The sequence below is a fragment of the Priestia sp. LL-8 genome (assembly GCF_036227845.1).
GTDB classification, from domain to species: Bacteria; Bacillota; Bacilli; order Bacillales; family Bacillaceae_H; genus Priestia; species Priestia zanthoxyli.
In genome coordinates this window covers 1,746,963-1,862,305 of record NZ_JAZAQH010000001.1, presented here as the reverse complement: position 1 = coordinate 1,862,305, position 115,343 = coordinate 1,746,963, and the positions used below count along the sequence as shown (strand labels likewise).

General features: G+C 35.8%; 117 protein-coding genes and 1 pseudogene (2 of these 118 cut by a window edge). 29 read left to right on the top strand and 89 right to left on the bottom strand.

Annotated features, from left to right (window positions below):
* The 15 genes from U9R83_RS09385 to uxaC form a co-directional block, all read right to left on the bottom strand.
* Positions 1-201, bottom strand: partial view of a response regulator transcription factor gene (locus U9R83_RS09385; RefSeq protein WP_014460517.1) — the 5' portion only. It extends 480 nt beyond the left edge of the window; 201 of the gene's 681 nt are visible here — the first part of the coding sequence; the start codon lies at positions 199-201; its stop codon lies beyond the left edge, outside the window.
* 1 nt (position 202) lies between these two features.
* Entirely contained in the window at positions 203-1,579 is a 1,377-nt protein-coding gene (locus tag U9R83_RS09380; protein WP_014460518.1) for a sensor histidine kinase, read from the bottom strand.
* 201 nt (positions 1,580-1,780) lie between these two features.
* Entirely contained in the window at positions 1,781-2,200 is a 420-nt protein-coding gene (locus U9R83_RS09375; RefSeq protein WP_014460519.1) for a universal stress protein, read from the bottom strand.
* A gap of 226 nt (positions 2,201-2,426) precedes the next feature.
* Entirely contained in the window at positions 2,427-2,624 is a 198-nt protein-coding gene (locus U9R83_RS09370; RefSeq protein ID WP_013082792.1) for an IDEAL domain-containing protein, read from the bottom strand.
* 121 nt (positions 2,625-2,745) lie between these two features.
* Complete coding sequence (locus U9R83_RS09365) at positions 2,746-2,883, bottom strand: hypothetical protein (protein ID WP_182420746.1); 138 nt, start codon at positions 2,881-2,883, stop codon at positions 2,746-2,748.
* A 147-nt stretch (positions 2,884-3,030) separates the two neighbouring features.
* Entirely contained in the window at positions 3,031-4,527 is a 1,497-nt protein-coding gene (locus tag U9R83_RS09360) for a CoA transferase (protein ID WP_243556973.1), read from the bottom strand.
* A gap of 242 nt (positions 4,528-4,769) precedes the next feature.
* The gene (locus U9R83_RS09355) at positions 4,770-5,015 is read right to left on the bottom strand and encodes a DUF2164 domain-containing protein (RefSeq protein WP_013082790.1); all 246 of its coding nucleotides are present in this window, start codon (positions 5,013-5,015) and stop codon (positions 4,770-4,772) included.
* A 117-nt stretch (positions 5,016-5,132) separates the two neighbouring features.
* Complete coding sequence (locus tag U9R83_RS09350) at positions 5,133-6,497, bottom strand: glycoside-pentoside-hexuronide (GPH):cation symporter (RefSeq protein WP_014460523.1); 1,365 nt, start codon at positions 6,495-6,497, stop codon at positions 5,133-5,135.
* 95 nt (positions 6,498-6,592) lie between these two features.
* Entirely contained in the window at positions 6,593-8,542 is a 1,950-nt protein-coding gene (locus U9R83_RS09345) for a beta-galactosidase (RefSeq protein ID WP_182420696.1), read from the bottom strand.
* 607 nt (positions 8,543-9,149) lie between these two features.
* The gene (locus U9R83_RS09340; protein ID WP_226701180.1) at positions 9,150-10,547 is read right to left on the bottom strand and encodes a glycoside hydrolase family 28 protein; all 1,398 of its coding nucleotides are present in this window, start codon (positions 10,545-10,547) and stop codon (positions 9,150-9,152) included.
* A 42-nt stretch (positions 10,548-10,589) separates the two neighbouring features.
* On the bottom strand, positions 10,590-12,080 hold the full coding sequence (locus U9R83_RS09335; RefSeq protein WP_226701179.1) for a UxaA family hydrolase: 1,491 nt from the start codon (positions 12,078-12,080) through the stop codon (positions 10,590-10,592).
* Between the two features lie 12 nt (positions 12,081-12,092).
* On the bottom strand, positions 12,093-13,556 hold the full coding sequence (locus U9R83_RS09330; protein WP_014460527.1) for a tagaturonate reductase: 1,464 nt from the start codon (positions 13,554-13,556) through the stop codon (positions 12,093-12,095).
* Between the two features lie 116 nt (positions 13,557-13,672).
* Complete coding sequence (locus U9R83_RS09325) at positions 13,673-14,686, bottom strand: LacI family DNA-binding transcriptional regulator (protein WP_014460528.1); 1,014 nt, start codon at positions 14,684-14,686, stop codon at positions 13,673-13,675.
* Positions 14,687-14,788: 102 nt separating this feature from the next.
* Entirely contained in the window at positions 14,789-16,171 is a 1,383-nt protein-coding gene (locus U9R83_RS09320; protein WP_115653656.1) for a glycoside-pentoside-hexuronide (GPH):cation symporter, read from the bottom strand.
* 47 nt (positions 16,172-16,218) lie between these two features.
* On the bottom strand, positions 16,219-17,640 hold the full coding sequence (gene uxaC / locus U9R83_RS09315; RefSeq protein WP_243549157.1) for a glucuronate isomerase: 1,422 nt from the start codon (positions 17,638-17,640) through the stop codon (positions 16,219-16,221).
* A gap of 512 nt (positions 17,641-18,152) precedes the next feature.
* Between uxaC and U9R83_RS09310 the strand changes: the two genes are divergently transcribed.
* Together U9R83_RS09310 and U9R83_RS09305 are read left to right on the top strand one after the other, a co-directional pair.
* On the top strand, positions 18,153-18,347 hold the full coding sequence (locus U9R83_RS09310) for a twin-arginine translocase TatA/TatE family subunit (protein WP_013082787.1): 195 nt from the start codon (positions 18,153-18,155) through the stop codon (positions 18,345-18,347).
* 109 nt (positions 18,348-18,456) lie between these two features.
* Positions 18,457-19,548, top strand: a complete 1,092-nt coding sequence (locus tag U9R83_RS09305; RefSeq protein ID WP_025751972.1) for an AI-2E family transporter — start codon at positions 18,457-18,459, stop codon at positions 19,546-19,548.
* A 61-nt stretch (positions 19,549-19,609) separates the two neighbouring features.
* On the opposite strand, the gene U9R83_RS09300 is transcribed toward U9R83_RS09305, so the two are convergent.
* The gene (locus tag U9R83_RS09300; RefSeq protein ID WP_013056601.1) at positions 19,610-19,960 is read right to left on the bottom strand and encodes a VOC family protein; all 351 of its coding nucleotides are present in this window, start codon (positions 19,958-19,960) and stop codon (positions 19,610-19,612) included.
* A gap of 376 nt (positions 19,961-20,336) precedes the next feature.
* On the opposite strand from U9R83_RS09300, the gene U9R83_RS09295 reads away from it, so the two are divergent.
* Both U9R83_RS09295 and U9R83_RS09290 read left to right on the top strand, forming a co-directional pair.
* Positions 20,337-21,767 (top strand): hypothetical protein, encoded by a 1,431-nt coding sequence (locus tag U9R83_RS09295; protein ID WP_014460532.1) that lies wholly within the window; start codon positions 20,337-20,339, stop codon positions 21,765-21,767.
* Positions 21,768-22,666: 899 nt separating this feature from the next.
* Complete coding sequence (locus U9R83_RS09290) at positions 22,667-23,806, top strand: hypothetical protein (RefSeq protein ID WP_226556199.1); 1,140 nt, start codon at positions 22,667-22,669, stop codon at positions 23,804-23,806.
* A 634-nt stretch (positions 23,807-24,440) separates the two neighbouring features.
* Here U9R83_RS09290 and U9R83_RS09285 read toward each other — a convergent pair.
* The 12 genes and pseudogenes from U9R83_RS09285 to U9R83_RS09230 form a co-directional block, all read right to left on the bottom strand.
* Positions 24,441-25,475, bottom strand: coding sequence for a DUF3231 family protein (locus tag U9R83_RS09285; RefSeq protein WP_014460535.1), 1,035 nt, complete (start codon positions 25,473-25,475; stop codon positions 24,441-24,443).
* Positions 25,476-25,594: 119 nt separating this feature from the next.
* Complete coding sequence (locus U9R83_RS09280) at positions 25,595-26,755, bottom strand: Ger(x)C family spore germination protein (protein WP_042992170.1); 1,161 nt, start codon at positions 26,753-26,755, stop codon at positions 25,595-25,597.
* A complete protein-coding gene (locus tag U9R83_RS09275; RefSeq protein ID WP_014460537.1) occupies positions 26,755-28,278 on the bottom strand; it encodes a spore germination protein in 1,524 nt (507 codons plus the stop codon). The genes U9R83_RS09280 and U9R83_RS09275 overlap by 1 nt, the downstream gene beginning before the upstream one ends.
* Positions 28,265-29,362, bottom strand: coding sequence for a GerAB/ArcD/ProY family transporter (locus tag U9R83_RS09270; RefSeq protein WP_243549155.1), 1,098 nt, complete (start codon positions 29,360-29,362; stop codon positions 28,265-28,267). Before U9R83_RS09270 ends, U9R83_RS09275 begins: the two co-directional genes overlap by 14 nt.
* Positions 29,363-29,556: 194 nt before the next feature.
* Positions 29,557-30,129: an HTH-type transcriptional regulator Hpr gene (locus U9R83_RS09265; RefSeq protein WP_042992172.1), complete on the bottom strand. Its 573-nt coding sequence runs from the start codon at positions 30,127-30,129 to the stop codon at positions 29,557-29,559.
* 232 nt (positions 30,130-30,361) lie between these two features.
* Positions 30,362-31,576, bottom strand: a complete 1,215-nt coding sequence (locus tag U9R83_RS09260; protein WP_243549153.1) for a cystathionine gamma-synthase family protein — start codon at positions 31,574-31,576, stop codon at positions 30,362-30,364.
* A gap of 285 nt (positions 31,577-31,861) precedes the next feature.
* Positions 31,862-32,098, bottom strand: a pseudogene (locus tag U9R83_RS09255) (butanediol dehydrogenase); the annotation flags it as partial.
* A 77-nt stretch (positions 32,099-32,175) separates the two neighbouring features.
* On the bottom strand, positions 32,176-34,053 hold the full coding sequence (locus U9R83_RS09250) for a sigma-54-dependent Fis family transcriptional regulator (RefSeq protein WP_209368930.1): 1,878 nt from the start codon (positions 34,051-34,053) through the stop codon (positions 32,176-32,178).
* Positions 34,054-34,318: 265 nt separating this feature from the next.
* The gene (gene lpdA, locus U9R83_RS09245; protein WP_014460542.1) at positions 34,319-35,698 is read right to left on the bottom strand and encodes a dihydrolipoyl dehydrogenase; all 1,380 of its coding nucleotides are present in this window, start codon (positions 35,696-35,698) and stop codon (positions 34,319-34,321) included.
* A gap of 16 nt (positions 35,699-35,714) precedes the next feature.
* A complete protein-coding gene (locus U9R83_RS09240) occupies positions 35,715-36,944 on the bottom strand; it encodes a dihydrolipoamide acetyltransferase family protein (protein ID WP_014460543.1) in 1,230 nt (409 codons plus the stop codon).
* 24 nt (positions 36,945-36,968) lie between these two features.
* On the bottom strand, positions 36,969-38,003 hold the full coding sequence (locus tag U9R83_RS09235) for an alpha-ketoacid dehydrogenase subunit beta (RefSeq protein ID WP_042992173.1): 1,035 nt from the start codon (positions 38,001-38,003) through the stop codon (positions 36,969-36,971).
* Between the two features lie 18 nt (positions 38,004-38,021).
* Positions 38,022-39,014: a thiamine pyrophosphate-dependent dehydrogenase E1 component subunit alpha gene (locus tag U9R83_RS09230; RefSeq protein ID WP_049164126.1), complete on the bottom strand. Its 993-nt coding sequence runs from the start codon at positions 39,012-39,014 to the stop codon at positions 38,022-38,024.
* 457 nt (positions 39,015-39,471) lie between these two features.
* Here U9R83_RS09230 and U9R83_RS09225 point away from each other — a divergent pair, with 457 nt between their 5' ends.
* A complete protein-coding gene (locus U9R83_RS09225) occupies positions 39,472-40,806 on the top strand; it encodes an ArsB/NhaD family transporter (RefSeq protein ID WP_014460545.1) in 1,335 nt (444 codons plus the stop codon).
* A gap of 79 nt (positions 40,807-40,885) precedes the next feature.
* Here U9R83_RS09225 and U9R83_RS09220 read toward each other — a convergent pair whose 3' ends face one another.
* From U9R83_RS09220 to U9R83_RS09210, 3 genes are all read right to left on the bottom strand, one after another.
* Complete coding sequence (locus tag U9R83_RS09220) at positions 40,886-42,262, bottom strand: NCS2 family permease (protein ID WP_243549151.1); 1,377 nt, start codon at positions 42,260-42,262, stop codon at positions 40,886-40,888.
* 255 nt (positions 42,263-42,517) lie between these two features.
* Complete coding sequence (locus U9R83_RS09215; protein WP_013056580.1) at positions 42,518-42,844, bottom strand: Na-translocating system protein MpsC family protein; 327 nt, start codon at positions 42,842-42,844, stop codon at positions 42,518-42,520.
* 36 nt (positions 42,845-42,880) lie between these two features.
* Complete coding sequence (locus tag U9R83_RS09210; protein ID WP_226556195.1) at positions 42,881-44,317, bottom strand: NAD(P)-binding domain-containing protein; 1,437 nt, start codon at positions 44,315-44,317, stop codon at positions 42,881-42,883.
* Positions 44,318-44,707: 390 nt separating this feature from the next.
* Here U9R83_RS09210 and U9R83_RS09205 point away from each other — a divergent pair, with 390 nt between their 5' ends.
* Positions 44,708-45,610 (top strand): COX15/CtaA family protein, encoded by a 903-nt coding sequence (locus U9R83_RS09205; protein WP_098999848.1) that lies wholly within the window; start codon positions 44,708-44,710, stop codon positions 45,608-45,610.
* Positions 45,611-45,658: 48 nt separating this feature from the next.
* Here U9R83_RS09205 and U9R83_RS09200 read toward each other — a convergent pair whose 3' ends face one another.
* The 7 genes from U9R83_RS09200 to U9R83_RS09170 all read right to left on the bottom strand — a co-directional run bounded on the left by U9R83_RS09200 (position 45,659) and on the right by U9R83_RS09170 (position 52,661).
* Positions 45,659-46,543, bottom strand: a complete 885-nt coding sequence (locus U9R83_RS09200) for an SDR family oxidoreductase (protein WP_209368916.1) — start codon at positions 46,541-46,543, stop codon at positions 45,659-45,661.
* Between the two features lie 347 nt (positions 46,544-46,890).
* Entirely contained in the window at positions 46,891-47,385 is a 495-nt protein-coding gene (locus tag U9R83_RS09195; protein WP_026106550.1) for a universal stress protein, read from the bottom strand.
* A gap of 150 nt (positions 47,386-47,535) precedes the next feature.
* The gene (cyoD, locus tag U9R83_RS09190; RefSeq protein WP_140450717.1) at positions 47,536-47,832 is read right to left on the bottom strand and encodes a cytochrome o ubiquinol oxidase subunit IV; all 297 of its coding nucleotides are present in this window, start codon (positions 47,830-47,832) and stop codon (positions 47,536-47,538) included.
* On the bottom strand, positions 47,833-48,432 hold the full coding sequence (gene cyoC / locus U9R83_RS09185; RefSeq protein ID WP_243549149.1) for a cytochrome o ubiquinol oxidase subunit III: 600 nt from the start codon (positions 48,430-48,432) through the stop codon (positions 47,833-47,835).
* Between the two features lies 1 nt (position 48,433).
* Complete coding sequence (gene qoxB, locus U9R83_RS09180; protein ID WP_243549146.1) at positions 48,434-50,401, bottom strand: cytochrome aa3 quinol oxidase subunit I; 1,968 nt, start codon at positions 50,399-50,401, stop codon at positions 48,434-48,436.
* Position 50,402: 1 nt separating this feature from the next.
* Positions 50,403-51,341 (bottom strand): ubiquinol oxidase subunit II, encoded by a 939-nt coding sequence (locus U9R83_RS09175; protein ID WP_243550318.1) that lies wholly within the window; start codon positions 51,339-51,341, stop codon positions 50,403-50,405.
* Positions 51,342-51,767: 426 nt separating this feature from the next.
* A complete protein-coding gene (locus U9R83_RS09170; protein WP_243549144.1) occupies positions 51,768-52,661 on the bottom strand; it encodes a TetR/AcrR family transcriptional regulator in 894 nt (297 codons plus the stop codon).
* 213 nt (positions 52,662-52,874) lie between these two features.
* On the opposite strand from U9R83_RS09170, the gene U9R83_RS09165 reads away from it, so the two are divergent.
* Together U9R83_RS09165 and U9R83_RS09160 are read left to right on the top strand one after the other, a co-directional pair.
* Entirely contained in the window at positions 52,875-54,128 is a 1,254-nt protein-coding gene (locus U9R83_RS09165) for a cytochrome P450 family protein (RefSeq protein ID WP_243549142.1), read from the top strand.
* 121 nt (positions 54,129-54,249) lie between these two features.
* Positions 54,250-55,482, top strand: coding sequence for a cytochrome P450 (locus U9R83_RS09160; RefSeq protein ID WP_328575203.1), 1,233 nt, complete (start codon positions 54,250-54,252; stop codon positions 55,480-55,482).
* A gap of 202 nt (positions 55,483-55,684) precedes the next feature.
* Here the strand turns inward: U9R83_RS09160 and U9R83_RS09155 are convergent, their stop codons facing one another.
* The gene (locus tag U9R83_RS09155; protein ID WP_140450712.1) at positions 55,685-56,149 is read right to left on the bottom strand and encodes a hypothetical protein; all 465 of its coding nucleotides are present in this window, start codon (positions 56,147-56,149) and stop codon (positions 55,685-55,687) included.
* A gap of 216 nt (positions 56,150-56,365) precedes the next feature.
* On the opposite strand from U9R83_RS09155, the gene U9R83_RS09150 reads away from it, so the two are divergent.
* Both U9R83_RS09150 and U9R83_RS09145 read left to right on the top strand, forming a co-directional pair.
* The gene (locus U9R83_RS09150) at positions 56,366-56,788 is read left to right on the top strand and encodes a CBS domain-containing protein (RefSeq protein ID WP_047751169.1); all 423 of its coding nucleotides are present in this window, start codon (positions 56,366-56,368) and stop codon (positions 56,786-56,788) included.
* A 65-nt stretch (positions 56,789-56,853) separates the two neighbouring features.
* A complete protein-coding gene (locus U9R83_RS09145) occupies positions 56,854-56,979 on the top strand; it encodes a hypothetical protein (RefSeq protein ID WP_013056562.1) in 126 nt (41 codons plus the stop codon).
* Between the two features lie 62 nt (positions 56,980-57,041).
* Here the strand turns inward: U9R83_RS09145 and U9R83_RS09140 are convergent, their stop codons facing one another.
* Together U9R83_RS09140 and U9R83_RS09135 are read right to left on the bottom strand one after the other, a co-directional pair.
* Positions 57,042-58,097 carry an aldose epimerase family protein gene (locus U9R83_RS09140; RefSeq protein ID WP_243549138.1) on the bottom strand — a complete coding sequence of 352 codons (1,056 nt, stop codon included), beginning with the start codon at positions 58,095-58,097 and terminating at the stop codon, positions 57,042-57,044.
* A 189-nt stretch (positions 58,098-58,286) separates the two neighbouring features.
* The gene (locus tag U9R83_RS09135) at positions 58,287-58,811 is read right to left on the bottom strand and encodes a DinB family protein (protein ID WP_328575202.1); all 525 of its coding nucleotides are present in this window, start codon (positions 58,809-58,811) and stop codon (positions 58,287-58,289) included.
* Positions 58,812-59,127: 316 nt separating this feature from the next.
* On the opposite strand from U9R83_RS09135, the gene U9R83_RS09130 reads away from it, so the two are divergent.
* Positions 59,128-60,021: a sigma-70 family RNA polymerase sigma factor gene (locus tag U9R83_RS09130; protein ID WP_140450693.1), complete on the top strand. Its 894-nt coding sequence runs from the start codon at positions 59,128-59,130 to the stop codon at positions 60,019-60,021.
* A gap of 62 nt (positions 60,022-60,083) precedes the next feature.
* On the opposite strand, the gene fsa is transcribed toward U9R83_RS09130, so the two are convergent.
* A complete protein-coding gene (fsa, locus tag U9R83_RS09125) occupies positions 60,084-60,752 on the bottom strand; it encodes a fructose-6-phosphate aldolase (protein WP_013082751.1) in 669 nt (222 codons plus the stop codon).
* Positions 60,753-60,812: 60 nt separating this feature from the next.
* Complete coding sequence (locus tag U9R83_RS09120; protein ID WP_033578705.1) at positions 60,813-61,322, bottom strand: hypothetical protein; 510 nt, start codon at positions 61,320-61,322, stop codon at positions 60,813-60,815.
* A 495-nt stretch (positions 61,323-61,817) separates the two neighbouring features.
* On the opposite strand from U9R83_RS09120, the gene U9R83_RS09115 reads away from it, so the two are divergent.
* Positions 61,818-62,114, top strand: a complete 297-nt coding sequence (locus U9R83_RS09115) for a hypothetical protein (protein ID WP_013082749.1) — start codon at positions 61,818-61,820, stop codon at positions 62,112-62,114.
* A gap of 105 nt (positions 62,115-62,219) precedes the next feature.
* Here U9R83_RS09115 and U9R83_RS09110 read toward each other — a convergent pair whose 3' ends face one another.
* Positions 62,220-63,671: an NADP-dependent glyceraldehyde-3-phosphate dehydrogenase gene (locus U9R83_RS09110; protein WP_014460567.1), complete on the bottom strand. Its 1,452-nt coding sequence runs from the start codon at positions 63,669-63,671 to the stop codon at positions 62,220-62,222.
* Between the two features lie 515 nt (positions 63,672-64,186).
* Between U9R83_RS09110 and U9R83_RS09105 the strand changes: the two genes are divergently transcribed.
* Positions 64,187-64,327 carry a hypothetical protein gene (locus tag U9R83_RS09105; RefSeq protein ID WP_328575201.1) on the top strand — a complete coding sequence of 47 codons (141 nt, stop codon included), beginning with the start codon at positions 64,187-64,189 and terminating at the stop codon, positions 64,325-64,327.
* Between the two features lie 71 nt (positions 64,328-64,398).
* Here the strand turns inward: U9R83_RS09105 and U9R83_RS09100 are convergent, their stop codons facing one another.
* Positions 64,399-64,845, bottom strand: coding sequence for a hypothetical protein (locus tag U9R83_RS09100; protein WP_014460569.1), 447 nt, complete (start codon positions 64,843-64,845; stop codon positions 64,399-64,401).
* Between the two features lie 326 nt (positions 64,846-65,171).
* Here U9R83_RS09100 and U9R83_RS09095 point away from each other — a divergent pair, with 326 nt between their 5' ends.
* Positions 65,172-65,327 carry an aspartyl-phosphate phosphatase Spo0E family protein gene (locus U9R83_RS09095; protein WP_016763750.1) on the top strand — a complete coding sequence of 52 codons (156 nt, stop codon included), beginning with the start codon at positions 65,172-65,174 and terminating at the stop codon, positions 65,325-65,327.
* 135 nt (positions 65,328-65,462) lie between these two features.
* Here the strand turns inward: U9R83_RS09095 and U9R83_RS09090 are convergent, their stop codons facing one another.
* The 10 genes from U9R83_RS09090 to U9R83_RS09045 all read right to left on the bottom strand — a co-directional run bounded on the left by U9R83_RS09090 (position 65,463) and on the right by U9R83_RS09045 (position 75,695).
* Positions 65,463-66,431, bottom strand: a complete 969-nt coding sequence (locus U9R83_RS09090) for an extracellular catalytic domain type 1 short-chain-length polyhydroxyalkanoate depolymerase (protein WP_243549134.1) — start codon at positions 66,429-66,431, stop codon at positions 65,463-65,465.
* A 410-nt stretch (positions 66,432-66,841) separates the two neighbouring features.
* Entirely contained in the window at positions 66,842-68,188 is a 1,347-nt protein-coding gene (locus U9R83_RS09085) for an MFS transporter (RefSeq protein WP_014460571.1), read from the bottom strand.
* A 566-nt stretch (positions 68,189-68,754) separates the two neighbouring features.
* Positions 68,755-69,084: a GNAT family N-acetyltransferase gene (locus U9R83_RS09080; protein WP_209368899.1), complete on the bottom strand. Its 330-nt coding sequence runs from the start codon at positions 69,082-69,084 to the stop codon at positions 68,755-68,757.
* An 87-nt stretch (positions 69,085-69,171) separates the two neighbouring features.
* Positions 69,172-69,456 carry a DUF5316 family protein gene (locus U9R83_RS09075; protein WP_048021410.1) on the bottom strand — a complete coding sequence of 95 codons (285 nt, stop codon included), beginning with the start codon at positions 69,454-69,456 and terminating at the stop codon, positions 69,172-69,174.
* 160 nt (positions 69,457-69,616) lie between these two features.
* Positions 69,617-70,099 carry a Cys-tRNA(Pro) deacylase gene (gene ybaK, locus U9R83_RS09070; RefSeq protein ID WP_182420729.1) on the bottom strand — a complete coding sequence of 161 codons (483 nt, stop codon included), beginning with the start codon at positions 70,097-70,099 and terminating at the stop codon, positions 69,617-69,619.
* Positions 70,100-70,248: 149 nt separating this feature from the next.
* Positions 70,249-71,238: an ABC transporter ATP-binding protein gene (locus tag U9R83_RS09065; protein ID WP_243549132.1), complete on the bottom strand. Its 990-nt coding sequence runs from the start codon at positions 71,236-71,238 to the stop codon at positions 70,249-70,251.
* Positions 71,231-72,229 (bottom strand): ABC transporter ATP-binding protein, encoded by a 999-nt coding sequence (locus U9R83_RS09060; protein WP_243549130.1) that lies wholly within the window; start codon positions 72,227-72,229, stop codon positions 71,231-71,233. The genes U9R83_RS09065 and U9R83_RS09060 overlap by 8 nt, the downstream gene beginning before the upstream one ends.
* Positions 72,226-73,134 (bottom strand): ABC transporter permease, encoded by a 909-nt coding sequence (locus U9R83_RS09055; RefSeq protein ID WP_063247212.1) that lies wholly within the window; start codon positions 73,132-73,134, stop codon positions 72,226-72,228. The genes U9R83_RS09060 and U9R83_RS09055 overlap by 4 nt, the downstream gene beginning before the upstream one ends.
* Before the next feature lie 9 nt (positions 73,135-73,143).
* A complete protein-coding gene (locus U9R83_RS09050; protein ID WP_028413754.1) occupies positions 73,144-74,097 on the bottom strand; it encodes an ABC transporter permease in 954 nt (317 codons plus the stop codon).
* Between the two features lie 59 nt (positions 74,098-74,156).
* A complete protein-coding gene (locus U9R83_RS09045) occupies positions 74,157-75,695 on the bottom strand; it encodes an ABC transporter substrate-binding protein (RefSeq protein WP_226701161.1) in 1,539 nt (512 codons plus the stop codon).
* Between the two features lie 291 nt (positions 75,696-75,986).
* On the opposite strand from U9R83_RS09045, the gene U9R83_RS09040 reads away from it, so the two are divergent.
* Positions 75,987-76,733: a gamma-glutamyl-gamma-aminobutyrate hydrolase family protein gene (locus tag U9R83_RS09040; RefSeq protein ID WP_014460579.1), complete on the top strand. Its 747-nt coding sequence runs from the start codon at positions 75,987-75,989 to the stop codon at positions 76,731-76,733.
* Between the two features lie 140 nt (positions 76,734-76,873).
* Here U9R83_RS09040 and ppsA read toward each other — a convergent pair whose 3' ends face one another.
* The 4 genes from ppsA to U9R83_RS09020 form a co-directional block, all read right to left on the bottom strand.
* Positions 76,874-79,480 (bottom strand): phosphoenolpyruvate synthase, encoded by a 2,607-nt coding sequence (gene ppsA, locus U9R83_RS09035; protein ID WP_243549126.1) that lies wholly within the window; start codon positions 79,478-79,480, stop codon positions 76,874-76,876.
* A gap of 368 nt (positions 79,481-79,848) precedes the next feature.
* Complete coding sequence (locus U9R83_RS09030) at positions 79,849-80,232, bottom strand: hypothetical protein (RefSeq protein ID WP_014460582.1); 384 nt, start codon at positions 80,230-80,232, stop codon at positions 79,849-79,851.
* Between the two features lie 264 nt (positions 80,233-80,496).
* Complete coding sequence (locus tag U9R83_RS09025) at positions 80,497-80,709, bottom strand: hypothetical protein (RefSeq protein ID WP_014460583.1); 213 nt, start codon at positions 80,707-80,709, stop codon at positions 80,497-80,499.
* A 295-nt stretch (positions 80,710-81,004) separates the two neighbouring features.
* Positions 81,005-84,001 carry a DEAD/DEAH box helicase gene (locus U9R83_RS09020; RefSeq protein ID WP_014460584.1) on the bottom strand — a complete coding sequence of 999 codons (2,997 nt, stop codon included), beginning with the start codon at positions 83,999-84,001 and terminating at the stop codon, positions 81,005-81,007.
* 626 nt (positions 84,002-84,627) lie between these two features.
* Between U9R83_RS09020 and U9R83_RS09015 the strand changes: the two genes are divergently transcribed.
* Positions 84,628-84,828: a hypothetical protein gene (locus U9R83_RS09015; RefSeq protein WP_014460585.1), complete on the top strand. Its 201-nt coding sequence runs from the start codon at positions 84,628-84,630 to the stop codon at positions 84,826-84,828.
* A 336-nt stretch (positions 84,829-85,164) separates the two neighbouring features.
* Here U9R83_RS09015 and U9R83_RS09010 read toward each other — a convergent pair whose 3' ends face one another.
* The 8 genes from U9R83_RS09010 to U9R83_RS08975 all read right to left on the bottom strand — a co-directional run bounded on the left by U9R83_RS09010 (position 85,165) and on the right by U9R83_RS08975 (position 89,825).
* The gene (locus U9R83_RS09010) at positions 85,165-85,608 is read right to left on the bottom strand and encodes a hypothetical protein (protein ID WP_243549124.1); all 444 of its coding nucleotides are present in this window, start codon (positions 85,606-85,608) and stop codon (positions 85,165-85,167) included.
* Positions 85,609-85,705: 97 nt separating this feature from the next.
* Positions 85,706-85,999 carry a hypothetical protein gene (locus U9R83_RS09005; protein ID WP_328575200.1) on the bottom strand — a complete coding sequence of 98 codons (294 nt, stop codon included), beginning with the start codon at positions 85,997-85,999 and terminating at the stop codon, positions 85,706-85,708.
* Between the two features lie 127 nt (positions 86,000-86,126).
* Positions 86,127-86,636, bottom strand: a complete 510-nt coding sequence (locus U9R83_RS09000) for a hypothetical protein (RefSeq protein ID WP_243549122.1) — start codon at positions 86,634-86,636, stop codon at positions 86,127-86,129.
* A gap of 77 nt (positions 86,637-86,713) precedes the next feature.
* Positions 86,714-87,046, bottom strand: a complete 333-nt coding sequence (locus tag U9R83_RS08995) for a hypothetical protein (RefSeq protein WP_217028180.1) — start codon at positions 87,044-87,046, stop codon at positions 86,714-86,716.
* Between the two features lie 138 nt (positions 87,047-87,184).
* Positions 87,185-87,562 (bottom strand): SMI1/KNR4 family protein, encoded by a 378-nt coding sequence (locus U9R83_RS08990; protein WP_243549119.1) that lies wholly within the window; start codon positions 87,560-87,562, stop codon positions 87,185-87,187.
* A 13-nt stretch (positions 87,563-87,575) separates the two neighbouring features.
* Positions 87,576-88,091, bottom strand: a complete 516-nt coding sequence (locus U9R83_RS08985) for an SMI1/KNR4 family protein (RefSeq protein WP_115653616.1) — start codon at positions 88,089-88,091, stop codon at positions 87,576-87,578.
* Positions 88,092-88,212: 121 nt separating this feature from the next.
* Entirely contained in the window at positions 88,213-88,545 is a 333-nt protein-coding gene (locus tag U9R83_RS08980; RefSeq protein ID WP_243549117.1) for a YolD-like family protein, read from the bottom strand.
* A 14-nt stretch (positions 88,546-88,559) separates the two neighbouring features.
* On the bottom strand, positions 88,560-89,825 hold the full coding sequence (locus tag U9R83_RS08975) for a Y-family DNA polymerase (protein WP_243549115.1): 1,266 nt from the start codon (positions 89,823-89,825) through the stop codon (positions 88,560-88,562).
* Positions 89,826-90,025: 200 nt separating this feature from the next.
* Here U9R83_RS08975 and U9R83_RS08970 point away from each other — a divergent pair, with 200 nt between their 5' ends.
* The 3 genes from U9R83_RS08970 to U9R83_RS27680 are packed head-to-tail and all read left to right on the top strand — an operon-like array spanning position 90,026 to position 91,573.
* Complete coding sequence (locus U9R83_RS08970) at positions 90,026-90,586, top strand: hypothetical protein (protein WP_243549113.1); 561 nt, start codon at positions 90,026-90,028, stop codon at positions 90,584-90,586.
* A 35-nt stretch (positions 90,587-90,621) separates the two neighbouring features.
* A complete protein-coding gene (locus U9R83_RS08965; RefSeq protein WP_243549111.1) occupies positions 90,622-91,200 on the top strand; it encodes a hypothetical protein in 579 nt (192 codons plus the stop codon).
* Positions 91,201-91,207: 7 nt separating this feature from the next.
* A complete protein-coding gene (locus U9R83_RS27680) occupies positions 91,208-91,573 on the top strand; it encodes a DUF4181 domain-containing protein (RefSeq protein ID WP_394804560.1) in 366 nt (121 codons plus the stop codon).
* A 560-nt stretch (positions 91,574-92,133) separates the two neighbouring features.
* Here U9R83_RS27680 and U9R83_RS08960 read toward each other — a convergent pair.
* The 3 genes from U9R83_RS08960 to U9R83_RS08950 form a co-directional block, all read right to left on the bottom strand.
* Complete coding sequence (locus U9R83_RS08960; protein ID WP_243550614.1) at positions 92,134-92,688, bottom strand: SF0329 family protein; 555 nt, start codon at positions 92,686-92,688, stop codon at positions 92,134-92,136.
* 114 nt (positions 92,689-92,802) lie between these two features.
* Complete coding sequence (locus tag U9R83_RS08955; RefSeq protein WP_243550611.1) at positions 92,803-93,300, bottom strand: hypothetical protein; 498 nt, start codon at positions 93,298-93,300, stop codon at positions 92,803-92,805.
* 182 nt (positions 93,301-93,482) lie between these two features.
* Entirely contained in the window at positions 93,483-93,623 is a 141-nt protein-coding gene (locus U9R83_RS08950; protein ID WP_179863812.1) for a hypothetical protein, read from the bottom strand.
* Positions 93,624-93,878: 255 nt separating this feature from the next.
* Between U9R83_RS08950 and U9R83_RS08945 the strand changes: the two genes are divergently transcribed.
* Positions 93,879-94,157, top strand: a complete 279-nt coding sequence (locus tag U9R83_RS08945; protein WP_243550609.1) for a hypothetical protein — start codon at positions 93,879-93,881, stop codon at positions 94,155-94,157.
* A gap of 709 nt (positions 94,158-94,866) precedes the next feature.
* Here U9R83_RS08945 and U9R83_RS08940 read toward each other — a convergent pair.
* Positions 94,867-95,295 carry a hypothetical protein gene (locus U9R83_RS08940; RefSeq protein WP_243550607.1) on the bottom strand — a complete coding sequence of 143 codons (429 nt, stop codon included), beginning with the start codon at positions 95,293-95,295 and terminating at the stop codon, positions 94,867-94,869.
* Positions 95,296-95,493: 198 nt separating this feature from the next.
* Between U9R83_RS08940 and lepB the strand changes: the two genes are divergently transcribed.
* The 3 genes from lepB (at position 95,494) to U9R83_RS08925 (ending at position 97,739) form a co-directional block, all read left to right on the top strand.
* The gene (gene lepB / locus U9R83_RS08935; protein ID WP_328575199.1) at positions 95,494-96,048 is read left to right on the top strand and encodes a signal peptidase I; all 555 of its coding nucleotides are present in this window, start codon (positions 95,494-95,496) and stop codon (positions 96,046-96,048) included.
* Between the two features lie 205 nt (positions 96,049-96,253).
* Positions 96,254-96,508, top strand: coding sequence for a hypothetical protein (locus tag U9R83_RS08930; protein ID WP_049164752.1), 255 nt, complete (start codon positions 96,254-96,256; stop codon positions 96,506-96,508).
* A gap of 40 nt (positions 96,509-96,548) precedes the next feature.
* A complete protein-coding gene (locus tag U9R83_RS08925) occupies positions 96,549-97,739 on the top strand; it encodes an FtsW/RodA/SpoVE family cell cycle protein (protein ID WP_316909903.1) in 1,191 nt (396 codons plus the stop codon).
* 300 nt (positions 97,740-98,039) lie between these two features.
* Here U9R83_RS08925 and U9R83_RS08920 read toward each other — a convergent pair whose 3' ends face one another.
* The 4 genes from U9R83_RS08920 to U9R83_RS08905 all read right to left on the bottom strand — a co-directional run bounded on the left by U9R83_RS08920 (position 98,040) and on the right by U9R83_RS08905 (position 100,928).
* Positions 98,040-98,315, bottom strand: a complete 276-nt coding sequence (locus U9R83_RS08920; protein WP_316909902.1) for a hypothetical protein — start codon at positions 98,313-98,315, stop codon at positions 98,040-98,042.
* A gap of 12 nt (positions 98,316-98,327) precedes the next feature.
* Entirely contained in the window at positions 98,328-99,290 is a 963-nt protein-coding gene (locus U9R83_RS08915) for an anti-sigma factor C-terminal domain-containing protein (protein WP_328575198.1), read from the bottom strand.
* 2 nt (positions 99,291-99,292) lie between these two features.
* Entirely contained in the window at positions 99,293-99,778 is a 486-nt protein-coding gene (locus U9R83_RS08910) for an RNA polymerase sigma factor (protein ID WP_316909900.1), read from the bottom strand.
* Positions 99,779-100,364: 586 nt separating this feature from the next.
* Positions 100,365-100,928: a hypothetical protein gene (locus U9R83_RS08905; RefSeq protein ID WP_316909898.1), complete on the bottom strand. Its 564-nt coding sequence runs from the start codon at positions 100,926-100,928 to the stop codon at positions 100,365-100,367.
* A 534-nt stretch (positions 100,929-101,462) separates the two neighbouring features.
* Here U9R83_RS08905 and U9R83_RS08900 point away from each other — a divergent pair.
* Positions 101,463-101,723, top strand: coding sequence for a hypothetical protein (locus U9R83_RS08900; protein ID WP_099331481.1), 261 nt, complete (start codon positions 101,463-101,465; stop codon positions 101,721-101,723).
* Between the two features lie 131 nt (positions 101,724-101,854).
* On the opposite strand, the gene U9R83_RS08895 is transcribed toward U9R83_RS08900, so the two are convergent.
* From U9R83_RS08895 to U9R83_RS08885, 3 genes are all read right to left on the bottom strand, one after another.
* Positions 101,855-101,986, bottom strand: a complete 132-nt coding sequence (locus U9R83_RS08895) for a hypothetical protein (protein WP_265589654.1) — start codon at positions 101,984-101,986, stop codon at positions 101,855-101,857.
* Between the two features lie 375 nt (positions 101,987-102,361).
* Complete coding sequence (locus tag U9R83_RS08890; protein WP_099331482.1) at positions 102,362-103,588, bottom strand: MFS transporter; 1,227 nt, start codon at positions 103,586-103,588, stop codon at positions 102,362-102,364.
* A 92-nt stretch (positions 103,589-103,680) separates the two neighbouring features.
* On the bottom strand, positions 103,681-104,262 hold the full coding sequence (locus U9R83_RS08885) for a DUF2087 domain-containing protein (protein WP_098113790.1): 582 nt from the start codon (positions 104,260-104,262) through the stop codon (positions 103,681-103,683).
* 273 nt (positions 104,263-104,535) lie between these two features.
* Between U9R83_RS08885 and U9R83_RS08880 the strand changes: the two genes are divergently transcribed.
* A complete protein-coding gene (locus tag U9R83_RS08880; RefSeq protein WP_243550605.1) occupies positions 104,536-105,027 on the top strand; it encodes a hypothetical protein in 492 nt (163 codons plus the stop codon).
* A 64-nt stretch (positions 105,028-105,091) separates the two neighbouring features.
* Here the strand turns inward: U9R83_RS08880 and U9R83_RS08875 are convergent, their stop codons facing one another.
* The 3 genes from U9R83_RS08875 to U9R83_RS08865 all read right to left on the bottom strand — a co-directional run bounded on the left by U9R83_RS08875 (position 105,092) and on the right by U9R83_RS08865 (position 106,766).
* Positions 105,092-105,715: a suppressor of fused domain protein gene (locus U9R83_RS08875; RefSeq protein ID WP_243549107.1), complete on the bottom strand. Its 624-nt coding sequence runs from the start codon at positions 105,713-105,715 to the stop codon at positions 105,092-105,094.
* 125 nt (positions 105,716-105,840) lie between these two features.
* Entirely contained in the window at positions 105,841-106,317 is a 477-nt protein-coding gene (locus tag U9R83_RS08870) for an immunity 26/phosphotriesterase HocA family protein (protein WP_243549106.1), read from the bottom strand.
* Between the two features lie 113 nt (positions 106,318-106,430).
* Positions 106,431-106,766 (bottom strand): hypothetical protein, encoded by a 336-nt coding sequence (locus tag U9R83_RS08865; protein WP_316909894.1) that lies wholly within the window; start codon positions 106,764-106,766, stop codon positions 106,431-106,433.
* A 155-nt stretch (positions 106,767-106,921) separates the two neighbouring features.
* On the opposite strand from U9R83_RS08865, the gene U9R83_RS08860 reads away from it, so the two are divergent.
* Together U9R83_RS08860 and U9R83_RS08855 are read left to right on the top strand one after the other, a co-directional pair.
* Positions 106,922-107,839 (top strand): DUF4240 domain-containing protein, encoded by a 918-nt coding sequence (locus U9R83_RS08860; RefSeq protein ID WP_243549105.1) that lies wholly within the window; start codon positions 106,922-106,924, stop codon positions 107,837-107,839.
* Positions 107,840-107,861: 22 nt separating this feature from the next.
* On the top strand, positions 107,862-108,533 hold the full coding sequence (locus tag U9R83_RS08855; protein ID WP_243549104.1) for a hypothetical protein: 672 nt from the start codon (positions 107,862-107,864) through the stop codon (positions 108,531-108,533).
* A 105-nt stretch (positions 108,534-108,638) separates the two neighbouring features.
* On the opposite strand, the gene U9R83_RS08850 is transcribed toward U9R83_RS08855, so the two are convergent.
* Both U9R83_RS08850 and U9R83_RS08845 read right to left on the bottom strand, forming a co-directional pair.
* Complete coding sequence (locus U9R83_RS08850) at positions 108,639-109,319, bottom strand: hypothetical protein (RefSeq protein WP_099000213.1); 681 nt, start codon at positions 109,317-109,319, stop codon at positions 108,639-108,641.
* 831 nt (positions 109,320-110,150) lie between these two features.
* On the bottom strand, positions 110,151-110,369 hold the full coding sequence (locus U9R83_RS08845; protein ID WP_243549103.1) for a TcpD family membrane protein: 219 nt from the start codon (positions 110,367-110,369) through the stop codon (positions 110,151-110,153).
* A 99-nt stretch (positions 110,370-110,468) separates the two neighbouring features.
* Here U9R83_RS08845 and U9R83_RS08840 point away from each other — a divergent pair, with 99 nt between their 5' ends.
* Positions 110,469-111,257: a hypothetical protein gene (locus tag U9R83_RS08840; RefSeq protein ID WP_243549102.1), complete on the top strand. Its 789-nt coding sequence runs from the start codon at positions 110,469-110,471 to the stop codon at positions 111,255-111,257.
* 63 nt (positions 111,258-111,320) lie between these two features.
* Here U9R83_RS08840 and U9R83_RS08835 read toward each other — a convergent pair whose 3' ends face one another.
* The 5 genes from U9R83_RS08835 to U9R83_RS08815 form a co-directional block, all read right to left on the bottom strand.
* Positions 111,321-111,926: a recombinase family protein gene (locus U9R83_RS08835; RefSeq protein ID WP_243549101.1), complete on the bottom strand. Its 606-nt coding sequence runs from the start codon at positions 111,924-111,926 to the stop codon at positions 111,321-111,323.
* Between the two features lie 319 nt (positions 111,927-112,245).
* The gene (locus U9R83_RS08830) at positions 112,246-112,698 is read right to left on the bottom strand and encodes a hypothetical protein (RefSeq protein WP_099331391.1); all 453 of its coding nucleotides are present in this window, start codon (positions 112,696-112,698) and stop codon (positions 112,246-112,248) included.
* A gap of 37 nt (positions 112,699-112,735) precedes the next feature.
* Positions 112,736-113,332 carry a hypothetical protein gene (locus U9R83_RS08825; protein WP_243549099.1) on the bottom strand — a complete coding sequence of 199 codons (597 nt, stop codon included), beginning with the start codon at positions 113,330-113,332 and terminating at the stop codon, positions 112,736-112,738.
* A 123-nt stretch (positions 113,333-113,455) separates the two neighbouring features.
* A complete protein-coding gene (locus U9R83_RS08820; RefSeq protein ID WP_099331393.1) occupies positions 113,456-113,992 on the bottom strand; it encodes a hypothetical protein in 537 nt (178 codons plus the stop codon).
* Positions 113,993-114,054: 62 nt separating this feature from the next.
* Entirely contained in the window at positions 114,055-114,465 is a 411-nt protein-coding gene (locus U9R83_RS08815) for a hypothetical protein (RefSeq protein WP_243549097.1), read from the bottom strand.
* Positions 114,466-114,691: 226 nt separating this feature from the next.
* On the opposite strand from U9R83_RS08815, the gene U9R83_RS08810 reads away from it, so the two are divergent.
* Entirely contained in the window at positions 114,692-115,063 is a 372-nt protein-coding gene (locus tag U9R83_RS08810) for a DUF3888 domain-containing protein (RefSeq protein ID WP_243549095.1), read from the top strand.
* 141 nt (positions 115,064-115,204) lie between these two features.
* Here the strand turns inward: U9R83_RS08810 and U9R83_RS08805 are convergent, their stop codons facing one another.
* Positions 115,205-115,343 carry the final stretch of a hypothetical protein gene (locus tag U9R83_RS08805; protein ID WP_243549093.1) on the bottom strand. Its footprint extends 458 nt past the window's final position, so 139 of the gene's 597 nt are visible here — the last part of the coding sequence; the start codon falls outside the window, past its right edge — the gene reads right to left on this strand; it ends in the stop codon at positions 115,205-115,207.

The following is a 115,343-nucleotide window of genomic DNA, read 5'->3' as shown; positions in this document are numbered from 1 at the left end:
TTTTTGACAAATCTCCCACCCATCTTTGCTTGGCATCATAATATCTAATAACATCAAATCTGCTTTGTTACCTTCATCAAGATAGCGCAGCGCTTCTGTGCCTTTTTCAAATTTTATACATGTAAATCCGTTTGGCAGCAGATAAAGTTCTAGTAAATCCAGCATCCTTGTTTCATCATCTACTAATAAAATAGTGGCCATCCTATCCATCCTCTCTTAATACAATCTCTACAGTCGTTCCTTTTCCCGTCTCGCTTGTGATGGTTATTTCTCCTTCATGAGCTTCTACAATCTCCTTTACAATTGATAAGCCTAATCCGTAACCTCCGCTTTTTCTCGAGCGAGATTTTTCCACTCGATACAGCTTATCAAATACGTAAGGCAGATCTTTTTCTGGAATGCCTATACCTTGATCTTTGAGAGTTATTGTCAATGATTCGGCTGATTTTTTTACCATTAAATCGATTTTAGTCCCTTCTTTTGAATATTTCATTGCGTTATCAAGTAAATTGATAATCACTTGCTGAAATCTTTCAGGATCTAGTGAAATATAAAGACCTTGAGAGCAGCTTATGTCCAGCTCCATCTCCTTTTCTTTTAAAGCTAAATGAAAATGCGCGCATATGGTGTGCAAATACGTAGCCAGTTCTACTTTTTGTTTTTGAATAAAAAATGTATGCTGATCCAGCTGCGCCAGCTGAAACAAATCTTTGACTAACTGTGAAATTCTTCCCGCTTCTTCTTCCACAATAGCAAGATATTTATCCCTTTCTTCCGGTGTATTAGAAGGCCTTCTTGCTACGTCTGCATAGCCCTTTAAATACATCAAAGGAGTTTGAAGTTCATGTGAAATGCTGCTTAAAAATTCATTTCTCTCTTTTCGTAACCGCTGCAGCTCATTCGCTAGCGACTGAATGGACATTCCTAATTGGCCAAGTTCATCCCTTGAATGAGCACCCAGCTTTACAGACAAGTCTCCTTGACTCAGCTTCTCTGTTGCTTTTTTCATCTTGATTAAAGGAGCGGTTATAAATTTAGACAGAGCAAAAATAGTCACAATCGAAAATAAAATGGAAACAGCTCCCGCTACGTAAAAATGATGCTGTAGTCTCGCAATCATTTCGTGAATATCATTTGTGTTTTTGAACATATAAACCGTCCCAAACTGCTGACGGCCTTTTTTAATAGGTGATGCTGTGGCGATATAAGGTTTGCTTTTCCAGTCGCCTTGCATAATTTCACCTTTGTATGTAAGAGACTTTCCTTTCCATTTCTCTACTGCTTTTCTTGCACCTTGAATTAAAGGCCTAGATGAACTGATAATTTCCCCTGTTTTATCCGTTATGACAACATCAGTTTCTGCTTCAGATTCCATCAGTGCAACATGGTTAAGCGTAGCCGAATCATGATGCTTCTCTAATACTTCCCGGTGACTGTTTCCTCTTAAACGCAAACTTTCTAATTCCTCTGAAATTCGTGTGTTGGCAAGACCGCTATATAAGTAAAAAAAGAGAGCGGCTTCAATTAGTAAAATGAACATTAAAAACAAGAGTCCAAGCTTAATAGAAATTCGATTCATTTATTCACACCCCTTGCTTTCATTATAGAAGTAATAATTGAAGAAACTGTGCAGAATAAAGTATACATGATTAAATAACATTATTCTCTGACAGTTTACCATACCAATAAAAAAATCCGAACGAGTTGGATTCTTCATCAAGAATCTCGATTCATCGTTCGGATTTTTCTTTAACTAAACTACTTTTACCTCAGCCTCTTTTTATTTAACAATAATAACAGGACATTCTGCGGATTGAGCAACTTCGTGACTTACACTTCCTAAAAAGGTCTCTTTCACAAAGCCCTTTCCTCGGCTTCCTATTACAATGACGTCTTGTTGATTGTCACGTGCGTATTCGATAATTTTCTTTGAAGCGGTGCCTTCTAAACCGTATGCCTCATATGGAATACCTGATTGAGTTAAATGATTGTGAGCTTCAGATAAAATATCGCGGTTTTCTTCTTCTATCAGTGCATCTAAGTCAACGCTAAAAACAGGCTGCTGCAAGTGAATTCTTTCCTTAATATGTACAATTGTCAGCTTATTGGCATTTACGCTTTTAGCTAGTTTACTTGCATGTTGAAGAGCGCGAATAGAAGGTGCGGAACCGTCAAAGGCGACTAAGATTTTGTTATACATATAAAGAACCCTCTCTCTTTTTGTTCTTTCGTGATGTATTACCATCTAGATGCTGTAGATGATAAAGCAAAAAATGATAAAGTAAGAGACTTCTTCATTTTTACTTTATCATCCATACTATACTTTTACCGCTTTCAGAAAAAACAAAACATTTATCCATTTTTCCCCATATAAAAAGCCTTTGCTCACTAAAAGCAAAGGCTGATTGTTTATGTTAGTAGGTTATTTAACAAACTTCTTTTAACTCTTCAGTTAAACGTAAAAAAGTTTCTTTATCTCTTTTTTCTAAAGACTGATCAATTTGCAGTAAAAGCTGTGCTTTTTTAAAGTCACGAAGAGATTTGTTTAGCACTAGTTGAGCTGCTGTCGCGTCTGATACTTTTACTTCTTCTCGTGTCATTTTGCGGGACGTATAGTTTTCCATTACAAGTCAACTCCTCATCCTTTTCGCTATTATATAAGAAATCATATAATTATTCAAATATTTTTTCTTATTTTTCATTTTAAATTTGACCCCCAAGAACCGAGATTAAGACATAACGAAATCAATTCAATCTAAAGACAAACAAATGGGATACATGAGCTGAACCGCTTGTGACACCGCTGTTGATTTCCGTGCAAGGCTTCGCTTTCCGCGGGCGACCGGTGAGCCCGCAGGAGTCTTCGCCTTGCCCTCCAATCAACCGCTAGAAGCACCTACACACATAAATGAAACCTACGTTCATCACAATAACAAAAAAATCCGAACGAGTTGGATCCTTTATCAAGAATCTCGATTCATCGTTCGGATTTTCTTTCCACTAAAATAATTTTGTCTCAGCCTCTTGTTATCACAACCACTCTGGGCGTGAAGAACCTCGAGGAACGAGAACCGTCTTATATTCCCCTGGAGTTTCCGACATTTCGATTTGTTCTGTAAGCCCTTGGTACAATCCTAAAGGTGTTTGGGCTGTAAAGAGATCCGGTGCAATGTACTCATGCTTCTCTGACGAACCAGCTGTTTGATGAGCGTATGTTTTGTCATAGATGCCCATTGATAAGATCCATAAAGATACGCGATCTAATGATACACGCACGCGGTAGCTGCCTCCTTCTTTTGCTCTTCTTTCCAATGCCATTAAAGCACCAACTTCAAGTAACCAAGAAACCGCATAATCATTGACAACTACAATAGGAGGCAGCTTAGGATTTTCTGGCGATCCTTCTAACGCCATGACTCCCGTTACACTTCCCGCTGTCTGGTCAAATCCATTTCTTTTCGCCCAGTCTCCTTGCGTCCCATGCAGGTTAACGGTGCAGTGGATGATGCCTGGTTTTAGTTCTGCACACTCTTCAGCTGTTAGACCGTATCTCTCTAGAAATCCGTAGCGACGGTTCGCAAAAAAGATATCGGCTTCTTTTAGAAGATCAACCATTTTTTCTTTTCCTTCTTTTTCACCGATATCCAGCGTTGAAGAGCGCATACCGACATTAGACGTAGCGTAAATCGTATCATGCTCCCAATCCGTTGGCTTCCAAATATTTAAGACGTCCGCACCATGTAAAGCGAGAGCTCTACCAAATCCGGCTCCTGCAATAACATGCCCAAGACCTAATGCTCGAATACCGTCTAGCGGCGTTTTAGGATTCTTGGAATAAGGAATTGGCTCACTTTCTCCAATCTTTTCAATTTCAATTAAAGGAAGCTGCGCTACTTCTTCATACACGGACTCATTCATAAACTCTTCAATTGTCCGCACAAAAGGCATGATAACTCCTCGCTCCGCTGCAGCTTTTTCTAATTCTTCTGAATTCCATCCGCGAATTGCTTTTGCCACTGCATCAGGGTCTTCTATACAATTTAACAGCTTTAGCGTTTCATGCTTAGAGCGTGGATACGGATTCAGCGGCATTACCCATTTGTCGTCTTTTGTTTGATAAAAGCGAAAGCCTAATGGATTATAAGGATCATTTGCTTTACTCGGGGCATACCCATTAAGCTTTTCCCATTTTTTATCGTAAAAAGGTGATAATCTTCGGATAGCTTTTCGTAAATCCATATGAATATCTTGACCTTTTCCTCCGCGTATTCTCCAAATTTTTGAGACAGCTACTGACTTAGCAACTAGTGCAATAGCTGCTGCTGAAGCAAGGCGCAGCGTACTAGGAACAATCGGATCTTCTCCGTAAAATGTAATGCTTCCTCCGCTGTCTTTTGCTGATAAGCCGACTCCTTGAAGCACATTTTCCAGCTCATGATAGATATCAAAATCACGATTATCCATTAAACGATTTTCATTTGCTTTCACAATAGATTTTGTTAGCTGATCTTTCGTAATGTTGCTCACGTATAGTCCCTTCTTTCCTAATATAATTACCTCATTATGTCCCTGCTTGCTGAAGTTATGCCCTCATCGAGTTAAATCAAAATACTTTAATGTAACCTTTACGTTAACGTTAATATTATCTTAAAACGAATGTATCATATATCTCTTATACGAACAAATAATTTGTTTCACAGACAAACAAAAGCGCTTTATGTTTTTGTACATAAAACGCTTTTTTCCTATTTCATATTTTCTTTTTTGAACTACTTTTCAATCGGTTTTTTTAATGCGTGTAAATTTTCTTCTGCAGAAAGCATGACTTGGTTCATAATATCTTCCGCATCTTTAATTGCTTGGTTATAAAAGTGAGGACCGATATGTTCTTTAATAAACTCTAATACATTTTCCGCTGCAAATTCACTTATTTCTTCATCTCGTTCGTTATAAAAAAACGTTTGAATTTCATTCAGCATTTTATCTTTGTCTTCTTTTGAAAAATTAATAAACATAAACAAAACTCCTCTTTACATTGATATCTGTCTACCTGACATCATAGCAAGAGGAGCTGAGAAAATGCAGTCTTTTTTTCTTGTTGTTTTTGTGTACAATGCTTGTGCTGATTTGAATTAGCTAGACACTTTCATAGCCGGTTTTTCTTTTATGCGGCCTGAGCGCTTTTTCATATCTTGTAAAATTTCTAAATATCTCTTTTCCGTCAACTCATATTTTACGAGTGGGACAAGTGATAACAAGCAGAGAATACCCGGAATAATCGTAAAGATTAAAGCAATCCAAATTAGCGTGCTGTGTGACTGAATTTGATTTGGCACGTACCCTACTGCTGAAAGGATGTACCCGCCTACTGCTCCACCCACTGCTGAAGCAACCTTTGTTTTGAAAATATTCGTAGAAAACACCATTCCTTCCGCTCGGTTCCCCGTTTTCCACTCGCCGTATTCTACACAGTCAGCGAGCATAGATGTTTGAGCAATGTTGCTAACTCCACCGCCGAAAGAAGCTAAAAAGCTTAAAATCATTACCGGCATAACGTGAAAACCGGTTACAAACATTGTAAGAGTGGCTACAGCATTTAGCGCAATTCCCCCTATTGCTGCGCGTTTCTTTCCAAATTTATTTGAAATGAAAGGAGACGCGATCGCCCCTACAATTTGTGCGGTAAAAAATAAGGTTAAATAAAGAGACGCGATGTTCTCTGCATTTAAATTATATTTAAAATAATAAATAGAAAACGTAGTTCGAATCGTTAAAATTGTTTCAACTAAAAGCATTGAGAAAATCAGGTAGCGCAACGGTCTATTTTGAATAAATAAGTTCCAAACTGCTTTTGGTGTCTGCTTTTCCTGTCTTTTTACGGTATAGTTTTCTTTTACTCCTGAAAATGTGATGATCATTGTAATCATTAAGATACACGCATAAATAAGACTAAGCATAAACCAGTTTCCAAAATAATGAGCTAGTGGAAGAGTTAATAAACTAGCAAATAAAGACCCTACGGCTGCAATTGTTCTAGGAAAAGCTACTACTTTATTTCGTTCTTTTACATCTTGTGTAATCGTTGCTGAAAGCGACCAATAAGGAATATCCATGATAGCAAAGCTTGTTCCCCACGCGATATAAGTGATATAAGCATAAATTAATTTTCCTGTATGAGAAAGATCAGGACTAATAAAACACGCGACTGTAGCAACAGCTGCAAAAAATCCGCCTATTAAAAGATATGGCCTAAACTTACCAAATCTCGTTTCTGTATTATCAACAATCATTCCGATAATAATGTCTGCAATTCCATCCCATATCCTTGCAATAAGAAATAAGGTTCCTACGGCTGCAGCATTTAATCCTACGCTGTCCGTATAAAAAATCATTAAATATGTACTTGTTAATGCATAAATAATATTGTTTCCAAAGCTCCCCATTCCGTATGATAATACGGTCTTTAGAGAAACTTTTGACTGTACCCCCATGCTCATATAACCTAACTCCCTTCTCCTATAAAACGCTTTCATATCATATTATGAGTGACTAGAATCTCATTGCTTTATGAGATTCTAGTCTCCTGTTGCTACTACATGTTTTCTATAATACGACTTTCATAAGGCTGCAGAACATTACCTTTAAATACTTTTACTTCTGGCGTATGGTTCATAAGGAAGTAATAACTTTTCTCTCCAAGCTTGCGAGGATATACTTCAATCCCCTCTTCACTTTCCGTATGCTCAATATGCTGCTCTGTTACAATATCAAGCGCAATTTTTTCAAACGTTTGCCCTTCAATTCCACAGCCTACATAATAAACGGTTCCACGACCAAACTGATTTTTTGTTACCGCCGCTTGATTATAGAATGGATCATCATACTCATACAGCACTTCAGCTGTTACAGGCGTGATAATATCTCTCCACACGGACGCACTTGATTCTTCTCCTTCATACGGTCCTACTCCTTTAATAGCTGCTTTTTGAGTAGAAGACAGTGCTTCAACTTCATGAATTTCAATTCCTGTTATTTCTTTTACATATCCCGGGAGCGTCTGTTTAAAATGAATATTATTTTGTTTGTCTTTAATGCCGGTTCTAAACGTAAAAACGATAACGCCTCCGCTTTCAGTAAATTCAGTAAATCTCTTACCTAGTTCTTCATCAATGATTTGCAAAGCTGGAACAACCAGTACTTTATAGCTTGAAAAATCTCTTGTAGCAGGAATAACATCAATAGGTGTATTCAACTTATAAAACGGTGTATACCCTCTAAGAAGCTCTTTCGTAAAGTCAAACCCTTCACTTTGCTGCTGAAAGCGCCATGACCATATATTTTCATAGTCATATAAAACGGCAACATCCGACTTAATGTCAGATTCAAGTACATGTTCGTACTTAACGATTTCACTAAATAACGACTGAACTTCTTTGTAGCGTCTTCCATAATGATTATCGTGACCTACAATTCCGTAGCAGTATTGCTCAGCTCCTCTTGTCATTCCGCGCCAACGGAAATACAGCATGTCCGTGCATCCATGAGCAAACGCTTGATAAGACCACATTTTTGCCTGATTAGGCCTCGGTAGATAACCGATGACATCATGACCTTGAGCACCCATTAATTCCTCTACAATCCAGAAGTTTTTATGTAGCAGACCTCTATTAAAATCATGTCCCAGTGCAATATGAGCAGGGGTAATCGGCTCTGTTTGACCGCCCCATACCGGATAATTGTCATAGGATACAAAGTCCATGACTTCTAGATTCTCTTCATGGTCAAACCATTTATCAAAAAAGCCTCCTGAGACGTTCGTTGTCAACAGCTGGTGATCACCTTTATATCTCTTCACAATTGCTGTTTGTTCATGAGCATATCTGTTTAACGAAAAAGAGCGAAAGCGCGCCCAATCAAGCTTTAACGAAGGACTGTGTGTCGTAATTGTTTTTACAGGCATAGGCACTTCAGTAAACTCGTTATATGTTTGTCCCCAGAAAATAGTGCCATACTTCTCATTTAACTCATTGATGTCTTTGTATTTTCTTTCTAAAAACTGCTGAAACTCTTTATGACATTGTTCGCAGTAACACATGTCACTGCCTTCATGGCCAAATTCATTGTCAACTTGCCATGCTACGATTGCTTCTTCTGAGCAGTAATGCTTTACAAGTTGTTCTGTAATCTGAGCACTATACTTCCGGTAAAGAGGCGAATTAAAACAATATTGACGTCTTCCTCCAAAGGCTCTGACCGCCCCGCTTTCATCTTTGGATAAAATAGAAGGATGCTTCTTCGCAAGCCAAGCCGGAAAAGTGGCAGTAGGCGTACCAAACATAACATCAATATTCTGTTTTTTGAGCTTATTGATAACGCTATCAAAAAAAGAAAAATCATATTCACCTTCTTTAGGCTCCATAAGATGCCAAGCGAACTCTCCTATTCTCACCATGTTTGATCCTAGCTCTTTAATGCCTTGGATATCTTCTTCTATCATATTCTCTGGCCAATGTTCAGGGTAATAATCGACACCGATGTACATTTTTCTCTACTCCTATCTATTTCTTTATTTCATTAAATGCACGACTTGCTGCTAACTGTTAAGGTATCCTCGGAAACAGTGATCAAAAGCAAAAAAAATCACATTTTCTTTCTTACTAAATAAATTTCTATTTAACTTCAACATTCATATTTTCTAATCTTATAAAACGCTTACAAGTTTATTTTATGGACTTTTTTCAAAATATTCAATGGTAAAAAAATAGAGAAAAACATCCTTTTTTTGCTCTTTATTAAAACAAATAATAAAACGCTTACAGAGACAAATGTTTTTATGATTCTTTTATATATCTCCCCTCATACTTTCCATATCCACATTTAGGTAATAAATTGCTAAGAAAATCATCGTCAAAAGTCATTTCTTTTACACATGTTATCTATTAATTAGTAGGAGTCATTTGACTTATCTATAAAATAGCAAAAATTACAGAGCAGGTTTTTACCATTATTAATATATTAAACCTACGTTCACCCTCACAATAAAAAATACCGCACAATTAATCAATAATCTCGATTAATTGTGCGGCTACTTCTTGTGCTCAAATACTGTTGTCCCACCTCTGCCTTGCAGCTGATTGTGAACATACCTTCTAACGGTTTGTATTCATGCAGCTTCCATTTATACAAAACTCTTCAAACACAGGATTCTCTACATTTTCCATTAACAATGGTGTTGCAACATGCTGGAAATTAGAATGGCGAATTGTTAGATTTGTAACGGGAGAACGTTCATAGGCTCGAATCCATAAGCCGTATTTGCCTCCGTTGCTTTGCAAATTTTCTATGTTGATATTACGAACGACGGGCGTAAAATTCCCTGTGTCTCCTTCTTCATAGTACATGTCTATTTGAATCACTTCACTGCCAACGCTTTTGACCGTATTGTTGCTAAAGTCGATATCTTCAATCGTTCCGCCGCGAACTGAATTTGTTTTAATGCGCAGCGCCCGGTCTAGATTGGGACTGTCCATAACATTGTGCTGAGCAAATACGTTCCGAACGCTTCCTGATATTTCGCTGCCGATCACAACGCCCCCGTGGCCATCTTTCATTTCGTTTCCTTCAATAATAATATTTTCACTTGGTACGTTGATTCTTCTTCCATCTGCATTACGCCCCGACTTAATCGCAATACAATCATCTCCATTGTCAAAATAAGAATCTTTAATAAGCACATTTTTACTCGATTCAGGGTCTACTCCATCATTATTAGGACCGTGACCTATAATTTTTACATCATCAATTAAAATGTTCTCGCTTAAGACGGGGTTGATTTGCCACATTGGCGAATTTAAAATGGTTACGCCTTTTATCATGATATTTTTGCTGTGGTAAGGCTGAATAAAACTAGGTCTCAAATAGTGCCCTTTACCAAATACGCGCTCTTTAACAGGAACTTTCTCTTCTGCCATTTTAAACAGCAAATCGCGATCTTGCTGTTGATTCGGCTCGCCTTCTTTCCATCCAAACTCCTTTTTTCCTTTCCAGGGCCACCAATGTTCGTTATCACCCTGTCCATCTAACGTACCTTCTCCTGTAATCGCAATATTTTTTTCATTATAAGCATAGATAAGCGGTGAATAATTATATAGCTCCACGCCTTCCCATCTTGTTAAGACAGCAGGTAAGTATTTGTCAGGATTTTGACTAAACTTAATCGTAGCTTTTTTCATTACATGAAGATTTACATTGCTTTTTAAATAAATCGCACCGGTAACATAAGTTCCTGGTGGAACAACAACGCGCCCTCCTCCTGCTTTGTTAGCCGCTTCGATTGCTTTTTTAAAAGCAGCCGTTGAATCAGACTTTCCATCTCCTGCTGCTCCGTACCGCTTAATATTAAACGTACGGTTTGGAAATGAAGGAGGCTGAATTTGTTCTTTAACTGCTGTTATTTTTTCACTTGCTGAAAGAGCTTCCCCTTGGGCAGAAAACGGTAAAACAAGCATAAGAGTCATCACAAACAAAGAAAGCACATATTTTTTCACTAGCTTTTCTCCTTTCGTTTAGCAATCTAGTAACCGACTTATTTATAAAGTAACGCCTGTTTTAAAAATGGCTATTTCTCTAAAATCATTTTTTTCATTATTTACAAGCTCTCCGCTAGAAACGCTGATCATGTACTCAATAAAGTTTTCTAACGTAGTTTCTTTCGTTTCGCCTTCAACCAGTACTCCTCCATTAAAATCAATCCAGTGCGGCTTTTTGTTATAAAGAGCGGTGTTTGTAGAAATTTTTATAGTGGGCACAAACGTTCCAAACGGCGTTCCTCGTCCCGTTGTAAACAGTACAATATGACACCCTGAAGCCGCTAAAGCAGTTGAGGCAACTAAATCATTTCCAGGAGCACTTAATAGATTTAAACCGTTAATTTGTAAGCATTCTCCGTACTTTAACACATCTACAACTGGTGCTGTTCCTGCTTTTTGAGTGCAGCCAAGTGATTTATCTTCTAACGTTGTAATGCCGCCTGCTTTATTACCGGGAGAAGGGTTTTCATACACCGGCTGTTTATGATTGAGAAAGTACGTTTTAAAATTATTAACAAGATCAACAATTTTATCAAATGTTTGTTCATCAACGGCTCTTTCCATAAGCAGGGTCTCTGCTCCAAACATTTCAGGTACTTCTGTTAAAACTGTTGTACCTCCTTGAGCAATGAGCCAATCGGAGAATTTGCCGAGCAGCGGATTTGCTGTAATACCAGATAACCCATCTGACCCACCGCATTTAAGACCTACTTTCAGCCTTGAAATATCAACATCTTCTCTTTTATCGCCTTTAGCAGCATCGTGAATTTCTTTTAGCAAAGCGACTCCTGCCTCAACTTCATCCTCGACGTCTTGAGATTGTAAAAACTTCACTCTGCTTTCATCAATTGTACCTAGCGCTTGTTTAAATTCTGTTAAGCTATTATTCTCACATCCAAGCCCTAATACTAGTACGCCACCTGCATTTGGATGCTGTACCATTCTCGTAAGCATGGTTCTTGTATTAAGGTGATCATCACCGAGCTGAGAACATCCGTAATTGTGTTTTAAAACGGTTACATGTTCAAAAGGCGAGATATCCCCTATTTCTTTTTGAAATTGTTTAATCATTTGTTCGGCTATACCATTGACACACCCTACGGTTGGGACAATCCAGAGCTCATTTCTAATTCCAATATCTCCATTTTTGCGGCGATATCCTTTAAACGTTAGCGATTGTTTTTTTTCTTTAGGAGCTGCCAACTTTTGATGAAATTCATATTCGTTAATATTATTTAAATTTGTTTTTGTGTTATGCGTATGCACCCATTCACCAGGTGAAATAGAGTGAGTCGCATGCCCGATTGGAAAACCATATTTTATAATGTTGCCGCCAGCTGAAATAGGCGTAAGAGCTATTTTATGGCCCCGTTTCACTTCTTCTTTTAGAGAAATTTCTTTTCCGTTAACCATAAGGTTCTCTTGTGCAAAAAGATCTCGTAAAGCTACTGCTACATTATCTTCCTGATGAATACGAATTACTTCTTTCATATGCTTCACCTCTTACTGTTTAGTTGCGGTTACATAGAGAATTTCTTTTATTGCCTGTTTCATTCCGAGAGTTTCAATGACTAAGACTCCACTCGTTACGGCTTTTGTTAAACTAGGAATTGTATTTAAATCCTCTCCCCAATGCTGTTTACAACCCAGCACTTCTCTTACAATACAAGAGATATTTTTTTCAGTACTGTCATACGTATTCCAAAGAGACTCATACATTTCTAGAACTGCAGGGTCATCTGATAGTTCAATTTTTTCTCCCCCTCTTTTTCCTTTATAAAAAGAAATGAGGGCACTGAGAGAGAATGTAAGCAAAGCAGGCAGCGCTCCTTGCTTTTCAACGTATTCTTTAAGGGTTGGGATATTTCGCGTTTTAAACTTTGTCATGCTGTTCAAAGAGATGCTCATTAATTCGTGATGGATAAACGGATTTTGAAAGCGTTCTAATGCAGATTTAGCAAATGACAAAGACTCTTCTTCGGAAACTGGTAAGCAAGGAATAATTTCTTCATACAGACATTTTCGAATAAACGTTCCAATTACTTCATCTTCAACTGCTTCTCTGACCGTATTTAGTTCCGCTAAATACGCAACAGGCATCATAGCAGTATGAATACCGTTTAAAATTCTAACTTTCTGCAGCGCATATGGTGCAATGTCGTTCACAAATTTCACATGTAAACCAGCTTCTTCCGCGGGAAACTCTTCTTTTACCCACTCAGGTCCCTCAATAACCCATAAGTAAAATGGCTCTGTGATAACAAAAAACTCATCTTCATAACTCAGTTCATTGAGCATATTTTTATCGTTTGGATAACCTGGCACAATTCGGTCAACAAGCGTGCAGCAAAAAGCATTTGCTTCGTGTATCCATTCGGTAAACTTTTTCTCTAAATTCCATTTGTCGGCATAGCGCAATACCATTTTCTTTAACAAGTCCCCGTTTCGCTCCACTAATTCACAAGGAAGGATAATAAGTCCCTTTGTTGGATCTCCTTGAAAAGCTTTAAACCGCTTATATAGAAATGCCGTGACTTTACCAGGAAAACTCGTTTGCGGTGCATGTTCCAAGCGGTCTTCTTCTAAAAATGCGATGCCTGCCTCTGTTGTATTAGAAATAAGAAATCTTAGCTCTTCTTTCTCCGCTAATTGCATATACGCCTCATAATCTTCATATGGATTTAGACCGCGGCTAATAGATTCAATTACTTCATGTTCTTTGACTGCTTTGCCGTCTTGAATTCCTTGAAGAGAAACCGTAAACAAACCGTCTTGCTTATTCAATTTACCTGCATTTCCTGTGATTCTCGGATTGACAGCTACTATACTGCCTTTAAATGCAGTGCGTTTGTTCATTTGATGAATTTGCCAATCAGCAAACCCCCTTAGAAATACGCCTTCTCCGAACTGCAGTACTTTTTCTGGGTATATACGTGTGTTAGCTTGCATCTGACGGTTTAACTTCATGTTAGCATCTCCTTTTTTGCACACATTAACATTGTTATTTTTATAGCTTTTTATATTATTTTAATTCTAAAAATGTTAACGTTAACATTTTTGGGCCGGTTATACTAAATAACCGGCTACATAGATGAGCGTGACTTTACAGACTGGCGAACCATTAATTCGGTATTAATTAAAACTTTATTTTGCAGTATATTTTTGTCATCTTTGTTCATTAATGATAAAACTGCTTCTGCTCCGGTCATGCTGATTTTCTCGATTGGTCTTTTAACGGTTGTTAGTGAAGGAGTGGTGTATTTGGCTAATTCAATATCATCAAATCCAATAATTGAGATATCACTCGGTACGTTTAGCCCAGACTCGAATGCGGCATTCATAGCACCGATTGCCATATCATCATTTGAACAAAAAACAGCAGTTGGCGGTTGCTTCAACCTTAACAGTGCTTTCATTCCTTCATATCCGCTTTGCATATCGTAATTTCCTTGAATCATATACTCTTGGCGAATGGAAACATTATGATCAATTAACGAGTTAAGAAATCCTTCCTTACGCTGTTGAGTTGATTTAAAGCCTTCTATTCCTTCTATGATTGCAATATGTCTGTGACCTAATTCAATCAAATACTCGCCGGCTTTGTAAGCTCCTTCTTTGTCATTAGACAAAATATTAATAATTGATGAATCGTCAACTTGGCGGTTGAGCACAATCAACGGGATGCCTTTCTCCACTACGTTATATATAAAAGTGTTATCACGATCGCTTTGACTCATTAAAATAATCGCATCAAAGCGTTTATTATTGATGTACGTATAATCATCATAATCGTCAATGCCTCTTACAAATAAATTATACTGAACATCAATTACTTTACTTACCCCTCTAATGCTATCCACTAAAAAACTTGGTGACGTACCGTTTGCCATGCTCGTAAAAAACAATCCAATTGTATGAGATTTTTGTAGAACTAAATTTTTCGCATGATAGTCAGGAATATAGTTAAGCGTATTTGCAATATCTAAAATTTTCTTTTTTGTTTTTTCTTTAATAAGCGGACTATTGTTTAATGCACGTGAAACCGTTGTATGTGATACGTTTGCTAGTTTTGCAATATCCTTAATTGTAACACCCATTTCATTTACCTTCCTTTAATGAATCAGTATCGATTTTTATTATAAGGATATCACAAGTTAGTAGGAATAATAAGCAAATGGTGAATGTTGTGACAGTTTTGACTAAGACCTAGCATGAATATCTTGGATAATCTCCGCGTGTTTCTTATCCGTTAGCTTATACATAAAGCCAATAATCACTGCAGCAATGGATAAAGCAATAGCAGGATACAGTAAAAGCAAACTTTTAATCCCCACTAATGTACCTGCCTTTTGTGTTACGTTTGGGATATACCCAACTAACCCTAAACCAATACCTGATAAGAAGCCGGATAGCGACTGAGCGAGCTTTCGAGAAAAGTTGAACAGCGAATACGTTGTGCCTTCTTTTCTTTCGCCTGTTTTCCATTCACCGTAATCAATAATATCTGATACAAATGCCCATGTAATCCCGTTGGGAATGCTGATACCTATAAAAGCAATACTTGCTAAAATCGTAAAAATTACGACGTTAGAAGGCATAAAGAAATTTACTGTGTCCGCTGCAATACTTATTCCTAAGCCAATCATTGCCGCTTGCTTTTTTCCAAATCGGCTAACAAGCTTTGGCAGCATAATGACTCCTAGAAAAGATGAACCAATAATAATAAAGTTCATGTAAGCCATCAATTTAACATTTCCTAAATTATATTGTGCAAAGTAAATAAGCATAGCTGATTTAATATTGTAAGCTGAAATGGTAAATACCGTCATAAACACTAAAATTAAAAGAGGTTTGTTACTTACAAACGTTTTAAAAATAGACTTGACTGATAATTTTTCTTTTGGACTCTCTTTTACGACAATGCGTTCTTTGCAATTGCGATAGCATACATAAAAAGCGATGATTCCAATGACCGACATAATTCCCATGACAACGGGATAACCGATTTTTTCATTTGGAAATAACAAAATGAGCGGTACAACAGCAATGCTGGTTACAAACAGTGCACCTAGCGATCCTGTTTGACGAAAAGCAGCAAGAGACGTGCGATCAGAAGTATTTTGAGTCATGGATGCGCCTAGCGATCCGTATGGAATATTGACAAATGAATAGCCAATTCCCCAAATCATATAAGAAGCGTACGCATAAATTAATTTACCCGCCGGTGAAAGATTTGGAGAAATAAAAGTGAGTACGGTTAAAATGGCTAACACCATACTTCCGAATAGTAAATACGGCCGGAATTTCCCTTTAGCACCTATATTTTTTCGGTAATCAATGGACGAACCAACAATTGGATCGCAAACTGCCGCAAATAACTTACTTACTAGAAAAATCCCTCCCGCAGCCGCGGCAGGGATGCCTGCCACATCTGTAAAGAACTTCAACAAATACAACTGCCCTAAATCAAACATGAAACCGTTACCAAAATCACCCATACCATAAGATATTTTTTCTTTTACACTAAGATTTTTCTCTTCTACTTTTATTTCAACCTTTCTTTCAGTTGCCACAACACTCATGGTAATCCCCCTTCTCCCCTTGCAATTCTTTAAGCTATTTTGCGTTTTTAATTTTGCAGCGTATAGGCTGGGAAACTAAAGTAGTCTTTAGCATTTTCATAACATATTCCTTTTACAATTTGCTCAAGCAGCTGTTGGTCATTAGGTACTTCCCCTTCTTCTACCCACGTACCAATTAAGCTGCATACTAGTCTTCTGAAATATTCATGCCTTGTATACGAAAGAAAACTTCGGGAATCTGTTAACATACCGATAAACCGACTAAACAACCCAACATTTGATAACGCTTTCATTTGTTCTAACATACCTTCTCGTTGATCATTAAACCACCAAGCCGTACCAAGCTGCAGCTTGCCAGGGATACCGCCTCCTTGAAAGCTGCCAATTATACTTGCTAATACATAATTATCTTTTGGATTTAACGAATATAAAATGATCTTTGGCAAACTATTTTGTACGTCCATTTGATCAAGAAGCTGTACGAGAGGCTCTGCCACTTGTCCGTCGTACATCGAGTCATACCCTGTATCCGGACCTAACTGGCGAAACATTTTGGTGTTATTGTTTCTAAGAGCATGAAGGTGAAATTGCATTGCCCAACCTAACTCATTATACAGCTTCCCTAAAAAGATTAACGTATATGACTTATATTTACTTTCTTCCTCAGGACTTACGCCTTCACCTTTTAAGGCTTTTAAGAAAATCTTCGAAACTTCTTCTTTCGAAGTCTTCGTATATACCATTTTATTTAGTGCGTGATCAGATAAACGCCCTCCCATGGAATGGAAAAAACGAGCTCGACTTTCAAGAGCTTTTAACAAATCATCATAGGTGTGAATGGAATGATGTGCACAATCTTGCAGCTTTGCAATCCAGTTCTTAAACCCTTCTTGATTGATTTCAAGCCCTTTATCCGGACGAAAGCTTGGAAGTACTTGGGTTTCAAAGTCTTGTACATCTCTTAGTTTCATATGATACTCTAGTGAATCTGTTGGGTCGTCGGTTGTACAAATAACTTTTACGTTAGAACGTGTAATAAGATCTCGTGCACCAAACTTACCGCTGCGTAATTTCTCGTTTGCTTTTTCCCAAATGGACGGTGCTGTTTGTTCATTTAATATCTCATCAATATCAAAAAAACGCTTTAACTCTAGATGCGTCCAATGATATAGCGGATTCCCAATCGTCATCGGAACTGTTTTAGCCCACGCAAGAAATTTTTCATAGTCACTCGCTGATCCTGTTATCTTTTCTTCTTCAATTCCGTTGGCTCTCATCAGTCTCCATTTATAGTGATCTCCATCTAGCCAAACGTTAGTTAACGTTTTAAACTGTTTATTCTCATAAATTTCCTTGGGGTTTAAGTGGCAGTGATAATCAATAATCGGCATATCTTTTGCGTAAGTATTATACAAGTGTGCTGCTGTTTCATTTGTTAATAAAAAATGGTCATCCATAAACTTTTTCATTCTCATTCACTCCTTCACTTTTTTGTTAACGTTAACAAAATCAAATAAATTGATGAATACTCTTATTTATAGATAACTATATTAATAAGATATAATCTTCAATAACAAAAATGTTAACGTTAACATTTTATTTAATTCTATTACTTATTTCTAAATTTTACAACAATTTATCTTTATATTTTTCAATTTTTTTCTCTCTTTATTTCATATATTGATTCTTCATTTTAAAAAACCAGGATTTATGACATGTTTCCATAAGAATTAAAGCAAGTTTTTTCACATAGAGCTTATACAAGGGGAATAAGGCGAACGGCTGTCTTTAATGCTATAATAAATTTCATATGCAAAATATCACTACTAGCATTTAAATCATACATAGCCGCTGCACCTTATTTTCGTATCATTTAAAATAAAGGAATTTTAAAGAGAAAAGTGAATAGTATAAACATGCACTTTATTTACTATCTCTTTTTAATTTTCATATATTCATTGCTTTTAAAGGAGAGGATATCATGCCAGGAGCCACAAGCATGGTCGTGATCGGGATTACTGCCTTAATTGTATTTGGACCAAGTAAATTGCCGGACATAGGACGAGCATTTGGACATTCCCTGCGAGAATTTAAAAATGCAGCGGAAGGAATTATACAGGATGACGACAAAAAAACTCCAGAGGATACTACTGAAGATAAAGAGGAAAAATCCTAATTTTTATGTAAATGAAAGTTATACAGACTAAAAAGCCCACTTTTAACGTGCAGTGGGTTTCTTTTTTGATGTATGATAGTAAAAAATAGTAAAGAAAGAGGGTAACTTTTTGTTTAAATCGAAACTGCATTTTTGGACATTAGAACTATTGATGATTGCTTTACTGATCTACATTTGTAAACATATTTCGTTTGTTTTTCTGCCAATCGGTGTGTTTATCTCCACTTTGTTTTTCCCTATTCTTGTAGCTGGTTTTCTTTTCTTTTTATTCGAACCAATTGTGTCATTTCTCACAAGAAAAAAAGTGCCAAAAACACTGGCAATTTTACTATTATACGTTGTGTTTATCGGCGTAATTGCTTCTATTGTGGGCGGTGTGGGACCTACTTTATCTAAACAATTAACTGATTTGGCTAAGAATATTCCGTCTTACATTGTAGAAACGAGAGAGTACATAAATGATTTATCTAATTCAAGATGGTTTAACTGGCTCGTTGAACAAAAATATGTGTCGCTCGATCATATTGAAGAGTCACTTTTAAACTACGCGTCTACTTTACCTACGAATCTCACAAACAGTATTTCATCTGTTTTAAGCGTCGTAACAAATATTACGCTTACGGTTGTAACCGTTCCTTTCATTCTTTTTTATATGCTTAAAGACAGCCATAAACTTCGTAAAAATACGCTGCGTATGGTTCCTGCTTCTTACCGAAAAGAAACGTTACGTACAATGAAAGAAACAACAAATACGCTAGCTACTTATATTCAAGGCCAAATGCTCGTTTGTTTGTTTGTCGGTATTAGTACATTCATTGGTTACCTCATCATCGGGTTGCCTTATGCATTAATACTCGCACTAATAGGAGCCCTTACTAATATTATCCCGTACGTCGGCCCTTTTATTGGCGTAGCACCCGCTTTAATCGTAGGTTTATTATACTCTCCTACAAAAGCGATATTAGTAATTATTGTCGTCGTAATCGTTCAACAGCTCGACGGGAACATTATTTCTCCGCTAGTAATTGGAAAGAAATTAAACACACATCCTTTAACAATTATTATTTTATTGCTTGTTGCGGGTAATATTGCAGGAATACTCGGAATGATCTTAGCGATTCCGGCTTATGCTGTAACAAAAACCATTGTGATAAATATTGTAAGAATGATTCAATTCAGAAATAAATCTATCAAGTTGTAAAATGCAAAGGCAATACAATAAAAGGACCTTCTCTTGAAGGTCCTTTTATTGTTCCATAGGGTCAGCACTGACACACCATCAGGTGATTTCCATCCGGATCTTTAAATGTAAACCAATGATTGTGTTGAATTCCTGTCGTTAGCTCTACTTTTTTCTGTTTCATATATTCATAAGCTTCTTTAATATCGTTTGTATTCAAATGAAAAGCTGGCGTTTTAAAAAGCGTATTTTTTGAATAAGTTTTGCTATCTAATACAATTCCTGTTCCATTCATAGGTATCACATATAAATGATCGTATAAAATGTCTCCATCTGCTATCAAACCTAGTATGTCACAATACCAGTCTCGTGCTTTTTTTATGTCCTTTACAGGAATAAAAACCGTGCCTACTTCATTTAATATAGGGTTCATTTATGACCTCCGCTATGAGTTTAATAGTTTTACAAAGTATTCTCTTTTAATCGCTGATAACCTTTTATTTTGAGATACTTTCTATCAGTCCATTAAACTCGGTAGCAGAATTAGCAGTGGTGCGGACACGGTCATTCTCCATACATAAGCTACACTGCAAATGTATATACTTCATGACAAAATGTAGATTACTAAAAAAGAAAATAAGAAAATCTCCCCCTTCGCCCGCTTTGCACGTGTATAATGAAAAATAGACTATAGATAGTAGCCGTCTTTTGTTTGTAGCATCGAACTTTAGTGCATTACAATAGATTTAAAGCCACTATCCAGCTAAGAATTAAAATGACTAACTTAAGGTTAAGGAGGTTAGATGTGTATGGATTATTCATCTTTACTCATACGCGAAGTCATTGATAGAGTATCTAAATTACGCCTCTTATCTGTTTATAATGAAAGTATAAAAAGTGATTTAGAAAGCACCATCCTCCCTCTTTATCAGCAGCACTTTGAAAATAAAGATGTAAACGAAGCGTTGAGGATTTTAAAAAAAGACTTTCTTAATCGTACGAAACGCAGATGGTTAGATGCTGCTATACGCGACTATGAGCAAAAAAAGCCTAAGAAAAATAAAGAACTAATTGGAGAATACAAAGCGCTAACAGCTTATTATAAAACGAATGGAAAAGAACTCTTTTGCAAACAGTTTGAAAATGTATCATCTCCGGAAGAAGTCATTGATAAACGAATTGGTATTCTGCGTGAATGGAGTCAAGAAGATAGCTTCTTCTTAACGGATTATCCTTATATTCATCAAAAAACCAAGACCCAGCGAGAAAAAGCAATCCATACGGATATATCTATTATTATTGGGCTGACTATACTGGACCCAAGCTTCCAAAATGGAAATCATAGTATTATTGAAAGCCCTTTTTCAACTGTAGAGAACCCTTTTTTCTCTAACTCAAGAGCAAAGCTTCTCGTCGAGCAACCCCTATTAGAGAAAGAAGGAAAAGAATATTTCTTAAGTACTTATAACTCTGAAGACGGGACAGATTACGAATTGTTAATAGAAAAAGAATACGCTGAAGAAAATGGAAATAAAATTAGTGATTTAGATCGGTTTGATTATAAAGTGTTTTTAGAGATCATGAGCCAACGCGATGAATTGTTCGCTACACAGAAAATCATTAACGTAAAAATTGGTGACCTTGTGAAAGCACTTTATAAAACAGACAGTAAGCGCAACTATCAGATGATAGAAGAAAGAATTACGAAAATGAAGCACTACAGCATGACAAAAGTGCAGCATAATAAAAAAATTGCTTATGGTATTTTTGACTTTGTGGATATTACTACGATGCCGAACGGAACGCGAATTGCTGAAATTCACGTCAATGAAGTGATATATAGAGACTATATTCAACGCCAAACGGTGCGTATCTATAAAAATAAAGTAGAAAAATTAAGTTTAGACGCCGCTTACCATTTGCTATTCGTTATGCAAAAAGAGCGTCTCATTTGCTATGAAACAAAATCTTCATACAATGTCACAAGAGATTATTTATATTTTTCGACAAGAGTCCGCTTTCGAAAAAGACGAAAAAAAGAAAACCTTGTCGAAATTGAAACAGCCTTAGATGAGCTAGTCGAACAAAAACTAGCCGTCCAATCTTATAAAAGAGTAGGCCAAGTGTTTCAAATTACCTTTATTCCTGTGGGAGAAAGTGAAGTAAAAGACTTATTAGCCGGTGATTACGAATATGCTCCCCTTTCTATTTATCAAAACGTAACAAGTTCTATAGGCTAAAAAAGAATGCTCTTATCATCTTTATAAGAGCATTCTTTTTATCTACCTACTATTAGTTACTATATTTTTTGCTCCACATTTCCGTGCAAAAGTGTTTTTTTGCTCCAATTCTCCATGTAAACATATTATTTCCCCTGCTAATATGGCAGTTAAACTTCACCTTTATCATCATTTTGTGAACTTTCTGTGTCCAAAAAAGGTATTATAATTATTTTTTGCTCTAGATTCCCGTGCAAAAGTGTCATTTTTCTTTTTATCCTGCATTTACTATAAGTTTGGCTCCAAACTTCCGTGCAAATATGCCACTTTTACATAAATTTTCTTGTGACAGCGACTTTTCCTCTTCGTTTTCTCCAATTTTTGCTCCACATCTCCGTGCAAAAGTGTTTTTTGCTCCAGATTTCCGTGCAAACATGTCACTTCCTTAAAAAAACACCATTTCCGCTGCAAATGTTTGTTTATCCTCTCTGAAAATGTGAACTTTTTGTGTCTTAAAAAGGGCATTTTTCTTTTTTTTGTCCCTATTTTCCGTGCAAATGTGTCACTTTCTTACCTGAATCTTTACTTTTATCATTTTTGCTCCTATTCTCCGTGCAAATATGTCATTTTTACATCAAAATTTTTTTTGAATTTGTCGCATTTTGTGTATTTCATCCGTCATAATACGACATTTAGCTTAAGAATGCTGTTTTATCAACGTTTATGAAATATAACGTTATTTTTGCTCCACATCTCCGTGCAAATATGTCACCTTGTAAATAGATGTTTCATCCCTTGGTATCACTAGTCTTTTAAAAAAATGCACCACTTTCCCGTGCAAATATGTCATTTTACAGCCTATATGACTGTGTCTATACTGTAAAAGACGACGTATATAGTTTTGGAAAGGAGGTAACTACATGAGTGTACAAAAGCTGTCACTAAAACGGCACACCCTTATAGCAAACAAGCTGCTGATTGTCATGAGCGGCTTAAATAGAAAGACGAAACGAGACAACAGCTATTACTATGAAAAACATTCATTCGGTCTAGCAAAAAACTTTGTAGACATAAAGTGGACGGGTTCTCTGATGAAGCAAATTTTAGCTTACGTAGCCAAATGTAACAGCCAAGGTCATATTTCAATTATTTCTGAGCAAGAACTGGCTAATACAATCCAATGTTCCGTTCGGACCGTTCAAAATAATAATAAGCTTTTAGAAGACTATGACATCATTCGCTGGGATCGTTTATGGGGAGACTATATTCAAGTTTCTTTAAACAACTATTTAGAGGATTTTTTAGATTTACATATAAAAGAAGCTGCTGATGTTCAAAACATATCGTATAATCCTGAAATGCTTGATGAAGATAACAGTACATATACTTCAAAAGGTGGTTATACTTCTGTTTCGATGGAAGTGATTTATCAATTGCTGGCTATTAAAAATATCAACATGCTGCGTCTGGCTTTACGTGCGTTGTACGTATACGAATCTGATGTAAACGTAAAGAAAGATTCAGAAGCACTTTTATCTTACACTGAGGTAAAACACATTCTTCCAAAATACATTGGCTATAAAGCTGCTATTAAAGAAATGGCTAGTAAATTGAGCTCCATTTTCCATATTGATATATTAGAAAAAGATGATTGCGTCAAAACATTATTAGAAGAAAAGCAGCCACGAAAATCAATTATTGAAAAAATCAAGGATGGTTTTATTTTAAGCTTCAATTTAACTGGCGCTCATGATAGTAAAAAACAAAAAGAAATCGAAAAAATCCGTGGAGAGCATGCATTTGCTCAGTTTAAGAATTTCTTTAAATCTTTTGGTCATTATTCGATTAAAAAGGAAGATATTCATTCCATTGTACATGAGTTTGGTTTAGATATAATCGAAAAATCATTAACGTCCGTTCAGCATTATCTACAACAAACTTACATAGAGGAAAGTATGGATGCATTTCGCCCTCTTGTGCACGAAATGGAGTCAAACTTCTTTACGTATATCCGAAAAATTGCCAACGGGTATTATCAGGCAAAAATTAACGCTCTATAATACTCTTTTTTGTTATGCCTTTTTTTACTCATTTCTACTCTATTTCCCTCACATTCTTTTTTTCTCTTTAACTTACTAAAAAATAAATGTCTCTAAGCTATAATAAGTCTTTTTAAATGATACTGATTTTCGTTCTCACGAAAAAAATCAACTAAATGAACAAAAAATACAACTAATATACGTTATTTTCCTAACTATTGCGTAAAAAATATAGCTACTACAAAAAAATCCTATATTTTTTCGTGAAAATTCTTGTTGTTAACTACAGTTTTTTTGATTCCCTAATACCCCTTAGACTCAGTCAGGAGAAGGCTTTTACCAATATACGTTTTACCAATGTTTATAATTTCTTTAATTTCTTTTTAATCTCTTATAAATATATAGTAATTTCTTTAAAATAAAGAGCAGCGAATAAATAGCATTTTTTTATACAGGGAGACATTAAGCTCCTATACAAATTGTAATCCTAAGTTGCTTTAGTTTAATGACCATTAAATATAAAAACAGGTTTAACAGCTTTTTTCTCTTCAAATAAAAAACACACAAAATCTGGACATTTGTTTTGTGTGTTTTTTACTTATTCAAGCTATATAGGTTAAGAACTTTTTTACATGTTTTATGGCAAGTTATTTAATTAGTTGGAGTTTAAATGACCTCTATCTACCGCTTCCGGCGGTGTTTCCATCCAGCCGTTTTCCATCATAATAGCTGCTGCATCATTTACAAACCTTGAGATATTTGTCAGCGATTTTCCATATAACAGCGCCAAATCATGCCTTCCATTGACGGCTACTGAATTTCCAAAAGCCCTCATTTTCATTGAGAACATATCCATTTTGTGAAACAGCATCAATTTATCCGAAAATGGTGAAAAAGTAGAAGTAGTGACTAAATGATCAAGAAAGGATGGCGCTGGTAAATTAGCTCGATGAAGCTTTTCAATATAGCGCTCTACGGCCTTATTTGTCAGGTCTTCTCCTTTTACAAACAAAGCACGGATTTTTTCACTTTTAACAACTTGACCGAATGCTAAAATTACGGCTTTACTAGTCACATTATTCTCGATATTATCATACAAATGAGCAATTTCTAATGCATGCAAAGGTCGAACATCTCCTATAAATCCGCTTAAATAATGAGTATTAGCCATATTCACTTTTTCTGGTGGAGGAATAATGGGTGGCTTAATAATGAGACCTTTATTCATTAACGTTGCTTTTATTTGCTCCATAAGTTCCATTGTCGCTTTCATACAATACGTTAATAATGTCTTGACATCTTCTCTATACATTAAGGGTAGCGCAATACTGTAAATGCTTAATCCTGCTTTAGCAACATATTTTAAATAATGCACGTAAAACTCATCTTCAAACAGCTTTGGAGCGCCTAGGTTAACGTCTTCTTGTGTAAATCCATAAGGAATCGGCACATTTTCTTTTTTGAAAATGTCTTTTACGCTACTTTGAAATTCTTCCGTTAAGTCTTTTGCATGCTGTAACAGTTTTTTTATATCTGGATCTTCAACGTGTTCAAGAAAATAGCTTAAAATATGCGAAGACATGTTGTTGCCCATATAGGTTGCCCAAAGTTTTCCCATTTCGGGGGCTGTTAATTTCTCTTTCACGTTTGTTTTTTTTGAACCTATTTTGATTGGTTTAATTGTTTCCATCTATAATCTCCTAATTCAGTTTGTTCTTAGGTTGGTCTTTTCTACCTTATCTATTCTTCAACTCTTGCCCAATGTTTTTTCGTTTTAATGAGTGGTGAGATGTGCGGATGTTAAGTATTTTAATCTATAGTCGGACCTATTCGCTGTTTGTTTCCGTGCTTAACCTGTACGTTGACCTTCACATTTATTGAGTCTTTTGTTAAAGGAATTGCCCCGTTGCTTTGAACAGCTTTCCATTTACGCAGTTCTTTTTTGTAAAGAACATGAGAAAGCCTGTAAACATCGCTGTTTATATTCAAGCCTTGCGCGTACGTTTCAATAATTTGTTTCTTAATTTTCTGTTCAGCTTCTTTTTTTATAGTTGATAGTTTTTCGTGCTGCGGCATAACTAAAATCGTTGCTTTTGCCCGAATTTTTATATTAAATGTTAGATTACTACCTTTTATAACAGGTTCAACCTTTACTTTTTTCTTGTCTACCACAAGATCAATATCGGAATGATCAGGCAGCCTTACCCGTAAACCAGCTCGTACAAATTCATCGGTTATCCATCTAAGCCCTTTGATTTTATTCTCAGAAAAAACTCCTTTTAATTCAGATGATGTAATAGCCACTGCTCCGTTTACTTGAATAGCTGTTTCTGTTTTTTGATCCGTTGTTAAATGTTCTTTAGTCTGAACTAGAGGGATGTTTACTTCGTGACTTGGTTCATTAAGATGGATAATGAGCTCTCTTAAATCAACTGGTGGAATAAAGGAGTTTTGCTTAAAAATCACTTTAGGATCGCTCAAGCGAGAAAGAGCGTTCGATACTTCGAACATAGGCGTAGCTAACAGCGTTTTTTTCAAAGGGCTTTTCGTAGCATACATCCAAATGTTGTATCTCGTTTCTCTATAACGATCTAAAAAATCCACCGCAGATTTGACAGCGCCATGCTTTAACGCATCGTCCGTTAGAACAAGGAAAGCTAAGTGCCCAAAAAAGATTCTGCGCTGAGAAATTTGATAATATCTAAAAATAGCTTCATCAATGGTCTTTCCTGTTGCGTAGCCAACTTCTACTTTGGCTTGACCCGCGCCAGCACCGCTTGCCTCCGATTTTGCCAATAAACTTAAATTGATGGTCTGCAGGTAAAGAACGTAACGATTATCTTTAAAATCTACCCCCATTCCCTGTGCATATACCATTTGTTCCGGTTCATTCGTATCCCAGCACCCCGAAAGAAACAATAAAAAAGAGCTCATAATAAGTATAAGTAAGTTCCTTATGGTCCTTTTCACTAACTTCCTCCTTCTTCGCGGGTGGAATCGCTGGGGTTAAGCATACTAGCTCTCGTTGCTTTTTTACTTTCGGGCAGGCGGAATAGAGATTTTAAAATATTTTTCGCATCTAATCGGGTTGCTAATTCGAAATATGGCACACCAAACGTTCGAATGTTTGTAATATAGATCATGACTAAAAAGATGGAAATAAAAAAGCCAAAAAAACCTAAAATGCTAACACAGATAATACTAAAAAAGCGGATCAGTGAAATTGTTCCTATAAGGGACTGATTTGCTAGCGTAAAGGTAGCAATCGTAGAGCCTGCAATGACAACCAGCATGGCAGGACTTGTTAAACCGGCTCTAATGGCTGCATCACCGATAATAAGCCCTCCGATTACACTGAGTGTCTGTCCGACAGAAGTCGGGAGTCTAAACCCTGCCTCTCGAAACAATTCAAATAAAAGAAGCATTAATATTGCTTCAAGAGAGGTAGGAAACGGGACACCTCTTCTTGCTTCAACAATCGTAGCTAATAGGCTGAGCGGAAGCTGATTTTGATGAAAAGCCGTCATTGCAACCCAAAAACCCGGCAAAAAAGCAGCGATAGAAAGCCCGAAGATTCGAAGAATACGCTCAAAAGAGCTGTATAAATATGTATTTTCTTTATCCTCAGATCCTTTTAATAAGTAAAAAAGGTTAATAGGTGTAACATACGCATATGAAGTTCCATCAATTAATATAATGAACCGGCCATTTAACAGAGATTGAACCGCAAAATCAGGTCTTCCTGTATAAGCGTGGCGAGGAAAAAAGCTATACGGATTTTTATTAATGAGCTCTTCTAGCTGTGTTCCGCTGAAAATACCGTCGATATCGATATTCCCTAACTTCTCCATAATTTCGTCAAGTATCTTCTTGTCAGCTACGTCTTCCATGTATAAAATGCTTACTTTTGTTTTTGTTCGTTTTCCAATCTCTAAAGATTTTGTTAACAAGGAAACCGATTTAAGACGCTTACGAATTAAAGCAATATTCACAGGTAAGTCTTCAATAAAATTGTCTCTAGGACCCAATATGGTTACTTCATTTTTCGTTTCTTCTGGACTTCTTTGAGGACGGTCAGAAATATCGATAGACACAACAGCGTTCGGTAATCCAAAATCAATGAATAATTTCCCGGAAAAAATTTCCGAAACTGCCTGTTCTTCATTTTGAACGATAGAAACTGAGGGAAGGTTTAATAATTTTATGATCTTGTCTCCTTCTACTTCCCCCTCTAGCTTAGCGCAGCATTCCTCTAATCTTTTAGGGATCATTCCATATAGCATTTCCGTACTCACTAAACCGGTACAATAAATCATAAGCACTCGTTTGTTATAAAAATAAACGGTCTCGAAGTTAATATCGCCGCATTTTCCAAATAAATCTCTTAACGTACACTCATTGATGATCTGAGAACGAGAAGAACTTTCTTTTAAAAGACTTTCGGTCTCTTGTTTTTTAGAGCTGTAGTCTTTTTGCTTCTTAAAAAATTCCACTTTTATCCCTCCTTGTTTTATGGGAAATTAGAAAGACTATGACTACTAAGAAAAGAGAAAAAGCAACAAACAGCCAGAAAGTAGCCGGTATGATTGTAAAAAATAAAAGATTTGAAAAAGTAAAGTCTGTTATAGGAGCCAGCGTGCATACAGTGATAACCACTAAAATGAGTAAAAGAAACCCTTTGTGGCCTTTTTGAAACGGAACTAATTCTTTCATAATAAAAAGAAAGGTCGAAATGCGGATGAAGGTACCCGACAGCCACTGATAAATAGATAAAAAGTCGATATGCTCTATAAACTTTCCAAGTGATGCAATTCCCCATTCTTCATAGGGGGGGAAACGTTGCTTAGAGGCTTCTACAGGACCAAATTCAGTAATTGCCCCAATAAGAGGCCCAATCGTAAGGCCTGTTAAGAGAATTCCTGCCACCGCTAAATGCTTATAGCGTATAGGCTGCGGTACTTTGTGCTGCAAGAAAAGCAGCAGCAGCAGCTCAACCATACCTGATCCTTGAAATACAATACTTTTAATAACAGGAAAATAGCCATTTTCTAAAACAGGCTGCAATAAAGAATAATCTTTAAATTGAAAGTTTGTAAAAGAAACAAAAAAACCTAATAGCACAATAAAAAATAAAAGAAACACGTTTACAATACTAATCGTTCTAATGCTCGTAGCGGCAAGTAAGCAACAGGTAAAACCAAATAGCAAAACGAGTATAATTAAAGGTGTTCGCTGAAGAAAAATAATATTGATCCACGTAATCGTCTCTCGTAAGGTGGCAATTTCCATAATGGTCAAATAAGCGATTATAAGAAAAATAACAACGTTGGTAAATGACTTATTCATATGTTTTTTCATCCATTGAAAAAGATGTTCGCCGTTTGTTTTTTTATTTACATATACGAGTAAAGGAACCCATATGAGTGTTAAAAGACAAGTAAGAAGAACGGTGATCCAAGCATCGCGCCCTGCCGTTTTAATTAATGGAGATATAAGCATCACATGAGTTTTTAAGCCAATAAACGTCATCGAAAGAAGGATCAGTTGAAAAACAGAAATTGAGTCTGACTTATTCATGGTAACCACTCCTTCTCTCCGGTAAATTTACTACTGGTAGCTTATCCTAAATTTCTCATAATATAATGGAGAATCATTATTCACAAAATAAAAAAGAGCTGTTTTATACGTCAAATTTCTCACGTATAAAACAGCTCGGTCTGTTATTTACTTATTTTCACGAAGCCCTATTCTCTGCACATTATTCACCGCGTTCAATTACTAGTTAGCTGGACTTCTTTCTTATCTTCATTTTCTTCTATTTCCGCTTCTTCTATATTCACAAAAGGTTGATCAGCAACGGTCACTAGCTCGCCGCCACAAACTTGGCGAACAACGGTTACGAGCTCTGGAAAATCGGGAAATTTTCCGTATAACGTTTTTAAAGGAAGTGCGCCTTTGCACACCTTACTGTTATGTGGTTCATATCCTTTGAGCGTGTCAAGCAATAATTGTTCGCCATTTTCAGTCAATTTGATGTAGGTGTTTCTTTTATCATTTTCTCTTTTGGACAAATGCAGATATCCTTGATTTTCTAATTTTTTCGAAAAATTAAATGCTGTAGAGATATGCATAGCTCCTAAATTAGCTAACTCTGACATAGAGATTTCTCCCGTGCTGCTAGCCAAACATAAAATATGATGCTCATTTACATTCAGACCATAAGGTTTCACCCATTGCTCCCAGTCATCTTCCGCAGCTCTCCAGATGGCTTTACTTACCTGCATTAATTTGAATCCAAACAATGATGCATCTTTTATTGTGTATTCACTTTCTTGTTTCGACATACTATCATTCCTTATTTGTAGGCTATTGTAAGTTAGTTTATTTTTAAAGCGTGTAAAAACATTTTTATTTCATCTAATTTATCAGCATACCTACAAAATCAGACGAAAAAATACACGTGCAGTTTAATTTATCAGTTTTATTCCACAATATCTCTGCAATTCTGAAGAAATGTCTACCAACTAAAAAGAGTTGCTTACCTTATTTTTATTAAAAAAAGTAATACGCGTCTTTTTAATTACTAATAGATGATGCGGATTCTAAGTGAGCAAATGCTTGTTCTAAGTCTGCAATTAGATCTTCCGTATCTTCAATTCCTACAGATATACGAACCAGTCCTTCGGATATTCCAAGAGCTTTACGTTCTTCAAGCGTACATTCTACGTGACTAGTCGTTCTTGCCGGGCCGTAAATCGTTTCAACCGCTCCTAGATTACCGGCTTTATTTGCATACGTTAACCTTGGCAGCAAAATTTTAATAGCTTCCATTTCTCCTTTTAAAACAAAGCTTAATATTCCGCCAAAGCCTTTCATTTGTTTTTTGGCAATATGATGATGAGGGTGTGTTTCCAATCCAGGATAATAGACGGCTTCAACAGCTTCTTTCTTTTGAAGAAATTTAGCAATTACCAAAGCGCTTCGCTCTTGTTGACGTATACGTAATTTTAACGTTTTCATTCCTCTTAAAATAAGATACGCTGACATGGGATCCATGGTCGCGCCATTGATCTCACGGTAGTGATACACATGCTGCATTAATTCTTTAGAGCCGCATACTACCCCTCCTAAGGCATCCGCATGTCCGCTTAAAAATTTTGTGGCGCTGTGAATGACAAGATCTACCCCTAATTGAAGAGGGTTTTGATTAATGGGTGTCGCAAACGTATTATCAATAATGACCACTGCCCCTACTGCTTTTCCTGCTTTTGCTATTCTTTCAATATCAATAATTTTCATCGTAGGATTTGTAGGTGACTCTAAATATAGCACTTTACACCCTTTATTTACTTCCGCTTCAATTTCTTCATGATTCCCCGTATTGCATAAGGTTACATCCACTCCGATGTTAGGAAGGAACTCAGTGAAGATTTTATTTGTTCCCCCATATGTATCTTTTACTGATACGACGCGGTCTCCGGGTTTTGAAAACGTGTACAATGTGCTGCTAATAGCCGCCATGCCGGAGGAAAATGCGACCGCTTCTTCTGCTTCTTCAAGTACCCTTACTTTTTCTTCAAAAGCTTTAACCGTAGGATTACTCATGCGATTATACGTATAGCCTGGTTTGTTTCCTAACGCAACTTCTTGCCATTCGTCTACGTCATCATAATTATAAGCTACGCTGAAGACGACAGGAACTTGAGTGGCATTGTAAGCAAGCGATTCTTTTTCTCCTGCCCATACCGCTTTTGTTCCGTCTTGTACATTTCTAAACTGTTTGTCTGTCATTCACTCATCACCTCTGATTTTATTAATTAGATAATGATTAGATTATATATTGTATACAATATACTGTATATAGTACAGAATAATCTGATAATAAAACAGCCATATTTACCTTATTAAATTTAAAGAGGTTGAGATATAACGAAATAAATCCAATCAACTGCTAGAAGTACTTAAACAATCGAACCTACGCTTACCATAACAAAAAAAACGAACCGCTAATCAAAAATCTTGATCAGTGGTTCATTTTTTACTTCGTCTAAAATACTTTTGTCCCAGCCTCTTTTTTTATTCGGCTTTCACTAAAATTTTCACCTGTTCTTTTTCTTTTAACAATGTCTCAAAACCTTTTTCAATCACCTGTTCTAGTTTAATACGTTTTGTCACCAGTTTATCAGCAGAAAAATAGCCTTTTGCCATTAAACTAATAACCGCAGGAAATACATCGCGGTAGCCAATAATACCTGTTACTGTACGCTCTTGTAAAACGATTGTTTGGGGATGAATGGACGCTTCTTTTTCAAATCATGCCATCTGAATGCTTTTATTCTACTCAGCTCCTATCCTTATTTAAAAATTTAAAACAGCTACAAACTTTAAGCTTACAAATTGAATTTTTTTAATCTGTTATAAAATGTACTTCTTGGTATATCTAACAGCTTAGCGGCAAGTGACACATTTCCCTGGGTTTTACGTAAAGCATCCATCATCAAGTCTTTTTGAACTTTTTCACGAAATGTGAGTGCGGATAGGGACGTAAAATCGTTTTCTTCTATTTCTTGTGAAGTATCAGAGTGAGAGATGTTCCTCTGACCACCAAGGTTTAAAGAACTCAAATAACTCAATATTGTCTCTTTTTCTGAGTCCGTGTTTAGCGAAATCTTCAAGCGCTCAAGTACATTAAATAATTCTCGAATGTTTCCCGGCCACTGGTAATCTATCAATTTATCTACTAGTTCCTTGGGGAAATTCATATTCCAATCATTCGTTTGACAAAAGTACCGCATAAGATGTGGAATATCTTCTTTTCTTTCCCGTAAAGGCGGAACATACACGGGATACACGTGAAGCCGGTAATATAAATCTTCTCGAAACTTCCCTTCACTGACAAGCTGACGAAGATCTCGATGAGTAGCGGTAATAATCCGGATGTCTACCGGAATTTCCTGATTGCTTCCCACAGGCGTGACCTTGCGCTCTTGCAATACTCTTAGTAAAGAAATCTGCATAGAATGAGGAAGCTCACCTATTTCATCAAGAAAAATCGTACCGTGATTAGCCTGCTCAAACTTTCCTTGGTATCCTTGACGCCGTGCTCCTGTAAAGGCTCCTTCTGCATAGCCAAATAATTCACTTTCCATAAGTTCCTTCGGAATGGCACCACAATTAAGAGCAATAAAAGGCCCGTTTTTACGCGAGCTGTTTTCATGAATGGTTTGAGCCACTACTTCTTTTCCAGTACCTGTTTCCCCTAAAATATAGACTGTTGTATCCGTAGGAGCCGCCTGCTTTATTTCTTCTAATGTTCGCTGAAAGGATCGGCTTATGCCTGCTTCTCCTTTAAAACAAAATGATTGAGCAGAGATCTGTTTAGTTGTTTGGTTATGAGTCGTTTCTTCTGATAAGTAAACAATCTTTCCAATAGAATGACCGTGTCTTTTTGAAATTACAGGCACTTCCATTACTATACGAAATCCCTGTTTTACAATCGTATTCAACTGCAAGCCTGACCATTTTGGTATACATTCCCGAACGGTTTTACTTGCTCCTACAATCACTTCTTTGTAATTGCAAAGCAGCAAGAGCTGTTTGCTATCAACAAAATTCATAGAAGCATGAACCAACTCAATTTCGTCTTTGTGCATTCGAATGCTTAATTCCCGTTCGATTGTATACGCGATGGATGTAACCATTCCAAGCATATAAGGATGAGCTCTGTTTACAGGACAGGAAATATTAATAATCCCAATTACATTTCCGTCGTCATTTCGAACAGGCGCTGCCGAACAGCTCCATTGATGCGAAGCAATCGAATAATGTTCTGTACCCGTTATCATAATGGGCTCTTCCGTTTGCAGAGCCGTACCGATTGCATTTGTGCCTACTTCTTTTTCTGTCCAACAAGCACCTTCCACAAAATTAATTTTTCTTGCTTCATTCAGTGTAAGTCTATTTCCTGTAATAGATAAAATATAGCCTTCTGGGTCAATTAATAGAGCAACCATTCCTAAATCCGCCGCTGATTGTCTGATTCTTTCTAAGTGCGGCAACGCCGTTTCAAGAAATAAAGAATTCATTTGTTTTCGAGAATGAAAATCTTCGTTTTTTAAAATTGATCTGCCTTTATCTAGGTAAGGATTAACATCTGCGCTTTTACAGCGGTGCCACGATTTTACAATGATGTCGTTTAACCTTGAAGATTCAAGTGCTCCTTCGTTTACAAAACGTTTCCATGTGTTTAAAGAAAGTGTGGATTCCATTTCTTACCTCTCCCCTATAAACTTAATTGAATATAGTAAATCAAGGCTTGTTACTATTATTATAAATCACAAAGAAAACGTTATCATTACCAAAGAGAGATTCTTAAACTTTCGTTATGTAAAAATTAATAGAAAAACTAGACGAGGATGCAGGAAAAATCCTATCTCTCTTACATGATTCCTTCATCCTCTAGTTTATCTTTTTAAACCCTGCATTTTTATTTTTCATTCTTAAAGGGCTTAATTACTTAGGGCATTGGTATAGTTAAGAGTGAACGGCCTGACCCGCTGACTGCAAAAGAGCTTCGTGAATGGCTTCAGATAATGTAGGATGGGCAGCGATAAAGTCTTCCATTATATCTGTGGTCAACTCTCCGTGCATCATAATGGTTCCTTGTCCAATTAATTCTGTAGCATGTGCACCTACAATGGATAGCCCAATAATTTCATTAAACTGCGGTTCTACGATTACTTTCACTTTTCCAACCGGATCATTTGCAATCATCGCTTTGCCGTTTGCCGTAAACGAGAATTCTCCCACGCGAATATCGCCGTATTCGCTTCGAGCCTGCTTTTCTGTCATACCGACACTTGCAATTTCAGGGTGAGTATAAATGCAGCGTGGTACAGCTCGATAATTTACGCTCTTATCTTTTCCGCATGCGTGCAAAGCAGCAACTGTGCCTTCATGAAAGGCGACATGAGCAAGCTGAATTCCGCCAACTACATCTCCACAAGCATAGATGTTAGGTATATTCGTTTGCATATGCTCATTAACATCAATTCCTTGTTTTGAAAAATGTACGCCAACCTGTTCTAAACCCAAACCTAGCACTCTAGGTTTTCTTCCAATTGAAATTAATGCATACTCAGCTTGCAGTTCATGCAGCTCTTCTTTATGTTTAAATAGAGCTTTTTTGTTTTCAGGCTGCATTTCTGTTAGCGAAGCGGAGGTATAAATTGCTACGCCTTTTTTCTCTAACTCTTCCTGTAACGTAAATGCGATATCAGCATCTTCACCAGGAAGCAGCTGGTCTGCTGCTTCCACAATCGTTACTTTTGCACCCATTTGACTGTAAATGCTTGCAAATTCACACCCAATTACCCCTCCTCCTACTATTAAAAGAGATGAAGGGATAGCAGGCAGCGACATTGCTTGTCCACTGTGAATGATCCACTTTCCATCAAACGGAGCAAATGGCAGGCTAGCAGGTTCTGAACCCGCAGCAATAATAAACTGTTCAGCCTCTACCTCTTCTACTTGATTTTCATTTCGCACGGCTAGACGATGATTTGTCAAAAAGGAAGCTTCTCCTTTCATGACTTTAATACTGTTCTTTCTCATCAAATAGCCAATTCCCTGCACTAGTTTTTTAACAATAGCTGTTTTATGATGCTGAACGCCATCCCAGTTAATTTTCACTTGTTCTAAAGGAAGAGTGATGCCGAATTGCTCAGCTTGCTTGATTTTCTCGTAGGCTTCCGCGCTTGCTAATAATGACTTTGTTGGCATACAGCCCTCATTTAAACATGTTCCACCTAAATCTTTTTGTTCGATTAACGTAACTTGTTTTCCTTGCCGGGCGGCAGTGATTGCCGCCACATATCCTGCAGGACCGCCGCCAATGACAACTAAAGGTTTCACGGAATGCACCACCTTTCTATAAGAGTAGTAAAATAGGTTGCTCTAAGTATTGTTTAATAGTTCCAAGGAAATTAGCTGCAGGTGCCCCGTCCAGTACCCGATGATCAAACGTCAGGCTTAAAGGCAGCAAGCTTCTTCTTTGTAATTCGTCTCCTTGATACATTGGTACATCTTCAGTAGCTCCAACACCAAGAATTCCTGTTTCAGGCGGATTTAATACAGGTGTAAAATACTCTACTCCGTAAGCACCCAGATTAGTAATAGTGAATGTAGAACCTTGCATTCTATCAGTGCTCAGCTGACCTTGCCGAGCATCCCCTGCTCGTGTTTTAATCTCTGCAGCTAATTCAACTAACGACATCTTTTCAGCATGCTGCATAACAGGAACAACTAATCCATTTTCTAAAGCCACGGCCATTCCAAGATGAACATGGTTATAGAGATGAATTTCGTTATCGATATAGGCACTGTTCATTTGCTTGTGTTCTTGAAGTGAAAGAACAACAGCCCGAGCAATAAAATCGGTTAGAGAGATTTTTACCTTATGGCGTTGCTGGGTCACTTCTTTAATTTCTTGTTGAAGAGACAGCAAGTCCGTCACGTCAGCTCTCATATTAATCGTTAATTGAGCACTGTTTAATAAGCTATTATGCATTCGGCCTGCAATGACCTTCCTCATGCCCGCTACTGGAAGCGTTTCTTTGTTTATAGCGGGGTTATCTCTTTCTGCCGGTGGGTGACTCGCTTCTGCAGCTCTTTCCGCCAGCACTTTCTCTACATCCGCTTTTGTGATTCTTCCTTTAGGTCCCGTGCCTTTAATCGTCTCAATATCAATGTTTTCAGATTCGGCTATTTTCCGTGCAATTGGTGAAATGCGCACAGCTTCTTTGCTCTTCTTTGACGAAGCTGCGTTTGCTGGTGGCTCTTCTAAAGAAATAGTAGCCGCTACCTCATTTTTGGGAGCCTGAAGCTCATTTGCTGAACGGTTCTGCTCAGTAAGCTGCTCGTTTGGATTTCCAACATAACAGATAATCGTTCCAGGAGGCACACCTACATCTTCTTGTACAAGGATATCAAGAATCACACCGTCCTGCGGAGCTTCAATTTCCATTTCGATTTTTTCAGAATTAATGCTTGCAATCATATCTCCTTTTGAAACGGAGTCTCCAACTTTTTTATTCCATGTCGAAACGGTTCCTTCTTTCATTGCCATACCTAGTTTTGGCATTACAACCTCTGCAGCCATTTGCTTCCTCCTCCTTTTTTAAAATTACACGCTTAGAAGCGATTTATCTCCTAGCAACTCCGATACAACTTCAATTACTTTTTGTGGTGTCGGCAGATAAATATCTTCTAATGGAGGAGAAAATGGTACAGGTGTATGTGGTGCTGTAATTCGTTTAATAGGTGCATCAAGCATGTCAAATCCTTTATCGGCAACTAGCGCAGCAATATCTGTTGCTATGCTGCATCTTGGATTGGCTTCGTCAATGACAATTAATCGATTTGTTTTTTCTACAGATGAAAGAATGGTCTCTTCGTCAAAAGGTGATAAACTTCGCGGATCGACTACTTCTACGTCAATTCCTTTGTGAGATAATTGCTCAGCTGCCGTAAGCGCAGTATTTACTTGTTTTCCAATCGCTACAATGGTTAAATCCGTTCCTTCGCGTTTTACATCCGCTTTTCCTAACGGAATCGTATAGTAGCCTTCAGGAACCTCTCCTTTCATGTTGTACAATGTTTTGTCTTCAAAAAAGATAACCGGATCATTGTCTTCAATTGCTGCTAACAATAATCCTTTGGCATCGTAAGGGGTAGAAGGCACCACTACTTTAATGCCAGGAATGCTAGTGAACAAAGCATACAAGCTCTGAGAATGCTGAGCTGCAGCCCTAAACCCTGCTCCATGAGTCGTTCGAATCGTGACGGGCACTTCAGCTTTTCCTCCAAACATATATCTAAATTTTGCGCCTTGATTCAGCACTTGATCTAAACAACAGCCAATAAAGTCATTAAACATTAATTCTGCAACCGGTCTTAACCCTGTGGCTGCCGCTCCCATTGCAGCTCCTATATAAGCTGCTTCTGAAATAGGCGTATCAAGAATTCGTTCACGTCCAAATTCTTGTACAAGCCCCTTTGTCACTCCAAGGACCCCGCCCCAAGCCTCATCATCTTGCAGGTGGTCAATTTCCGCTCCACCAGCTACATCTTCTCCCAGCAGAATCACATTCTCATCTTTTCGCATCGCTAGTTTCATTGCTTCATTGATAGCTTCAGACATACTTAATTTTCTAGTCATCTTCTTTTCCCCCTTTAATTAGTAAGATACATAAACATCTGTTAATAGTTCGGAAGCATCAGGATAATCGCTTGTTTCTGCTAGCTCAACTGCGCGTTTTACTGCTTTTTCTACATCACCATCAATATCTCTAAGCTCTTTTTCTGTTACTACTTGTTCTGAAAGCAAGTAATTTTCAAAAAGAGCGATCGCATCTTTTTCCTGAAGATGTTCTTTCTTTTCACTTCCTGATTTATACGTTTGTGCGTCGCCTTCGAAATGCCCGTAATTTCGATACGTTACACATTCAATTAACGTTGGGCCTTCCCCTCTGCGCGCTCGTTGAATCGCTTCTGCAGCTGCTTCATAAACAGCCATCACGTCTTTTCCATCCACTCGTACCCCAGGAATGTTGTAAGATGCGGCACGGTCTGCAATCGTGCTGCAGCTTGAAGCATAAGAAAATGGAGTTGCCTCTCCGTAGCCATTATTCTCAGCAACAAAAACAACAGGCAGTTTCCAAATCGCTGCTAAGTTAATTCCTTCATGAAAAGTTCCTTCATTGCCCGCTCCGTCTCCAAAAAAGCAAACGCTTACATCTTTTGTTTTTTTATACTTAGCAGTTAAAGCAGAACCGCATGCAAGCGGAAATCCTCCTCCTACAATTCCATTTGCTCCTAAAATTCCTTTATCTAAATCCGCGATATGCATAGATCCACCTTTTCCTTTGCCTAACCCGGTTACCTTCCCAAATAGTTCAGCCATCATGCCATCTAAATCGCCGCCTTTAGCAATACAATGACCGTGTCCCCGATGAGTGCTCGTAATACTGTCACTGTCATTAAGATGAGCGCACATTCCAACCGCTACCGCTTCTTCACCTGCATACAGATGAACAAAACCAGGCAGTACACCTTTTGCAAAAATTTGATGTACTTCATCTTCAAACTTTCGAATTTCTACCATTTTCTGATACATCCAGCTGGCTTTTTCTTTCGTAAGCTTTTCTGTTTTATTTTGAGCAGTTTTCATTATGGTAAGCCTCCTCATTTGATTATCAAACTTCACTTAACTACTCTTGCAAGTACCGTGCCAACATTAAAATCGCTTTATACTAGCAATCTATTGTTTTATTTTACTTTTTGAAGTTAGACAAAATTGGACACTGTTCCAACTTTGTCTAACTTTGTCCAATCTTAGAGGAATCAATTATGTAAACTGGATTTAAGGTGCATAATAAGCGTGTGGGTTGAAAATTACATTGAATAATTAGCAAGAAAGCTTTTATGTAAATATGATATAATGCTGAAGGAATCGTCTTCATTTTGAAGAACACCAAAGCTTTTAAAGGAGGTTGGTTAAAGTAAAACGGATTTTATAGAAGTTTTACCGTAAAGTTGGATGTAAATTAAACGATGAAAGATGAGGTGAAAACCTGGACAACATCCAAAGTTCTCGTCACTAGATGACATATCGCCAGGTTACTGTTATGCACAATGCAATTCAACACATTACAAGTTTTCATGTATACGCAGCCATTATTATATTTATCATTACATATTTTTTGATTATGACCGAAAAGATCAATCGCGCTTCAGCAGCTCTTTTAGGTGCTATATTGATGATTCTGTTAGGTATTGTTGACTTTAATAAGGCCATTATGGAGCACATTCAATGGGAAACGATTGTCCTTCTTATGGGTATGATGATTTTAGTCGGCATCACAAACAAAACAGGCGTGTTTCAATACGCAGCTATCAAGTCTGCTAAAATCGCTAAAGGTGATCCGGTTCGAATTCTAGTTATTTTATCGATTTTAACAGGTGTCGGATCCGCTTTTTTAGACAATGTAACAACGGTGTTGTTAATTGTTCCGGTTACATTTTCAATCACTACTATCTTAAATATTAACCCTTTTCCATTTCTTATTTCAGAAGTGCTGTTTTCAAATATTGGAGGAACAGCAACTTTAATAGGAGATCCACCGAATATCATGATTGGGGCAGCGAATCCTCATCTTGATTTTAACGCTTTTTTATTAAATTTAGCTCCTGCAGTACTAATTATCGGTGTTGTTACACTAGGAATTCTTGTTCTTATTTATCGTAAAAAATTAAAAGTAGAAGATAGTAAAAAACAAGAGCTAATGAGTTTAAATGAAAAAGATTATATTCAAGATTCCGCTTTAATGAAAAAATCGTTAACGGTATTAGTATTAACGATTCTAGGTTTTACCCTGCACTCCGTTTTACATATCGATGCGGCTATGGTAGCCATTACGGGTGCAGCTGTATTATTGGTAATTGGATTAAGAACCCATGATGAAGTAGAAAGTGCGTTTGATTCTGTTGAATGGACAACGATTATTTTCTTTGCTGGTTTATTTATTCTTGTCGGAGGATTAATCGATGTAGGCATTATTAAAAAGCTGGCTGCCGGCGCGTTGAACGTTACAGACGGCAATATTGCACTGTCAGCTTATCTGATTTTGTGGATTAGCGGAATTGCATCAGCTGTTATTGACAACATTCCTTTTGTTGCTACAATGATTCCGCTTATTCAAGATATGGCTCACGGAATGGGAATGAGCCCTGATTCTGCTCAAATCAGTGTACTATGGTGGTCACTGGCTCTAGGAGCATGTTTGGGAGGAAACGGTACGTTAATTGGAGCATCTGCCAACGTCATTGTAGCTGGCATGGCTGTAAAAAAAGGACATAAATTTTCATTTATGGATTTCTTAAAAATTGGAGCTCCAATCACACTCGTATCTCTTTTGATTTCAACGTTATATATCTTCCTTCGCTATCTTTTATTTCTGTAAGGGAGAGAAATTAAAATCTATACGAACAGTAAAAAAGACTTCTCAGCTGAGAAGTCTTTTTTGCTCTAGATATATGCGCTCAGGCAGCCCAGATGAAGTTGATAATAAAAGCGGCGCTAATGATGTACATAATCCAGTGAATTTCCTTCGCCTTGCCTGCTAACAGTTTAACGAATGTATAAGATAAAAACCCTAGAGCTAAGCCTTCGCCAATACTAAACGTTAACGGCATCAAAATAATGGTACAAAAAGCAGGTACAGCATCTGTTATCTCATCTAAAGGAATGTTTTTTATTTCCGTTAACATGAGAGCTCCAACCATAATTAAAATAGGGGCTGTAGCAAAAGAAGGAATAATGCTAATTAATGGCGTAAATAAAAGACTCACTAAAAACAATATGGCAACGACCAGTGCTTTAAGGCCCGTTTTGCCTCCTTCTGCAATTCCCGCAGCATTTTCTACATACGCGTTCATTGCGGTAGATCCCATAGCAGCACTGGCTACAGTCGCAAGAGAATCTGCCATAAGCGCTTTATCTAACCCTTTAATTTCTCCTTTTTCATCCATTAGTCCAGCTTTTTTAGATAATCCAATCATCGATCCTAAATTATCAAATAGCTCCACAAGCGTAAATGAAAAAATAATAGAGAAAAGACCGTAATGGAGAGCAGATTTAATATCCATTTGTAAAAAAGTTTCTGACATGCTTGGCATTGAAAACGACACAACGCTGCTGATGCTTTTAGGTGCTTCTACTATGCCCAGCGCCATCCCTGCAATTGATACTAGTAAAATACTAATCAAAGCAGCTCCTTTAATTTTTCGAGCAGTTAATACAGTTACCGCGATGAAACCTAATAAAGCGAGTAATGGGCCCGGTTTTGTAAGCTGACCAAGGGCTACTAAATTTTCTTTGTTGCTTACAATAATTCCAGCTTGCTTAAAACCGATAAAAGCAATAAATAGACCGATTCCAACAGAAATAGCACTTTTTAAAATAGTGGGTATCCCTTCAATAATCTTCTTGCGTAAACCTGTTATTGTTAAAATAAAAAATACAACCCCTGAAATAAATACGGCTCCTAAACCTGTTTGCCACGTCAACCCTTCACCCAATACCACTGTATACGTAAAAAAAGCGTTTAGCCCCATTCCTGGCGCAACTGCAATAGGCATGTTCGCCCACAATGCAAACAAAAGAGTTGCAAACACAGTGGCAAAAATCGTAGCCGCAATTGCTGCTTCTTTTGGAATACCTGCATCTGCTAAAATCGTCGGATTAACAAAGATAATATAGCTCATCGTCACAAAAGTAGTAATTCCCGCAAGAATTTCTGTTTTTACATCTGTTTTGCGTTCGGTTAAATGAAACAGCTTATCTAACCATGAAGGGTTGGGTGCTGAGTTTTTTGTTAGTTCCATATGATGAACTTCCATTTTTTCATTCATCGCCACTTGTTTTTCACTCCTTTAATGATCGATTGGATTTTTTTAACTAGTTTTTACAGCCGCTTTATCAACAAGTGTATATTCAGTCATTTCCCCACTCCTTTTTTATGAAAATATGTATAAAAAGAGCCGTGAAAACAGAAGGAAACTCTTCTATCTTCACGGCTCTTTGCTTCTGTAAACAGAAGATAAGCATCCGTCTTTTACGTTTTTTGCAAAACAAACGATTTCATCGAACGTTTTGCCATTTATATAGAGAAGTTATTTAAAGCAAATAACCGTACAAGAATTCTCAGTAACAGGATCATAATCTCTAAATAAAGAAGTGACCTGGATATCAAATAAAAGCTCCACTTTTTGCTTTAGCATTTTTTTATATTTAGTCGACAAAGCGGCATCAAGAGACATCACTAATTCTCTGTATTCTTCACTGAGGGCTTCTAGTGCCGGCATTCTTTTTGATTGAGCTAGAATAAGAATTTTATTATCAATAATATCTATTTTTTGAGTATTCACGCCTACATTAAAAATCTCTTGGCTAATTTGAGTATACAAAGTAGCTATCTTCTTTTTAGAGATCGGCTCCATATGCTTCACCTTTTTCGTTGTTAAAAATGTGTTTTGCTATATTGTTTTTACTTGATTATCGTCCTTTGACCAGCTGCCGATAAATTCAGGCTCATTATAGTCAAAGAAATTGGTTAAATTCTCATGGCGGTTATCAATAAAAAGCTGATTAGCGACTTCTGATACGAGCTTCGGTATCGCATATTTTAGACCTGAAAGAGCGGAAGCAGAAATTCCACAGCTAATTAAAGCGGAATAATTAAAAGCAAAAAGGCCATATACCATTTTTTGACCTTCCCCATCGCGATTTGAAAAAGCAAAGCCATTACTAAGATAAGGGTGGGCATCCAATACTGGATTGGCGATTTCATGTGGTGCTTTGTAATGATCGCTCCAGCGAGCGATGTGTTTTTCAACAAGGCGTAATTCTGGACGAAGAGCCGGATCTGTTAGAAGCCCTGTGCTAATAATTAAATAGTCAAATGTAAAGATTCCCTGAGGAGTTGTGACAACTGCTTTGTTCTGTTTTTCTTCGACATCCAGCCACGGTGCATGTACGTGTAAATGAAAACCCGGCCATGAGGAAGCGCGTCCAAATGTATCATTCGTAGGTGGCTGGTTGTATTCGAAAAAATGAGCCATCACTTCATATTTTTCAGCATCTGACAAAGCGTGGAAACGTTCAATCATTCCTGAAGCTTCCATTTGTCTGATTGGGTTAATACGCGGAAGTTCTTTTCGGCGAACAAATACATGAGCTTCAGCAACCCCTTCAGAAAGCGCATAGTTGGCGTTATCAAACGCGGAAGCTCCTCCTCCTAAAACAGCTACTTTTTTGTTCTTCAACGTAGTAAAATCAATGGTTTGGGAAGTGTGAGAATAAAGGTGAGGTGGCAACTTTTCAGAAACCATAGGCGGGACGTGCCACTCTCCTCCTCCTTGAATTCCTGTAGCTAGTATAACTTTACGTGCCATCAGTGTAGGACACGAAGCTCCATTCCCTTCAATATGCAAACGATGAATACCTGTTTCTCCCGGCTCAATTAACGTTAATTTTATTTCATTTGCCACAGGGAGGTTAAGAATGCTCCGATACCAGCGCAAATAATTCATCCAGTCTCCTCTTGGAATTTTGTCAAGAGCTTCCCATCCTCCTGAGCCAAATTGTGCTTCCCACCACGCTTGAAACGTCAGTGAAGGAATTCCTAAATCGATAGATGTTAAGTTTTTTGGTGTTCTCAGCGTAATCATTCGCGCATACGTTTCCCACGGCCCTTCTAAACCCGAACGGTTTTCATCAATAACAAGAATATTCGACACGCGTTCTCGCAGCAAACCAAAAGCCGTTCCTAAACCGCTTTGACCTCCTCCAATAATGATTACATCATATACGTGTCCGCTCTTAGGGATGATTGGCCTTGCTTCTGTTGGTTTCCTGAAGGAAAGGTAAGACAGATCGGTTTCTACTCTTTTATTTAAAGCTTCTAAGCTCATTGTTATCTCTCCTTTCAATAAAGTTTCTTTCTAATAAAAGTTTATTTTAAACCTTACACAAAATGATAGGTTTTATAACATCGTTTAATTTATATTTATATTATCACTTTTGGAATATGATTGTATCTCCATTCTCTCTAAAGTTTTTTTTGCAAATTGTATAAAATCACTAATATAATTTTTTTATATCTTATGTATGGAAGCATATTTACATCGTTTAAAAGGAAAAAACCATTACAAAGTTTAAGGAAGAAAGCTTTTCTGACATAAATTTTAAGGTAAACATGTGCGAGTTTGTGACAGTTATTTGTTAATTACGCTCTACTACTTGACTATCGTATTCATCAAATCTATAGTCATAATTAGTAACTCAGCAAAGGGAGTCAACGTATGAGAAATTTATTTAAAATAACAGCTATATTTACAACGATTGTTATGTTTATTTTAATGATTGCCGGCAGTCTGGTCACAACCACAGGATCTGGATTAGGATGTGGAAATGAGTGGCCACTGTGCAACGGGCAGTTAATACCCGAATACGCGGTAGCAACAATGATTGAATATACGCATCGTTTGATTACCGCATTTGCAGGTCTTCTTGTTTTAGCATTTTCTATTTGGGCTTGGATTCGTTATCGCAGAAACCGTGAAGTGAAAATTTTAGCGATTATGAGTATTGCATTTATCGTTATCGAGTCATTACTCGGGGCTTCAGCAGTTATCTGGCCTCAGTCAGCTGAGGCGCTAGCACTGCATTTCGGTCTTTCGCTTATTGCGTTTACCGGTGTATTTTTACTTTCCATCTTTGTTATTCAAAAGGACCGTTCGGACCATTTTATTAAAGGAGCGGTTACAGGCAAATTTAGATGGCTCGCATGGTTTACGCTTATATTTACCTACTGCGATATTTATTTAGGTGCATATGTACGTCACAAAGGTGCAAGCTTAGCATGTACAAGCTTTCCTGCTTGTTATGGCAACACTCTTATTCCAAAGCTATCAGGAACAACAGGCATTCACTTTGCCCACCGATTTGCTGCTCTTGTGCTGTTTGTTCTTATCATTTGGATTATGGTATCTGCCATTAAACAGTATAAAGAAACCCGCCGTGATATTTACTATGCGTCCATCATTGCAGTTGCTTTAACCGTTGCTCAAATATTTAGCGGTATCTTTGTTGTCATGTCTCGTTTAAATGTCTTTGCTACACTGTCTCACTCAGCATTTATTACAGCGTTATTCGCTACGCTTAGCTACATTTGTGTACAGACTTTAAAAGGTAAAAGACGATAAAACAAAAAAAACAAGTGCAGTTCATAACTGCACTTGTTTTTTTTTGAGTTAAGCTAGTTCTATCCCGCCTGTAATCCCGTAAACTTGAGCTGTTACGTAGCTTGCATCCGTTGAAGCTAAAAATACGTATACATTTGCTAACTCTACCGGCTGACCAGCACGCTGCAAAGGTGTATCTTGTCCAAAGCCTGGAATAGCGTCGCTTGGCTGCCCTCCAGAAATTTGCAGCGGTGTCCAGATAGGTCCTGGAGCAACTGAGTTGACGCGAATACCTTTTGAAGCTAATTGCTTGGCTAGTCCGCGAGTGAATCCGTTAATGGCAAACTTTGTAGCTGCATAATCTAATAAATTAGGACTTGGGCTATAGCCTTGTACAGAACTTGTGGTAATAATAGAAGCACCTGCTGGTAAATAAGGCAGCGCTGCTTTTACGGTCCAATATAAAGAGAATACATTTACTTCAAAGGTTTTGCGCAGTTGGTCCGTTTCTAAATCAGCAAGATCTTCTACTGCCTGCTGTTTACCTGCTACGAGCGCTAAAACGTCTAATCCATCTAATTCCTTATAAGCTTTTTCTACTAGCTCCTTGCAAAAAGATTCTTCGCCTACATCACCAGGTATGAGTACTGCTTTTCTTCCTTCCGCTTCAATAAGCTTTTGTACTTCTTCTGCATCAGCTTGCTCTTGTGGCAAGTAATTAAGCGCAACGTCCGCTCCTTCTCTTGCATAAGCGATAGCTGCTGCTCGGCCAATACCTGAATCTCCACCTGTTACAAGAGCTTTTCTGCCTTTTAATTTACCTGCACCTATGTAACTGTTCTCCCCGCAGTCTGGGATGACGTTCATTTCTTTTTGTACACCAGGCGGTTCTTGATACTGTTTTGGATAGTCTTCATGGAAATATTGAGTTAATGGATTATTTAACTTTGACATATTCGTCACTCCTTTATAAATCAACCTTAACCAACTAAGGAAAAGTTTTCTATATGCTTGTTCTTCCCCTCTTCTTCTTTAATAAACATGTTTAATGTGCTCTACTATTCTCACCTTTCTTTCATTGCCATTCCCCTTCAATCAACAGCTAGAAACAGCTGCATACATGAAAACTACATTCACCATCACAATAAAAAATCCGAACGAGTCAAATTCTCCCTTAAGAATCTTGACTCCTTGTTCGGATCTTCTTTTAACTAAAATACGTTTATCCCCCCTCTTTAAATAAAGGGTGAGAGCTTTGTATTTTGTTGTGTACAACAAGTTTTATTTCTCGTCTGTGTCTGCTACTCTGTTAGTTCTACTTGTAAAGGCTTTGATTCCTCTTCAGCTTCTTTAGGAGTGCGAACGATTAACACATCACATTTTGCATAGCGCAAAATATGCTGAGATACACTTCCGATTAAGATACGCTCTACCGCGTTTAACCCGGTTGCACCGCATACAATTAAATCAACGTGCTTATCGGGAGCAATTTTTTTAGATATTTTTGTTTTAGGAGAACCGTGTTCAATTAATGTCTCGACTTTCGTTACTCCAGCCTTAATGGCTAGGTTACTATAATTGGTTAAAAGTTCTTCAGCAAATTTCTCTGCATCTTGAAAGCGTGTATCCGTATAAAATGCATAAGGTGATGGACTTAACGCCTGTATGTCGATAACGTGACAAATTATCAAATGAGCGTTATTTTTTTTGGCACTGTTAACTGCTTTTTTGAATGCCCACTCCGCTTCTACAGAACCGTCTACTGCTACGAGGATGTTACGATAAGCCATATTCATCATAATCTCTCCTTTAACATTCGTTTATAAAGAACTTTCTTTGCTACACTTTTATTGTACTTCTTGCGCAAGCGAAAGTATGTGATTTTTATCACAAGTTATAGAAATTAATAAAAAATGGAGCCGCGCACATCGTACACGGCTCCATTTTTATTGAACTTGAGAGTTAAAAGTCATTATCCAAATAGATCCTGCTACAATCGTAATAACAAAAACGATTCCAAGTATTAAAGCCATCACATTATAACGAGGCTTCTCTCCGTCTTTAATATGCATAAAGAAAAACAATTGAACAAAAAATTGAAGCACGGCCATTCCTAGAATGCTAGCTAGTAATATATTTTTAGCAAGTACGTGGTTTAATACCAGCAGTAGAGGAATAACGGTTAAAATAAGTGAGAAAATAAATCCGGTTGTATAAGCTTTTAACGACCCATGGTTCTCCACCTACATCACCCCCATTAAATACACAACCGTATAAAGGAAGATCCAGACAGCATCAAGAAAATGCCAGTATAAGCTGATAATCGTCACTTTTCGTTTTGTTACAGAGGTAATTCCGTATCGTTTTAACTGGATTGTAATTGAAATCATCCAAATGATGCCAGCCGAAACGTGCAGCCCGTGTGTACTAACTAGTGTATAGAAAGCCGTAAAAAATGCGCTTGTGGAAATGGTTGCTCCTTCGTGAACCATAGTTTGAAATTCATGAATTTCAAGGCCAACAAAGCATACACCTAAAAGCAGCGTTACGATCAGCCAGCCAATTAAAGGCTTTATTTTTCCTTTGTGCATGCTCAATACAGCTAATCCGCTCGTAAAGCTGCTCGTTAATAAGATAAACGTTTCAGAAACAAATCCTGGAACTTCAAAAAATTCCTTTCCCGTAAGGCCTCCCGCAGTATGATTAACAAGAACAGCATACGTAGCAAATAATGCTCCAAATAAGATGCAGTCCGTTACGAGGAAAAGCCAAAAACCCATAACTTTGATTTCTTCATCATGTTCATGATGATGTTCTTCGTGGTGCGCTGTCGCATATGCCATGTTACCCGACCCTCCCTACTGAATCTTCTGTATGTCGAATTTCATCCACGGGAATATAATAGTCCGAGTTGTATTGAAAAGAACGGGCTAGTAAACAAGCTCCTACTCCTGTCAAACCGAATATCGCTACCCATACCCAGTGGAACGTTAAGCCAAAACCAGCAATGAACCAGAAAACCGACATGATAAATGGAATACCTGAATTCTTAGGCATATGAATTGGAGAAAAAGCCGCTCCTTCCTTCGCTTTTCTCTTTTTTCTTTCTTCTTTTATCGTCCACCACGCATCTTGCCCGGTTACTGTTGGAATCACTGCAAAATTGTAGTGCGGCGGCGGTGAAGGAATGGACCATTCTAATGTACGGCCATTCCAAGGATCTCCTGTTACATCTCGTTCTCCGTACTTAATGCTATGAAGAATCTGCCATGCTTGAAAGATAAACCCTATGCCCATGAAGAAGGCTCCCACTGTAGAGATAACGTTCAACGGTCCCCATCCCATGTCAAAATCGTACGTATAAATACGGCGTGTCATTCCCATAAATCCTAATGCATATTGAGGCATGAAGCATACGTAAAAACCAATATTCCACGTCCAAAACGCCCATTTACCAAGACGGTCATTTAGTTTAAAGCCAAACATTTTTGGCCACCAATAGTACAAACCTGCAAAAAAGCCGAATACAACGCCTCCGATTAATACTTGGTGAAAGTGTGCAACTAAAAAATAGCTATTATGATACTGATAGTCTGCGGGAGCTGCTGAAAGCATAACACCGGTTGCTCCTCCTACAACAAAGCACGGGATAAAAGCAATTGTCCATAGCATTGGCTGAGTCATTTGAATACGGCCGCGGAACATCGTAAATAACCAGTTAAACACTTTAACACCCGTTGGAATTCCGATAGCCATCGTCGTAATAGCAAAAAACACATTCACATTAGCCCCTGCACCCATCGTAAAGAAATGATGTACCCATGTAAAATACGATAGAACGCTAATAATCATCATTGAAAAAACCATAGATTTATAGCCAAATATCTTCTTTTGAGAAAACGTTGCAACGATTTCAGAAAAAATGCCGAATGCAGGAAGTACAACGATATACACTTCAGGATGTCCCCACATCCAAATTAAGTTAATGTACATCATTGGATTTCCTCCGCCGGTCATGGTAAATAAGTGTCCGTCAAAGAAGCGGTCAATAAACAATAAAGCAAGCGTTACGGTTAATACAGGAAACGCGAAAATGATAATAATACAGCTTGCTAGAACAGACCATGTAAATAGCGGCATATGCATAAGTTTCATACCGGGCGCACGCATTTTTAAAATGGTCATAATGAAATTAATTCCAGAAGCCAAGCTGCCAATACCTGATATTTGAATGCCCCAAATATAAAAATCTTGACCTGGTCCAGGACTGAACTGCATGCCAGAAAGCGGCGGATAACTTAGCCACCCTGCATCTGGCGAGCCTCCGATTACAAACGACAAATTGAAAAGCATGGCGCCAAAGAAAAATAGCCAAAAGCTTACCGCGTTTAAAAAAGGATAGGCGACATCTCTTGCTCCAATTTGAAGCGGCACAACGATATTAAAGAAAGCAAACATAAGCGGCATTGCCATAAATAGAATCATAATGGTTCCGTGCGTAGTGAAAATTTCATTGTAATGATTAGAATCTAGAAAATGCCACTGGGGAAATGCTAGCTGCATACGCATTAATAATGCATCTACTCCGCCTCGAAACAGCATTAACAATGAAGAAAGCATATACATGATTCCAATTTTTTTATGATCCACCGATGTGAGCCACTCACGCCATAGCCACTTCCACTTTTTAAGATACGTAAGAACAAAAATAATACCGGCTAGTGTTAACAAAATGGCGACATCTGCTCCGTAAATCATCGGCTCCCCTGTCACAAAAAAATGAGATGAAAAATCTTTTAATTTGTCTAACAACTTAGTTTCCTCCTTCCTGGTGCTCGTGCTGTGTATGTGCTTGTTCATCAGAAGCCACATTCATGGTCTTCATATCTTCATTTTTCATATGGTGATGCTGACTATAATATTGACCACCATTTTTAATGACAATTTCTTGGAACAAACCTTTAGGAATGGTAGAATACGATTTCTCCAAAGAAAGACCTTGTTTGGCAAGACTGTTATAATCAGCTTTTGTCAAAGCTGGTGCTGTTTCTTTTACTTGTTTTACCCACTGATTAAATTCTTTTGTCGATGTAGATTTAACTTTAAAGTTCATATGGGCGAACCCTTCACCCGTAAAATTAGCCCCTGAACCAAAATATTCTCCCTTGTGATCAGCTTGCAGCCAAAGCCCCATGGCCATTCCCGGCATGGTATATAATTGTCCTCCCAACTCCGGTACCCAAAAAGAATTCATAGGTGCATCTGACGTTAGCACGAATTGAACAGGCACATTCTTTGGAATTTCTACATAGTTGACTGTCGCAATATCTTGATCCGGATATTGAAATAGCCATTTCCAGTCAAGGGATGTTACTTCAATTGTTAGCGGCTTTACATCTTTTTTCGGCGGATCTACTAATTCATAAGTCGTCTTGGCCGTAGCGAAACCTAAAATGCCGATAATAATAATGGGGATGCCCCACCAAATAAATTCAAGACGCTTGCTATCGTCCCAGTCTGGTCGATACGGAGCCTTGTTTCCAGGCTTATCACGGTAGCGTAAAACGATATACACAAGCAGACCTAAAACAGGAATAACAACAATTGTGCATAAAATTATGGAAAAAATAATTAACTGGTATTCTTTTTGAGCCACCGCCCCCTGCGGATTTAAAATCAAATAACGACTATCACAACCTGCTAGAAAAATTGTAATGAATACGAAGAGAATGATTAACTTGCCAATATGCATTGATTTTTGCTTTCTCACCTAAGCTCAGGCTCCCTTCCTTTAAATCTCTGTACATAATAATGGTATATAAACGTTCATATTAGAGATGCATCCCAACGGATCAAAGAGCTAAAAACCTCCTAACATATTGAAGTTTGTCATGACATATTACTTACTCCTAAAAAATTATCATGTTGTATGTTTAAAAGGTGTGATATTTCTCACACTTGAAGCGATTTTTATCTAGTTTAAATGGCTTTACCATAATTTCGTCACATATTTGGTTAAATGTGGTGTGAAATGCCTTGCTCCTGGCGGGTAGATTCTTATAAAAGCAAAAAGCTCTTCCAGTTATTATTAACTGGAAGAGCTTTTTATAAGTAATAGTAGAAGTGGCGAGCTTCAAATCCTTATGAATTTGTTTACTTGATCTGCTGAAATATCCAATCAATCATTTTTTGTTAAGAGAGTTACGACTTCCTTATATTCCTCTAACTCTTTGGTCTGTGCGAGAGTATTGATTTTCTCTAGCGATAAAAGAGAGCTCTGAATGATAAATGTGCGAGGCTCCGTATCATTTTGCAGTAATTCATCAGATATAAACGTAACAAATTCCAGACTCTTCTTTTGTTCCTCTTCGTTTGTTATTTTATTTTCAATCACCCGTTTTAACTTCGCGGTTACGCGCGTAAGCTCAGTCGAAAAATGACTTTCTGTTTTTTCATTAAATACCGCAGAGTAAACGGAAGGATTAAATAACTGTTCTTTTTGTTCTGCTACTTCGATTACGATTTCCTCTATACGCTTCATACAATAACGGACAATTTGTTCAATAGGCAATGGATAGTTCAGCGCTTTGTTCATTTTAAACATATTGTTAAGCATTCCTTCTAGCAGCACAGCTCCATCGAATAAATAAGGAGAAGTCTTAGATGGGAAAATCTGCTGAAAACGTTCATATATCCAGTTGAATGTTGCAGCTTTTAATTCCTCTACATATTGAAATGTTTTAACTTCATTTAAAACGAGTGTACTTTCAATCATTTCAGGAATTTTGTTTTGCTCTGCAAAGTTCAGCATAAAAATTATCTGTTCTTCAAATACCTTCTGATTATCCCCTCTATATTCAATGGCTACTTTTTCTCTTTGTAGAATAAGTGATTCTTGCAAAGACGAAAGTAATGAGAGAAGCAGTTCGCTTTTAGATGAAAAATATTTATAAAATGTTCCTTTTGAAATACCGCTTCTTTCTAATATATCTTGTACCGAAGTGTCTACGTATCCTTTTTCCATAAAAAGCTGGTGTGTATGCCCTAAAACATCGAGCTGTTTTTGATTCATTGCTGCTACTCCTCTGTTTACAATTTACTTTTTAATTAGTATAACTTATCTGCCTTTTCCTAAGTGAATTTTATCCTTTTTCCTTGATAAACAAGTAAAAATAATTATATACTATTAGTACATTTTTATACCAGTTGTATAAAAATGTACTAATAGTATACCTGTAAAAAAAGCTATATCCGGCTACAACTATATGGAGAAAGGAATGTTTTTGTGAAAAACCTAGATAAAACCGTAGAAGATAAGGAAGTTTTAGACTTATTTAGTGGTAAGAGCCGCGAAAATCCATTTGTGTTATTTTCGAAAATGCGGAAGATGGGAGCTGTTATTCCTATTCCTTCTCCGATGGAAGAAATAAAAACGCAGGCGTGGGTTGTGACTCGTATGGAAGAGGCTATGCAAGTTCTAAAAGGTCATCATCATTTTACGGTAGACCAAAGTTCTATTAACACACCTCATGATACACGAAAACATAAAGCTGATGAGTCTGATCCCCCTACATTTTTTGGCGGACAATCGATGCTTTCTGTTGATGATCCAGATCACCGGCGCCTACGCAAGCTTGTATCAAAAGCATTTACTCCAAGATATATGGAAAGCTTACGTCCGCGTGTACAAGAAATAGCCGATGAGTTACTCGATGAAGTACAGGACAAAGGAAAAATGGATCTTGTTAAAGACTACGCCTATCCGTTACCCATCAACGTTATTTCTGACATGCTCGGTGTTCCGAAAGAAGATAAAGAAAAAATTCACGGTTGGTCTGCTGCTATTGCAAAAGGGCTGAGCTTAGGGAGAAGAGATCCTGGGGTGGATAAACAAATAAAAGCTTTTGGAACGTACACCATGCAGCTAGTAGATGCTAAGCGTAAGCATCCTGCCGACGACTTAACAAGTCAGTTAGTCGCGATTGAAGAAGGAGGAGATCGCTTGAGTGAAGGGGAATTGCTTTCAATGATTACGTTATTAATTTTTGCGGGTCATGAGACTACCTCAAATTTAATTGCGACCGGATCTTTAATGTTATTTGATCATCCTGAACAGCTGGAAAAAATTAAAGCCGACCCTGCTTTAGTAACTTCAGCTGTTGAAGAATTGCTTCGTTTTAACGGGCCAGCCACTATTTCAGGACCTCGTTATGCCACCAAAGATCTTGAATTGGGCGGTCAGCAGATTAAAAAAGGCGACATGGTAATTCCTGTATTAAAGTCAGCGAATCGTGATGAGCAGCAGTTTATAGATTCAGAGGAACTTGATATTACGCGTACTATCAAGAGGCACTTGGCCTTTGGTCATGGTATTCATATGTGCTTAGGAGCTCCGCTGGCTCGTATAGAAGCAGATATTGCTTTTTCTACCTTACTAAGACGTATGCCTAATATGCGCCTTTCCATTCCTCGGGAAGAAGTAAACTTACATTTTACACTAAGCTCACAAGGAGTAACTTCCTTACCCGTTATCTTTTAAAATATCTAAAAAGTACAATTCGATAAAATAATTATTGATCTAGCAAGTGACAGCTGCTTAGCTATGTAGCTGGTAGATTTTGAACCTATACCTACCTATTCTAAAGGAGGAATAAGATCATATGAACAAAGAAGTCATTCCCGTTACAGACATTCCAAAATTCCAATCACGTGCAGAAGAGTTTTTCCCTATCCAATGGTATAAAGAAATGTTGAACAACTCCCCTGTTTATTTTCATGAAGAAACAAACACATGGAATGTATTCCAATACGAACATGTTAAACAAGTCTTGAGCAACTACGAATTTTTTTCAAGCGATGGACAAAGAACCACTATTTTTGTTGGAGATAATAGTAAGAAAAAAAGCACAACTCCAATTACCAATCTTACAAACTTAGATCCTCCTGACCACCGGAAAGCACGGTCTTTGCTTGCTGCAGCCTTTACTCCTCGAAGTTTAAAGAACTGGGAACCGCGAATCAAGCAAATTGCAGCAGACCTTGTAGAAGCGATACAAAAGAATTCAACTATTAATATTGTTGAAAATTTATCTTCTCCTTTTCCTAGTTTAGTTATAGCAGATCTATTCGGCGTACCGGTAAAAGACCGATATCAGTTCAAGAAATGGGTAGATATTTTGTTTCAGCCTTATGACCAAGAAAGATTAGAAGAGATCCAACAAGAAAAGCAACGTGCAGGAGCTGAATATTTTCAATACATCTACCCGATTGTCGTTGAAAAGCGCTCCAACCTTTCTGATGATATTATCTCAGACTTAATTCAAGCGGAAGTTGATGGTGAAACATTCACAGATGAAGAAATTGTGCACGCTACCATGCTGCTTTTAGGTGCAGGAGTTGAAACCACCAGTCACGCCATTGCAAATATGTTTTATTCTTTCTTATATGACGACAAGTCGTTATACAGCGAGCTGAGAAACAATAGAGAATTAGCTCCAAAAGCAGTAGAAGAAATGCTTCGATATCGGTTTCATATCTCCAGACGAGATCGCACGGTTAAACAAGATAACGAGTTATTAGGCATTAAACTAAAAAAAGGAGATGTCGTTATTGCGTGGATGAGTGCATGTAATATGGATAAAAATATGTTTGAAAACCCTTTTTCTGTAGATATTCACCGTCCAACTAATAAAAAACACTTAACATTCGGAAACGGACCTCATTTTTGTTTGGGCGCCCCTCTTGCCCGGCTTGAAATGAAAATTATATTAGAAGCATTTTTAGAGACATTTTCTCACATCGAACCGTTTGAAGATTTTGAATTGGAATCGCATTTAACAGCTTCAGCTACCGGTCAATCTTTAACGTATTTGCCCATGACCGTGTACAGATAAAGTTTATATATATGACAAAAAAGAGAAACGTGAAAGAGATTGGTCTTCTCCCTCACGTTTCTCTTTTTGTTATTTAGCTATTTATTGGACTTTTAGTATCTCTGCTAAGTATTTATGTACTACACTTGAAGGCCTTTAATACCATTTAAGATTGGCAGTAAGCGAAACTTAAATGCCGAGGAGCTCATTAACGAACTATCAGCTATTTTCTTCTCTGCCCTAATACATCTTCTATAAAAGACTGATACAAATAATTAATAAGAGCAGTCGCAATCGAAATCACAAAAAGTTGGAAACGCGTCATGTTGACCATTTTGTATACCTTTAGTTTTTCTGCCAGACTGGTCAAAGGGTAAGCAAATAGATAGTCAAATAGGACGTTAATTAACAAATATTTTTTGAAATTCCCATAGGTCAGCTTGAATACCCAAAAATTAGCTATAAAAAACGGTCCAAATATAAAAGAAACGTCGCTTGAAAGTTTAGGGAAAAGAGGTTTCCTTACTTTCCACCATGTAAAGCTTTTAGATAACTCACTGATAAAAGCAATAACTAATGAACTAAATGTCAAAACAGGTAGGTATCTTTTAAAGACAAATTTATCAACTTTTACTATAGACAGCCAAGGCAATAAAAGTACTGCCAACAGCGTTAACTTTCCTTTCATTATGTACCCAACTCCTGCCGTTACGAAAATGTAAGCTAAATCATATTCTCTTTAGTTTGTGTAATAGGCTCTTTTTTATGTGTTTATTACACTGCGTTAGTTCTTTTATTCGCCTTTTATTACAAGATTTTTTGCTTTCAGGAAATTATTGATTCTCATATTCTGCATGTGCATGGAGAAAATACGAAGGTGAATGTTTAAAGGGAGGAATTAAAAATGACCACAGTACGTGAAGTTATGACTCAAGATGTGAAAGCTTGTGCACCGCACGACCCAGTAACAGCAGCTGCAAAATTAATGCGTGATATTAATTGTGGCTCTGTGCCGGTGTGTCAAGAAAATCGAGTAATGGGAATGATCACAGACCGTGATATCGTGTTAAATTGCGTGGCGGATGGAAAAGATTGCAACACTGTGCATTGCCATGATTGTATGACTAAAGATGTGATTACTTGTTCTCCGGATACGGATATTCATGAATGTGCACGTATGATGGCAGATCATCAAATTCGCCGCATTATTGTAGTGGAGAATAATAATATGGTTGGAATCTGTGCAATCGGCGACCTTGCGACAGTGAACGTATATGTTGATGAAGCCGGTGCAGCATTAAGCGAGATTTCTAATCAAGTTCATTAAAATTTTTTAGCATATAAATCCTTAATGCTTGTACAAAATAACCCTGTCTGCAAGGAGGTGCTAATATGCCAAATTTAAACGATAACAAATTTAAAAAGATTCAGTCTGAGAGTCAAAAGCAAGGAAAGTCTCAAGAAGAATATGCGGCTGAACTTGACGCTAATCGTGCAAAAAGCCAAAAGAAAAAGTAACAATAAAAAAGGATTACAATCGGCAGAGGTTCGGTTGTAATCCTTTTTATCATCCCGTTTTGTTATAGGCTGCGATCAGTTATAAATGTATAGTGAGTAGATGCTTCATACTTCTCACCAGGCTTTAATACACAAGAAGGAAAATGCTTATGATGAATAGCGTCTGGTAAACCTTGTGTTTCCAGGCAAACGCCAAGATATTTCTCTGAGTGAACCCCTCTAATTTCGAATTCTTCGTCTAGATGATTTCCCGTATAGAGAACAACTGAAGGCTGATCCGTTTTGACTTCTATTTTGCGACCGCTTGCTGGATCAAATAATGACATCTGATTTTCAGTTTCTGCTTCTAAAAGAAATGGATGATCGTATCCTTTACCAACTAATACATTTTGCGGATGTGTGGATTCCACTCCTTCCTTGAGACTATGTCCTTCTCTAAAATCAAATGGGGTATCTGTGACACTTATCGTTTCTCCAGTAGGTAAAAGATCATCATTCAGCTCTAAGAATTCGTTACTTTTCAGCTTTAAAACATGATCTAAGACCGTTTCTTTTAGATTTCCGCTTAAATTGAAATACGTATGATTTGTTAAATTGATAAGAGTGTCTTGATCTGTTGTTCCCTCATAAGAAATATGAAACTCATTTTTATTAGTCAACGTATACGTAACTTTCACTTCAAGATTGCCAGGGTACCCTTCTTCTCCGTCTTTACTTACATATGTAAATTCAACACCTACGTGATCACTTGCATCAATTGTTTTGGCATTCCATATTTTGTGACTAAATCCTTCTGATCCGCCATGCAAATGGTTGTTTCCTTCATTTCTCTCTAGACGATAGGTTTCATCATTAAGCTGAAACTCTGCTCCCCCTATACGTCCTGCTACGCGTCCGACCACAGCTCCGAAATAAGGAGAATACTGTTGGTATTCTTCTATTGAATCAAATCCCAATACAACACTTTCAATCTTCCCTTCAGAATCCGGCATTTCAATATTTGATATCACACATCCATAGTCAAGGCAGGTGATTTTAAGCCCTTCATCATTTAACAAGGTATAAGCATGTACAGCTTGATTGTTTAGTTCGCCAAATTTCTCAAAATTAACTTTCATTTTTAATCATTCCAATCCTCTTTTTATTCGTAAATTGCTTAACGGACCCTACATGTTATAAACATGGGATATGTTCATATAGTTCCCTCTGCAATCCTTCCTGAATCTTCATTATTCTCATTTTATTGTAATCGTGTACATTTCCTAATTCAAGCTTGAATGATAAAGGCTTGCTACTGTTTGTCATTGCTATTTCTTTAGTATTCCTAAGTATTCTTCCCAAGGTCCTACATCTTCTCTGTATCGTTCTGCCATTACTCGAACAATTTGCGCAATATGCGTTAAATCGTGAGCAACCCAAGTCGAGAGCAACTCTCTGACTTTTACTTCCCCAAACTCCGGATGTTCTCCTCTCACTTCAAGATGCTTTTCATCCTTAACTAGCAGCTTTAGTTGTTGTAAATTCTGCATTCTTATCATGTTGAATTCAAGAAGCTTTTCTTCAATAGAACTAGTAGATTCCTTGTTTAAATGAGCATAGCGGTCAAACGGAGGAAAAGCTCCCTCATTTTCTTCTTGAAGAATAAATTCTAGCCTTGGTATCCAATTGTTTTTTTCTGCTTCTATTAAATGTTCTATGACTTCGGAGGTATTCCACGTTCCTTCTCCTTCATTGCATTGCAGCCACCCTGCAGATAGCCCCGACAAAAGTTTTTCAAGCATTTGTGGGGTATGCTCAAGTATTTCGACCGCTTCTTTTAAATTAAAATTCATGTAAATTCCCCTTTCGACAAATATGACTTTCAACGTAATAATAATGAGTTATCAGTTATGTGAAAATTCTTGCTATTATAGTCAATTTTACCACAATTGACTTCTATTAAAGGAAAGAGCTATTCTTCTACTTACCTTAATGCTTACTTAAATAAAAATCAGAACATACGTTTGGTTTTCCTCTAGAAATATGATAAAATATATATAGGCTAAAACGCAGTGAGTATCAGTCTGAATAGACACTGCTTATTCGTAAAATAGATTGCTAGCAACTTTTTCATCTTGAGCTTTCCGTGTGAATTGGAGTGAGACAACAGTGAGTAAAAATCAAAAGCGATGGACAAAAGAAGAAGATAGATTTCTTATCCAACACTATGGCGTTATGACGCTTCAAAAGATGGGTAAGCATTTACATAGAAGCAAGGAATCGGTTAATAAACGGCTTACTCGATTAAATCTTCGTGCTTCAGATACAGCTTTACGTAAAAAGTGGACGTCTAAACAAGATGCTTTTTTACAGCAGAACATTGATATCATGAATAACCGTGAAATGGCACACTCCTTAGGCAGAAGTCCTTCTTCTATTGCTACGCGCATAAAAGTTTTAGGACTAACAAGAAAAACAGCCATGCGAAGATGGACAGTACAAGAAGACGATTATTTACTAAGGTATTACGGAATAAAACCTCTTTCACACATATCAGCTAAATTACAGCGAAGTGTGCAAGCATTAGAATCGAGGTTAAACCGTTTAGAAGTGTATGGAGCGAAAGCGCACGTAGGACACATTACAGCGTGTGAACTAGCAGCCTGCCTTGAAGTAGATGTTCATACAATTTACAAGTGGATTCATAAAGAGAATCTACCGTATAAAATGATCATCGCCAAGACAAGAAAATTTATGGGAATTGACATTCAATCTTTCTGGCAGTGGGCCGAACAAAATAAAACGTGTCTTAACTTCTTTAAAATACCTAAAAATACGCTTATTCCAGAACCGGCGTGGGTGGATGAACAAAGAAAGCTAGACTATGTAAAGCGCCCTAAATACGAACATAAAAAGTGGACAGCAGAAGAAGATGCCACATTGTGGCGTATGTTTTATCAGGAAAAGCGCAATCAGCGAGAAATTGGGCAGCTGCTCGGGCGTTCAAGAAATAGCGTGCAGCGACGTTTAGAGCGGCTACGCAAAAAGAAAATAGCTAGTTAAACGATAAAAAGCTTGGGATAAGCATAGCTTATCCCAAGCTTTTTTATTGATATGACTTTTTGTTAAGCTTTAACTGCTTTTTCCCAATCTGCTGCAAATTTTTCCATTCCTTGGTCAGTTAACGGATGTTTTGCTAATTGCTCAATAACAGCGTATGGAATTGTGGCAATATGAGCTCCTGCAAGTGCTACGCGCGTTACATGATCCGGATGTCTTACAGATGCCGCAATAATTTGAGAGTCGATGTTTTGAACGCGGAATAACTCAGCGATTTTAGATACTAGCTGTACTCCATCTTCTGAAATATCATCAAGACGTCCTAAAAATGGAGAAACATACGTCGCTCCAGCACGAGCTGCTAAAAGCGCTTGGTTTACTGTAAAGATCAAAGTAACATTTGTTTTTACGCCTTTTTTTGCAAGGTAGCGCGTCGCTTCCAAGCCAGCCAATGTCATAGGCAGCTTAATCGTAATATTTTTATCTCCGTCGTTAATTTTAATCAGTTCTTCAGCTTGAGCAATCATGTCTTCAGCAGAAAGTGCGTCAGGTGTTACCTCAGCGGAAACGGATTCAACTTCCGGTACCATTTGAAGAATTTCTTCGATACGGTCTTCAAATCTTACGCCTTCTTTTGCTACTAAAGATGGATTGGTTGTCACACCAGCTAGAACACCTACTTTGTATGCTTTCTTAATATCCTCAAGGTTTGCTGTATCAATAAAAAATTTCATCTCACTATTCCTCCTTATTGTTGTACATCAATCTGCATTTCAACTTGCTCGAACTATAGCCTAGCCAATTTGCTGCAGGGCATATAGGTTTTCTATAGAAGCGTTTTCAATCTCTTTTGCGGTTAATACTTTTAATTTTTCTAAAAATTGTATAGCGTCCACGCGGTCTTCAATATCTTCTTCTGTACGAATATTCTCCGTTTTAATCTGGTGGATACATTCGTTGATAACTTCTTTGTACGCATTCGTTTGAATAAACCATTCTGCTAACAGCGTTTTTGTTGCTTCTCTTTCTTCTTCACTTTTCACTGCAAACAAACTTTCTGTTTCCGTTTCACTCAGCATAAGGCTGCTAAAATCGTGATTCATACAAAGCCAAAAATAACCTTTTTGGCTATCGTAATACTTTCCTTCTCTTAAAAGAAAATACTTGATTCCAAATTTAATTTTATGAGATTGGTTCTCTGAACTCGGCATATGAATTTCTTTTATTTCTACGCTTTCTGGTACATCCAGATATGTTTCTAAACCGTACTTTGTATTCACTACTTTTGCATCCAATATGTCCATTCTCATTCTCCTTTTCTCAAGTTCTATTTATTTTTATAAAAAAACAGAGGTCTGATTTTATGTAATAACGAATCCAGTTTTTGTGGATATTTTTCTTAACCAACCGACATGTTTTACTGTTTACGCTTTCATTATATATCAGATTATTCGAAAAAACATCAAAAACAATCAAATTCATTCAAAAAAAGTCATAAAATCCTAAAAAAGTAGTCAAAAAAGTTCATTAACTATTAAAAATAGATAAACTTTTACGTTGATTACATGTTTCAAGGCATCCTAAGGTAATTACCTCTTCAAAAAAAAACCGACTTTTATTACATACCCTCTTCGCAAAAATATACCCACTCATTTCACCGTTTTTTCACTTTAACATGATATCCTGTAGTATACTTTTGTTTCACGTACTAATTCCCATAATTTTTTACTATTTGAGGTTATTCGTTTTTATTAGTGGGAAAGTTACATAAATACAACACGTTATAGGGGGACTTTAACATGGATAAAAGAATTGAAACATTAAAAGAAAAACTGCCTGATAATCATAAGGAGGTTGCTGTTCTTACCTCTCATATTTTTGATGCGCTTGATAAATTAACAACTGAACATCGCAGATATGTTGATATTTCGGCAGCAGCCAAAATAAAGCCGAATCCGGATGAAGAGAAAGCTTTTTTTGATACCATCTATCAAGTGAAAACACTCATCATGTCAGAGCTCGAAAAAACCGTTGAAGATATCGAGCACAAAGGTGATAAAAACTGGCATAAGAACTATAAAGATGGAATAGAGTGATAGGTAAATAAGACGTTTAAAAGCCTGTGCTTTTTGGAGCACAGGCTTTTTTCCATGAGATTCTCTACATTCTACTGACTCGATTGGATAGCTCATGGAATTCAATCATTGAAGGTTTAATACCGTTACTTTTTCACGAGTCATGGATTCAATGCTTTTACGAATACCTTGAGCGCCCATACCGGATCCTTTTACACCGATAAAAGGAAAATGATCAGGACCGCGTTCTGTACGGCCGTTGATTTGAACGGAACCGACTTCCATTTTATTTGCAATTGAGAAGGCTTTATTAATATCTTTTGTAAAAACGCTTGCTTGTAAGCCGAATTCTGATTCGTTTGCTATGTCAATGGCTTCTTGGTCAGAAGCGACGCGGATAATTGGTAACACAGGACCAAATGGTTCTTCCCATGCTACACGCATAGTATCATTCACGTTATCTAAAAGAGTAGGATAGATAAGGTTGCCTTCACGCTTGTTCCCAGTCACAACATCTGCACCTTTTCCGAGGGCGTCTGCAATTAAAATCTGAATAAAGTCCGCTGCCTTGCTATCAATTAATGGAACGATTGTACATCCATCTTCAGGAGAACCAACTGATAGTTTATGTACTTCTTCTTTTAAGATGTCGACCAGCTCGTTTGCCACTTTTTCATGCACAAGTACACGTTTAATGGCTGTACAGCGCTGACCCGAATAAGAAAATGCTCCGCTTATAATATGTTTTGCTGCTTCCTGCAAATCTGCATCTTCACATACAATACCCGGATCTTTTCCTCCAAGTTCTAGTACAAGAGGAATCATGCCTGCCTTTTTAGCTAACTGAGTACCTGTATTTGTTCCTCCGGTAAACGAAATCATGTTAATGCCTTTATGTTCAACCAAGTAATCACCAATTACAGATCCGCGGCCCGTTACGACGTTTACAAGTCCTTGTGGAATACCTGCTTGATCAAGAGCTTCAATCATTTTAATACCGCTGATCGCTCCTTGCGTTGCGGGTTTGAAGATAACTGCATTTCCTGAAATAAGCGCAGGCGCAAGCTTAGCAGCTGACAGATTTACCGGATAATTAAATGGAGGAATCGCGAGGACAACTCCTAAAGGTACACGTTCAACAATGGCCACTTTAGACTTAGAGCCTCCAGGAAAACTATCTCCTTTCATGCTTTCTCCGTTCATATGAAGTGCTTCTTCAACTGTATAACGAATGAAATCAGCTGTGCGCACGACTTCATTTCTTGCATCTTTTAAGCTTTTTCCAACTTCTTTCATAATAATTTCGGCAATTTCACTCTGCATTTTTACCAGCTCATCTGCCCACTTATATAAATATTTGGCACGGTCTTGCAGAGAAGTTTCCGCCCACCCCTTCTGAGCTTTCTGTGCGGCATGTACTGCTTCATCGACTTCATCTTTTGTGATAGCCTGCACTTTTCCAATCACATCATGACGATATGGAGAAACAATATCAATTGTCTGCCCTGATTTGCTTTCTTTCCACTCACCGTTAAGATAAAAAGAATAAGTTGATACATTTAATACCGTTGTTGTCATAAAAAGTCCCCCTTAATAAAAGTGAAATTTATTATCTGAATTTTCAGTCTTTTTAACGAATGAAAACTCTGTGAATATCTGAGCAAAAAAGAATTCTAGATGTATCCATTTCTATACCTTTTTATATCGCTTGTAACTTTCTTAAACTTGCTGCCTTTAAAGCAAACAGCTTTTCTCTTTTCGACTCAAAACCAAAGCATCATATAATTTAATGAATATTTTGTATTTTTAATATATATAAATTTCTTTCATTCGTACAATACAAATAAGTTATCTCAATGATTAATAATTTTAATGATTTATATCCCCCATACGAAAAAATTTTATGGATTCCTACTTTTTTAGGGGAAATGGGAGTTTTAAGCTCTCTTGATTATATTTATTTCTAGGAAGATATTTAAGAGATGTACTACTCTTTTTGTTCTATGTGTTGAGAAAATAAAATAAGGGTATAAAATAAATATAGGAGAATGAAGATGAAAGTAGAATGTATATTCTAAAGGGAGGGATTTATTGTGATTGTTACTTTAGGTTTTGTGGCATCAATTATTGCGTTGTTTATGCTTTTTACTAACCGGACGTCCAATATCCCGGAAGAAATAATCCATGAAACAACACATCCCAATAAAGAAGAGCAGTATATGTATTATATATAAAGCGTCTTAACAGACGCTTTTTTGTTGCGCTTTTTACAAAGTCTATAGCGGTTAGAAACGGCCCTCACCTATCATTTATCTTTATTTGTCAGTGCCTGATAGCCATAAATAGTTAAACAGAAACCAATAAATGAAAAAAAGATATGTTTTGGTTTAAAGTTGACTAACTTAAATAAGTCCAACTTTTGATACAAGTAACTTAGCGGAAAAGCAAATAGTGAATCCATAAGTAAATTAACCAGAAAAAATCGTTTGAAGCGGCCAAACGTAAAATGAAAGATCCACAGTGTCCCGACCAAAAAGGGACCAAAAATAAAACTGCTATCGTTTAAAATTTTCCCTTTCCACCCTCCTTTTACACTCCACCACTTGTAAGGAATAGCTAATGAACACATTCCAATTACTAACGATGAGGCAAAAAGAGAAGCGGGAAAATAGGTCCTAATTGATTTTTTTGGCATAAAAACAAGGGAAATCCATGGAAGAAGCAATTGAAGAATTCTAATGACATTGGGCATATTAGTAAATTCTCCTTTCTTATGTTAACATGCCTAAATGTAGTGGTATTATGCCTATATCCTAAAAATAGGATGAGCTCTATTACTCCTAGAGTTATTTACAACCGGTGGAACAATCATGATCAAGACAGTGCACGGATTCCAGCAAAACGGTTAAGAGTTAATTCTTTTTAAGTAAAAATATCTGAATTCAAAATACGACAGACTTCGACACTGTCTATTTGTTACTATATTTTTTAGGTTATATTTTTAGATTTGAAGCGTTTTTACATAAAAAATTCAATAATTTAAGCCTTTAAAATGACGTGGCAAGTGGAGGAAACTTAATGTGTTTCAAATGTAGACTACTGCTGATAAAGATAGAATTCATACGAAAAATGATGATGATGATTGCCTTAGAAGAAGGATTTACAAGTAGTAATACCATTAAAATCAGCCAGGATCTAGATGTATTGTTAAATCGGTTTGAAGCTACTTGTTAAGAAATGCTGGTGGATAACAGAAAAAGGATCTTTCCATAAGATCCTTTTTTGTTATTGGTCGACAATTATTTGTTTCAAAAAAATGAAGGCTGATGTTATTTAGTAGTACATCTTGATCGTTCGTTCATATTCTATTTAATCTTTCTGTGCTTCAAAAAAATCCCACATTATTTTTGAAGCATTAGGACCTTTTGAATCAGTATCTGATCCATTGTCATTTCCTCCTGACCATGCATGCCCCATATCCTCTACCATAATTTTTTTCATCCAGGTTTTATTTTCTGTATCTACGTAGTCAGACATTATGTAGCTATAATGATTTCCATTGTCTTGTGACGTATAAAATGCAGCCTTTTCATGTAGGTTTATACCGAAATTCTTATAGGTATAAATCCACTGCTGAATTAATGTAGACGCATTAACTGGATTGACTGTTGTATCTGATTGACCATGAAATGTAATGATGGGAACAGGCCGTGCATAAGGTCCCATTTTCTTATAAGCTTCATCACCGTCAAGTTCAGGATTTAGAGATCCATATAGCATAACTTCTCCAGCTGTGATGAGGTCTACAGCATACGCATTACTGCCTGCTGAATGAATACCTACCGCTTTAAATACATCAGGATAAGCAATAGCCATCACATTTGCCATAAATCCTCCAGCTGACATGCCAGCAAGGTATATATTAGTAGAATCAATCGCATATTTAGTGGTTATGTGATCAATCATATCTTTTATTATGTCTGGTTCTCCATTACCGCGAAACTGGTTATACTCATAAAACCAATTCCAGCACCCGTTGGAATTAGCAAAGTAATTCATCTGAGGGTAGAGAACAATAAAGCCTTTTTCTTCCGCTAGCTTATTCATCTCTGTACCCGTAGCAAAATCATCTGCGTCTTGTTGACACCCATGAAGCATAACGATTAATGGTACTTTACTTAATCCAGTATATGTACTTGGAACATATACCTTGTAGGTAAAATAATCATCATAATTATACTCTTTCCAAATAGGTTGAAAGAACAGGCTCTGTAATTCTATTAAAAGCGTAGAAGCAGTTAAAATTGGATTTGTAAAAAAGGAACATAAAGTATTCACGGAGTTTACCCTCTCTCTATTTCTGATGTATACTCTCTATTTCGTTATATCACAAAATAATCCTTTTATTATGACGCTGATCTTTTGTATATGCCTTTAATTATTTCTCTCTTCATGCTTTAGTCGTACAAATTCATATAGTAAGTTACGCTCTGCGTTGGATAACAACTTTAGTTAATTTTATTAAACTTACTATAACGACTATCCAATCGGAAAAATTTTAAAGGGAGTGTTCAAAATGCCGAAAGTAAAGCCTGGTTTTGAACATTATTGGAATGAGATCATACAAGGACTTATTATCACCAAATAATATACGAAAATCTTAGTATAGAATTAAGGGTATAAAAAAAGACTGGCTATAAAAAGCCCGTCTTTTTTATGTTACCAAACGATTATTTATTTAATCAAAATTAAAAACTGATATTATTTGGCGGTACATTGTCTCCTTTGTCATCTGTCTTGAGCTCGGATTCTATGTATGAATCTTTAGAGGATTCTCCCATACGCCAATAAACAAGGAAGCTGATGGCAATACACCCTGCTACATAGAAGAAGAAAATTGATTCATGGCCAATACTTTTTAGCCATAGTGCGATAAATTCTGCTGTCCCTCCAAATATGGCAACTGTAAGTCCGTACGGTAATCCTACACCAAGAGCTCGAATCTCTGTTGGAAAAAGCTCAGCTTTTACAATTGCGTTAATAGATGTATAACCAGTTACAATGATAAGTCCAACTGTCATTAATAAAAAGGCCATGACTGGGTTATGTGCTTGTTTCATAAAAAGAAACAGCGGTACAGTCAGCAATGTTCCCAAAATACCAAAGCTCATTAACAGAGGTCTGCGTCCAATTTTATCCGATAGCATACCTGCTATTGGCTGAATAACAACAAATACGAGCAGCGCACAGAAGTTAATCCAGCTTACGACCCCTTTATCTAGTCCTACACTGTTTACCATAAATTTTTGCAGATACGTTGTATACGTATAAAACGCAACCGTTCCTCCTAATGTTAAACCAATAACGGTCAATACTGCTTTAGGATGCTTCATAAGTGCTTTAATAGTCCCTGCATTTTCACGGCTTTCAGAGTCCATTTTAGAAAATTGCTCTGACTCATCCATCGTACGGCGCAGCCATAAAACGCTTAGCGCTCCGATGGCTCCAATGACAAAAGGAATACGCCAGCCCCATGAAATCATATCTGCTTCACTAAGAACGTTTTGCAGAATAATTTGAACACCTAATGCTACCAGCTGACCAGCAACAAGCGTTACATACTGAAAGCTTGAATAAAATCCTCTTCGCCCGCTGCTTGCCATTTCAGAAAGATAAGTTGCAGACGTTCCGTATTCTCCCCCTAAGGAGATTCCTTGAAGCAAACGTGCGAGTACTAGAATAATAGGAGATAATAATCCTATCGTACTGTAGCTGGGGGTACAAGCGATAATCAAAGAACCGCTGGCCATAATCGTAATAGATAAGGTAAGCGCAGCACGGCGACCATATCGGTCCGCGTAGCGTCCCATTAATAAACTACCGATTGGACGCATTAAGAAACCGACGGCAAAGATTGCAGCTGTGTTAAGCAGCTGACTTGTTGGATCGCCTTCTGGGAAAAATTGCGATGAAAAATAGACGGCAAAAGCAGAGTAAACGTACCAATCGTACCATTCAATTAAATTCCCAACAGATCCTTTAAAAATATTACTTGTAACACGCCTGTTGTTTGCAGCTTCACTGGTATGAGCCATGAGTGATCCCTCTTTTCTTTGAGTGTTTAATGTTGGTTCTCCTGTAACATGAAGTAGTAAGTAATTTACCAGCAAATCTTTTTTAACAGCTAGATTGTATTGCTTTCTATAAAACCTATTCAACCAATTATTTATATAATGAGAGCGCTTAACAAAGGTTGAATAATTCATTTCGATATCACCTATAGATACAAAATAAGCGGGTTTAAAAGCGGCTGCTGTCTATTACATATGTAGTGTTAATCCTCCCTTCTATTTATATATTGTACTATTGATTTATTAGAAAATATAATATTTTCTAATTATTTATACAAAAATTTTACAAAGTTCGGTTTTCTAATTTATATGTGAAACAGAAAAAAACCACTTTCTTTAAGTAAGAACATGGTTAAGAAAATACTCTTTTCAACTTGAGAGTGTAAGCTGCTTACATTTACATAATATGTAGAATAAACATAACTTGTACTAAGCTCTAACCTAAATTTAAGATAATTATCGAATTTTAATCTTATCCTCTATTATATATACAGCCATAGATGCTCTATAATTTTGTTACATTGGCAACCTTAATTTGGCTCAACTGCCTCTTTATCTGTCTCAGCAAAAATAGAATGTATATCATAGTTCTTACAAAGAAAGCGAATCATGCTGCTTCCTATTCCTTTCCCTCTCTCTTTTGGTAAAACAGCTATATGTTTTATAACAGCTTCCTTGGCGTTAAGAAATTCAACTCCTATACAGCTAACTGTTTCTCCATTTACTTCAATACTATATAATTTCCGACTTGGCAAACACGTGTATTTTTTATACTCTCCATCAACCTTCTCTTCTAAAGTTGCATAAGATAATAGCTTTTTTATTGTCGGGTTCACCATAGTTGAAGTGATTTCTTTCATCCTAGCACCTCTTTTCGCTATTATCTTATGAATAATTAGTTTGTTTTTTAGGACCTTGCGGCTTGCTCTTACATGTCGAAGAATAAACTATACAAAGTAATGAATGAGAAGAAATACCCCGAGAACTGGAGCGGCAGCTAGCATAAGGTTTATAGAGTTTGTAATTCTCCACTTCTTGTCTGTTTTTGATTCTGTGGAAAGGTTAGCTCTCATTCGATCACCGCTTACAGCTGCTCCAGATATGATAAGAGCTAGTCCCACTAATATAATGAAAGCGGTGAAAAGTACTGTTTCTGAATTTACGTTAGCTATTGTACATGCTACTAAAAGAATAAAAGATAAAATGAACCCACCAATAATTGATTTAATCATTTCCTTCCTCCTAGTTTTTTATAAAACCCCACATATTATCTATATAATATCATTTTTTCTATATTTTTACTTTTATTTTTTGTTATTCCAACAGTAATTAAAGCAATTAAAAAAGCGAAACGCTTCTGTCTAAGTGCGTTTCGCTCAAGGGAACTATATTTCAACTATCTTTTGTGATGTCTGCCGGACGTATACGAATTACTTTTGATAAGTCACTTAGTGGTAACTGTATCTGATGACCTACACGCCCGCCTGAAAAGTAAATCGTTTCACAGTCTTCTGCGGTAGAGTCAATGAAGGTTTCGAACTGCTTTTTCATTCCGATAGGAGAACACCCGCCGTGAACATATCCTGTAAGAGGTAACAGCTCTTTTTGAGGAATCATTTCTAAGGACTTTTCACCAGCTGCTTTTGCCGCTTTCTTTAAGTCAAGCTCCTTTTCAACCGGCACCATGAAGACGTAATGTTCTTTTGATTTCCCTACGGTCACCAGTGTCTTGAAGACTTTAGCAAGATCCTCTCCGAGCGAAGTAGCTACCTGTACCCCACTCAGATTTTTAGTTTCATAAGAATAATAATTGTACTCAATTTTTTTCTGATCTAAAATTCGCATTACGTTCGTTTTGTCTGCTTTTTTACCCATAATTATCACCGATACTATCATAACACGTTTGGTTTTCATATCTCCATATATTAGGATAGGTATGTTATTTTGTTTATTAAAAAAGCCACTAGAGACGCTAGTGGCTTTTTTCATTCCATACATTCAATTGTTCTAGTGCATCAATACATTTATCTATATAGGTGACATTTTACTTTATGCTTGCTATCAATCACTGTATCTTCAGGTGTTTCTTTCATGCAGCGGTCAAATGCGAACGGGCATCTTTTATGAAACGCACAGCCTGAAGGTGGATTAAGAGGAGAAGGAATTTCACCTTTAACCTCAATTTTTTCACGTTTTTCATGTTCGTGAATTGCCGGGACAGATGATAAAAGAAGTTTTGTGTAAGGATGACGAGGATTTGAAAAAATCTCATCTGTTGGTCCTTCTTCTACTAATCTGCCTAAATACATCACGCCCACGCGGTCTGCAATATGTCTTACGACGCTTAAATCGTGGGAGATAAAGAGATATGAAAGCTTCATTTCTCTTTGCAAACTGCGCAGCAAGTTTAAGATTTGTGCTTGAATGGATACGTCCAGCGCTGAAACCGGCTCATCACAAATGATGAGCTTCGGGTTTAAGATTAATGAACGCGCAATGCCTATGCGCTGGCGCTGGCCGCCTGAAAATTCGTGCGGATAGCGGTTGTAATCTTCTTCATTAAACCCAAGCTTTTTTAATAACTCAATAACAAGCTGCTTTCGTTCGCTTTTGACGCCTACATTATGAATTGTTAATGTTTCTTGAATAGAAGCACCAATTTTTTTCCTTGGGTTAAGAGAAGTGTGCGGATCTTGGAAAATCATTTGCAAATCTTTGCGAATGGTTCGTAAGCGTGAGGCTTTGGATTCGAAAATACTTTCTCCATTAAACTGTGCTTCTCCGCCCGTTGGTTCTACTAATTTTAAAAGCGTGCGCCCTGCTGTACTCTTTCCGCAGCCAGATTCACCTACTAATCCGTACGTTTCGCCTTCATAAATGTCAAAGGATACATCTTGAACCGCTTTGATTTGTCCCTTCGCTTTTCCTAAAGCAGAACGAACCGGATAGTATTTTTGCAGGTTGCGAACTTCAAGCAAGGGCTTCACGCTTTGCTGCTTTGCTTCACTAGACATACGCAACCTCTCCTTCTTGAATTTTTTCATAGTGCCAGCATCGAACGCGATGCGTCTCATCGGCATGCTCTAAAACAGGCACTTCTTTATGGCATTTTTCCGTTGCAAACGGGCATCTTGGTGCAAAACGACAGCCATCTGGCACGTTTGAAAGCGGCGGAACGGTTCCGGGAATGGACGAAAGCTCTTGTGTTCTGTCGCCATCTAAGTGAGGAACCGACTTAATTAAGCCCATTGTATAAGGATGAAGCGGCTTTGAAAACAGCGTTTTAACGTCCGTTTCTTCCATCACTTGTCCTAAATACATCACGGCTACTTTTGTACAAATATTAGCGACAACTCCTAAGTCATGGGTGATGAACAGCACGCCCATGTTGAGCTTGTCTTTTAAACCCATCATAAGGTCAAGGATTTGCGCTTGAATGGTTACGTCTAAAGCCGTTGTTGGCTCATCGGCAATAAGAAGCTTCGGCTCGCAGGCTAAAGCCATCGCAATCATAATGCGCTGCCTCATTCCTCCCGAGATTTCATGCGGATACTCTTTTGCTCGCTGTTCTGGAGACGGAATGCCAGTTAGTCTCAAAAGCTCTACGACTTTCTTTTGCGCTTCTTTTTTAGAGACTTTTTGATGCAGACGAATCACTTCAGCAATTTGTTTTCCAATTGGCATAACGGGATTTAATGACGACATGGGATCCTGGAAAATCATTGAGATTTCGTTTCCTCTTAGCTTTTGAATTTGCTTTGAAGACATGTCCAATAAGTTTTTTCCTTCAAACAAAATCTTACCATCGTAGCTTGTTAGGTCTTCATCTAATAGCTGAAGAATAGATTCGGACGTTACGCTTTTTCCAGATCCGGATTCACCGACAATGCCTAATACTTCTCCTTTATTTAATTGAAGAGATACATTGTCCACAGCCGTTACTTCTCCGCTATACGTTGTAAAAGTTACTTGTAAGTCTTCTAATTTTAAAAGGGCGTTACTCAACGTTTTTTCCTCCTTTTCTTCAGCATTACGTTTTTCGGATTTAACCAATCGCGCAGACCGTCACCAAATAAATTAAGACCGAGTACAATTAAAATGATGAATACACCCGGAAACACGGTCATCCACCATGCGTTGTAAATCGCAAGCTTTCCGTCATACAGCATATTCCCTAAGCTTGGCGTTGGCGCAGGAATTCCAGCTCCTAAAAAGCTTAGAGAAGCCTCTGTTAAAATCGTCACGGCAAACACGTATGTTACTTGAACGATTAAAGGTGATAAGACGTTTGGTGCCATATGAAAACAAATGATTCGAAGTGAGCTTGCTCCTTGAGCTTTTAGCGCTTCAATAAACGTTTTTTCTTTTACAACAAGCGCAGCTGAACGAACAATTCTCGCAATCGAAGGAATAAATACAAGGCTCAGTGCGATAATAACGTTGCTTGTTTTAGGTCCTAAAGCAGACATGATGGCAATTGCTAGTAAAATAGATGGAAAAGCAAACAAGCCGTCACAAATTCTCATTAAAATATAATCGAGAATTTTATAATAAGAAGATAAAAGTCCAACGATTAAACCAAGTACAGTAGCAATAATCGTTACTGCGGCTCCAATCATTAACGATATTCTGACGCCGTACATTGTCCGACTAAATACATCTCGTCCAAAGTTATCCGTTCCAAACCAGTGCGTGCTTGATGGCGGTGCCAATCGATTTGCAGGGTCGATTTGTAAGCTTCCAAAAGGAGAAATGAGCGGAGCAAAAACAGCAATCAAAATAGATAATGAAATAAGTATCGCTCCTCTTACTAGCAAACGATTTGAGAAAAAGCGAGCTGCCGCTGGGTTTCTTTTTTTCTTTGCAGTTACTGAAATGGTCTCTGTATTTTGTTGTGCGTTCACATTCATCACCCTCCTTTAATCATGATAAGAATTGCGTACACGCGGATCGATCACGGCATACAGCAAATCAACAACTAAATTGATGACCACATAAGCAACCGTAATTAAAAGTACAGCTCCTTGAATAAGCGCGTAATCTCGGCGTTCAATTGATGAAACAATTAGCTGACCTAACCCGGGGATGTTAAATAATGATTCTGTTACTGCCGCGCCGGTTACAAGTCCTGCAAATGATTCTCCGATAACTGTTAAAATCGGTAAAAAACTCACGCGCAGCGTATGCTTAAGCATAATTGTACGTTCATTTAACCCTTTTGCTTTTGCCGTTTTAACAAAGTTTTCAGAAATGGTATCGAGTAAAGAGGAACGCGTCATACGCGTAATTAATGCAGCTTGAATCGCTCCAAGCGTAATCGTTGGTAAAACTAAATACTTTAAGTATTCAAATAATCCAGCATTTAACGGAACGTATCCTGAAACAGGGAAAATTCGAAGCTGTACAGCAAAAAGCAAAATAAGGAATGAACCGAGAAGAAAGCTAGGAATAGAGATACCTAAAAGACTGGCTCCCATAATGCTTTCATCACGAATCGTTCCTTTATGTTTAGCTGCATATATACCAAATAGTAAAGCAAACACCACGCCAAAAATTTGCGCAAGTATAGCTAGAGAAACCGTAGGACCTACATTATCCCAAATCGCCCCGAGCACAGGTTTATTTAAAAAGTAGGAATAACCAAAATCTCCGTGAAAGATGTTAGATAGCCAAATAAAGTATTGATTGACAACAGGCTCATCCAATCCCATTTCTTTGCTCAGCGCTGCAATTTGTTCCGGACTTGCGCCTTGTCCTAAAATGATTGCTGCGGGACTTCCAGGCGTTAAGCGCGTAATTAAGAACACAACAATAGATACAATGAATAAAACAGGAATTAGTGCAAAAAGTCTCTTAAGTGTATAAGCTCCCATTGTAAACTCCTTTCTAAAACAGAGAGCATAAGCCCTCTGTTTATTAGAATAATAAGATATTATTTTGTTAAACTCATATTGTAGAAAATTGGACCTAAATTATACTCATAGCCTTTTGCATTGTTAGAAACGGCATTGATGTTCACTTTATGACCAATAAGCGTGAACGGAAGCTCGTCCCATACGTATTGCTGAATGGCATCAATGTCACCGCGAGCTTCTTTAACAGAAGGAGCAGCTTTAATTTTGTTTAAGTAGTCCAGTGATTTTTCAACTGATGTACCTTTTGTAGTCCAGAATCCTTGGAAGATGGTAGAACGAGCATTCCAGTCAACAGGATAGATGTCCCATTGGTTTGTATCACTCATTTTATCGCTGAATGTCGCCCAATCGTACACTTCTAATTTCACATTCATACCAATGTCTTTTAATTCTTGTTGAACCACAACAGCTGTATTGTATTGATCTTGGTAATCACGAGACGCCATTAAGCGAATTTCTTCTCCGTTATAACCAGATTTCTTCAAATATTCTTTTGCTTTTTTCTTATCGTGCTGGTTATATTCTTCTTTTCCAGCTGTACTGTAGTAGTTTGGATACTCTTTGTTCACAATGGATGAAGAAAGCTTGTAATAATCTGAGCTTCCGTAAGAACTGTCTAAAATATCTTTTGAGTTAAGAGCTGCGTTAACTGCTTTTCGTGCATTGATGTCTTTAAAGACGCCTTTATCTGCGTTGTAGAAAAGTCCCATAAATCCGCCTGGTGATGTTTCTACTTTTGCATTTTGGCTGCCTTCAACTTGTTTGGCATTATCACTTGATACAGATAGCGCAACGTCAAATTGTCCGGTTGTAATACCAGAAATCCTAGTTGACTCATCGCTTACGAAACTAATCTTAATTTCATCGACGTGAGGAGTTTTCTTAACTTCGCGGCCTTTCGAAGAATAATCTTTAAATTTTTCTAATAAAAGATATTGATTTTTCTTCCACTCTTTTACTTTATATGGACCTGTTCCTATGTAGTCTTTGATCCCTTCATCAGATGCATTGTCAACCACTTCTTTTGGTAAAATAGCTGCTGCGGGGATTGGATCAGCTAATAAAGATAGCGTGTTAACATTTGGCGATGGTAAATGAAGCTCTACCGTGTAATCACCGGTTTTTGTCATTTCAGCACCAGAGAAGTTTGTTTTCCCAAGGGATGATAGCTTAATCCATCGGTTAATAGAAGCGACAACGTCATCTGCAGTCATTTCTTTACCGTTATGGAATTTAACCCCTTTTCTTAATTGGAACGTGTATGTTTTTTTATCATCGCTAATATCTACTTTAGACGCTAAGTCAGGCTTAGGATTTCCTTTGTCGTCTAAAATCATTAACCCTTCATAGATACTGCGCGTTGCATCTTTTACATCTGAGTCCCCAGTGATTTGAGCATCTAGCGTTGCTGGCTCACTTTGAGACGCGACGTTTAGTGTTCCGCCTTCTTTTCCTTCTTTTTCACTTGAAGTATTTTTACTTGCGTTACCACTGCACCCTGCTACTATAAGGACAATGGTTAAAAGAGAGATGAAAAGTAAATAAGTCCTTTTCACTAAAATCACTCCTATTTCCTTGTATAAAATTTTAATCCGACTATAATAAGAAGAATAGTAGGAATGTGAACAATTGTAGCACTACCTTTTACCTTTGGCAATTAGTATTTTTAACATACAGAGGCTATTATACCATTTTCTATTAAATAAATATGGTATATATGTATAATAGTTGAACAAAATAACCATTTATTTCTTATAAAACAGGCGATTGAAAACACTTTATCAACGCAGTAAAAAAGAAAAAACATCTCAAGAAATGGTAATTTAACAAAAAAGGAGAAAACAACAGTGGGATTTTTAATTGGTATATCAGGAAGCATTATTGTCGATCAAGGAGGACGCTTTCCAGGCTATAAGCGAGCGTATGTAAATAACGACTATATTGAATCAACAGCGCTCAGCGGCGGAGTTCCTTTTATCTTGCCAGTGCTAAAGGAAGAAGAAATGATTAAAGCGCAGGCAGAAAGTATAGACGGGTTGATTTTATCAGGTGGACAAGACGTCAATCCCCTTTTATACGGTGAAGAACCGACAACCAAAACAGGTTCCCCTTTTTTAGCACGAGATCAGTCTGAACAGCTATTGTTAAAGCATGTGATTGATCAAGGAAAGCCGGTATTAGCGATTTGCCGGGGCTTGCAAATTTTAAACGTTGCTTACGGCGGCACTCTTTATCAAGACATGTCAGACATTAAAGAGTCATCTATCAAACATGATCAATACAACAATACAAGCGACCCTTCTCATTCCATCATGATTAAAGACGGAACACGCCTACATGACCTTTACGGTAATCAAGCTCTTATTAATTCATTTCACCACCAAGCTATTAAAGACGTAGCGCCAGGTTTTGAAGTTTCCGCATGGGCAAAAGACGGCGTTATCGAAGCCATTGAAAAACAAGGAGAACAATTTGTAGTTGGCGTGCAGTGGCATCCAGAAATGATGGCAAAAGAACATACTTCAATGCTGAACTTGTTTAAACTGTTTATGGAGCATGTGCAGCAGTCGGCTAGGAAAAAAGTCAGCATTTGACGTTTCAATCTACTTTGTTACCACTATGAAAAAGGCAGGCCATTGCGGCCTGCCTTTTTGTATTAACTGAAGATGCGCAAAGAAATCTAGACAAATCTTCATCTATTAATTAGATAAAATAGTGCAAGTATTTTTGGCTTTTACAGTATTTCAATATACCCTTCTGTTCCATGTACGCGAATTCGCTGACCGTCTTTTATCAGCCGAGTAGCATTCTCTACTCCGACAACCGCTGGCAATCCGTATTCACGTGCAATGACTGCGCCGTGAGTCATCAGTCCGCCAACTTCCGTAACAAGCCCTTTTATCCCTACGAATAACGGGGTCCAGCTAGGGTCAGTAAAGGAAGTGACTAATATATCTCCATCTGATAGATTAGCTTTTTCCATGTTTAAAATGACGCGCGCTCGCCCTTCTATCACTCCTGAAGAAACAGGTAAACCTACAATTGCTTGGGACGGGATGTTTTCTCGTTTGTACGCACCGGTAATAATTTCACCTTGAGACGTAATCACACGCGGAGGTGTTAGCTTTTCATATAATTTGTACTCTTCTTTTCGTTTGCCGATGATTTGATAATCCAGTTTATGTGTGCGCAAGACTTCGTGAAGTTCTTCAAACGTCAAATAGTATATATCTTCTGTTTCATCAATAACGCCGGCTTTTACAAGCTGCTCGGCTTCTTTCAGCAGAGCCTGCTTATAAACAAAATAGCGGTTAATCATGCCATATTTGGGATATTCACGATAACCGATAAAATTTCGGATGAGATTAATCTTTTCTTTTGTTTCTTTTGCTTTTTGTTCACCATCTGGCAAATGCTTCAAGCGGTTTAACAGCTCTTGCTCTTTTTTCAAGGCTTCCTGTAGGCCTTTTTCAAATTTTTTCTTGCTGGCATTAGCCTTAAAGTTTTTAATATTACCAAGAATTACAGGGATAAGTGCAGCCGGCTTTTCGCTCCAGCGAGTTTTCGTAATATCGATTTCTCCAGGACATCGCATTCCGTATTTGCTGAGATAATCATAGATAGCGTCTTTGGTTTCCTGCCCACCTTTAAACTTAACTACTTCATCCAAAAAGTTATCATCTTTTACATGTTGTAAATAATGGATGACTTCTGGATAAGGACGAATCACATCTGCGACATCCAATAGCGCCAGACCCATTTCTGAAGTAATATTGTTTGGGACAGATTGAGAAAGCGCATCTGCTGCGTTTTTTTCACCTAGCCACGTCTCCATTTTTTCATTGATCCATGATGAAGCATCCATAGCGGTCATAAACACAGCTGTACTTTGTGGATCAAATAAAATCTTCTTTAATGCCCCGATATCTTCTGAAATAAAATCGACTAATTCCGGCCCTGATTTCCTCTGGATGGTTTGTTTTAGTTCTTCTATTGATGCTTGATTCTTCTTGATCAAGTCAGAAACAATGGCCGAGTCGTTTTCAATTTGTGCCTTAGACTTCGTAGGCGGCAGGCTTTTATTGCTTTTACCGGAACTTTGATCATTGGATAAAGATTTTATGAAATCTCCCCGCTCTATTATGTTTGTAAGTGCGTCTTTCATAAGCGGATCATGCTGTCCCATGGCACCTAACATCCTTTTTCTGCTGTCAGGGGAAGCCAGCATAGGCGTGACATCGACAAACAGCCTTCCACCGGCTGTACGCATAGGTGCATTAGTTGTTAACAGAAAAAAAGACAATCCCAGTGGTTTCATGGCATCGGTCATCATTTGTTGGTGTCCAACAGATACATACACGTGATTTTCTTGATCATCTGCTTCAGGAATTGGATATAAAGTAGTGATTGGACGACTTTGGACAATGTAAAATGTATCATCAGCCAAGCACCATTCAATATCTTGAGGACAATCAAAATAAGCTTCAAGTTGTCTTCCAACGCGTTCTAATTGTAAAATTTGAGAGTCAGTGAGCGCTTGCGTTTTTTGTAGATCAAAATGAACTTCCTTGGTTTCTGTTCCGGCTTCTTTTAATCCGTAGATAGCTACCTTTTTAGCTGCTATTTTTTTATCGACGATTTCTCCTTCTTGTACTTTATAGCAATCGGCAGATATCAAACCAGACACCAGCGCTTCTCCAAGTCCGAATCCTGCATCAATGGATAGCAGCTTTCGATTAGAAGTGACTGGGTCAGCGGTAAACAAAATACCTGAAGCCTGTGGGAAAACCATTCGTTGAACAATAACCGATGCGTGCACTTGACTATGGTCAAATCCATTTTTTATACGGTAGGTTACTGCGCGATTTGTAAACAGGGAAGCCCAGGATTTGCTAATGTGCTCGAGGATGGCTTCTTTGCCTCTGACATTTAAATAGGTGTCATGCTGACCAGCAAAAGAAGCGTGTGGCAGATCTTCAGCGGTCGCACTTGAACGAACTGCATAAGCATGCTCTTCCCCAAACTGAGAGAGAGAATGAATAACCGCTTTTACAACGTCAGAAGGAATTTTTATTTCCAGAATAATTTGGCGAATTTTTTCGCTAATTTCACTAATTTGATCTCGGTCATCAGCTTTTAGCATTGTCAGCTGGTTCAGTAACGCTTGAAACGTTTCGTTTTGTTCAATGGCTTTTTGATACCCGACCGCTGTCACACAAAATCCGTCCGGCACTTGTATTCCTTGAATTTTTGATAACGCCCCTAAATTCAAGCCTTTTCCTCCAACAAGTGAAAGCTGTGTTTCTTCTATTTCTTGAAAGCTAAGAACTAAAGAGTTCATTCAACATCTCTCCTAACCGGTAATGTTTTATTGATTTTACCAGCAGTAAATGAGAATAAACAGTCTATATCGGCGTTTTTTTATGTGGTATAATTAAAGTAGGAAGAGAAATACACGCCTTTTTGTTTGCGTTTACATATTTGGAAGTTGTATAACTAACTTATCTAATTGATTTGTATCCTTTTTAAAGCAGATAAGCACACGCCTCATAACGCTGCTATTCTTCCCGCCTCGTTTGACCGCAAGAGAATTCTTTTCAATGTTTTTAATCACTTTATCTTCTCATACAGAATGAATTTCTTTTTCCCCCTTCTTTCAGCTAGTCACCTGAAGAGTCTAGCCCATCAAATGACTAACTCTCTTTTTTGCTATTTTGAAATCATAGCGTTACGAATGTATCTCTTCGCTCGTTTTCTAGCAAGTGTATAAATGATTGCCTGTAAGACAAGCGCCGCAAGGCTTATCAGTATGATTTGCTCAACAGAATTAAAGGGCGAAAAATATTTCTCCCATTTAGGATCAGGAAGTCTTATTGCGTTATAAAAATATGAAGTACTAAAAGAAACGATATTCCCTAAAACAAGTGATAAATCGGCTCTAATAAGCCCACTTAGATAAGATAATACGACTGTAACTATAGCCATGATTATATAGTTTACTTTTGAATCATCTTCAAAATCTTTTCGTATAGATAGATAAACATATGGAATGCAGTAAATGGTAAAAATTATAAAAGGAAGTAATCTTCTCATATAGTAATCTCTCCAATATTTAGGATTCGACATGGTTCTCTATTATTATAAATTACTAAGAATAATTTTTTCCAGTTTTTTGTGCACAGAGAGTGTAGAAATACCTATATATAAAATGGTTGTTTTTAAAATTATTTCTTAAAGCGAAGTAAAGAGCGCTCTTATGAGTGCTTTTTTAAAGTATATTTACTTAAATAATATACTTGTTTTATTTGTTTTAATCGAACATTCTCTGTTTACTAGAGAATGTTGCGTTTTTATATACTACTGCTGCGCCCATAGAGTTTTTAATTGTAACTGAACTTTTTCATTTTCGCGCTCGGCGTACTGTTTTTCCGTTTGGCTAAAATGATTAAATTGTAATGCAATGTCCGAATATTTATGTGAAATCTCTCCGATATTTAATGCACTACCCAGCGCTTTTTCTGTTGAAGGAAATTCATATGTAACAGCTCCGCTTTTGGTTTGTATGCGCATGTTGATACGAAGACTTTTGGATTTAGACATCCATGGTACGTTAGGATTAAACTCAACGGAGCTTACATCATACCATGGAATGTCACGGCTTTTACCAATGGCAGGAGAAACAGAATCCCCTTTTTATCTATCGTTTTGACTCTTTTTTTATTTTTCATAGCTATCTCCTTTAGTTCGCTTGCTGTATGCTGTTTATTGTATTAAAAAAAAAGAAAAGAGTCAGACTATCTCATTTGATACTCTAAGCTTTACTAGACAAAGTGATTTAGGTTTTTGAAACAGTATCATAGATCTATTAGATATGGCTAACTTGTTCTACAACCTCTAAGTGCTTTGCAAATTCCTTATAATTTCTCTTAGCACTTAAACGTTTAAAATCACCCACTAAATAAAATTCAATTTTAGCACGCGATACCGCTACATTCAGTAGATTTGGTTTTGAACACGACCAGTCCGCTGCAGTGTCTGATTGTTTATCTGTTCCGACAACAAAATATACAATATCTGCTTCTTTCCCTTGAAAAGTATGAACTGTTCCAACAGAATTTACAATCCACCTATTTAGCTTACGCTCGTCCATATGCATCCATTCTTCTTTCAACTTAGATTTTAATAACTTAGTAATTTCTGTTTTCACTTTCGTAAAAGGTGTAATAATAAAAACATTTGGGAACTCGGCCTTTTTCTCTGATTCCTGAAGGCGCTGAAAGTGTTGTTTGATTTTTTCTAAGACGAATTGACCTTGTTCTTTTACATAATGTTTATTTATGGCTCCACCATGACAGTCGTACCAAACACCAGCGCTTTGATCAGAATCCATAGCTAAAACCATTTTATTGTCATATGCAATTTCATTTGAAATAGAAAACATGGGATTGGCGCAGCGACGGTGAACCCAGAGTGGTATACCAATTCGCTTATTATTGCCAGTATACGTTCCTATAGGATTTGCTAAGTCTGCTAGTCCCTGTACCGAAGCTTCTGGACCGATATATTGCTCGCCTATTTTAAAGCGCCTGCGGATATCGTTTAAAATGGTATCATCGAGAGTAACAACGGGCTCAATCTGAATAGGATCTCCTACAATTATTGAACGTTTAGAACGCCATAATGCACCTGCAGCTTGCTGTGGAGAAGCTTGGCCAGCTTCATCAATGAATAAATAAGAGATAAAATCTTTTTTAATTCCTTTGTACATTTGAGAAAAGCTGGCAAATGTTGTACTGATGATGGGCGTTATAAGATGTATTACATCCCACATGTTTTCAGTTTCGCGAATACCTTCACTGGTATTTAAGTCAACTTCGCTACGATTAGCAAAAAGCTGAAGAGGGCGCTCTAAAGCTTGTCTATTGTAGATAAGAAAAAGCTTGTGAAGCTGTAAGGCCTTTATAAATAACAAGCCCCGTTTGAAATTTAATGAGTCCGTCTGCCAAATAATATCCTTTTGACGTTTTTCATATGCTTCATCAGTTTGTGCCCAATGTGCATCAATGGAAAGCTCTAATCTTTCTTTTTTAAAGGACTGCTGTAACATTAAAAAATGCTGTTTTTTCTGTTTAAGAGAATTCAATTCCGCTTCTAAGGTTTTAAGCCTTGATAAGCTTTGATCTTTTAATGCTCTTAAATCTTTTACATCTTGTTTAAGGTTCTTTGTTTGAGTATCTTCTTTATTAAATAACCTTGTCAGAAAATTAGGCTTTGGTAGCTTTTTTAGTTCTTCTTCTTTTACTTCTATATCACCATATATAGTACCAAGGGGATGTTTGATTTCCTGTATCATTTTTGTATACTTACATATCTCCAAGTCTATGTCTTCTACAACGTCCGGGCTCTGTTTTAATATCTCAATGTATGTGTGTAAAGCTTGTTTGTCATGCTCAATTTCTTTATATAAACTTGTAAACTCTGTTACTGCATCCGACCAAGACGAAGGAGTTAGATTTTGAACTTCTTTATCTAGTAAATTTATTATCGTATCAACTTTTAGTACATCTGCTGCTTGGGTTTGATTGCTTTTCTTTCCAAGTGCTACCGATATTGGTGCAAAAATAGTATCTTCTGATTTCTGGGCTTCATAAGGACCAAGAACTAATTGTTTTGAGAGTTCTTCAAAAAATGCTAGCTCTTTAATTTCTGTTAGATAGCTATTATCATTTTGGTTTTCATCTTTTAATTTTAACTCTTTTAATTTTGGTAGGTCTTTAGAAATATTTTCAACCGCTCCATTGTTACTTGAAGCAATAACCATTTTAAATTTTGTTAATGATTCCTTTAAAAAAAGTTGATTTCCTTCAAATGCTTGTTTAGGGTCAGAAAACTTTGCCATTTCAGTAGCGCGATTAACAATAATTTGTGCAAAAATATCCTTTAATAATGTTGTTTTCCCTGTTCCTGGAGGCCCATTTACTGAATTTATTCTTTCATTTTCATTAAGCACTTGGTTTACAGCTACTTGCTGCATTAATGATAAACGATATTCATTTGTTGAAGGCCATCGCCCAGCGGGCAAGTTTTTTGGATCAAGAGCATTCTCAATGGCAGCACGATTTTCGTTAATATCAAGAGCTAATTTGCAGCCTTCTAAAAAGTTTTTCAACGTTTCATTTGGTTTGTCACCTAAAATAAGTTCTAAATCGTTCATATAGAAACTTGTGAAGTTTTTGGATTCTAAGGAGTCCTCTTTCTTCAAAATAGAAATTTCAATATAATTCTCTGCATATTGAACTGATCGTTTTGCAAAACGATGAAATGTTTCATCGTATTTTGTTAGAAGCTGAAGAATTGCTGATTCATTCACTCCATCTATAAATACAGAATTAGCAAACTCCTCCCATTCCTTCGTCATTAATACGTATTGTTCTGAAAACTGTTCAATGTTATAGCCTCCGTTCTTCACCATTTCTGTTGTGATTAAGTGAAGCGGCGGAATAAACAGCGACTCTTCAATATATTGACCGTTTTCATTTAATGAAAAAGTTAAACTGAAATTTTTATTCCACTTAGCATTAATAATTTCATCTGAAATTCCAAAGTGCTGTCTTAGAAATTGAACAAGGTCGTTTTGCACATAACAATCTAGATAGTATGTAAAAACTAGACTATCCTTTGCTGGGTTAGTTAACTCCACTTCTTTCCATAACTCTTCTTTTATGTTTACTTTACGAACCCGTGGTTGACCAAATGTTTTTATACGCTTCCCTAATTTGATACCCGGTACTGGAGGAACAACCCCAGGGCTTAAATTTTCAGCAAAATGCCATGCCTTTAATATATTTTGTGTATTTGTCATATTATCAACCCTCTTTATTGTAAAGAATTTGCACATTCAGCTTACAACGAATAAACATATAATTAATTAAATGTCTTCTAGCTGTTGTATTTAGATGTTCACTTGTTAAATATAAAGGTTCATGTGTTAATACAAACTATTTTCATGAAGTATAATTATGGAGATGTATACTAATAATCTACCGTTTTCCACCATAATTGTAAATAAAAGAAGGATTTTAGCTAATAAAGATTAAGTCTATAAATATCATTTTTGTAGTGTAAATACAGGTAAAAAAAGAATTTGCACATATCGTAAATTTATAAAGCCTCTAAAAATAATTTATCGCATTCTTTTTAAAAATTTACCTTAGGTTACTGTTGAAGATGAAAGGTTGGTTGGTAATATGTGAGAGAATGAAAAAGCTATAGAAAAAGCTATAGAAAAAGCTATAAACAATACAAAAGCAAGTTTTGCGGTAGAGGGCTTGTACCTTTCTGATTCGGAAAAAAGACTAATTCAACAAAAGGTAACCGGTCAACTTTCAGATGAAGAATTTTTAAATGAGGTAAAGAAATTAAATAAACTAGAGTAAATTCATAAGATGTATATTTCTTAGAAAAATCGTTAACGAGAGTGGTGCTTATATGCCAAGTCGCGAACAAAAACTAAAAAAGTTGTCTATCGAAGAGTTACGGGCAAAATTAAGTGAAGAGCTTAAGAAAAAACCGCCACGTAAAATGGAGAGTGATAAAGATGGCACAATTATATTAGATCCAAACAACCCTCAGGATTGTGAATGGTACGATAACGATGATGCTTATGGCGGATATAAAACTGATGATTAATTATATTATCTTTTTTTCATGGTTTTTAGTCTTATTTCTTCTATGGATTATCGTCTCATTCTTTGGAGGTGAAAACGGCCAGTGGTGGTCTATGTATCGTTTGAATTCCCATAAATATGGTCCGTGGGCCTTAGAGCTTTCTGATATAAAGATTGTTATAGCCGCTGTTATTTCGTTAATAATAGCTTATATAGCGAGTTTTAGATTTAAAAGATACAGATAAAAAGAGAAAACTCCTTGTCATTAGAGTTTTCTCTTCTGCTTTTGCTTCTAGCTTTCCTATCCTTAATGTTTTGAAAATGGATTTTAAGGCGGTAGTTAGGTTATAAAAAAACGTTAATCTGGTTCTTCAGCCAGGACCCAAGGAACTTCTATCTCAAAATTAAGTTGAAGTACGGGTCTGGTAAATCCGCCAGGGACAAATTCCAAATCGTTGGAAAAGCCAATATGTAGATTATTACTTATTTCGATTGCATCATCTGAATTTATAATTTCAAGAGGTGTTTGATGAGATACCTTACCTACAAGATGATAGCAGCCAATATAGAAGTGTAGTCCATTTTCTTGAGGATCAAAATGTGATAAGTGATTACATTGAGAAGGATTAATACCTAGTTGGTAAAAAAACTGAAGCTCTATCTTCGGTCGTGACTTCATAGCTTCATAGAAGTTTAGACAATATAGACAATCGCACAAATCCCACTTCTTTAAATACTGTTTTGGTGTTTCTTCAACATCAATTTCTAAAATCAAATTATTAATCTTTATAGTTTGATACATAGTCTTCACTTCCCATATTTAGGCTATTTAGAAGTTACCTTCAGTTGCAGAATTCTGTAGCTTAATTTATAAGCTGATTAGAAAGATATATGTCCAATTATAACGAATCAGCAAAAGCATCTAATAATTCTTCACCTTTAGTTTCTGCTTCTGTCTCATCAAATTCTTTCTCTTCTATCCATTGTTGGTAATGAACAATCTCGTGAGCCATACTGCGGAGTATAGCCCAAAGAGCATCAATTTCTCCCCTTTCCGATACTAATTCTTCATAGTCACCAGTAGCAATTCGTATATAAGGTTCTATCGCTTTATCATATGGTGCAAAGAAAGTAGCGCTTACTAGCTCTTTAGAATATTTATTTTTAATTTGATAATCCTTTTTTAAATACACAACAACTCTTACAGGAAATTCTATCGTTGAACGTAACCAGACTGCAAAGTTTAAGCAAGACTGTCTAACTGCTGGTTCTACACCTTTCTGACACCTAACCCTCAATCCTGATCGAGGACATTGTACCCTAGCTCTTCTCATTTAATTTCACCTTTAGTTTCTTAATGGCTCTTAATACTTCACTCCTGTCTTTAGCAAGCTTCATCCACTTTGGAAGTCGACTCTCGACACTTAAATAATAGGGATGTGATTCCCTGAGTTCAGCTTCTATATAGTTTTCGATATAATTTAAATGTTCTAGGTTTAATCCCCATAAGGTGTTTCCACTGCATTCGATTTGTAAGTAGAGCGGAAGTTGAAAATACCAATCACAGGGGTCTCCAATTAAGATTACTTCATAATTAGCTTTAGGTTCATACGAGACTCTTGCTTTTCCATAACCGTTCGCTTTTATAACTTTGTCTTTTGTTGCTCCGCAAGCAGTACAAACAAACCTTCTTCTGACGTTAGCGACATAGGGACTCGGATTATCTAAAGCTATGACGCTTGCACAAGAAGCACAATGTGGACAAACGACTAGAAACTCATCCCCTAACTCTATAAGTGTTTTATTTTTATTTAGAACTGTTTTTTTCAAGACGTTTCCCCTTTGAATTTATTCATTCATATTATTGAAGCGATGAAACCACAACATAGATTTCATTTAATTCTACATTAATCACCAGCTGCAAATACTAATTTATTTAGCTTCAGTGCTTCTAAGCAAAGACCCTTTAATGCTTCAGCAAATGTTTTTGTTTTCAGATCTATTTCCGTTGGCTGTCGACAGGTAGTCTTTAATGCTTCACATACTTTTATTAATTGATTGATTTCTTGTACAGAAAACAACTTGTCACCATATTGATCTAACCCTGTCAATAATCCAAATGAATCCCTGAATTCTCTTGCTAATAGATAGTCGTGTACTCTTTCCTCAAATTTTACACATTTAGTAGAAGAAGCTGCTTCTTTCTTATTATTAACGATATAGAAATCGATTCCTACCATAAGGACCTGCCTTTCTCTACATTCTTTCTAAGTTTAATAGGTACTAAAAAAAGAGGACAGCTAGGTAGATATTAAACTACTAGCTGTCCTGTCCTCTCCTGACCGTACTCCTATCAAAATCTTTTAACGAAGCCATAATTAAGTAACATCTTCTACAAACTCTTTTAGAGAATCATACATTTCTAAAGCGTCCCATTCGCCCATGCCATGTTCAGCTGTAAAAACTGGATAATCTTCATTCGCTATATCGATAAAGAGCGGGTCACCGCCTATTTCTTCATCATACCCTATGACAAACCAGTTTTCTTGCCAATCTCCTTCTTGATTTCCTATAAGGGAATTTGCTTCTAAATCTTCTCTGTAACCTAATTGTCCATCTAAAAACTCACTTTTAAGGTAGATATAATAAGGAGTAGAAAGAATTTCTCCAACTTCATCTTCAAATTCTACGTTCACCGACGTACCTGGAAGCTCTTTAAGGATTTTATAAATTCTTTCTATATCAGGTTTTATCATTTGCTTCTCCCCTTTAATGATCTGTATGATTTATCGTGGCCATTATCCATTCTTCTAAGCTGTCTGCTATTACTTCACGCTGTTCCCAATCGTGCCAAAAGGTGATAATTTGGCCGACTTTTCCTCCTTCATCAGGATCCAAATCTATACAAATATCATCTCCTCCCCCATTCGTGGCAATCGAAATCCAACGTGGGTTCCACCAAAGTTCTTTTTTCACTGGTCCAACAGGTTCTACTTCTGGAAAATCTTCAAATTCTCCTCCGTCTAAAAGCTCTTTTAATGTTTGCCACGTATACAGAATCTCCTCTAAAGGTAATAGAGTATAATTTTCAATAACCGCTATGTATTCATCACGCTGTCCATTATGTATCATTAACCAATCTTTAAGGTTTTGTGGAAAGGTTAGTCCCATCTTTTGTTCAACCGCTGCAATTTCTGATTCAGTAGCTGCTTTGTTAAGCGTTCCTACTGCTTCTGGTTGATTTATTTTCAACCACTGTTCAAACTCATGCCAAGCCTGCTTCATACTGGACTCCCCCTTATATAACATCATTAAATGAATCTATGAAAAATCATCCTGTACTTTTTAAGCTTATACTAATTATGTATGGAAATCTTATGTAAATAAACTGTTTTATTACTTTCTACTATATGAAACGAACATCAATTAGCTCGCTTAACCTCATTTTATTCGTCTGTTGATCCCCCTCATCGATAAAAACAAATAATCCTCCAAGAGAATCAACAAACTGAATAACTCCTGTTTCCGTTATACACTGCCCATGCTTGTAATACGTAAGGTACACTTTTTTATGTGTATGAAGCGCTTCGATCAAAGTGAAATTAATCTGTTCCATTTGATCTTCTGTTAAAAAAGGTCGAGGTATTTCTGCTTGTTTTTTTATCATTTCCTGTAACCCTTTGTATTGCTCTGGCATAGTGGCGAACGGTCGCCATTTTTTCATTCCTCTGTTCTGCATAGCAGCTTCCTCCTTTATGCTTTATGACCTCCTAGAAGGCCGTTTCGATAACGAGCTGTTGAATGCTCGAGATAGCTTGAGGCCCGTAGAACGCTATTCTTTCCATAACGAAGACGAATGTCATCAATCGTTTTTGCAAGTGCATAGGCTCTTTCCCGCTGATCAATATCCTCAAATAAGCTCATTTGCTCCTCTTCTTGAATGCTCGTGTTGGATAATGAAATGCCAATGGAGCGAATCGGCATGCCACTATCATAGGTATGTAAAATGGTTAAACAATACGGAAAGATATCTTCGCTTAAGTTCGAAGCTCGCCCCATTTTCTTTTGTCTTGAGAACCCTCCGCTTGTTTGCTTGCTGTAGCCAATGGATAAATGAATCGTTTGAGCCACCACTTGATGCATCCGCAAACGAAAACAGACATCGTCCAATAGCTCCAACAGCAATAACTCCACTTCTTTTCGGTTTGTATAATCACGGAATAGAATTTGACTCTTTCCAAAGGAACGAGAGCTAGGAATGTACACATCAGAAATGCGACTGTAATCAATACCATTCGCATGTTGGTGCAACTCTTCGCCTAGTATGCCAAATTCCTGTTGTAACATCTCTTTTGAAGAAAGAGCGAGTTCTTTTATGGAGTGAATGCCTAACCGGTGTAAGCGTCTTTCCGTAGCAGACGAAATCCCCCAGAAATCCTTCATCGGATGAATGGACCACAACTTAAAGGGAATATCCTCATATCGCCAATAGGCAACTCCTGTTGGGCTGTTCTTGGCTTCATGATCTAAGCTCACCTTCGCCAGTAAGAGATTCGGACCGATACCTGCGGTAGCTGTCAGCCGTGTCTTGCGATAAATCTCGTTGATGATTTTATGGGCCAGTTCTTCTGGTGTTTTAGCAAATAAATGCAAAGAAGCTGTCGCATCAATAAATAACTCATCAATGCTATACGCATGAAAATCTTCAGGAGCCACATACTGTAACACCAAACTTGAAATATAGTTCGAAGCCTTGATATATCTCTCCATGGATGGATTCACCACATGGATATCTTTCCTTTTAGGAATGTCGAAAAGGCGACTTCCCGTTTTGATCCCTTCTTTCTTTAGTAAGGGTGTGGCAGCCAACACAACTGATCCCGATCGCTTGACATCTCCTACCACCGCAAGCCTTGTTTTCAATGGATTTAAGCCCCGTATGACAGAAGAAACCGAAGCAAAAAACGATTTCATGTCTATGCAAATAATCACTCTGTTTGGTAGCTTCCCATAATCCATTGAAAGAACTCCTTAAAATAAAGAACGTTTGTTCTCTTTATTATATACGAACAAATGTTCTTTATTCAAGGATGAAATCTAAAGTTTTCCCGATTATTGCTATCACTTACAAAGAGTTTATTGGTACATTAAAAGGGTCAATGGATGTATAACGTAAAAGTAAGAGTTTAAAAGGGTTAAATACTAAAGGAGGCTAGAAGTTGAAAAAAGAATATTTTGTGCAATATTCAGACCAAAGTATAATTAATAACTTTGACTTTCCAAAGGATAATTTTGTATCTATTACTGTAGGGATTAGTGAGATCACGCATGATCTGATTACTTCCTTAGTTCAAAAAATGTTCCGTCTACCAGTTTTCTTTGTTTTAGAGTCAATGATATTTGGATATGAAAAAGAGACTTTAATTGAAAATCAAGTTCCTTTTTATGAGTTTTCATCGGATAGTGCTATTGTTAAAGTTGATTCTGTAGAAAAATTGGATGTTGTTAGTGGGTTAGCAGAGGTATTAGTTAATAATGGACTGAGTATATTCATTTTCTACGGAGAAGGTATTGTAGAGCAGGATTTAATTCCTTTGAGACAATGGAATAAACCTATAGAATTTAAAAATGTCGATATAGATAAAGTAGATACATTTGTGGATGTGGAAGAGGTTGGATTTACTATATTCAGTAAGAATAATCTATTTAACACACCTGGAAAGGTCCAAAATTATATACCTCGTTGCTACTCACTTGATATTAATAGCAGCGATATTTAACATTTCTAGATTAAAAGGAGGAGGATTTATAGTGAATGAAATATAAAAGTAATAAGAGTATATTGAAAATGTCAGCTATCATCCTTCTTACTATAGATTTATTCTTTTATCTTTTAGCATTAAAGAGCCTATACGTTTTCTCTTTAAGGGTTTCAATATATCTTTTGATTTTTGTCCTGCACTTTATCTATCTATACATAGTCCTTATAACTGTTAGCAAAACAAAGGAGTCTAAAGTCTTCTGGGGTGTAATTGGGCCATTCTTTATTGTACCTATAGCAATCGTTGGGTGGTTTATATTCTTTTATAATAATAAAGTTGACTATTACTATCTTAGTTCACCTAATTCTACACAAAAACTTATTATTGGCTATTCTAATTGGAGTCTTGGTGAAACTAACCATTATTATGACTTTTATAGACAAACTGGATTCCCCTTGGTGAAAAAACGACTAAATCACGAATCTCTTCATGTCGTGACACGAAATACGGATATGAGCGATTTAATGGAATGGAAATTTGCAAGAGAAACGAGGGAACACCTTTTAGCCGTTATTTTCTTTTTCTTTTATTTAGCTTCTATAGGAGTTGGCACTTTATTAAATGTATTTTAAATAGGAGTTGAATATTATTGCTAAAAACATTTTATACCTCTTACTATTATTGTTAGTAGCATCTCTTATTACAAAGTATCTTGCTATAAAATTAAATGTTAAAGATGACCACGACGCTGAAAAAAATTATGTAAACAAGTGGCATAAATGGGTAGAAAAAAGTTTTTATATTGTTTTTATTATACTCTTTATTGCTTTTGAACAGGTTCCTATGTGGGTCATGTTAATTATTTTCTGTTTATGTTATTTAAGTTTCCGAATCTTTATGGAGTGGAGATATAACAGAGAAACTAGGGAATATTTAATATCATTTAGTCTCCTGATATATTTTTTAATAGCAATTATTATTGGAGCAATATTGAATGTTTTCTAATGGTTTATTTATACATACACAAGGAGCTATGTACGTTATAAAAAGCATAGAAAATAAATACACTATAATACATAAGAGCAGGTGGAAATAATTTTTATACCTATATTAGTTTTACTAGTTGGTTTGTATCTATTAATCTCGGGAATTTTAATCATCGTAAAAGATAAAAACACAAAAGGAAAGACTAAAAAAACTTTAGTTTTTTTAGCAGTAGCATCCGATATAGTTACTGATCCAGTGTCGTCTTCTGGGTTCCGTATTATGCTTGGTGCTGTTCTTATAATAGGTGGATTAATTTTATTATAAGAAATACCTATTGGTATATAACTATGTTTCAAAAGGATTCATATCGATTAACCGGTATGAATCCTTTTTTATTACTAAAAACGTTCGTAAAAGTGCATGGATTCCAGAAGACGTTCGTAATTGTTTTTATAACTTAAGCAAACGATAAAGATGATAGATTTCTTACGAAAAAGAAAAGTTCGTAAAGGTATACTTTTACGGACGATACACTTGATTACTACCAAAGAAGGCTCTAAGATAGCCTTTTTAATTTTCTATGTATTTAATCGGTTTTTATACGGCGTAATCCCTTCGACCTCACACCTTAATTCATAAAACTTCCTAATTAAAGGATGCAAAATAAGGCTGGAACCTATTGCCTCCAGCTTTCTTTTACCTAGCCTTTTATCTAATAATGAAAGAGCCTGAATTATATTATCCTTAGAATTTAATGCATTTTCTATTGAGAAGTGAGGATACTGAATAAAAGCATCGTAAACAAGATCAACATTAAAAATACCTTTGTATTCCAGGATGATAGTAGAGTATTCTCCATCATCTACGTTCCCAATAAATTCTGGAAAACACTCATATAAACAGCCTGGAAAAGATTTATCTGTTCTCTCCTTTATTTCTATCCAAAGCTTGTCATGCTCCATTACATAGTGAGCTGAAGAAGCATTAAAAATTTCTTTTTTGTCTAACGTAACCCAAATACGTTTTTGCTCCCCAAAATTAACATTATAATGGGTCAAATGAATACTCAATCTATCTTTTAATTTATCGCAAATTAAATCTTCGATATTTCTTTTTACCTTTGTCCACTTCATGCTTATAATCCTTTTCTTTAATAAGATGATACATAATACCAGTTTTTATGTACCTTTTCTATTTGTTTAAAATCTCCATCGAAGTCGCTTTTTAGAGGTCTCTGGTCGTTTGGGTCATATACAAATCCCGAAAAGTTGTCTAGCATCCCACGATATGTAAAGAACAGGATTGATTTTGCCTTTCCTTTCCCTTCTAGCATAATGTCCCCCCCCACCTTTAGACAACCGATTATATTCCTTAGATAAGTGAATAAGTGATGGATTATCAGATACATTAGGTTTTATGATGCCATTCTCTACTTTAGTTGCAACCTCTTCTCTTTTATCTAGATGGACTTTGAAGTTCATATCTAAATTAACTTGATTAAACGGAAAGAAAAACCATATTAAAATAGTTATAAGCTGAATAATCAAAGGTTGCCAATACTTATATTTAAAAAGATGAACCAGGGTCCACCCAGTTACAAAGATAAAAGATGCATATACACCTAGCCAAATGGGCAGCATTAAAAATTCCGTTATAAGATCAACTAAATCCCATTGAAAAAAAGACGTTAAAATAACTAGTAAACTACTTATTAATGATAAAAATAACAATTGATTACGTTTCACAAATATTCCTCTTCCTGAAATAATTAATTTTAATCTCATCAAATATCCATTATAGGATCATCATAATGGATAAATAAAATTAGCTTAGATGAATGTTCCTGGTATGCGTTTTATATCAACTTATGATATAAGGAAATTAAAAAACCTTTGAGAGCATTCATTCCCAAAGGTTTAAGCCTTAACTATTTATTTATCGTAAAGAAAGGTAATCCCCTCATTGGTACATGGTAATGCTTCAATAATACCCAAATAATTAGGACAGCTGCTAAGCTCCCAAACGATAGTAAAAGTTCTAGAATTTCTACTTCTTTGTCTGAATTCATATGTATCATTCCTCTTAATGAATATGTAAGATATTAATAATAACTGGAATAATATTAATATATTTACTTAATAATTTATATCTTACATTTTTTCTAGTTAAGTTTAAAGGTGTTTTTGAAGTTTTTAACTAAAAATTAGGTTTACCATACTATTTGCTTTTTATAATCGTCATTATGGTAACTAAAAATGTCTACTTTTGTGGACGGTGCAGTTTATAATAGGATAATACATACAAAGTAAGGTGAGATATATAAATGACGGATTTTTTATCAGATGTTTTATCAAGCTTAGTTCCTGTTATTGATACTCATAAGAGTTTAAACACACAAAAAATTAACAAGCATATTGAATTGTTAAAACAACAACATTGGTTTAGAAACATTTACGAGGATGACAAATACTACGCATTACTTTTTGGAAACAGACGAGTACGATTTTATCTGCAGAGTAGCCTGCGCATCAAAAGGATGATTCATAAGAAAAAGGTGCAGGAGAAGTTCCTTACGTTATTAAATAAAGAGTTAAAAGGATAATTTTTTAGAAGGTTAGACCTTATAAAAAAGTTTTATACTGAAGAATAAACAACAGAAAGCAATAGATCCCTAGGGATTATTGCTTTCTACTAATATTTTCATTTTCAATATAAGAATATAAAATCTTCAAACACACTGCGTCTTCATGATCACACGAAATAGAAGTTATATCTTCAAGCTTTACGATTGCTTCACCGTCAGGTTCTCCATCATTAGTCAGAGTAAAAATAATAGTCAAAGGTAGAAAGTCTTCCAATAATTTAGGAGGTTAAATCTTGAAACCATTTTACAGATTTTTATTAACCTTTACATTCTTTTTCATCAGCAATTTAATAGTAAATTCCTTTTTTAAGCATAATTTGAATATCCTAACAGCCTTTTCAGTTGCATTTGGTAGTGCATTCGGTTTGTTCCTTGTTGAAATCTATGCGATAAAAAAGTTGTTCAAAGATGTAAAAGATGAATGAAACACACATTGTTTAATGACCGATAAGAAATAAAATGGTGTCAGTAAAAACTGACACCATTTTATTTGCTATTCAATTAGGGAATTTGTACTCAAAAAGTGTGCGAAATCACTTGTTTTTTTATTCGTTTTTTAACATTTTCTACTTCAAAACTGAACTACTTAAACTTATCAGGTGCTTTTTTTGTACCGATAATGATGATTATGTTAATTACGCTTGTATAGAGTATACGTGCTGTCTATCTAATGTGAAGGACTCTTTTTCAATCTATAATTCCATAAGATTGAGCAAATCCCGAAGGGGACAGAACAACTTAAAGCAAGAATACAAATACGTTTGAATGCCAACAAATTTACGCCGTTTGTACCATCATCTAATGAGATAATAAGTGAAACTATCGTTGCACCTATTACTCCAAAAATAATGTATAGTGCTATTTCTATTAATTTTTTATATTTCCCATTTCTATTTTTAATTAAGATATCAATCAAAATAGATGATGGTATGCCTAACACAGTAACAATTGGAATAATATACATTAATCCAAGAACTAAGCCAGCTATCAAATTATTAAAAGTGATTTGTTCATATGAAGTATCAAAGGTTGCTACAGCAACTACTAAGCTACCACATAGAGAAGAAATCAGCACTGATATGATTTTTTTAAACATAATATAATCTCCTAGTAAATTTCTTAATTTATATATAATAGCATTTTTAGTAAATAAACACTCTATTTTTATTTACTACCGAGAAAAAACATTATGTTGACTAGTATATATCATGTTTTAACTGTTAAATTTAAGATTAATTTCTATATATTATGTTATAATTTTAAACATGTATTAAAGTTATAGAGGAGTTTTCAATTGAAACGTAAAGATATTTTTTCATGGATTAAATCAATTATTATTGCTTGTATTTTAGCTTTTGTTGTAAGAGAATACATACTTGCCCCTATAGTAGTGAACGGTAAGTCAATGATGCCAACTCTAAAAAACGATGAACATATTATTCTTAATGAAGTGGGTAAAAATAAGGAAAATAATATAAAAAGATTTGATATTATTGTTTTTCATGCTACAAAGGAAAAAGATTATATTAAAAGGGTAATTGGTTTACCTGGTGATCATATAGAATATCGTAATGATACGCTATATGTAAACGGAAAAAAATATGAGGAACCTTATTTAGATCAATACAAAAAGGAAAAGGTAACAGGTCCATTAACTGAGGATTTTAAACTTGAAGAGTATACGGGCAGTAAAACAGTTCCAGAAGGCCAATTGTTTGTCATGGGAGATAATAGAATGTATAGCTTAGATAGTAGATTCCCTAAGGTCGGAACAATTTCAGTAGATAAAATTGTAGGAAAAGCTAAATTAGCTTATTGGCCTTTGAAAGAAGTTCACTGGATAAAATAAAGTTTTGAAAAGTTCCCTGATAAGTGGGAACTTTTTTGTTTGTTTCGGTAACACGTATTATGTTAACTATTAATATATTTTTCGGTACTATTCCTATCTTATTTAAGGTTTTGCTATGGTATAATTATAACCTTGTTTACATTTATGGTTAATACATGGTAATTAACCATATGATAGGAATTTTATTTGGCGGTAGGAGTGTTATATGAAGTACGTAGAAGTTGTCACAGAAAGTAGAATAAGAACAATCTCTTTAGTACTACTACTTATTTTTATGAGTTTAGGGTGGTATTTAGATAGTTCTTTTTGGTACAAGGCAGTCATCATGGTTGTCTCAGTTGCATTTATCTTACATAGTTTACATTATTATTTAGCAGGAAGGAACAAAACAGTAGGTACTATGGCTATAGTAGCAAGTTCAACCTTTGGTTTGTTTAATTTATTGAGAGTTTTTCTCTAAAAACATATTTTTTTATATTGCAAGAAATGAGGATTTTTCTATGTTCAAAAAGGTTTTAAAGTGTTATGACTATAAGTTTATTATAGCTTTAGTTATCTTAAGTATGATGGGTTTAATTATGGTTTACAGTGCTAGTATGGTAACAGCTATCGCTCGATATGGATTCACGGGTGATTACTTTTATCAAAAACAAAAGCTTGCACTTATAGCAGGGATTTTCTTTTTCTGCGTTACAGCTGTTATTCCTTATAAGATGTACCAAGAAAAAAGATTCTTGATGCTTGCATTAGGAGGAATAACTACCCTTTTAGTTCTGGTACTTGTATTTGGACATACGGCAGGAAATGCAACAAGTTGGCTTGTACTTGGTCCAATTAGAATACAACCATTGGAATTAACAAAACTCGTCATTATTGTCTATTTAGCAGCCGTTTTTACAAATAAACAGGAATATATAAATGACTTAAAACGCGCAATTATTCCACCGATTCTTATTGTATTTTTTCTTTGCTTTTTAATTGCTATGCAACCTGACTACGGTGGGGTTCTTCTTATTCTAGCAATCGTTGCAGCCATTGTCTTATGTTCTGGTATTTCTAGAAAATCCATGCTAAAAATTGCGATGCTAGGAGTAGTAGGCATAGGAATTATGCTTGTCGTTTTATTAGTAACTGGACATATTGATACAGTCTTCTCTCCTGTACGTATCTCTCGTTTTACAGGGTACTTACGTCCATTTGAAAATCAACAAGGCGATGGTTATCAGCTTGTTAATTCTTATTTAGCTATAGGAACCGGAGGGCTACAGGGTCTAGGTCTAGGGCAGGGTGTACAAAAAGCTGGTTATCTACCTGAATCTCATACAGATTTTATTATGGCTATCATTGCAGAAGAACTAGGTTTCTGGGGTGTACTTATCGTTCTGGGTTTATTATTTTTTATTGTTATTAAAGGGCTAAGAATTGCACAGAAGTGCAAAGAACCTTTTGGAGCATTAATGGCTATAGGTATTTCGGTTATGATTGGTATTCAAGTATTTGTAAATCTTGGGGCAGTAACTGGTATCTTACCTATTACAGGTGTAACTTTACCATTTGTAAGTTATGGTGGATCTTCCCTCACGTTATTAATGTTATCTATGGGCGTACTAACGAATATCTCGATGTTTAATAAGTTTGAAGAAAAGCATAAGGGTGAATTAGTTAAACAACGTAAGTTAAAGAGTGTTTAAATTGAGTAAAAAGGCGTCTTATAAAATAAGACGTCTTTTCTATTTGAGATAGTATGTTTTTTGTTAATTGTACTTATTCATCTTAAATATTTGGCAAGATTCAGATGATTTAGGGCCATTTTTAAAAAGTAATTATAGGTAATTAAAACTCCTTTATCATGTGTAGCTTAAGCGAGTTTTTTAGGTTTCTGTAACATGCCTTATGTTAACTACAAAAGTATACTTTTACGAACGTTGATATTTTCTATATGTGATGATTACAGCTAAAAAAAACCAGTCCACGTTAGACTGGGATTGTTACTATGGTTGATAATTTATAGTTAAACTAAGGATAGACACTACTACAATAAAGATAACTGGAAATGTATTTAAGAATATTCCCCATAATCCTTGTTTTCTACTTTCTTTGCTTAAAAGTCCGATAAGTCCAAGAGCAACTCCAATAATTTGAATTAAAAAAAATGTGTTAAACATAGTATTAAAAAGTAAATTCATGTTTAAAAAAGTTAAACTAATTAAACCTAAAATGATTGATGAATAGCTTGATTTATTAAAGTAGCTATAACCTAAATTCATTTTACTAACCTCCTATTCATTCCAGTTCCAAAAATCGACCTTGCCAATATACATTCCTCGTATTTCTTTTAGCTCTTTCATTTTTAAAATTTCTTTTGATGGTCCGGTAATTACTACCCCGTAAATATTAACTCCATTTTTATTAATGTATTTCAAACGCTCTTTTGCTGCTATTGAGGATTCACCCATAATATTTTCTGTAAGATTATTTTGTTCATTTAAATACTTCAGTTGTTCTATGAATAATTCTTGGCTATTCTTAGCTGTAAAATGTGAATTAGTGGGAGAAGTGTTTTTTTCAGGGTACCCTATAGGTGTAACAACAGTTCCATTACTATCTTCCATAGTCTTCTCTACTCCAGTATCAACTGCATTCCAAAGTATTTTTACATCATATTTGGATACAATATCTTCTATTGTTTTTGATTTGTAAGCTTTATCTAAAGAGAGAAATACTTCAGACACTGTACCACTAGGGATTTGATTTAAATTATCCCAACTGCTTTTTAAATTAAAAGGTGCACTTTGCGTAGGAGGGACAAATGCAAATTCCTTTTCTCTTAAATCCATGGGTATTGGCTGGATAGTTAAATCAACTGTAGAAGTTTTCTTTACCCCAAATCCTATATCTGATTTATATTCACCCACTGTTAAGTTATTAGAACCAACTTGTTTATTTATAGGTGCTGAAATACTAAAACCGAAGAATGGATTAAATTCTGACTGCACTTTATCATCATCTATGTTTAAATTTGGCTTGGTTAGTGAATAAACGGTTTCTAGTGTTAAGATTTCATTATTAGCTTTATTATTAATTGAGTAGTATATAATAGTAGAAAGATACCCTATAGGCAAGATTAATAATAAAATAGAAAAAATAATAATAATTGTGTTCCACCTTGCTCTAAATTTAGCAAATCGTATAATTTTATTTTTTTTGTCTTCGCTAATATAGAAATCTGACTCTTTATTCATCATTATTTCTCCTTGAAATTTAATTTAATTGATTTTCTTGCTCTATAAACGAGGGTTTTAAAAGTTGATGCTTTAATATTCATTATTAAAGCTCCTTCTTCATAGGTTAACTCTTTAAAATCTTTAAGGATAATTGCTTTTTGTTGTTTAACAGGAAGATTATTAATGATTTTTGCAACATTGGAAATTTTCTCGTTAGTAATGATCATTTCTTCTATATTAATTTGATTTTTATCAACTTCATAAAAAAATTCAGAGGTTAGAATGATCTTTTTTTGTTTTCTAAAAAAGTCAATAAAACAATTCTTAGCAATTGTAGTTAACCAGCCTTTTAAATTATCTGACTGATAGGAATCAATGTTTATATACGCTTTATAAAAAGTTTCCTGCAGTATGTCCTCAGTGTGATGCTTATCTCTTACTAATGAGAAAATATACTTATATAAATCGTTGTAGTATAATTCGAAGATTTCTTCAATTGAATTCATCTGCCTCCTTCTCTCCTTTCTTTATGAACGTAAAAAAAATGAAAATCGTTTCAAATTATGTAATATTTTTTCAAAAAAGGCATAAAAAGAGGTCTTTAACCCGTCGAAATACAGAGGTTAAAGACCTTATACATTGACAAATATGGATTTCTTTTTTGTTTTAAATAATATGCCTTTGTTAATTTTACTTATTCATCTCTGCAATCCAAGCTAAAACAGTAACAATCCAACCTACTATTAATGAAACAGGTAAAAAGATTGTAAAAAATATATCCCATCTATCTGGGGGGCCAGTTTGAGTTTTTTTGCTCATATAATCGTCCTTTGTATGTGAATTCTCTGAGAAGCAGCAATAGTTTTTAACATTCTCATCTTTAATTGTATATATATTCCTCTTATTCTATCAAAGGGAATTATGAATGTACACGTTAACTCTATTTCCTGTAAAGAAAATTAATTTTAATGAAAACCACGATTTTTTTAAACATTACGTCTAAATAAAGAATATTGGTTAAAAGGATGGTCAGGATATTGGAAAAGATAAAAAAAGAAGGTAAAGAATACCTTCCTTTTTTCTATTATTAAATTATGGTTGTGTGGTTTCTAAATTGTCGAGCTTCCAATGCACGTTATCTAACGGATCATTTTTACTGTCTATATATAAATAGAATTGATCTAATTCCTTTACATCTTTAATTAAGAACGAAACATCAAAAACTATAGATTGCCCTTGGGGGAGACTATTATATATTTGAGCATCGTTAGGAAGAGCTTTTCCTACAACCTTTTGTTTTGTTTTTTCGTTTTCTATCCAGAACTTTAAGGGAGAAAGGTTAACAGCTGTACCGTCATCATGAACGTTTTCAACCTTAATTTGTGCGTTAATTGTTCCTGAACTTTCATTTGTTTTTTCGTATGTTCCAGTTAAAACAGATATAAGATAATCTCCGCCTTTAAAGCTTTCTCGATAGGACAAAATTCCTTTCTCTAATTTCTCCATCTCTAACCTCTCCTGCTTTTCTGCAGGAGTTAAAGTACTCTCAACTTTCTTTTGAGGTTCTGCTTGAACAGTTTCTTTCTCTTCACTACAAGCTGTCATAAGGCTTGTAACCATAAATGCTATACAAGCTGTTGCTATAATTGATTTCATCGTATACCCTCGCCACATTCAAAAATTTAGTATCAGGTTAATTTTACATCAAAAGGAAATAAAAAGAATTATATTTGTGAGAATAGCATATTTTAAGAGCGAAGATAATGTTACTTTAACATTGTTAACAAAATAAAAAGCCACCTCGGCATTGGCAAGCGAGGTGGCTCTTTGTAAGGATTCATCAATATGAGATGAACGATTATCGGACTTAAAGTGTAACATAACATGCTTTGAAATGCTATTTTTTGGGTGTAAAGCATATGAATAAAAGGTGCGCTTTTTATGCATCATCTCTTCAACTACCTGTAGGGAGAACTCCGTCATATCAACGATGTATAAAAAGATGCATATTCTATAAAAGTGACTCTGTTAGAACCCTTACTCCCAGAAGGGTTCTCTTTTTTCATGTCTACCGGAAAGAGACATTATGTTAACTAACTTTGTATATCATATACATCAACTTTTTGCATTTATTTGATAAAATACTATAAATGCCTAATTTCAATGATGGATTAATGGGAGGTGAATGTAATGAATGAGCCGATTGTCAGTGAATTAATAAATAAACTTTCTCTATTGTCACCTGACAAAGAGTACGCTGAATTAGCAGTTGATTTAAATGATATTTGTGAAAGTAGTGAAAAACTTAAGTTATTAATCAAGCACTTATGTCATTCTTCTCTAGACAAGGAAACGCTAATAGATCAGTTAATGGAAATAGAATTAGAACTTGACCATATCAATTGGCATTATAAAAGTTTGAAAAAAGAGTTAAAATCAATAACCCCATAAAAAACAAAAAAGAGGCAAACTAATTTGTCTCTTTTTTTGTTCTTAGAAGATGGATTATGTTAAGTGTAATTAGAGAGAATAGGGACTCTAGCTTCTTATAAAAGAAAGGTTAGAATCCCTTTTTTATTTGTTTAAGATGGTACTTTCTTTGAACTTCTGGAGACTTTCTTTGCTGCAAAAGAAAAAGCATCTGGAACATAGAAAATAACACTTAAGATTCCTCTCATAGCTAACTTAGTCATTGAAAAAGCTAGTTCCATCATTCATTCCCTCCTTTTCATTACATATTTTATCATAATTTACCGAAAATTCTTTATATATACAGTTCCTATAACGCACATTATGTTAATTAAAAGACTTTATTTATCCATAAATGTTATTATTTAGATTATACGTTTATAAGTACTAAGAAGGAGATATGGATATTAAATGAGCAGTTTTAAGAAGATACTCATTGGAATTATAATGGCCTTAATATTACTCTATATTGGAGCTCAAGTTGTCATGACTAGTATAGATTGAATTCTAGTAAAACTATTTGATAAGAGGCAAGAAGCATCTAATAGCTAGATGCTTCTTTTGGTGCCTAGAATGTGGATTATAGTGACTAAATAAGGCCTGATTTTATTATAGATACCTCATGTATTTTTAAGATCTGAAGCCTTTAAAAGAAGTAGTACACTAAATAATACAATCACGATACCAGCACATAAGAGAATAAATTTAATATCGACATTAATGCTAAGAAGAGTGGAAACTAATCCATAAGAAACTGGAATAAGCCCCATGGAAACCATTGTATTTACACTCATAACTCGACCTACTATGGTTGAGGGTGTTTTCTCCTGTATTAAACTAACTATGGGAATATTAATACTTGATACACAACATCCAATAGCTAACAAAATAGCAGCAGCAAGCCAGAGATTAATTCCTTGGCTAAATATCATAAGTAATGACCCTTCCAAGAATATGAAAGAAATTGCAAGTTTTCCTCTATTCCTTTTTATGTTCAACCAGCCCATGATTATAGCTCCTAACAACATGCCACTAGCAAACGAACTTTGTAAAATACTTAAGTAAAAAGCATTTCCTTTAAAATGATCCTCTGCAAGGATAGGGATGCTTAACATGAGAGGTCCAATAAAGAATAAGTTGACAATAATAAATGTCACCATGACTGTCAGAAGAAACGAGGAATCTTTAACATAATTAATTCCTTCAGCTAAATCCCTTAAGATAGATGTTTTCTTGGGCCTTAATGTCTTCTTTTCTTTGATGAATTGTAACAAGATTATGCTTATCAAAAGTGTAAAGCCAATTATCAGAAAGATGGTTGAATATGAGAAAAGTGAAAGGAGAGTAGCACCTAAGACAGGGCCAAACATGACAGAAAGCTGATTCGTTGTTTGTATTACTGAATTCGCTCTGACTAGTTGTTCTTTATGAATAATCCCTGGAACAATTGCATCTCTAGCTGACCAAAAAAATGCATCTGATGCCCCAAATAATAAAGCAAATATAAGTAAGGCAGAAAGAGATAATAAATTATTTGTATAGAATAAAGCCATCAGAAGTAGCATAAAACACCTAGTTAGTAATGAAAAGAATATAACTCTAGATCGTCTGTATTTATCTGATACAACGCCTCCTATGACCATTAATAATACTCTAGGAATCGTAGTCGCCATTAAAATAATTCCTAAAGAGCTCTTCAAGTTTAGGTAATTGACTACATACCACTGCTCAATAGTTAAATACATTGAAATAGAAAGGCTTGAAAATATACTTGCTACCCATAGATAAATAAACTTTCCTTTCCAAATACCTGTTTGTACTTTAGCCTCTTTAGTTATTGGAATCACATTTACACCTCATTCTTATTAAAAATAACAGTAATCTAATTAGATAGATATCGAATTAGTTGGATTGAAAAATGAACGAAGAAACGTTCATTTTAAAAGGTAACAGGCCACATCTCTTTTGGATTTAATTCATATTCTCCATTTTGCCTATACATGAAGTGTTGCATAATTAATTCTCTACGAATAGTCGCATAATCTTCATGATAGTTTTTTATATATTCATTAAGATCCCTTTCTTTATACGTTTTTCCTTGATGTAAATCACGTATTAAATACGCTAATATAACGTTCTTTTTCTTTCTTTGACTCGGAATTTGTTTCAATGTCCCGTCGCTATTTATAAAATTTTTAACAATAGATAACTTATCTTGATTATTGATTTTACTATCTTGGTTCTCCATAGACTCCTCCCCAATATTTAAGATAGCTTTTGAATTATATTCTAGCCTTTCACTATCGAGGTAAAAATAAATAATGTTCCCTTGTCTTCTTTGATAAACTAACCCTACATCTCTCAATTTTGAAATATGGTGAGTAATGGTTGGCGGTTGTAACCCAAGTTTATAAGCGATTGCTTGCCCATGAAGAGGGCCTTTTTTTAATAAGGAAATAATTCTAATTCTTGTGGGGTCTCCAACTGCCTTATGGTAATTGACTAATTTATCTAATTGCATAATTTAATACCTTCCTCCTCCAATTCGATTATTATCTAATTAGATAATAATCGAATTGGAGGTCTGTGTCAAAAAGTACCAGATTGATAATTTCCTATAATATGGATTATGTTAATTAAATTCGGAGAGCATGTAGTCCTTGATCTTAGAGTCATTTTGCTATAATGAATAGTAGAATTTACATATAGGAGAATGAGTTAAAATATCAAGTTTAATTATTATTTAAAAGGTTATGGCTGGGCTAAGGTACTTATTGAGATTGATTCAAATAAATTGGAATTTACTCCAAGCTATTTAACAGATGCTTTTGGAGATCTATTAAGAAGCCTTGTCTCTTTATTAATACATGAAGAAGAGAATGCAACGGTAATTTGGAATGAAGAACCAAGCGAAATAGAATGGACGTTTGTTCGTAAAAATAGTGACGAGTTATCTATTAAAATTACTTTGTATGAAGACACTTATGAAACAGGTAAGGCAAAAGGAAAAGTTCTTCTAGATACAAATTGTCTTTTTGTAGATTTCGTTAAGGAAGTAACAAATGAGGCTGATCAATTACTCATTAATAATGGAATTTTAGGTTATCGTAACATATGGGAAATGCATGAATTCCCAATAAGCAGTTATTTGCAACTAAAAGATTTTTTAAAGAACGGTAAAGTGACAATAGAGAATAGTTCTGATAGTCACCCTGTTAATTATGATGATGAAAAAAGCAATTTGAAAAAAGAGCTTGATATTCTTTATCCTCTGGTAACAAAATAGGTTCCTGGAACGTGTTTTATGGTAACTAGGTTTGTATATAGTATTCATGGATTACGTTTAGTGCTTACAACGTCGATTCACGTTCAGAATTACATAAAATCACTGGATCAATATCTTTTTCAATCCATAAGTTTAATAGTTTTGTAAAGTCTTGCTTGTCTTTTATAAAGTTCTTTTCTTCTTGATGAATGGGCAATAGCCAAAATAGTTCAATACGTTTTTTATCAAAAATATCTAATAGGTAGGCTGTATTTTCTGTCTCCATGATAGGAGGGCATATCAAAAGACTATTCATTTTAAAAGACGAATGTGTTTCAGAGTTGGAAATAGTTTGTCCATAATCCAAAGATGTATGGTTATAGAAAGGGTATTTAGATAGACCAACCAATAATTCTATAATTTCTTGATTTGATTTTTCATTAAGCCAAATTAATTCAGACCTCAGACCATTTATCATTTTCTTTTTAGACATACCAATTGTAATGTATGTCCAAACAGGTCTGTCGTTCTGTGGCGAAAATTCTATAATAAACAAACTACCTTTATCATTGGAGACTTGACTTTTTTCTATCTCTTCAAGCACGGATTCTTGCCATTGAAACTTGTATATACGAGAAGGAGGTCCGAAAGAGTCACAATAAGTACTATAAATGTCTGTGTTTTTTAATTTCTTAAGTCTATGCAGCAAATTATTCTCTCCTTATCTGTCTTAAATACTCTTATATTTATTATAAGAGTATTTAAGATAAGAAAAATTTCATTATTTCCGATAATTTTGGTTACGGTAACTCGATTTATATATAATATTCGTGTTTATTTTTTAACAAACATATCTTCGGCTCTAAATTTGATGACGTCGTAACCCCATGTAGAAAAAGTACTATACAGTTGATGTTCTTGTCTCGTTATAGGCCGAATTTCTGTGTATCCTTTTTGCAACATACAATTATCTGCAAAGGCTTCCTGTGATCTAAAATAAGCTACCTCTAAATTGTCTAATTCTAAATCCCTATAACCAGAAATCATGCCATCTAAGGCTGTTTCTTGTATCATTTTGATGTGTACATCACCTTGTTCAAGTATGATTTGTCCTTTCAAATCCTCACTAGTAGGTGGTTCATCTCCTACCCAATCCATTAAACCAGCGATGAAGTGTTTTGTATATTCAAGACTAGTTTCTAATACTCTACCACAAGCAAATCTTCCGTCACTTAAAGGAATGGGCCAAAATTGACCGGGCATGAGATATCTATTTGATTTTGGATAAAATGGATATGAAATTTTCTTCACTATTTGGATGTCCTCCTCGAATGATACTAAATGCTCTTTAGCATTTAGTTTAGCAGATAACTCTAATCATTCCTTTGTATAAGGATCGGCTATGTTAACTAACTTTTTATATCTTATTCATCTAAATAAATGTTGATCATTTCTATACCCTTTAATATATAGTTACAGCCTTCAGCTGTTTTTGAAGCTAAAAACTCATTAATTGGGTCACCATAGTATTGCCATTTATCAGAGATCGTCTCCAATAATTGAGTTAGTTCGTTGAGACTTAAACCTTTTTTCACAATTAAATTTAGTTCTACAACATATACATCATCAAATTTCCAGTAAGGCTCTAATTTTTCTATGTTAGCTTTAACTAATATTTGGTTTATCTTTTCCAAAAAAAATTTAAATTTTTTTTCAGCTTCAGTTTTATTTTTTGCTGTAACATATAAACGTACAAACAATATTAATACCTCCTATAAAAAGGTTTCTATATAGTTCTAGGATATTATTATATAAGGGATTACTAGAGTAACTGGCTCTGTCTATTATATACACTTTTAGCATTCCTTGTTATTCTACTTATAACTAAACTTTTAACTGAAAGGAATTACATATAGTGAACTCAAAGAGAGCTGTGCAAGTAGGAGATATATTTGCTACTCCATTGCCGATGAATAAGTATGGTGCAGTTAAAGTAATGAATATAATTGATCGCTCTTATCTTCTTGGTATTACAAATTATATAGGTGAACAGAGGCCTACAATTGCTAATCAAAATGTTCGTCAAATTTTAATTACTAAGTCTTTACTTAATGAAAAAGAAGAACCGACATTTAAGTGGGTAGATGGAAGATTACCTGAAGAGTTAATCTATATTGGAAACATTCCTTTAGTTCAAGAGGAATTGGGTATAGAGTCAAATGTGTACGGAGGGATATGGTCAAAGGAATGTGGGATGGATGTTTACTATAAATGGCGAGAAGAAACAGATCCTCAAGGGTTTAAAAGTGAGATGCAGAAGAAAATAGAAGAAGCTGACGCCAATGCTCGTAGAAACAAGATTATGAAACCAAAGAAAATGATAGATGATCAAGTCTTCTGGAGCATTATCTCTTTATTAGATTGGGGTAAAGAAGATGAAGAAGCGATTGTAGAGGCTGCTATTAAGGAACTTTCTACTTTCACTGCATGGAAAATAAGACATTTTGAAGAAACTCTCTCTTATAAGCTTTTCTTATTAGATACAGAAGAACATGCAAAAGAAATTGGTGAATACAGTTTTTCTCAACAAGATCAACACTTTTCACCTGACCTTTTCTTATATGCCAGATGTGCAGTCGTCGCTCATGGTAAAGAAGTTTTTGAAGATATCGTATCCAATCCTTCAAAAATGCTTAAGGACACTGAATTTGAAATTTTATTGTCTCTTTCATCAGAAGCTTATTATGTAAAAAAGGGTAAAGAATTCGAATATGAAAGTGGATGTAGTTATGAGACATTTTCAAATAAAGAAGGGTGGTCAAATACTCTTTAAGAACAAAAAGTGGGTGCTTACAATGATAAATAGACCTTATGGACAGCATTGGAAGGGGCATAAAGGCTTTAGAGCTATTGAAGGTAATGATGTTTATAATCATCGTTTTGGAGGACAAGAGTGGAATGTACCAAAATGTCGGTTATGTGGGGAAGATTTACATCAGATTTTATGTTTTGATCTAAAGGATGATCGATTAAGTGAACTTAGAACTTCTAAACTAGAAGAATTACCTTTAACATCATGCTTAAATTGTTCTACTTTATGGGAGCCTCAACTATTTCAATTAAATCCTACAACAAAAAGTGTTACTGTTTTGATTCAAAATGATAAGGAAAAATGGATTCAAGACGAAGAAGGTAAAATACCTGTTCCTCTTCCTTATGCGAAATTCAAACTTATCGATATGTTAGAAGAAGATATACCAGTCAATGAAGATGCCTACTACGATGCATTTGACTTATTTGGTCAGGAGTACATATGTAGAGTGTTGGGAGCACCTCTATACGTTAACAAGCCAAATGATATAAGCTGTCCAATCTGTAACCATGACATGAAATATGTTTCCAGTATCGCTCATGATTTTGAAGTAGATCTTGTATCCGGTGTGGACCTTTTCCTAGGAGAAATGATTATTTATTTTTATTTTTGTAAGGAATGTTTAACCCTAAAAACAGAGATACAAGGTACATAACAACTACATTAACCATAAAAGCCCTTAAAAGGGCTTTTTGTACTTCCACGGATAATGATGATTATGGTAACTAAGGATGGATACCGTGTACAAGTAGAAATTATATTATAAAGGAATATGGACTTCTTTCATCCAACTGCTTGTTTTAGACTTAATAGTAATTAATTGATTGCTTTCCCATTTTAATTCTCCTAAGAATCTGGCATATACAACTTCATTTCCAACTTCTTCTACCAGTAGTTCATTAGTTATTCTTAAGCCTCTTTCATTATAAACTTCACACCATAATTGAAATCCAGAATATCTATGTATGCCCTTTAACATTGCTAAAAGCTTACGATTAGGGCTTTTCTTTGGTGTTTTAGCAACTAAAAAGATGGCTTCATAATTTTGTTTAACTATTTCCTCCAAAGCTTCTTCTACATATTTCTTTATTGTAGTTAAAGGAAGCAAAGAGTACTTTTCTAAGGCAGGTACTATATAATTCCTCACTATGTTACAAAATGCTTGATATTTCTTCTCAACAGTTTCTAACTCTATAAATAACATATAATCATCAGGCAGGAATATTTCAACTTCCTGAATAGCCTTCTCTTCTGAGTATAATACTTCTTTGTTGGGATTAGCTAAACAATAAACAGCGATGCTTTTTACTTCTTCTAGTTTAAATTCCAAATCCTTTAATCTGTTACAAAAAATCAATTCAAAAATTCTAAGTTCATGTATGTTATTATAATGTTTCTTAGGCCTTTTTTTTGCCCAATCGTAAATGTGAATATCCAGCATTTAAGTAATACCTATCCCTTCTGATTTATGAATAAAACCTTGGTGTTACTTAACTAATATTTTAATCTTTAATTTTAGAAAAGCTACCAATAAGGGTCATTACATAAGATAACTCGTAATAAATTACATTTTAAAAAAATAATCCTTTGCCCACCAGGCAAAGGATTTTCAAATTTATTGGAAAAGGGGGAATACGTTATTAGTTTGGACAAATTTGTAGACTCATATACGTATAACTTTAAAAATAAATATTTTAATTGAATATCCTCCTATAAAATAACTTTATTTGAGTAATATTATTTGTTGAGTAAATATTAAAGTATGTTAGTTATTACTAAGATTTTACTATTTACTTTAGATGACGACAAATATGGAGTTTTTCTACAATACATATAAAAGATGGAATTTGTTTTTATAAAATACGTTTAGTTTGACTTAACAATATAGTGAAAAGGAAAACTAATCGTAATCAGACTTATGTACACTAGAAAACTTCAAAAATGAATTTCACTCGTTAAAGTGTAAAACCTTAGCTAGCTTCTTTGTTTTATTTTCATTCATCTCAAATCAACTGGAAACCACATCACTAATTCCTCACATTGTTAGCTCGACTCTTAGAGGACCGAGCTGCATGAACCGTAACACAGCCGATTGTAAGCGACAGAAATCTTATTTTTCGTCTGTATTAACAGCCTCCAAAATACTAATAAGTATTTATCTCATCATTAATATGATGCGTTATTAAGAAATGTATGTTCAAAAACTGACAAGTGGAGAATAGATTTAAGTCTACCCTCCACTTCATGCCATTTTTTCCTATAAGTTAAAAAATTATATCCTTATCTCTTTCACTACATAGGCAAACCAAAAGACAATAGTAATTATTGAAGAGAAAAACAATTGAGGATAAGTTAGAAATATAGGCATTGCAATTGCTACAACAACTACTACGACTGATCCGGTTATTCTTTTTTTAGAAAACTTATATGCTAAATAGCCTAATAGAATACTAATTCCTATTACAAAAAGACTGAAAAAAATGGTAGTCATTATCAGAAACTCCTTTACCTTTTATTTGAATATATGTTATTATTTAACACTATAAACATATATATGTTAATTTACTATAAGTAGGAGGAGATTTCAAGAATGAAGAAGGTTGTTACATTTTTAGTTGCACTTGGTCTAGTTATTCCAAGTACAATGGCTTCAGCAGAATCAAACTCAAAAGACGACGTCGATTATGACAAAATCGCAGCACACATGAAGGAAGATGGATCTTCGCAAGAAGATATCGATAATGTTATTAAAAAAATCAAAAATGGTGAAGAGTTAGATGCAGATAAGCCTGAAAATCAAAAGAAGTTAACTTTATCTAAAGCACAGCTACATTCTACTTTGACAGAAGGCGATGAAAACTCAGAAGATGACGAAACCGATTCTTTTAGTACCACAGATGCTGAGCCTACAAAAAAATTCACTTTTGATGATGGATCCTATGTGAAGCTATCAATTGAAGTTGTTGATGAAGATGAAGATGCAGATTTAGTTAAATCATTAGGTGGAAACATGTCTACTATGGCTACAAACGAAAAAACAATTAAGGTTACTGGTAAAAGTACTTGGGGAGATGCTTGGTATAAAGCTAAGATTTATTTAAGTGATAGTCCAGTCGGGAATGATTATATCTCAAAGGTATACGACAGAAACATTCACACCTACTTTGGCACTTATTCAGATCCAAGCTTAAAGATCTCTAGAAAGTATGAAGTTCGTAGCAAAAGTATAAGTGCTAAATCTTACCTATTCTATAAATATACTAATATGACCAATTTTAGTTCGAAAACAAAGTATTTGAAAATGCATGTCGGAGATGCTATCAACGATAAATATGGTATTTATGTTTCGTACACAGATGGCAAAGCTAGTTACAAATAAATATTAAAACAAAGAGAAGATAGACATGAAACTCTATCTTCTCTTTTTATTTCTTTGTTATAATTACTTCTTTTCCTCATAAGCCCTTACCTTATTGTAAAACGTCGCTTTTTTCATGCCTATTTCCTTCATAAATGCGACAGCCGTAATTGTTCCAGACTTCCATTCTTTATATAACCTATCCCATTCTTTAGGAAAAGCAATGATGGGACGCCCTAGATGTTTTCCTTTTGCCTTAGCAACGGCTATGCCTTCTCGTTGGCGCTGTAAGATGGTTGCTCGCTCCTGTTCCGCCATAGATGTATAAACCTCTATAATGATGTTATTAATCATGTCTATAACCCACTCTTGACCTTCTGGTACCTCTTGCATAGTCGTAGGTAAATCAATAATTTTGATTCGGATTCCTTCTTTTTTAAACTGCTCTAAATATTTTTTTATTTGTGCTTTATTCCGGCCTAGACGATCAATGGATTTAATATACAATGTGTCGCCCTCTCTCATTGCTTTAAGCATATTTTGAAAGCCGTCGCGTTCCATGTCCTTCCCACTCGCCTTATCACTGTACAGATATTTTTCATCTGTTAAATAAGGTTTTATTGCTTCTAACTGCCTATCTAAGTTTTGTTCATTTGTACTTACACGAATATATCCAAAATTAATTCCCATTGTGAAAACCATCCTTGTTTATAATAGATAGTTTAAGTATAGGGTAAACAGTATAAAAAGGTCTATTTATTTTAGGACGTCTAAAAAGATTTATTTTTAAGAGTAAATAGACTGAATATCATTGGTTTTTCCACCGTCTAAAAAGGTGTACCTTTTTGGACTATTGAGAATTATAGAAAAAGGCTCAATTTGTCGTCATCTAGTGTAAATGATAAAACTAATTATTTTAATAAAATACTTTAGTATTTACTTAACGCAATAAGTTTAACTAATAAAAAAAACTCTTGAGTTTACACTCTAGAGTTTTTCTATATATCAATTATTTATTTAGGTTTTTGGAGAAGCTAGCAAATGAATTCGTAACATCTTGATTTACAGCGTACATAAAGTTATCCTGACCCTGGCTTAAGGGAAGAACACCATCTTTCCTCAACTTCGCAAAGAATCGCTGGAATTCCTTCTCCAATATAAGGAAAAAGTCCATAAGATTAAATTTATATATATCCCTGCCTCCAGGTTTCCTTACTTCCTCAATTCTTATTATGTTTGAATCTCTAACAAATAAATAATAATCAGCACTCCCATAATGCTCTAACTTAAATTTAGTCTTCTTATATGTATATAAATCACTCAGGTCAGAAAAGAAATTGCGCAATGTTATAGCAGAAAGTCCAATAGAAATGATCAATGTTTGTTTTCTATCTGAAACAATAATTTCTCCATCTCCACCATCTAAATCAATCGTTACAGAACAACTAAGAGTGTTCTTCATAAAGATCTCCATTTCTAGCTTTTCTTTAATGTCAATTTTAATTAAAATACTTTTCCATTCTTGCTTTTAATTCCTCATAATCTTCATCTGTAGCTCTTTCTAAAGCATAATCGAGAATTTGTTTTGCTTTCTCTCTTTGATTAGCCATTATATAAAAATCACATACTTCCCCATAAAATACGATAGGTGCTTGTAGAGCTAGATCAGCAGCAGTACTCCAATCTATGACTTGTTCATAATAAGGAATTCCTACGTTCAAAACATTATGAATAAACCTTTTAAACTCCTGTTTATCTACGTCACTATTAGAAAGAACTACATAATCATGTTCACTTTCTAACCAATTCGGTATGTTCCACTCCGAACTGCCAATAATCACATCATTTACTAATTCAGTATTCCATATTTTCTTATACCACTTTTTATAGTCTTTAGATGAAATACTCCATTCACTCCAAAAAATGCAATAATCCTCCGAACTATACTTACTAATACAAAAACTAACGCCCAAGGTGAACGGTCCTGTTTTTCTAGAGAATTTTGGCCCACTTTTAGCATACTTGAACCCTAAAGGCTCTAATATGTCGACTAATTCAGTTTCAATATAAATTTTAAGAAGTTCCTTAGGTTTCATGCATATCCTCTTTTTATTATGTTTTCTCATATTATCTCATGTATGCGATGTTCATATCTATTTAACATAAAACGTTTGATTGGCATAAAAAAGAACGTTTTAATTTATTAATGTTCTTCTTTTTTAAATTTTACATTTCAGCACTTCTTTAAAGTACCTTTGTAACTGCCCATTCCCTTTAAACCTTAAAGATAAAGCTTCATTTACAGTTCGTTCTAAATCTTTAATTCCAGGTATTACAGAGGACGGCAAACCACGTATATAAACAAGCTTTATAATAGAATCTTGCGGCCTTAACTGATGAGCCTCGTAAATCATTTGTTGGCCCTTTTCTTCCCATTCCTCGTATTCTCCAAAATAGTAAGGGAAGAGAGATACCATATATCCATAAATCCATAAAAATTCAGAGTCTTGGCCAAAATGCTTAAAACCAAAATCCTTAATTTCTAACAATATATTTTCATATTCTTCACTATTGATTTTAGGATCATTAAGGCAGCCAGATTCGACCACTATATACCAACACAAAAAACTTAATCGAAGATATTTCTTGACGTTAAGAGAATCTTTTCTCCATTCTTCATACATGTAATCCTTTGCTTCATTCCATTTCCCTTGACACTCTAAGGTATCAACTTTCTCCCAATGCCAATTAATCATTTTCTCACCTACCAATGCATTTATCTCTAAAATATCATTATTTTATCTAGGTGCGCTGTCAATTATAAAAATGTTACATAATGTAACAAATGTTTATTTCCTCCCCATTCAACAACTAGTTGTTCAACACCTACAATGGCTGTATCAGGTTTCTCTATCTGTTCCCCTACCCATCTTTGTAAATCAGCCAATATATCATGATTAAATTCTTCATATGCAACTTCAGAATAGGTATTGCGCGCTATTGGAAAGAATGAAAGGTCCAGGGTTCTATCTCTATGTACCGAGGCTTCCGCCACTACTACTCCGGTTATCTTTGGATGTTGAGGACACCTGCTATCCCATTCAAACTGTCTGGTTAACCCAAATAAAATATCTAAGTCAGCAAGGGACGAAAAGTGATTCTTAAGCTGTTTTTTTGTTGTTACATAGGTTTCATGTTGATTCAAGTTCCGATAGTATTTAAATCTCATTTTATCATTCCTTTCAGGCTGCTCTGTTTAGTCCATATCCATGAGGAGAGCCCATCCTTTGTTCAGTTTCGAAATACGTAAATTCCTTTCATTACTCCTATTTTTAACATCGACTTTATATAGAGGATATTCATTTCTAGTTTACATAAATCCTTCTTTTAGACGAGTCGTATCATTCATGTCCTTATGGGGAAACTAGCTGAAATAAGTACGAGGAGGATAACGTATGAGACAATTGCTAGTCGCTACGGCTTTTGCCATATGGTTAACAGGAGGAGGCATAGGTACCCCCTATACAGAAGCTGCTCCTCAAACGTCTATCAAGCAGAAGCATACAGATTTCTATGATGCCTTTTTGATGTTATTGAATCCCTATGCGGACAAAGCAATTCGGACGAAATACCCTGATCGTAGTTATAGTTTGTGGAATGCAGATATTTTGGGCGTGAAGCGTGTATCCAGTGGATTCTCAAACTATGATTTCATAGTAAAGGTGCAATATGATACGTTTACAGGTCCTCACAATCCACCTGAAGGATCTGTAGTTATCACATTTTCCGTAAAAGATGAGGTCAAGGTTCTGAGGATTGAAGGATAATAGGCAAATAAAAACATTAGAGAACTTGTTTGTTCTTCAAATTGTATTTTTCATATGCACAGGATATACAAAGTTAGTTCATATAATGTAGCTCCTAGATAACAAAAGACGTTAGAACATTAGCCTAACGTCTTTTAGTAGTTAATTTATTTTAAAGAAGTCTTCAATCATTTGTTCAGTCTCTTCAAGGCTTCGTAGTTCGACTATATTATCATTTTCATCATACGTATAATGATGCTTAAATTGGAAGGGCATAGCTTCATATTGTTTTTCTACTTGC

Coding starts and splice junctions, on each gene's coding strand:
- U9R83_RS08980 (WP_243549117.1), bottom strand. CDS start 88,545: ATGCAGAACAGAGGAATGAAAAAATGGCGACCGTTCGCCACTATGCCA.
- U9R83_RS09075 (WP_048021410.1), bottom strand. CDS start 69,456: ATGATTAAATCAATTATTGGTGGGTTCATTTTATCTTTTATTCTTTTA.
- U9R83_RS08855 (WP_243549104.1), top strand. CDS start 107,862: ATGATAAATAGACCTTATGGACAGCATTGGAAGGGGCATAAAGGCTTT.
- U9R83_RS08825 (WP_243549099.1), bottom strand. CDS start 113,332: ATGAAACCTAAGGAACTTCTTAAAATTTATATTGAAACTGAATTAGTC.
- U9R83_RS09355 (WP_013082790.1), bottom strand. CDS start 5,015: ATGTTTATTAATTTTTCAAAAGAAGACAAAGATAAAATGCTGAATGAA.
- U9R83_RS09025 (WP_014460583.1), bottom strand. CDS start 80,709: ATGCGCATACAAACCAAAAGCGGAGCTGTTACATATGAATTTCCTTCA.
- U9R83_RS09085 (WP_014460571.1), bottom strand. CDS start 68,188: ATGGCTCATACCAGTGAAGCTGCAAACAACAGGCGTGTTACAAGTAAT.
- U9R83_RS09110 (WP_014460567.1), bottom strand. CDS start 63,671: ATGACAACAACGGTATTAAATGTATCAACTTATTCTTTTTATCTTAAC.
- U9R83_RS08900 (WP_099331481.1), top strand. CDS start 101,463: ATGAATGAGCCGATTGTCAGTGAATTAATAAATAAACTTTCTCTATTG.
- ybaK (WP_182420729.1), bottom strand. CDS start 70,099: ATGGGTAAAAAAGCAGACAAAACGAACGTAATGCGAATTTTAGATCAG.
- U9R83_RS09325 (WP_014460528.1), bottom strand. CDS start 14,686: ATGGGTGTTACAATTAAGGATATTGCAAAACTAGCAAACGTATCACAT.
- U9R83_RS09065 (WP_243549132.1), bottom strand. CDS start 71,238: ATGTCTAGTGAAGCAAAGCAGCAAAGCGTGAAGCCCTTGCTTGAAGTT.
- U9R83_RS09150 (WP_047751169.1), top strand. CDS start 56,366: ATGACCACAGTACGTGAAGTTATGACTCAAGATGTGAAAGCTTGTGCA.
- U9R83_RS09235 (WP_042992173.1), bottom strand. CDS start 38,003: ATGACTAGAAAATTAAGTATGTCTGAAGCTATCAATGAAGCAATGAAA.
- U9R83_RS08830 (WP_099331391.1), bottom strand. CDS start 112,698: ATGAAGAACACTCTTAGTTGTTCTGTAACGATTGATTTAGATGGTGGA.
- cyoC (WP_243549149.1), bottom strand. CDS start 48,432: ATGGCATATGCGACAGCGCACCACGAAGAACATCATCATGAACATGAT.
- U9R83_RS09330 (WP_014460527.1), bottom strand. CDS start 13,556: ATGAAGTTAAACCGTCAGATGCAAGCTAACACACGTATATACCCAGAA.
- U9R83_RS09145 (WP_013056562.1), top strand. CDS start 56,854: ATGCCAAATTTAAACGATAACAAATTTAAAAAGATTCAGTCTGAGAGT.
- U9R83_RS09320 (WP_115653656.1), bottom strand. CDS start 16,171: ATGAGTGTTGTGGCAACTGAAAGAAAGGTTGAAATAAAAGTAGAAGAG.
- fsa (WP_013082751.1), bottom strand. CDS start 60,752: ATGAAATTTTTTATTGATACAGCAAACCTTGAGGATATTAAGAAAGCA.
- uxaC (WP_243549157.1), bottom strand. CDS start 17,640: ATGAAAAAGTTTATGGATGACCATTTTTTATTAACAAATGAAACAGCA.
- U9R83_RS09300 (WP_013056601.1), bottom strand. CDS start 19,960: ATGAACCCTATATTAAATGAAGTAGGCACGGTTTTTATTCCTGTAAAG.
- U9R83_RS09170 (WP_243549144.1), bottom strand. CDS start 52,661: ATGAATCAAAAACAGCTCGATGTTTTAGGGCATACACACCAGCTTTTT.
- U9R83_RS08820 (WP_099331393.1), bottom strand. CDS start 113,992: ATGATTAATTGGCATTGGGAGAAAGTTGATACCTTAGAGTGTCAAGGG.
- ppsA (WP_243549126.1), bottom strand. CDS start 79,480: ATGAACTCTTTAGTTCTTAGCTTTCAAGAAATAGAAGAAACACAGCTT.
- U9R83_RS09295 (WP_014460532.1), top strand. CDS start 20,337: ATGGATTATTCATCTTTACTCATACGCGAAGTCATTGATAGAGTATCT.
- U9R83_RS09375 (WP_014460519.1), bottom strand. CDS start 2,200: ATGTATAACAAAATCTTAGTCGCCTTTGACGGTTCCGCACCTTCTATT.
- U9R83_RS09310 (WP_013082787.1), top strand. CDS start 18,153: ATGCCAGGAGCCACAAGCATGGTCGTGATCGGGATTACTGCCTTAATT.
- U9R83_RS08835 (WP_243549101.1), bottom strand. CDS start 111,926: ATGGGAATTAATTTTGGATATATTCGTGTAAGTACAAATGAACAAAAC.
- U9R83_RS08965 (WP_243549111.1), top strand. CDS start 90,622: ATGAAATATAAAAGTAATAAGAGTATATTGAAAATGTCAGCTATCATC.
- U9R83_RS09265 (WP_042992172.1), bottom strand. CDS start 30,129: ATGTCGAAACAAGAAAGTGAATACACAATAAAAGATGCATCATTGTTT.
- U9R83_RS09285 (WP_014460535.1), bottom strand. CDS start 25,475: ATGGAAACAATTAAACCAATCAAAATAGGTTCAAAAAAAACAAACGTG.
- U9R83_RS08985 (WP_115653616.1), bottom strand. CDS start 88,091: ATGAAGCAGGCTTGGCATGAGTTTGAACAGTGGTTGAAAATAAATCAA.
- U9R83_RS09195 (WP_026106550.1), bottom strand. CDS start 47,385: ATGAATATGGCTTATCGTAACATCCTCGTAGCAGTAGACGGTTCTGTA.
- U9R83_RS09200 (WP_209368916.1), bottom strand. CDS start 46,543: ATGTCAAAGTTAAATAATCCATTAACTCAATATTTCCATGAAGACTAT.
- U9R83_RS09335 (WP_226701179.1), bottom strand. CDS start 12,080: ATGAAAGAAGTAATTCGTATTCATCAGGAAGATAATGTAGCAGTAGCT.
- U9R83_RS09050 (WP_028413754.1), bottom strand. CDS start 74,097: ATGGGAGCTTATACACTTAAGAGACTTTTTGCACTAATTCCTGTTTTA.
- U9R83_RS09010 (WP_243549124.1), bottom strand. CDS start 85,608: ATGTATCAAACTATAAAGATTAATAATTTGATTTTAGAAATTGATGTT.
- U9R83_RS08990 (WP_243549119.1), bottom strand. CDS start 87,562: ATGATAAAACCTGATATAGAAAGAATTTATAAAATCCTTAAAGAGCTT.
- U9R83_RS09250 (WP_209368930.1), bottom strand. CDS start 34,053: ATGGAATCCACACTTTCTTTAAACACATGGAAACGTTTTGTAAACGAA.
- U9R83_RS08995 (WP_217028180.1), bottom strand. CDS start 87,046: ATGGTAGGAATCGATTTCTATATCGTTAATAATAAGAAAGAAGCAGCT.
- U9R83_RS09350 (WP_014460523.1), bottom strand. CDS start 6,497: ATGAGCATGGGGGTACAGTCAAAAGTTTCTCTAAAGACCGTATTATCA.
- U9R83_RS09020 (WP_014460584.1), bottom strand. CDS start 84,001: ATGACAAATACACAAAATATATTAAAGGCATGGCATTTTGCTGAAAAT.
- U9R83_RS08895 (WP_265589654.1), bottom strand. CDS start 101,986: ATGATGGAACTAGCTTTTTCAATGACTAAGTTAGCTATGAGAGGAATC.
- U9R83_RS09055 (WP_063247212.1), bottom strand. CDS start 73,134: ATGAATGTGAACGCACAACAAAATACAGAGACCATTTCAGTAACTGCA.
- U9R83_RS09215 (WP_013056580.1), bottom strand. CDS start 42,844: ATGGAGCCGATCTCTAAAAAGAAGATAGCTACTTTGTATACTCAAATT.
- U9R83_RS09140 (WP_243549138.1), bottom strand. CDS start 58,097: ATGAAAGTTAATTTTGAGAAATTTGGCGAACTAAACAATCAAGCTGTA.
- U9R83_RS09210 (WP_226556195.1), bottom strand. CDS start 44,317: ATGAGCTTAGAAGCTTTAAATAAAAGAGTAGAAACCGATCTGTCTTAC.
- U9R83_RS09100 (WP_014460569.1), bottom strand. CDS start 64,845: ATGCCCAATGTCATTAGAATTCTTCAATTGCTTCTTCCATGGATTTCC.
- U9R83_RS08945 (WP_243550609.1), top strand. CDS start 93,879: ATGACGGATTTTTTATCAGATGTTTTATCAAGCTTAGTTCCTGTTATT.
- U9R83_RS08940 (WP_243550607.1), bottom strand. CDS start 95,295: ATGTTTAAAAAAATCATATCAGTGCTGATTTCTTCTCTATGTGGTAGC.
- U9R83_RS09240 (WP_014460543.1), bottom strand. CDS start 36,944: ATGGCTGCAGAGGTTGTAATGCCAAAACTAGGTATGGCAATGAAAGAA.
- U9R83_RS09135 (WP_328575202.1), bottom strand. CDS start 58,811: ATGAATTTTAATTTAAAAGAAGCGGTCGAAATACTTGAGCATACCCCA.
- U9R83_RS09370 (WP_013082792.1), bottom strand. CDS start 2,624: ATGGAAAACTATACGTCCCGCAAAATGACACGAGAAGAAGTAAAAGTA.
- U9R83_RS09175 (WP_243550318.1), bottom strand. CDS start 51,341: ATGCATATTGGCAAGTTAATCATTCTCTTCGTATTCATTACAATTTTT.
- U9R83_RS08815 (WP_243549097.1), bottom strand. CDS start 114,465: ATGAGATTTAAATACTATCGGAACTTGAATCAACATGAAACCTATGTA.
- U9R83_RS08960 (WP_243550614.1), bottom strand. CDS start 92,688: ATGAAGTGGACAAAGGTAAAAAGAAATATCGAAGATTTAATTTGCGAT.
- U9R83_RS08905 (WP_316909898.1), bottom strand. CDS start 100,928: ATGAAATCAATTATAGCAACAGCTTGTATAGCATTTATGGTTACAAGC.
- U9R83_RS08920 (WP_316909902.1), bottom strand. CDS start 98,315: ATGAATTTAGGTTATAGCTACTTTAATAAATCAAGCTATTCATCAATC.
- U9R83_RS09095 (WP_016763750.1), top strand. CDS start 65,172: ATGTGTTTCAAATGTAGACTACTGCTGATAAAGATAGAATTCATACGA.
- U9R83_RS08925 (WP_316909903.1), top strand. CDS start 96,549: ATGTTCAAAAAGGTTTTAAAGTGTTATGACTATAAGTTTATTATAGCT.
- U9R83_RS08975 (WP_243549115.1), bottom strand. CDS start 89,825: ATGGATTATGGGAAGCTACCAAACAGAGTGATTATTTGCATAGACATG.
- U9R83_RS09160 (WP_328575203.1), top strand. CDS start 54,250: ATGAACAAAGAAGTCATTCCCGTTACAGACATTCCAAAATTCCAATCA.
- U9R83_RS08930 (WP_049164752.1), top strand. CDS start 96,254: ATGAAGTACGTAGAAGTTGTCACAGAAAGTAGAATAAGAACAATCTCT.
- U9R83_RS09260 (WP_243549153.1), bottom strand. CDS start 31,576: ATGACAGACAAACAGTTTAGAAATGTACAAGACGGAACAAAAGCGGTA.
- U9R83_RS08885 (WP_098113790.1), bottom strand. CDS start 104,262: ATGCAATTAGATAAATTAGTCAATTACCATAAGGCAGTTGGAGACCCC.
- U9R83_RS08915 (WP_328575198.1), bottom strand. CDS start 99,290: ATGAATAAAGAGTCAGATTTCTATATTAGCGAAGACAAAAAAAATAAA.
- U9R83_RS09120 (WP_033578705.1), bottom strand. CDS start 61,322: ATGGACATATTGGATGCAAAAGTAGTGAATACAAAGTACGGTTTAGAA.
- U9R83_RS09345 (WP_182420696.1), bottom strand. CDS start 8,542: ATGTACATCGGTGTCGATTATTACCCTGAACATTGGCCAGAGAATATG.
- U9R83_RS09155 (WP_140450712.1), bottom strand. CDS start 56,149: ATGAAAGGAAAGTTAACGCTGTTGGCAGTACTTTTATTGCCTTGGCTG.
- U9R83_RS09380 (WP_014460518.1), bottom strand. CDS start 1,579: ATGAATCGAATTTCTATTAAGCTTGGACTCTTGTTTTTAATGTTCATT.
- U9R83_RS08850 (WP_099000213.1), bottom strand. CDS start 109,319: ATGCTGGATATTCACATTTACGATTGGGCAAAAAAAAGGCCTAAGAAA.
- U9R83_RS09230 (WP_049164126.1), bottom strand. CDS start 39,014: ATGAAAACTGCTCAAAATAAAACAGAAAAGCTTACGAAAGAAAAAGCC.
- U9R83_RS09290 (WP_226556199.1), top strand. CDS start 22,667: ATGAGTGTACAAAAGCTGTCACTAAAACGGCACACCCTTATAGCAAAC.
- U9R83_RS08840 (WP_243549102.1), top strand. CDS start 110,469: ATGAAGAAGGTTGTTACATTTTTAGTTGCACTTGGTCTAGTTATTCCA.
- U9R83_RS09205 (WP_098999848.1), top strand. CDS start 44,708: ATGAGAAATTTATTTAAAATAACAGCTATATTTACAACGATTGTTATG.
- U9R83_RS09225 (WP_014460545.1), top strand. CDS start 39,472: ATGCACAATGCAATTCAACACATTACAAGTTTTCATGTATACGCAGCC.
- U9R83_RS08910 (WP_316909900.1), bottom strand. CDS start 99,778: ATGAATTCAATTGAAGAAATCTTCGAATTATACTACAACGATTTATAT.
- U9R83_RS09115 (WP_013082749.1), top strand. CDS start 61,818: ATGGATAAAAGAATTGAAACATTAAAAGAAAAACTGCCTGATAATCAT.
- U9R83_RS09030 (WP_014460582.1), bottom strand. CDS start 80,232: ATGAGAAGATTACTTCCTTTTATAATTTTTACCATTTACTGCATTCCA.
- U9R83_RS09080 (WP_209368899.1), bottom strand. CDS start 69,084: ATGAAAGAAATCACTTCAACTATGGTGAACCCGACAATAAAAAAGCTA.
- U9R83_RS08845 (WP_243549103.1), bottom strand. CDS start 110,369: ATGACTACCATTTTTTTCAGTCTTTTTGTAATAGGAATTAGTATTCTA.
- U9R83_RS09015 (WP_014460585.1), top strand. CDS start 84,628: ATGCCAAGTCGCGAACAAAAACTAAAAAAGTTGTCTATCGAAGAGTTA.
- U9R83_RS08950 (WP_179863812.1), bottom strand. CDS start 93,623: ATGAATTCAGACAAAGAAGTAGAAATTCTAGAACTTTTACTATCGTTT.
- U9R83_RS08810 (WP_243549095.1), top strand. CDS start 114,692: ATGAGACAATTGCTAGTCGCTACGGCTTTTGCCATATGGTTAACAGGA.
- U9R83_RS09270 (WP_243549155.1), bottom strand. CDS start 29,362: ATGAATAAGTCAGACTCAATTTCTGTTTTTCAACTGATCCTTCTTTCG.